The following is a 113,438-nucleotide window of genomic DNA, read 5'->3' as shown; positions in this document are numbered from 1 at the left end:
ACCGCCAGGTGCCCACCGGTCGCGGCGGTACGAAGGACTGCCAGACCAGCGGCACGGCCACCAACTCCGGCTATATGGAACACACCTTCACCTGGGACACCGCGCTGCGGGTGCGCGCCGAGCTGAACGCCCTCGGAGTGCGGACCGCGCTGTCGCGGGCCAACGACAACGGCCTGGGACCGTGCGTCGACGAACGCGCGAACGCGGCCAACGCGCTGCACCCCAACGCGGTCCTGTCCATCCACGCCGACGGCGGCCCGCCCTCCGGCCGGGGATTCCACGTCAACTACTCGGCCCCGCCGCTCAACCAGGTGCAGGCCGGCCCGTCGGTGCAGTACGCGCGGATCATGCGCGACCAGATGCAGGCGTCGGGGATCCCGCCGGCCAACTACATCGGCCAGAACGGTCTCTACGGCCGTTCGGACCTGACCGGCCTGAACCTGGCGCAGTACCCGTCGATCCTGGTCGAGTGCGGCAACATGAAGAACCCCGCGGACTCGGCGCTGATGGAGTCGGCCGAGGGCCGGCAGAAGTACGCCGACGCACTGGTCCGCGGCGTCGCGGGCTTCCTCGCCTCGCAGGGCCAGGCGCGCTGAGTTCGATTGCGCGACGCTAGCTCAGCTCTCCAGCTCTTTCTTCAGGTTGGCCAGCACCTCGCCCTGAATCCTCTTGAGCCCCAACGGCGCAAAGGTCTTCTCGAGGAAGCCCTTGACGCCGCCGGCGCCGGCCCAGGTGGTCTTCACGGTGACGCTGGAGCCGGGTCCGGCTGGAGCGACCGTCCAGTTGATCACCATCGACGAGTTCGCGTCCTTCTCGATGACGGTGTGCCCGGCCACATCGACGTTGGCCTGCACGTCGCGCACCCGCGATTTGGTGGCCTGCAGCTTCCACTTGGCGACCGTGCCGGCCCCCTGCCCACCCTGGAGCACCTGGTAGTCGCGGTACTGCGGCGAAAGAATTTTCGGACGGACAGTCTCGTAGTCCGCGACGGCGGCAAGGGTTGCCGCAGGCTCCGCATTGATCAAGATGGTGCTCTCTGCGCTCACCTGTGCCAAAGCGACCCCTCCTCATGATGATTTCCCGACGCTGCCGTGCGACGGGTGCACGGGCTGTTGTCGAAGACTAGGGTATATGTGGTGCCTGTCCTTGGATCTGCACTCTCGGCCCACAAGTCTGGCGTTGACCGGATGCTGGCAAGTTATCGATCCATCCCCCCGACGTCCGCCGTCCGGTTGGCCAAGCCGACGTCAAACCTGTTCCGCGCCCGCACCAAACGTGATGCACCCGGCCTGGACACGTCCGGGCTGACCGGCGTTCTGAACGTGGATCCCGAAACCCGCACCGCAGATGTGGCGGGCATGTGCACGTACGCGGACCTGGTGGCCGCGACGCTGCCGTATGGCCTTTCGCCGCTGGTAGTCCCGCAGCTGAAGACCATCACCCTCGGCGGCGCGGTCAGCGGGCTGGGCATCGAGTCGTCGTCGTTCCGCAACGGTCTGCCGCATGAATCGGTGCTCGAGATGGACATCCTCACCGGCGCTGGCGATTTGCTCACCACATCGCGCACCCAGCACCCCGACCTCTTCCGCGCCTTCCCGAATTCGTATGGAACGCTTGGGTATTCAACCCGGCTCCGGATCGAGCTGGAGCCCGTCGCGCCGTTCGTGGCGCTGCGCCACGTCCGATTCCGCTCGCTGCCCGATCTGGTTGCGGCCATGGAACGCATCATCGACACCGGTGGACAGGGTGGGACGCCCGTCGACTACCTCGACGGCGTGGTCTTCAGCGCCGACGAAAGCTACCTGTGCGTGGGCCGGCGGACCACCACTCCCGGCCCGGTCAGCGACTACACCGGCCGCAACATCTACTACCAGTCCATCCGGCACGACGCCCCCGGCGTGGAAGCGACCAAGGACGACCGGCTGACCATCAACGACTACTTCTGGCGCTGGGACACCGATTGGTTCTGGTGCTCACGCGCTTTCGGCGTGCAGAACCCGCGACTGCGGCGCTGGTGGCCGCGCCGCTATCGGCGCAGTAGCGTCTATTCGAAGCTGATTTCGATGGATCGCCGCTTCGGGCTGTCCGACCGCATCGAGGCCCGGAACGGCCGGCCACCCCGGGAACGGGTCGTGCAGGACGTCGAGGTGCCGGTCGAACGCACCTGCGACTTCCTGGAGTGGTTCCTGGACAGCGTGCCCATCACTCCAATCTGGTTGTGCCCGTTGCGTCTGCGCGACCACCACGGCTGGCCGCTGTACCCGATGCGGCCGGATCACACCTACGTCAACGTCGGCTTTTGGTCGTCGGTACCGGCCGGCGCCACCGAGGGCGCCACCAACCGGATGATCGAAGCCAAGGTAGGCGAGCTGGGCGGCCACAAGTCGCTGTATTCCGAGTCCTTCTACTCCCGCGAGGACTTCGACGAGTTGTACGGCGGCGAGGCCTACAACACCGTCAAGAAGACCTACGACCCCGATTCTCGTTTACTCGACCTCTACGCGAAGGCGGTGCAACGGCGATGACAACGACAAAGGAACCTCACCGCTCGCCGACCGGCAAATTGAGCATGGCCGAGATCCTGGAGGTGTTCGCCGCGACCGGGCGACATCCGCTGAAGTTCACCGCCTACGACGGCAGCACGGCCGGAAGCAAAGACGCCGAATTGGGTTTGGATCTTCGGACGCCTCGCGGAGCCACCTACCTGGCCACCGCGCCCGGCGAACTCGGCCTGGCCCGCGCCTACGTGTCGGGCGACCTGCAGGCGTACGGCGTGCATCCGGGCGATCCGTACCGGCTGCTCAAGACGCTGACCGATCGCGTCGAATTCAAGCGGCCGCCGGCGCGGGTGCTGGCCAACGTTGTCCGTTCCATCGGTTTCGAGCGGTTGTTGCCGGTGCCACCCCCACCTCAGGAAAGCCGGCCCCGGTGGCGCCGGGTCGCCGACGGGCTGATGCACAGCAAGACCCGGGACGCCGAGGCCATCCATCACCACTACGACGTCTCCAACACCTTCTACGAACTCGTGTTGGGTCCCTCGATGACCTATACCTGCGCGGTGTATCCCGACACCGAAGCGACGCTGGAGGATGCGCAGCAAAACAAGTACCGGCTGATTTTCGAGAAGCTGCGGCTGCAACCGGGCGACCGGCTGCTCGATGTCGGCTGCGGTTGGGGTGGCATGGTGCGTTACGCGGCGCGGCGCGGCGTCCGGGCGATCGGCGCCACCCTGTCGGCAGAGCAGGCGAAGTGGGCGCAGCAGGCGATCGCCGACGAGGGGCTGGCAGAGCTGGCCGAGGTGCGGCACTCCGACTACCGCGACGTCGGCGAGACGCAGTTCGACGCGGTCTCCTCGATCGGGCTGACCGAGCACATCGGCGTCAAGAACTACCCGACCTACTTCGGGTTCCTCAAGTCGAAGCTGCGCACCGGCGGCCTGCTGCTCAACCACTGCATCACCCGGCACGACAACACCTCCACCTCGTTCGCCGGCGGATTCACCGACCGCTACGTCTTTCCGGACGGCGAGCTGACCGGCTCGGGCCGCATCACCAGGGCCGTCCAGGATGTGGGCTTCGAGGTGCTGCACGCGGAGAACTTCCGCCATCACTACGCGATGACGCTGCGCGACTGGTGCCACAACCTGGTCGAGCACTGGGACGTGGCGGTCGCCGAGGTCGGCTTGCCGACCGCCAAGGTGTGGGGCCTGTACATGGCGGCATCACGGGTCGCGTTCGAGCAGAACAACCTTCAGCTCCATCACGTGCTGGCAGCCAATACCGACGCGCGGGGCGACGACGACCTGCCGCTGCGGCCGTGGTGGACGGCCTGACGCGCTAGCCGTTGGTGGCGACCCGCTGCGCCCGGCCACCGCCGCGCTTGCGATCGCCCTAGCCGTTGTCGATGCGGCGGGCGCCCAGCTCGTTCTGCAGCAGTTCGAGGGCGACCTCTTCGGGGTCGCGGCGGGGCGCCGACGGCTCGTCGCGGACCGCCTCGGCGAGCATGTGTTCCTCTTCGTCGCGCCGCGCGGAATCGTCGTCGGGTGCGGACTCGGCCACGGTGGAAACCGCCGGCCCGACTTCCCCGCCTGCGGAAGGTGGCGGCGCGGCCGAGGCCGGTGCGCCGGCCTCACACCGCACGCGCCAATTGACACCCAGCGCGTCCTTGAGCGCTTCGGCGATGACGTCGGCGTTGCGTTGCTCGCAGAGCCTCTTGGCCAGCGGCGCAGATTCATGGCTCAGCACCAACGTGTTGCCCTCGATGGCCCGGACGGTCGCCCCGGCCAGCATCACCTCGGTGGTCCGGCTGCGCTGACGCACCTTTTCGCGCACCGTGGGCCACATGCTGCGCACCGCCGCGGTGTTGAGTTCGCCCGGCGCAGGAGCTGATTCGGCCGGCAGCGCCGGAGCCGGTTCGGAGAGCGCGGCCGCGGCCGGGGGTGGAGCCGGTTCGGCGACCGCAGCCGCCTTGGGCTTCGCGCTCGGTTCGGGTATCGCTTCGGGTTTCGGTTTGGGCTTGGCGGCGGCCGTCGCGGACGGCCGGGTGAATCGGACGGGTTGCTCGTCGGCCGGTGCCGGGGCGCTGCGCGGCGCTTCCGAGCCCGGAATGGACATGTCCAGCCGAGTTTCGATGCGCTCGACGCGTTGCAGCAGCGCCGACTCGGTGTCGCTGGCCGAGGGCAGCAGCAGCCGCGCACACACGACCTCGAGCAGCAGGCGCGGCGCCGTCGCACCGCGCATCTCGCCCAGGCCCGCCTGCACCACCTCGGCGTAGCGGGTCAGGGTTGCCGGTCCGATCCGGGTCGCTTGCTCACGCATCCGCTCCAGCACGTCCTCCGGTGCGTCGACCACGCCGCGGCTGGCCGCATCCGGGACGGCCTGCAACAGGATCAGGTCGCGAAACCGCTCGAGCAGATCGGTGGCGAAACGCCGCGGGTCGTGGCCGGCATCGATCACCGACTCCACCGCACCGAACAACGCCGCGGCATCGGCGGCCGCGAGCGAGTCCACGGCGTCGTCGATCAGCGCCATGTCGGTGGCGCCCAGCAGACCCAGCGCCCGTTGATAGGTCACGTGCGCGCCCTCGGCGCCGGCCACCAGCTGGTCCAGCACCGACAGGGTGTCGCGCGGCGAGCCGCCGCCGGCGCGGATCACCAGCGGGTAGACGGCGTCGTCGACGGCGACGCCCTCCTGCTCGCAGATCCGCGCGATCAACGCCCGCATGGTCTTCGGCGGCAGCAGCCGGAACGGATAGTGATGGGTGCGCGATCGAATCGTCGGCAGCACCTTCTCCGGCTCGGTGGTGGCGAAGATGAAGATGAGGTGCTCGGGGGGCTCCTCCACGATCTTGAGTAGCGCGTTGAACCCCGCCGTGGTGACCATATGCGCCTCGTCGACGATGAACACCCGGTAGCGCGATTGGGCTGGCGCGTAGAACGCACGGTCGCGCAGCTCGCGGGTGTCATCCACGCCACCGTGGCTGGCGGCGTCGAGTTCCACCACGTCGATGCTGCCGGGCGCGTTGGGCGCCAGCGCCTGGCACGAGTCACAGACCCCGCACGGGTTGGCCGTCGGGCCCTGAACGCAGTTCAGCGAGCGGGCCAGGATGCGCGCCGAGGAGGTCTTCCCGCAGCCGCGCGGACCCGAAAACAAATACGCGTGGTTGATCCGGCCGGCTTCCAGGGCGATCGACAGTGGTTCGGTGACGTGCTCCTGCCCCACCACTTCGGCGAAAGTTGCCGGTCGGTACTTGCGGTAGAGGGCCACGGTCAGCAGGCTACCGGCGCGCGGTGACTGCGGCCCGCGGGGCGTCGAGTGCGATCGTGGGGCGGATTTCGGCGATTTCCGCGCCGTCAGTTCATGCTCGACGACGCCAGCAGCGACTCCGACGCCGCCAGCAGCGCGCAGGTCGCCAGGCCGTCGACGGCGTCGCGCAGGTCCGGCAGCGACGGGAAGGTCGGCGCGATCCGGATGTTGGTGTCCTTCGGATCCTTGCGGTACGGGAACGACGCACCCGCCTCGGTGACCGCGATACCGGCGTCCTTGGCCAGCGCGACGGTCCGCTTCGCGGTGCCGGGTAGGACGTCTAGGCTGATGAAGTAACCGCCCTTGGGGTCGGTCCACGACGCGATCTTGGAGTCGCTGAGCCGCTGATCCAGGATCTCGGCGGCCAGCGCGAACTTCGGCGCCAGGATCTGCTGGTGTCGCAGCATGTGCAGCCGCACCCCGTCGGCGTCGCGGAAGAAGCGCAGGTGCCGCAGCTGGTTGACCTTGTCCGGTCCGATCGACTTCTTTCCCGCGTACTGCAGGTACCACGCGATGTTGCCCAGCGATCCGCCCAGGAAGCTCACGCCGGCGCCGGCGAAGGTGATCTTCGAGGTGGACGCGAACACGTAGGGCCGATGGGGGTTCCCCGCCGCAGCCGCCAGCCCGAGCACGTCGACCTGCCGGACGAAGTCATGCGTCAGGGTATGCACCGCGTATGCGTTGTCCCAGAACAGCCGGAAGTCGGGCGCCGCGGTCCGCATCTGGACTAGCCGCAGGACCGTGTCCCAGGAGTAGGTGACCCCCGTCGGGTTGCCGAACACCGGCACCGTCCACATGCCCTTGATGGCCGGATCGGCGGCGACCAACTCCTCGATCAGGTCGACATCCGGCCCGTCGGACAGCATCGGGACGGGGATCATCTCGATGCCCATCGTCTCGGTGATGGCGAAATGCCGGTCGTAGCCCGGGGTCGGGCAGAGGAACTTGATGCTCGGTTCGTCCTTCCAGGGCCGCTGCGAATCCACCCCGCCGTACAACATGGAGAAGGCGACGAGGTCGTGCATCAGCTCCAGGCTGGAGTTGTTTCCCGCGATCAGGTTCTGCACCGGGATGCCGAGCAGCTCCCCGAAGATGGCCCGTAGCTCGGGCAGGCCGTGCAGGCCACCGTAGTTGCGGGTGTCGGTCCCCTCGCTGTCGCGGAAGTCGTCCCCGGGCAGGCTCAGCAACTGGTTGGACAGGTCGAGCTGGGCGGGTGCCGGTTTGCCGCGGGTCAGGTCCAGGGCGAGCTTCTTGGCCTGCAGGTCCGCGTAGTCCTGCTGGTGACGAGTGTTCGCGGCCGCGAGCTCGGCCGGGGTGAGGGACTCCAGCGACACCATGAACCCTTTCGCTGTTCGAAGGCGGGAAACCGGTGGTGATCGCAAGCGCGGCGAAGCCGGGCGAAGCGGGTCGCCACTCATGGAGATAGGGGACCCCGCGCACCCGACAGAGCCCATTGACCCTTGCTGCCTTCCGGCCCTGGGGGAGTTCACAGGATAGACGCCGCGCGGGGTCCAGCGACGAGTCTAATACCCGCCCCGGAGTCGACGACGAGCAACTGTCGGGGGCCATCAGACCCTCGGTTACCATGGCCACGGAGGATTCGCCTAGTGGCCTATGGCGCTCGCCTGGAACGCGGGTTGGGTTAACAGCCCTCGCGGGTTCAAATCCCGCATCCTCCGCCATCGGTCCGCCAAGCGGACACGTACGAATTGATATGGATTCGGGTCGGCCGCCGTTAGGCTGGCGTGGATTCACCAGCACGAGGAGGGGTATGGGGCGCAAGGTCGCCATCCCGTGGCACGCGTTGTTTTCGATCGCTGCGGGCGTCCTCTACTTCTTTTTCGTGTTGCCGCGTTGGCTTGAGCTGATGGGTGACACCGCGCACTCGTTGGGGACTTCGCTGCGGATTGTGACGGGTGCGCTCATCGCGCTCGCGGCGCTGCCCGTGGTGTTCACGCTGCTGCGCACCCGCAAGCCCGAGTTGGGGACGCCGCAGCTGGCCCTGTCCATCAGGACCTGGTCGATAGTTGCCCACGTGCTGGCCGGGGTGTTGATCATCGGGACGGCGATCAGCGAGATCTGGCTCAGCCTGGATGCCGCCGGGCGGTGGTTGTTCGGCATCTACGGGGCGGCCGCCGCGATCGCGTTGCTCGGCATTTTCGCGTTCTACCTCTCGTTCGTCGCTGAGCTCCCCCCGCCCCCGCCCAAACCGATCAAGGCGAAGAAGCCCAAAAAGCGTCGCGTGCGGCGCAAGGAAGCCGACGAGGCCGACGCCGAAGAAGCCGAAGAACTCGATGCGGAAGAGGCGGAAGAGGCCGAAGCCGACGAGACCGCCGAGAGCGCTGCGGACGAGGCGGACGACGCGGAGCCGGCCCCCGCAGAAGCCGAAGAGACCAAGGAAGCCGAGGCGGGTGAGCCGGCGGCGGCCCCAAGCGAAGTCACTGCAAAAACCGCCGCCTCTGAGGCGGCATCGGACCTGGCGACCGAGGCTGCGCCCGTCAAGGACACCACCGATACCCAGACGACCATCGACGAGGCCGACGAGTCGAAGGCCAAGTTGCGCAACCGGCGCCCGACCGGCAAGGGGTCACACCGGATGCGGCGCAGGCGCACTCGGGCCGGCGTGGCCCTGGACGACAACGCCGACGAAGACTAGTCAGCGGCGTCGCAGCCGATCCACGTAGGCGGCGATGCGTCGCAGCGTCTCGTCCGTGCCCCACATCCGGCGAACCTCGTCATCGAGGCCGCGGGCTTCGTGGATGCGCGCCATCGTCGGGGCGTGCAACTGGGTCTTCGTCTGCCGGTAGGCGTCGACCGGGATGCTGCCCAGGTCCGACGCCTCCGCCACGGCCGCCTCGATGAGCTCATCGGCGACGACTCGGTGCGCCAGTCCGCGCGCCACGGCCTCCGCGCCCCGGTAGTTGCGGCCCCCGAGCAGCACCTCGTCGGCGTGGATCCCGCAGGCGTAGCGCATGACCTCCAAAGCGGCGACCGGGAACGGCACCCCGACGCGCACCTCGGCCGCGCCGATCTGTGCCTCCGGGCTGATCAAGCGGCGGTCGCAGGCGCACGCGAGCACGCAGCCGCCCGCGATCGCGGCGCCGTTGATCGCGGCGACGGTCGGCCCCGGATAGCCGAACATCGCATCGAACGCCGCGGACAGCGCGGGGACGAGCCGATCGGTGTAGCCGGTGCCGCCTTCCACCACCCGCTTGAGGTCGACGCCCGCGCTGAAGGCGCGGCCGGCGCCGGTGACAACCAGCGCGCCGGCGTCCGAACGTGCCAGCTCGCGCACCGCCGAAGCCAGCTCTTCGAGCAGCTCGACATCCTGCGCGTTGACCGCGCCCGACGACATCGTCAGCACCTGCACGGTTCCCACGGTGCTGACGTCGATCATCATCCATTCCTCCGATCAGCGGCTGACGGCCGCGAGGACCACCGGAATGGGCGTGTTCTCGTCGGTGTGATAGCTCGCGCAGACGCGGTGGTAGCCGTCGGCGATCTGCAAAGTAATCCCGGCCATGAAGTCGCCGCGCACCAGCAGGATGGGCGACAGCGGTAGGCCTTTTTCGATCTTGGTCAGGTCCGCGGCGACGTGGGGATTGTCCACCGGAAGCAGACTCAGCTGTGCCGCCCGAAGAATGTCTTTGGCCTTCCGATGTGTCACCGTCCCAGATTTCAGCTTTTTGATCACCTTCTTCACGGTCTGGTCGTCCGCAAGCATGGTGAGATAGTCCGCCGCCGCCGGAAAGTCATGAGACTCAGGCTTTTCCAGCCATTTCACGCTGAGCATCGCGTTACTCCCTTCGCCGGCTCCGCCATCGACGCAGCCTACCGGTTCGGCCCGGCGAAATTTGGGATCGGTAGCAACCGGAGCGTTCTGTACTTGCGCCAGGACGACGCCATTGGGGCGGCGCACGAAGGAAGGAACCACAAGTGAAACGTCTTCTCGCAGCTGCGATTGGGACCCTGGGCTGTGCCGCGGCTTCGGTGACCCTGGTGGGGTGCTCGGGCGGCGGCCACACCGCCGCACCCGCGTCGAGCACGACGCCCAGCGTCGCCACCGGCACCAACGCGCAAGTCAAGGTGGGCGGCACCGACCTTGCCGGCGTGAATCCCGCGTCGGTGACCTGTGTGCGGACCGGCGGCAAGATCAACATCGGCAGCGGCTCCACGGGCGGCGCCCAGCAGGCGCTGGCCGTCGTGATGACCGACGAGGCCACCCCGAAGGTCCAGTCGCTGGCCCTCGTTGTCGACGGCAACGCGCTGGCGGTCAGCGACAACATGGGCGCGAAGGTGGGTTCGGCCAATGTCGCGGTAGATGGCAAGACCTACACGATTACCGGTCAGGCGCAGGGTGCGGACATGAAGAACCCGATGGCGGGAATGATCACCAAGGACTTCAACATCAAGGTGTCCTGCGGCTGATCGGTTGCGGCCCTCGAGCGGCGGACGTGCCTCACTCACGCGTCCGCCGTTCGCGGTTTGGCCAACCAGACACCGCCCCCGGACTTATGATGCAGCCGTGTCGATCCCGGACGAATTGGGTAAGGCGCGCCGTCTGGCGCTCGCCGCCGACGAGACCGGTGCGCGCGATCTGCTGCTCTCACTGATTCCGCGAATCGAGCGGGACGACCGCGACGACCTGATGCTGGAAGCCCTTGCACAGCTTGGCGAGATCTACCTCGCACGCGGGGCCTACGACGGGGTCCGCGAATCCGTCCGCCGCATCCGGGATTGCGTGGCGATCTACGCCGGCATGGCTGCCGGCGATGAACGGGTGCGGCTTTCCGATACCACGCGGTTGATCTCCCGATACTCGCGGCGCGCCCAGCTCTTGCAGACCGGCCTGGCCGCGGCGCTGGGCGACCACGATGACGCGGCGGAGCAACTGGCGTCCTTGTGCGACAACGACTCCTGCTCCGCACCCGGTGACCTGGCCGACGAACACCGCCACCTGTGCGCCCAGGCCTACGTCCTGTGCGCCACCGCGTTGTGCGACGACGACCTGCATGTGCGATCAGCTCCATTGTGGGAAAGCGCCTTTGACAGCCTTGAGCACACCAGCGGTGGCGATGAGCGGGCCGACTACGTGTGGGTCACCGCCGCGACCGGGTACGGCAGGTTCTGTGTGGAAACCGGCCGGTTGCCAGAAGCCGAGCCGTGGCTGCGTCGCGCCGAAGCGCGGGCGCAGACCAATGGCTGGGAACTGGCAACGGCCAGAGCACGATTGGAACGCGCCGCCGCGCGCTGGGCGGCCAACGACCATGCCGGCACCGAAGAACTGGTGAACCAGGCCTATCCCGTCATCGCCCGCCATGACCGGGCCCATGAGGTCGCCCGGTGCTGGCTGTACATGGGACTCACCCGACTGGGAGCCGGCGCACTGGAGGCCGCCGACGAATGCTGGGAGCACGCCGAGCGGCACTGGCGCGAATTGGGAAAACCGCTGCATCTGCACCGTATCCTGTTGCAGCGCAGCTGGATTGCTATCTTCTGGAGCCACTTCTCCGACGCTGTCGAGCTCATCGCGCAGGCGCGGGAGCTGCTTGACTCCTCACCGCGCAGCAGCTGGCTGCAGTACGCGCAACTCGACAATCATCTCGGAACGGTCTGGCGCGCGGATGCTTTGGCCGATCTCGGTTTCGACAGCTCGGGTGATCCCGACGAGACGCTGGAGGAAACGGAGGCACGTCAGGCCGAGGGGCTCGGCATTCTGCGCGGCGAGGTCGGCACCCCAGAGTACTGGCGCGGGATGGCCAAGCTCGAGCAGGCGGCCGAGCTCAAGGTGCCGGCCGCCCTGGCGGTCGATTCGGTGCGGTATTCGATCGCCGACGCCGACGCCAGGGCCCGCTGGGCCACCGGCATTTCGGCGCCCATCCTGGCGGGTGCCTTCGCCGTGGCCTGGGAATGGGAGAACACCGCGCTGATCAGTGAGCTCGTCGAATACCACAGCGCGCGAGGGACTTTCGAGGGATTGCAACGACCGCGAATCGGCGAATGGGCCTCGACGGCCATCGCGTCGGTGCCCGTCGACGTCGACGCGGAGCCCGTCGCGCTGTCCGCCGCCGGCCCATCCGCGGGGGGCGGCGCGTCGTTGACCAGGCTGGGACCATTGCCGCCGTTGCAGATGCAACCCGGGGCCGCGCCGATCCTGAGCCACTATCGTGCCCTGGCATCGCAGCGCTATGGGCGTGACGTCACCGCGGCCGAGCCTGCCTGGTCCACGTGGCCATGAGTGAGCCCGATCGGCTGACGCTGATGCTGCGATACGCCGATCTCGGGATCGCGACCTACGCCAGCCTGCAGATCGTCGGCCAGCCGTCGCGAACCGTCACGTGGGTGCTGGAAGAGCCGCTGCTGCTGGCCGCGCTGCAGGAGCTCACCGCTGCCCTTCCGGAGCCACACGGAACCGAAACCCGGCATGAAGCCATCGAGCGCGCGCTGACCACCGGACCATTCGCCAAGCCCGACACCGAACTCGCCGTGGCGTACATCCTCGGCACGTTGCTGATCGGCACGCCCGGATGGCAGCTATTGGCCGAATGCATGAGCTCGCCCCGCGCGGTGCTGTTCGTCTCGCCCAGCGCACGGCTGGCCAGGGTGCCCTGGGGACTGTTGGCGATTCCTAAATCGGTCCCGAGCAAAGAGGAGCTGGTGCGTGCGCGCCAGGAGGCGATCACCGCGAGCGGCCGCGCCGCGGCCCAAATACCTTGGCAGCTGGACAATATCGACGAGTTGACCGACGGCCATCGGCTGATGGAGTTGGTCGACGTGCTGATGGCGGTGCCGCCCAATATCGTGCACTCGCCGCGAACGCCCGCTGGGTGGGACGCGCGGCTCGACCGGCCACCGCTGCTGGTACTCGACCCCCGGGTGCCCGGACAACGGCCGGACTCCGCGCTCGGCTCGGTGCTGGGCAGGCCCTCGCCACACACGCCCGTGGCGCAACACTTCGCCGAACTTCTCGAACGGCGACCCGTGCTGCCGCATGTCGACACCGTGGTCGACCTGTTCCGTCGCCAGGATGCCGATCGCGCGTGGCTGGCCGAGCTGCTGGCGCAAACCCCTTGCCGGCTGCTCTATGTCGGTCACGCAAGTTCGGCGGACAACCAACACGACGGCGGGTCACGGGCGGACCGGGCGGCCCTTCACCTGGCCGATACCGCGGATATCCCCGGGGATGCCAACGCAATCGGCGATCACCGCCCACTGACCGCCTCGGATCTGATGGTCCTTCAGTTGCCGATGCCGCCGCGCGTGGCGCTGCTGGCGTGCGGATCGGGGGGCGACTATCAATTCGACGAGGCGACCGGTTTAGTGGCGGCAATGATCCTCAACGGCGCGCAGTTGGTGACCGCCACCTTGTGGTCGCTGCCGACGACGGCAGCGTATCGGCAATTCAGCGAGTCGTTCGCCGCGCCAAACTCGGAGCCGGCCGATCCGATGGCCGATCTGGTGGCCGCGGTGGACACCTCGCACGATGCCGCGCAGGAGGCCGGCTCCGCGGTGAATCGTTGGCAGCGTGAACAGATGCGGCGCTGGCGCGACGGGGAGGTCAAAGCCAACCCGCTGTACTGGGCCGCCCTGGTCACGTTTGCGGTTGACGGGGCCCGTTAGCCCTCACAGCGAGGCCACCCAGGCCGCGTGGACGGCAAGCACATCGTCCGGCAGCGAAAGTTCCTTGCGTGCGGTCGGATCGAACGCCACCAGCACGAGCAGACCGGGCCGTAGCACGGAGAGGTCGAGACCACCGTCGCATCGCGCCAGCTTGCCGGTGAACGTCTCCCCCGAGACGGCCACCACCTCGATGAAGGCCTGACGATTGACCTTTCGCACGGTGCCGACCCCGACGGTACGGTTTCCGGCATTCCGGCGGCGGCGGGGCCTGAGCCATCCGGCCGGCAGCGACAGCTTGTTCATGCGATCAGGGTCGTGCCGAACACCGGCTACCGAACCCAACTTTATGGCTGCCGCAAACTTTGCGATGGCCCTATTCTGTGCTGATGAGCGCCGATCCGCAGGTAGCGACCGCCGTGGGAGGTGAGGAGGTGGGCCATCCCCGACGGTTGGTGATCGAGGCGGCGTGGCGCGCCATCGGTCCGGGCGTGGAGGTGTTCAGCGCCGACGACGGAGGCCCGCTGAGTCGGACCGTCAAACGCATCATCGACCCGCTGGTGTTGCGGCTGCGGTCCAACCCGGCGTATTCGGCCCCGGTGGTGACGCGCGAGACCGCTGCGGCCATGCACGACCTCATCGTCGGCAGCGGTGCCGAATTACGCTCGGCCGCAGCCTGGTTCGAGGCGCTCAAATTGGAGCGCCGCCGGCGGCGAATTCGCACCGGGAACGCTCAGGAACTGTACTTTCCGGTCTGCTTCGAGCTCGCCGTCACGAAAGGCCCACCGGCACCGCAGGATTACGAGACGGCGGCGGCGGTGCTCGGCGACATCCACCGGGATCGCGATCGCACCGCAATCGAGGTCCTGCATCGCTACGTGGCAGATGCCGAGGTCGTTGCCACGCTGGCAGAGCAGCTGGAGCGCAGTTGGCGCGACGTGCGGGCGGGCGATGTCGTCATCGACACGTTCCGGGCCGAACTCGACACGGTGCTGGGGCCGGCCCGCAGCCATGGCGTCGCGGTGGCGCGTCAGCGCGTCTGGTCGGCGATGATCGCCGACCTCACCCCGTACAACATGGGCGCCCTGGCCCGCACCGACATCACTAAGCTGCCGTGGTCGATCGTTGAGCTGGGTTTGAGTTCGATTGCGCCGCAGCATCCTCCAGCGATTACCCAGAACACGGATGGCGACCGCCCGCTGGACCGCAGCGTCGTGGACCGGGTGCGCGCGACCCTGCGCCGCGCCTTGGACCGTGACGCTTTGCCCGAAATCCCCTTGCTGTGCGAGGAAGAAGTCGACCGGTCCTGCGCGCCGTGGGGCCTGCTGGCCGAAGACAAACAAGCGACGTTGGTGGCCGGCATCGAGGTCGCGGTGCAGCTGGCCCCGCTGGACCCGTCCGCTTCCTGCCGCTATGACCTGGCGACCCAGATCCAGGCGCGGCTTCGCAAGGAGGCCTATGTGTTGCACGCCCGGCGCTATCTGGCCGAGAACGGACCGATTCATCCGCGCCAACGGCAAGTTGTCGACGACCTGGCCGCCTACCCGCAGCCGTACCTGAGCCGGCTGTGGGCGCGGCTGCACGGGCGTGACGTGTGGCAGGAACCATGTGCCGACGTCGATGACGTGCGGGCACTGCTCGACGGGGTGGCGCGCTCGGTGAGCCTCGACCACCGGCAACGAATCAAGGCGATGCTGGAATTGCAGGTGGCCGGATGAGATTGGTTGCCGAATCCGGGCTTTGGAGCACCGGTCCCGCCGGCGCCGCCGCGGCGACACCGCTGGTTGCACTGCTGGAAATCAGCGGCGCGGTGCTGTCGTGGACGGTGGACGGCCCCGATGATGCGGCGCCGCACATCACGTTCACCGATGTGTCACGCGCGGACTGGTTGTGGCGGATCTTCGGCGAGGCCGGACATGTCGCGCTGGTGTCGGCCGTGAGCGACGCGGACGGCCACCCGCACAGCATCGAGCTCTCCGGCGTCGACCTGGCGCCGGGCTCGGTCGCCCCGCTACACAGGCTGGCCACCGGGCATTGGCTGCGCCGGTGGTGGCCGGCCAGCAGGCAGGACGGCATCGTCGGCCTGGACCGCGCCCTGCTCGATACCGAGGTTGCGTTGCTGACCGCCGGGGCGCAGAGCTTCTTCGCCGACGACACGCTGGACTCCGACGTGGCGCAGCTGCTCCAGCCGCACGCAGCCGCGCTGATAAGCCATGTCCGCAGCGGTGATTCACGCATCGTCGACCTGGTACGCGCGGGCGTCGGGCTCGCCGAAGAATTCGGTGCGGACGGCGATCAGTGGTCCGAATTGATTGCGGCCGTTGATGATGCGGGTCTGGGCCTGGCACCGCCGAGCGATCGTCGCGACGATTACGCGCTGGCCGCCGGCGCCGGCGCGGGTCCGCGCGGTGCGGGCGTGATAACCCGGGGCGTCGCGTCCATCGCCTGGAGCGGGGTTCCCCCCGCGATCTTCGACGCCGGCGAGAACACCGTCCACTGGAGCATCGAGGCCAGCGGCGCTGCGGTCGTCGCAATCGTGCAGGCGGCGGTCATCGGCCCGGACCCGGCAAAGGGTATCGCCGTGCGGGTGCGCTCGGCGGCCATCGACGGCAGCGGCGCCATGGACGCGACCGGGCGCGCCGCCCTTCCACTGAAAGACTCCCAGTCGCGCGCCCTGACGGAGTCGGCGGCGTGGGACCACGATTGGTCGGTGACATCAGTGGTGGTCGGCGCCGGAGTAGCGGAATCCGCCGAGGTACGGGAAAGGGTCCGGCGGTGGGCGCGGGCGCGGCAAAACCTGCCGCCACGCGACGCCTTCCTGGCCGAAAGGTTGGCCGCGGAATCTGCCTATTAGGCCTACTAAGAACCCCGCTCATTCCCTATGCTGAGCGAGTGCCAAACACCTATCGCGTTGTTCAGTGGAACACCGGCAACGTCGGCAAGAGCTCGCTGAAATCGATCGTCACCAACCCCACCTTGGAATTGGTCGGCTGCTACGCCTGGTCGCCGGAGAAAGCCGGGCGCGACGCCGGCGAACTCGTCGGGCTCCCGCCGCTCGGCATCGCAGCCACCAACGACATCGACGAGCTGCTGGCGCTCAAGCCGGACTGTGTGGTTTACAACCCGATGTGGATCAACGTCGACGAACTGGTCCGCATCCTGTCCGCGGGGGTCAACGTGGTGACCACGGCCTCGTTCATCACGGGACACAACCTCGGCGACGGCCGCGACCGCATCTTGGAGGCCTGCGAGAAAGGCGGTTCCACCATCTTCGGGTCGGGTGTCAGCCCGGGCTTCGCCGAGCTGTTGGCCATCGTGTCGGGCATGGTTTGCAACCGGATCGACAAGGTCACCGTCAACGAGGCCGCCGACACCACCTTCTACGACTCGCCGGAGACGGAGAAGCCGGTCGGCTTCGGGCAGCCGATCGACCACCCCGACCTGCAGGCCATGGCCGCGAAGGGCACCGCGATCTTCGGCGAGGCCGTCCGGCTGGTGGGCGACGCGCTCGGCGTCGAACTCGACGAGGTGCGCTGCGTCGCCGAGTTCGCCCAGACCACCGAGGACCTCGTGATGGCTTCCTGGACCATCCCCGCGGGACACGTTGCGGGGACCTACATCAGCTGGCAGGGGATCGTCAACGGCAAGACGCTGATCGACCTCAACGTTCGGTGGAAAAAGGGGCAGACCCTGGAACCCGACTGGAAGATCGAGCAGGACGGCTGGGTCATTCAAATCGACGGGCAACCGACGGTCACCACCAAGGTCGGCTTTCTGCCGCCGCCGTACTTCGAGGCCACCACGCTTGAGGAATTCATGGACCTCGGGCACATCATGACCGCCGTACCCGCCATCAACGGAATCGCCGCCATCGTCGCCGCGGCGCCCGGAATCGCCACCTACGCCGATCTTCCGCTGACACTGCCGCGCGGCAACGCGTATGTCAGCATTGGGCGGTGAGCGCGCGCCGCAGTCAATTTCACCGGCGTCGTCTTTTCGCCGATCGGCCCGCCGTATGCCGCCAAGACCATTGACATGTGCGCCGAGGGCGATCCGGCATGCTCGTCCCCCGGCGGCAATCTGAGGGCGCACGGCTCGTATGTCCAGTCGGGATTGACGGGCGAGGCCGCTACCCTCGTCGCCGGACGGTTATAGAGCGGCCCGCCGCCGAGCGGGTTTGGCGTAGCGGGCGCCCAGCGACGGCACCGGGAGCGGGCCTTGGTCACGGACCGACTCGATGGCATTTCGCAGCGGACGGGCAAGGCCCGCAAAGGATCCCATGTCGAACAGCAGCGGCGTCAGCAGTCGGTTGTGGATGAACCCGAAGGAGCTGCCGGTGTCGGGGTCGGCCCAGCCGAGCGTTCCGCCCAGACCGACGTGACCGAAACCGCGGAGTAAACCGGGAACCGGCGATTCGTGGTAGCCCAAGTGAAAAGGCATGGGCACCACCATGTTCGCGTCGGGCCACTTGCGGCGCGTCTGCCCGGCCAGTCCGTGCGCCAGGTCCTCGGACAGGAACTTCTTTCCGTCGATGCGGCCGTCATTGGCCAGGGCGCCGAACATCTTGGCGAGCGCACGGGCGGTGACCACGCCGTTGGCCGCGGGAATCTCACCGTCCAGGAACGGGGTGTCGCCCTTGATCAGGGAGATGACGCCGGGGAAATACATCGCGCCCAGCGCGCCGGAGAATGGCAGACCGGCCACCCGCGGTGCGATGAAGTTGAACACCGGTGCGCGCAGCCTGCCCTGCGGTATCAAGATTTGGGCAGGCGTAGTCGGTGAGCCTTCCGGTGGGCGGCCCAGGTGCAGCCCGTCGGTGTTGAGCGGGCGGGCCACCTCCTGGCGGATCAGCTCACGCATGCCCTTGCCGGTCACCGCCCTGGCGAGGCCGGACAGCAGCCACCCATAGGTGAGCGCGTGATAAGCCTGCACACCGCGCAGGTGGTCGACCGGCGCCGCGGCCAGCCGCTCTTCCATGAGCAGGTGGTCCATCAGCTCCGTCTTGGTGACGCCGCGCAGGTGCGACAACCCGGAACGGTGCCGCAGAACGTCGCGAACCGTGATCTCGGCCTTCCCGTTTGCGGCGAACTCTGGCCAGTATTCGGCGACGGGCGCGTCATAGGACAGCAGGCCGCGGTCGGCGAGCCGGTGGATTACCGTCGAGGCGACGCCCTTGGTCGCCGAGAACACCATGGCGCCGGTGTTCGCGGTCCAGCGCTGGGTTCCGGCCCGGTCCGACCAGCCGGTCCAGACGTCCACGACGGGAATCCCGCCGACGTAGACGCTCAGCGCTCCCCCGCCGAAGCGGCGACCGGGAAACAGCTGGGAGAACACCCTGATGGCGCTGGCGAAACGCGGGTCGGCAGCACCGGACACGCCGCGTGGCAAGCCAGCGTCGGTGCCCAGCAGGGTCGACGGCGTCACCGCGTCGCGACGCCTCGAGCGTTCACGAGTGTGAAGCTATCAGCCTTCCGGCGGCTCGGGTTTCAAACCGGGTGCTTGCTCGGTGGGCGAGTCCCTCAGATACCGCCTCAGCCGCAGCAGCTGGTTGACCACCATGCCGATCCCGAGCAGCATCAACACCACCACTACCGCCACCACTATTGCGGTGCTCACACATCCATGATGACAGGGCGGGGTTTCAATAACTCCAGTTGACGGGTAGCCAGCACGCCATGAGCAACGAAGACAAAGTGAAGAACAAGATCGAGGACCTCGGGGGCCGAGCCAAGGAAGCCATCGGTAAGGCGACCGGAGACCACGACACCAGGGACGAGGGCAGGGCGGACCAGGCGAAGTCGAGCCTGAAGGATGCCGGCGAAAAGGTGAAGGACGCCTTCAAAAAGTAATGAAAATACGCAAGGTACTGGCCGCCGTGTCGGCGCGCCGGCTGGCCATATCCGCGCTGCCGGTGGCGGCGGCCATGACCGGTGCAATTTCGAGCGCGCGCATTCCGTCGGCGGCCGAGACGTGTCCCGACGTCGAAGTCGTATTCGCCCGGGGATCCGGCGAAGCGCCCGGCGTCGGCGGGATCGGGCAGCCGTTCGTCGACGCGTTACGCTCGCAGGTCGGCGGCAAATCACTGACCGTGTACCCCGTCAATTACCCTGCCAGCACCGACTTTTCGAGCCCTGATTTCCCGGTGACGGTCATCGACGGCATCCGGGACGCCAGCTCGCACATCGAGTCGATGGCGGCGAATTGCCCCAACACCAAAGAGGTGCTCGGCGGCTACTCGCAGGGCGCCGCGCTAGCGGGCTACACCACCTCGGCCGCGGTGCCCCCTGGCGTGCCCGCCTCCGCGGTGCCCCCGCCGATGCCGCCGGACGTCGCGAAGCACGTCGCCGCCGTGACTTTGTTCGGCACGCCATCGGGTCAGTTCCTGCAGAAGTACCACGCCCCGCCCCTGGCCATCGGGCCGCTGTATCAGCCCAAGACGCTCGAATTGTGCGCGCAGGGCGACCCGATCTGCGGCACCGCCGACACCAACGACTTCGCCGCGCACACGTCGTATCCGGTTAACGGCATGACCAACCAAGCCGCCAACTTCGCCTCCAGCCACCTATAGGTTTTGCGGTCTTGCAGAATGAGCCCATGCGGGTTCTGATCACGGGTGGTACCGGTTTTGTCGGCGGCTGGACCGCCAAGGCCCTTTCGGATGCGGGGCACTCCGTGCGATTCCTGGTCCGCAACCCCGACAAACTGCAGACCACCGTCGCCAAGCTGGGTGTCGACGTGTCGGATTTCGCCGTCGCCGACATCACCGACCGCGTCGCGGTGCGCGCGGCGTTGCAGGGATGCGACGCCGTCGTGCATAGTGCCGCGCTGGTCGCGACCGATCCGCGCCAGACCCCGGAGATGCTCGCCACCAACATGCAGGGCGCGCAGAATGTGCTGGGCCAGTCCGTCGAACTCGGCCTGGATCCCATCGTCCACGTGTCCAGCTTCACCGCGCTGTTCCATCCGGACCTGGACACGCTGACTGCGGACCTGCCGGTGGTGGGCGGGGCGGATGGATACGGAACATCCAAGGCGCAGGTCGAGATCTATGCCCGGGGCCTGCAGGATGCAGGTGCGCCGGTCAACATCACCTACCCCGGCATGGTGCTCGGCCCGCCGGTCGGCGACCAATTCGGTGAGGCCGGCGAGGGTGTGCGGGCGGCCGTGCAGATGCACGCGATTCCCGGCCGCAGCGCCGCGTGGCTGATCGTCGACGTGCGTGATCTGGCCGCGCTCCACGCGGCGTTGATCGAGCCCGGGCGCGGGCCGCGCCGCTACACCGCCGGTGGTCACCGGGTGCCCGCAGCCGACCTCGCAAGCCTGATCGGCGAGGTCGCCGGGACGCCGATGGTCGCTGTCCCGATCCCCGACACGGCGCTGCGAGTTGCCGGCGCGGTGCTGGATCGGGCGAACCGTTTCCTGCCCTTCGACACGCCGTTCACCTGGGCGGGAATGCAGTACTACACGCAGATGCCGGCGTCCGACGATTCCCCGAGTGAACGGGACCTCGGCGTCACCTATCGGGATCCCAAGGCAACGGTGGCGGACACCTTCGAGGCCATGCGCGCCGAAGGCGGCTAGCCTCGGTGCGCCTCAGCCGGCAGGCTTGATTTCCAGGCCGACGTGCACCTTGTCGATGCCGCCGCGGACGATCGAGTGCACGTAGAACCACGGCGCGTGATACCAGTACCGCTTGAGGACGGCGTTGTAGACGCGTTGCGTCTCGGACTTCGGTAGCACCCGGGCGACGGCTTCGACCTCGTCGCTCTTGGGCTTGCCCAGCGCCCCGCTCTTGGCGATCGTCACCCTGGGAGTGTTGTTGATCCGCTTGGTTTTCCACGAACCGTCGTCGGTGATCACCAACAGCGTGTCGTCACCGTCGGGGACGCCCCAGATCGGTGTCGGCTTGGGACGCCCATCCTTGGTGAATGTCGTCAACAGCAAGTACTTGGACTGGATAACGTCCATGAAGCTGGCGGCCACGCGCGTTCCCTATCTATGAATGGATTGCCACAACCCTATCCCCAATAGTTAAGAAACTTAAACGTGGGCCGTAACGGCGCAGTTTATGACGTCGGAGCTGAAATGGATTGCCTGACCGGGTAATTGTCGTCCACATCCAGTCGATTCTTCACGCCAGCGCGACCCCGGCCGTTCGGGGCGACCGCCCAAATAGGCTTCACACACCCACACCCGCCTCGCCTGCGGTCAAGTGCGAGGTGCCGGTGTGGCCTTGGTTCCGCTCGAGCGTGCAGTGGCGCCGAGAAACCAAGGGCGTCAACTACGTCGCGGCGCAGCAGTCGCAGATCGAATCCTTCGCGCCCGTGGCAGCCCGCCTGCACGGGCGGTGCGCATTGACCACCGCGACCGGAGGTGTCAGCATGACAGCTACCCTGCTTGGGCGATCGCTCAAATCGGTAGGTTAATCGTTTCTCGCGGAATGAGACGGCCAATGGCGAAGCGAACCAGATACAGCGAGTACCGCGATTCCACGATCCCGGTTTCGCACGCCGTCAACATGTTCACGCAGAAGCGCATCCCGGATTTCGGCGCCGGGTTCTCCGAGATGGTCGCCGAACCGGCCGTGTGATAGGACCACACTGTGACGGCATCCGAACGACCGAGGGCGCGTGACTCGACGACGCGCGACATGCTGGTGGCCGCGACGAGTCAGGTCATGCTCGAGGAGGGCTACGCCGCCGCCACGTCGCGCCGGGTTGCCACCAAGGCCGGCGTCAAACCGGCGCTGGTGCACTACTACTTCCCCACGATGGACGCCCTGTATCTGGCCGTCTTCCGCCGCGGCGCGGCAATGTACCTGGAGCGCCAGCAACAGGCGCTGGCGTCGGACCGGCCGTTGCACGCCTTCTGGGATACCCTCATCGAGCCCAAGGACACCCGGCTGCTGCTGGAGTTCATGGGACTTGCCAACCACCGCAAGGAGATTCGCACGGAGATTGCCGCGTGGTCGGACCGGTGGCGCGAGCAACAGATCACCGCGCTGAACTTCATCATCCGCGAGCACGACATCGACACCGACGAGTTCCCGCCCGCGGCCATCGCGGTCTTCATCGCCTCCATCGGCCGCACCTTGATCTTGGAAGAAGGGCTGGGATCCTCGGGGGGTCACGACGCCGCCATCGCCTTGGTCAACCGGCTCCTGGACCGGTTTGAAATGCCCGAGCCCAAAGCGCGCCGGGGCCGCGGCGCGAAGTAGTTCGAATCTCACGCGCCGCATCGTTGCGAGCTTTACGATGCGATCCTGCGCTCGGGAGCTGCGGGCGCTCAAGGAGGCCAGCCATGGCACTGCCCGCTTTGGTTCTTGTTCACGGCGGCGGGCTCGCGGCCGATTCCTGGGAGCTCACCGCCCATGAGATCCATCGGTTGGCACCGGACTTGACCGTGCTTGCCCTCGACATGCCTGGACGGCGGGGCAAACCGGGGAACTTGCGGACGATGTCGATCGCCGACTGCGTCGATTCGCTCGTCGGCGACATCGGGAGCGCAGGACTGACCGACATCATCATCGTTGGCCACTCGATCGGCGGCATGACGCTACCCGGAATGGCAAGCAAGCTGGGTACGGCCAGGGTTCGCGAGCTGATCTTCGCCGCTTCGTTCCTGCCGCCCGAAGGGGCGACGCTCGTGGACAGCTTACCGTGGCTACTGGCAAGAATCGCTCGACGCTTTGCGAAGAGAGGTGTGCCGCGTCAAACACCAAGCTTGTTAGCCAGATTCGCGTACCTGAACGGGGTTCCGCCGAACCGACGCCACTTCATGCGCGGCAAGCTCTATCCAGAATCACTCCGCATGCTCACGGAGAATGTGTCTTGGCGAGGAATGCCCGCTGACATTCCTCGCACCTGGATTCTGACACTGGACGATCGTGCGATCGCGCCGAAACTGCAACGAAGGAACATCGAAGCACTCGGCGGTGTACAGACACTCGTTGAGATCGACACTTGCCACATGGTCATGGTCAGCGAGCCGCAACGGCTGGCAGATATCCTCGTCGGGCGCTGCCGTCTCTACGCGTAGCCCTCCTCAGGGCAACACGACCCGCAGCCGCTCCCAGCCGCGCACGGTCGACGTCGACGCCAATTGCGCAGTGTCGTAATCGATGTCCCATTCGGGCCACCGGTTGAGCATCTCGTCGAGCGCGACGCGGCCCTCGAGGCGAGCGAGGTTGGCGCCCAGGCAGTAGTGCACACCTTTCCCGAATGTGATGTGCGAGATGTTGTCACGACGGATGTTGTAGGTGTCCGGATCGGTGTAGCGACGGTGATCGCGATTGGCCGCGCCGAACAGCAGCAGCATCGCGCTGCCGGCCGGGACCCTCGTGCCGTAGCACTCGAAATCTTTTGCCATCCAACGTGCAACGTGTGGACCGGTGGGTTCGAATCGCAATGTCTCGTCGATGGTGCGGGTCAACAGTGACCTGTCCTGGTGAACTTCGCGACGCTGGTCGGGGTGCTCGGCGAGCACCTTGGCCAGCCAGCCGATCAGCCGGCCGGTGGTCTCGTTGCCCGCACCTGCGACCACCTGCGTGTAGTGCAGCACCTCTTTGCGAGTGAGCTTGCGATGCACCCCATTCTCGTCGTCGAATTCGACGTTGAGCAGCGTCGTCATCAGGTCATCGGAATGGTTTTTGGAGCGCCAGTCGACGTAGTCGGCATAGATCCGGCCGTCGGCGATGGAGTCGGCGTTAGCGACCTTCAAGGGCGCACCCGGCTTGGTGCGCAGGTTGGCGTCATTGGCATCGCGCACCGAGATCTGTTCGGATTCCGGGATTCCCAGCAGCATGCCGATCACGCGCATCGGCATCATCGAGGCCAGTTCGGCGATGATGTCGAATCCGCCGGAACCGACCAGCGGATCCAGGCAGCGTATGCAGTATTGCCGGATCTGGTCCTCGAGGGCGGCCATCCGGCGGGGGGTGAACACCCGCGACATCAGTCCGCGCAGCCTGGAGTGTTCCGGAGGGTCCTGAAACATCATGACGCCGCCGGGCATGTCGAATTTCGACTGGACGAGCTCGAGGATGTCACTTCGCCTGTTAGAGAACGTCTCCCAGTTAGCCAGTCCGTGTTCGACGTCGGCATGCCTTGACAGCGCCCAGAAGTCGTAGCGTTCGTTGTAGTAGATCGGCGCCTCTTCGCGCAGCCGCGCGTAGACCGGGTAGGGGTCGGCATTGATGCTGACGTCGTAGGGATCGTAGTAGACGTCGGTGTCGTTGGTGACGGTCATCGATGCTGTCCTTACTTCAGGCGGCTGCCGGCATCCACCGGCAGCGCGACGCCGACGGCGTCGGCGTCCTTGCCGTCCATCCGGTCCATGGAATCCTCCACCCCTCGACTTTGGGCGATCGCCCAAAAGTGCGACGCAGGCCATGTTTAGCAGCATCGCGACGAGTCCGTCAAGACCACGCCGCTCTCGAGGTGAACATGCCCAATTACGCCTCGTCCATCGTGACCGCCGACGAGGCGATTGCCGCGATCACCTCTCTTTAAGGGGACGTCACAAGGTCGTCAACTCCGTGAAGATTTGCGGCACGGGTGTGAAGGCTTCGTTAAGAACGAGGCACACCGCCCGCCGAACCTGCACCGTTGACCCATGACACCCGCCGCCACCCGTGACGGCGCCCTGCGTTGGAGCCAGGCGCCGCTGCGTGCTGTCCCCGGCGCTGCATCGATTCGCGTGACGGCCACGTATGCGGTCATTCTGCTCGCCGTCTATCTCATCCTTGCGGCGCTCGGTCCGCATGCGCACGAGGTCGCCGTAAGCCGAATGAGCACCAACGTCCACAATCTCGGGCGTGGACATCTGGGCACTTTGATCGGGAGCGCATTCGTCAACGACGGCGGTGACCTGTTCCTATGGCTGCCCGGGCTTGCCTGCCTCCTGGCCCTGGGCGAACTCATGTGGTGCGGCCGGGGATTGCTCCTGACCTTCGCCGTCGGCCACATCGGCGCCACCTTGATCGTCGCGGTCGGGCTGGTCGCCGCCATCGAAACGGGGTTGCTACCGGTGTCGGTCGCGCGCGCCAGTGACGTGGGAATCAGCTACGGCGCGATGTGCGTGCTCGGCGCGTTCACGGCGGCGGTCCCGGCGCGCTGGCGAGGGGTCTGGGCGGGGTCGTGGCTGGGGACCGCGGTGGTGGCGGCCGCGGGCGCGGACTTCACCGCAGTCGGCCACGTGGTGGCGTTGCTGCTCGGCATGGGCCTGTCTTACCGAATGCGCCCGGTCGCCGCATGGACGCCGTTGCACCAGGCCCTGCTCGTGGTCGGTGTCACGTTCGGCTATCTCATGCTCGCCGGGCCTTCGCTGCTGGCACCAGCCGGCGGGCTGGCCGGCGCGCTCATCGGAGTGGCCGGCAATCGCTCGCTAGTCAGAGGGCCCCGTCAGTGTGTCGACGTGGTAACGGCTGGCGGTCCAGGGCGGTGAGTCGGCGGTGGGCGTCAAGGTGACCGTCACCTGCGCCTTGCCCGCGGTGACCGACGGCGGCACCAGGTAGGTGTCGTCCAGCCACCGGTGAAAGGTGTTGCTGCGCGGCTGCAGCCAGTTCCCGGTCGCCACACCGTCGACCGCGACGTCGGCCGATTGGAAGCCGGTCGCCTGATCCGACGTTCGGCGCAACAGGATGCCGTGGTTGTCCGGATCGATCTGGACATGAAACGTGATCGCTCCTTGGGCGGTGCGCACCGAGCCGACGACGGGCAGGGTGTCCTGGGTGCCCTCGTATTCGCTGACCAGCAGCTGATCGGTTGCGTCGGAATCGTTGTAGACGTGTAGGACTCGATTGATCGGATCGGTGGGCCTGACGTCGTCTGCGCCGGTGACAACGGCGTCCGGCTGTGTGTAGAGGAATGCCGTTGAGCTGTAGTCGGGTTGGACCATGTTCCTCTTGCCGTGCTCGATGCCGAACCGGATCGCGGAGTGATAGCTGATCGCGTCGGGCAGCATGATCCGGTAGACGGAGACGCAGTAGTCTGCGCATCCGCCCGTGGCCGTGCGTTGATCGGGTTGGCCGTTGAGCGGGTCGCTGAAATGGGTGCCGTTCTTGAAGTACCAGCCGCCTTCGTAGAGGTCCTCGGTGCCGGTTCCGTACCACTGCGGGGACGCGGCTCCGTCGGTGTAGACCCGTTCGGCGCCCTCGAGAAAATAGGGAGCGTCGTCACTGAACGCCGTCTTGCTTCGGTAGCCGTGGATGGTTTGGCTGACGCCCACGAATTTGCCGTGTCCGCGTTCGTCGGCGAACACCCAGTCCTGGCCGGGGGTCGTCGGTCCGGCGTGTGAGCGCGCGGTGAAGTAACCAGCGCGGCCACTGGTCAGCGCGGGCGCCCACTGGGCGTCGGGTGTGGTGACGACGTCGCTGTCTATCCCCGTCACCGGGTTGGCGCCTGCGTTGACGAGTGTGACGCGGGCCGACTCCGCGAAAGGCATTGGCCACCAATCGGATAACACCAACGACCCGTCGGGCGCTGGACTGGTCGCGAACATCAGCGATCGCACGGGATTGGCGCCCAGTCCGGCGCCGAAGAATTCCCCGAGCGGGGAGTCGACCATGGTCCTGCCGTCGAACTCGATCTGCAGCCGCAATCCGGTCAACTGTTGAGCGGCCGGTTCGGGCAGCCGCAGCCTCAGCACCGAGATGCTGGCCGATCCGGTCGATTCCGCGATGGTCTGCCCGGTGCCGGCAGGGAGATCGATGACCCGATTGGCGTGTGCGGCACTGGTTGCCGCCGGTTTAGGGTCAACCGCGCCGGCGGACCGCAGCGTATCCAGCACATCGGACGCCGGATCGGATGGCGAGAACGTATTTATCCCCTTGGCATCGGGAAACTGGCGATAATCGACGTGGTAATACTCCAAATGGGATGTGACGCTGACCCGCATCGACCGCCGATACGGCATCGGCACCTTGATGTAATCGCCTCCGGGCGATTGAGCGGCGTTGGCCACCAGAGGCCACACGAACGGAGCCCCTGAGTCGCCGTCGACCAGCGATTGCAATGGAGTGTCCACCAAGGCTTGCCCGTCCAGCTCGATGCGGATGTTGCCGAGGGCACGAACGTTGCCGCCGTCGCGGGTCAGCCAGATCGAATCAATCTCTCCCGCACCGTGATCCTCCGCGATGACGCAGCCCGCACCCCCCGGTGCCAGGCACCCCCCACTGCCGTTGCGATTGCCGGTGGAGATGTCGAAATCGCCACCACTGCGATCGAAGCTCGACACCTGCAGGGTCTGCGAACCCGGGTTCAGATAGGGCAGCCGGTCCAACCGTCGGTAGGTGTCCCAGCCGATCATCCTTTCGCCGGCAGTCTCGGGTGTCATCGGCTCCGCACCGGACACACCCGCACCGGAGATCGGCAACAGCAGCAGCGCGAACAGCGCGGAACAAGCCCGCGCCGCTGCAGGCATCCGGTTAGTCCTTCTTGGCTTTAAGATCTCGATCCTTGCTGGGCTGCACCCGTTTCGGTTCGCCGGGCATCTTCGGGTAGTTCGGCGGATACGGCATGTCCCCAAGACCGCGCTCTTCGTCGGCGTCCGCCATCTCCAACAAGGAAGCGATCGATTGGACCGCGTCATCCATTGCGGCCCAAGGGTCCTCTCGATCGTTGACCAGAGCGGGCACGGTTGCCATGGTGTAGTCGTCCGGCTCGGCGTCGGCCAGCTCCTCCCACCTCAGTGGCATCGATACCGTCGCGATCGGGGTGCGCCGCACCGAATACGCCGACGCCATCGTGCGGTCCCGCGCGTTCTGGTTGAAGTCGATGAAGATGCGCTCGCCCCGTTCTTCTTTCCACCACGACGTGGTGACGGCGTCGGGTGCGCGGCGCTCGACTTCGCGGGCCAGGGCGATGCCGGCGCGGCGCACCTCGATGAAGTCCCAGTTGCTGGCGATCCGCAGAAAGACGTGGATCCCGCGCCCACCCGAGGTCTTCGGGTATCCCACGAGACCGAGTTCGTCGAGCAACGGCCGCAGCACGTCGACCGCGACGGTGCGCGCCTGCTCGAAGGCGACGCCGGGCTGCGGGTCCAGGTCGATGCGCAGTTCGTCGGGATGGTCGGTATCCGGGCAGCGCACCTGCCACGGGTGCAAGGTGACCGTGCCCATCTGTGCGGCCCACACGACCGCCGCCGGATGGGTCACCTTCAACGCGTCGGCCGTTCGCCCAGACGGGAAGGTCACCCGGCACGTCTGTAGGTAGTCGGGGTGGTGCTGCGGGATCCGCTTCTGGTAGATCTCCTCGCCGTCGATGCCGTCCGGGAAGCGCTGCAGGTGGGTGGGCCGGTCGCGCAGCGCGTCGAGCATCGGACCGCCCGCGACGGCACGGTAGTACTCCACCAGGTGTCGCTTGGTGCCCTGCGACCCGAGTTTGGGGAAATAGACCTTGTCCGGATTGGTCAGGCGCACCGCAATGCCGTCGACGTCGAGCTCTTCTGCAGCAGCCATACCTCCGATTCCAGCACAATCAGGCTATGGACCTCCCTGTCATGCCGCCGGTGTCGCCGATGCTGGCCAAATCGGTGCGCTCGATTCCCCCTGACGCGTCCTATGAGCCCAAGTGGGACGGCTTCAGGTCGATCTGTTTCCGCGACCGCGACCAGGTCGAGCTGGGCAGCCGAAACGAACGGCCGATGACGCGCTATTTCCCGGAGCTGGTCGCCGCGGTCAGGGCCGAGCTGCCCGAGCGCTGCGTGATCGACGGTGAAATCGTCATCGCCACCGGGAACGGGCTGGATTTCGAGGCGCTGCAACAACGCATCCATCCGGCCGACTCGCGGGTGCAGATGCTCGCCAAGACGACGCCGGCCTCCTTCATCGCGTTCGATTTGCTCGCCCTCGGCGAGGACGACTACACGCGACGCCCCTTCAGCGAGCGGCGCGCCGCCCTGGTCGACGCCTTGGCGGCCTCGGGGCCCTCGATCCATGCCACACCGGCGACGACCGATCTCAACACCGCGCAGCGCTGGTTCGACGAATTCGAGGGCGCCGGACTCGACGGCGTGATTGCCAAGCCGCTGGACATCACGTACCAACCGGATAAGCGGGTCATGTTCAAGATCAAGCACGAGCGGACCGCCGACTGCGTGGTCGCCGGCTATCGGGTGCACAAGTCCGGCGCCGGCGCCATCGGTTCGTTGTTGCTCGGCCTCTATCAGGATGATGGCCAGCTCGCGTCGGTCGGGGTGATCGGCGCGTTTCGCATGGCCGAGCGTCGGCGGCTGTTCGACGAACTACAGCCGCTCGTAACCGATTTCGATGATCACCCGTGGAATTGGGCCGCGCATGAAGCCGGCGAGCGCACTCCTCGCAAGAACGAGTTCTCGCGCTGGAACGCAGGCAAGGATCTGTCTTTCGTACCGCTGAGGCCCGAGCGAGTGGTCGAGGTCCGCTACGACCACATGGAGGGCCGGCGGTTTCGTCATACCGCGCAGTTCAATCGGTGGCGTCCGGACCGCGAACCGCGCTCGTGCACCTACGAGCAGCTCGAACAGCCGGTGACCTTCAGCCTCGGCGAGATCGTGCCGGGACTCGGTTCGGGCTAGACCGGCCCCCCTTCCCGCGCACCGACCCGCTCAGCCGTCGATGTGCGTCGGTGGGTCGGCGAAGGCGAAGTCCGAAGGGTTCTGGCCAGGACCCATCACATTGCAGTGATTGTCGGGCACGAGGTAGGAACTCATGCCATTAGGAACCAAGCGGGTGACTGCCACGCAGCGTTGCCAGGTGCCGTCGGGCTGGACGGGTCCATCACACTTGCTCAGAACGGGTCCTCCGTACACACAACCGGCGCGCGCGGGTGGCGCCGCGGCGACCAGCTGTGCGGCCAACAGAATGGCAGCGAGTCCTCCGACAATGCACCGCTTCATGGTCGTCTCCCGTCCACCGCCGCCGGGGGGATGCCGAGTGCTCGGGTGGCAATCACCGTCGACAGCCCAGTCAGCTACGAACGACGCTACCGCTAGTGCAACCGCGAACAGGCGGTTTAGGCGCGTTTGATCGTCATCCGGAAAGGGCACGCGGCAACCATGTCAGTCACAACCTTTCAAGATCTGCCGTTGGCCGATCGTGACCGCAAATGGGACGGGGACGCGGCCGAAAAGCGGGTGCGTCAGTGGGCCGACGCGGAGGACGGTCCGAACCCGAAATACCGCGACGCGCATGTCTGGTACGACGGCGACAAGAAGGACAACTTCACGGCCTACAAGCTGCTGATCGCCGACGTCATCGACGGCAACCTCAAGGTCGTGCCACGCGGCGTGATGGCGGCGGGCGCGATCATGGACGGGGCGCGTGGCGGTATCGACGTGCCCCGGTCCGATGTCGATCGGATCAAGAGCCACTTGGCGAAGTACTACAGGAAGATGCAGGAAAGCCCGCCGTGGGAACGGGACTAGACCCTGACCATGAGCTGCGATAGCCCGCGCAGCGTGACGTTGGGCTTGTACTGGGGTTCACCGTCCAAGCGAGCATTCGGGAAGCGCGCCGTTACCGCCGACAGGGCCACCCCGGCTTCCAGCCTGGCCAGCGGCGCACCAAGGCAGTAGTGTGCGCCGCGGCCGAATCCCAAGTGCCGCAGCGCCTTCCGATCCGGGTCGAAGACGTCGGGGCGATTATATTCGGTGGGATCCCGCTGGGCGGCGGCCGTCAGCAACATCATGATGTCGCCCTCGGGCACCTCAATGCCCCCGATTGTCATGTCGTCACCGGCAGTTCGGGCGATCATCTGCACCGGCGGGTCATAGCGCAACGTCTCCTCGATGACCGCTGGGGCACGGTTGGCGTCGGCGCCGAGCGCGGTCCACTGCGACGGTAGGCGCAACATCGCCAGGACCGCGTTGCCGATCAGGTTCACCGTCGTCTCGTGTCCGGCGACCAGCAACAGGACGCAGGTGGAAACGATCTCCTCGGCGGTGAGCTGGTCGCCCGACTCTTCGACGGCGACCAGTCCGGACATCAGGTCGTCGCCGGGCCGCGAGCGTCGCCGGTCGATCAGTCCGTGCAGGTAGGCGCGCAACCAGGTCCCGGCGGCCATCCGCTCTTTCAGGTTGTGCGACGGCTCTCCGGTGAAGGCGACGAACGGGTCCAGTGATTGTGCCAGCAGCGCGGACACCCGGCTGAATTGCGGTTCGTCCTCGAGGGGTACGCCGAGCAGTCGGCAGATGACCGCCACCGGCAATGGGTAGGCGAGGTCTTCGACGACTTCGAACCGCCCTTTTTCGGCGATCCGGTCGAGCAACCCGTCTATCAGCGCGGTGATGTCGGGCTGCAGTGCGTTCACCACCTTGGGCGCGAACGCCTTGCTGACCAGTTTGCGCAGTCGAGTGTGGTCCGGCGGGTCCAGAAACAAGAACCCGGGAGGGCTCGGCGCCGGCACCTCGGCACCCGCCTCGATGAGCTGGCGGGTCTGCGCATCGATCTGCGCGCGGGCCGCCGTCGACCTGCTCCGGTCGTTGCTGGACGACGGGTGGCGCAGGGCGTCGTCGCAGTCACGGTAGGTCGAGAACACCGCGAGGTTGCCACCCGGTAAGGCGACCGACCCGCGCTCACGGAACTGCGCGAAGAGCGGGTAGGGGTCGGCACGGACCGCCGGGTCCAACAGCCGTACCAGCAATCCGTCGGGCTTCGTGGACTCGGCGGGCGCAGTCGTCATCCTGACATTGTGCCCGGCTCCGGGCCCCTCCTCAGCGGCGGAGAAACTCCACGATGTGGCCGGCCAGCTCCGCTCCGGCGTCCTCCTGCACGAAATGCCCGGCGCCGCGGATCACTGGGTGCTCGATCCCCTGGGCGCCACGCATATGGCGCTGGAAGATCTCGGCCATCGGCCCGGTGATCGGGTCGCTGTCACTGAACGCGACCAGCATCGGTGTCGGGCTCACCGAAAGCTTGGCCCAGGCGGCCTTGTTGGCCACCGCGGCAGGATCGTCCGGTGACGTGGGCACCAGGCCGGGCATGGCCCGCGGCCCGGCACAGTAGTCGTCGGTGGGGAACGGCGCGTCATAGCCGGCACGCACCTCATCGGTCATCTTGTGGCGACATCCGCCCTGGACGAACGCGCCGATGTTCAGCGTCGGCGCCGAGGTGATCGCGTCGCGGAACCGCCACCAGACGTCGGCCATGGGTTGCTCGCCATTCGGCAGCCCGGTGTTGGCGACGACCACCCGAGCGAACCGTTCGGGATGCTCTGCGGCGAGGCGCAATCCGATCAGCCCACCCCAGTCCTGACCTACCAGCGTCACGTTGTGCAGGTCGAGGACATCGAAGGCCACCGCTCGCATCCACTCGACATGCCGCGCATAGCTGTGGTCGTCGCGACGGGTTGGTTTGTCCGAGCGACCGAAACCGACCAGGTCGGGACAGATGACCCGATGACCGGCGGCGACCAGTATCGGAATCATCTTGCGGTACAGATATGACCACGACGGTTCGCCGTGCAGCATGAGAATCGGGTCGGCGCTTTCCGGCCCGTCCTGGACCCAGGCCACGCGCAGTACGCCGCCCTCGTCGTCGGATACTTCGCAATACCTTGGGGTGTAAGGGAAACCGGGAAGACCGTCGAACCGGTCGTCGGGTGTTCGCAGCGTCTGCATGTCACGTCCCTTCGGATAGTCCGGCCAGGCCCGGATCCGCCATCAAACGATCGAGAAATCCGTGCTGACCCTTCAGCAATTTGATGCGCGCGGTTGCCACCGCGAACCAGCCCACGCGATCGATCTCGGGAAACTCCCGCAGTGTGCCCGATCCTTTCGGCCACTCCAATTCGAAGGTGTTGCTGCGCGCGTCGGCGATGTTTAGGTCGCTGTGGACGGCGAAGGCGGTCACCACCTTGCCGCCGGATTGTCTCAGCTGACCGAGGTCGATGCGGGACCCGGCCGGCACCAGCAGCCCCAGCTCCTCGGAGAACTCCCGCTGCGCGGCCGCCCAGGGATCCTCCCCGTCGGTGTACTCGCCTTTCGGGATCGACCACGCGCCGTCATCTTTGCGGGCCCAGAATGGCCCGCCCGGATGCGCAACCAAGACCTCGACGACGCTGTCGCAGGTTCGGTACAACATCACACCCGCGCTCAGTTTGGGCATCGAGTTCTATGCTCCCACAGCGCGTTCCAGATCCTTGAGCGATGACTCCAGGTGCGCGAGCAGCCGTTGCAAGTGCGGCACGCTGCGCCGACAGCCCACCAGACCGAAGTCCAGGTTGCCGGCATTGGTGGCCAGGGTGATGTTCAGGGCTTGGCCGTCCAGCGCGATGGACAGCGGGTAGTTGCCTTCGAGCCGGGCGCCCCCGTAGTAGATCGGCTGTGTCGGGCCCGGCACGTTCGAAATGATGATGTTGAACGGCGGTGACGTCGAAGACACCCAGCCCGGGACCGCCGCCAGGGCCAGCGCTGACGTATTGAGGGCCGACAGCGCCAGCGCCTGGATCCGCGGCAACTGGGAGAACACCGTCTTGTTGCTGCGCATCGAGTCGCTGATGGTCAGCAGACGCTGCGCGGGGTCATCGGCATCGGTCGCGAGGTTGCACAGAATGGCTCCGACTAGGTTGCCACCGGCGTCGGCCTCTTCCTCGGTGCGCAGGCTCACCGGGACCATCGCGATCAGTGGGGTGTCCGGTAGCGCGTCCTGCTCGAGCAGGTAGTAGCGCAGGGCGCCCGAGCACATCGCCAGGACGACGTCGTTCACCGTGACCCCGGCCGCCTTCTTCACGTTCTTGATGCGGTCGAGTGACCAGGACTGCGCGGCGCACCGGCGGGCGCCGCCGATCTTGACGTTCAACATTGTCTTCGGCGCCCCGAAAGGCAATGTCAGTTGTTGCTCGAACAGCGCCGCACGAGCCAGTCCTATCGTCGAGGGAGCCAGTGCCGCAAGGGATCCCGCCGTGCGGGCCAATGAGCTCAATGGGGACGACGGATTGGATTTGCGCTTGGGCTTACGAAGAGTCCACGGGGCCCGAATCTCGGGGTCCTCGGGATCGGTGGTCAATGCGCGCTGCATCAGCTTCTGCGCGGAGACCCCGTCGATCAGTGCATGGTGCACTTTCGTGTAGATAGCGAACCGGCCGTCTTTCAGACCTTCGACGATGTGCGTCTCCCACAGCGGGCGGTGGCGATCGAGCAGGCTGCTATGCCACCGCGAGGTGAGCTCGAGCAGTTCGCGGACCCGCTTCGGCGACGGCAGCGCAGAGCGCCGGACGTGGTAGTCGATATCAACGGCGTCATCGTACGACCAGCCGACATTCGCGATTCCGCCGACGAAACTCGCGGGATGCTTGCGGAACGTGGGCTGGAAATCCCGCTGAGCGGCCAGGCTCTTGTAGAGCTCACGAACGAAGCCGCGGCCGGCCCCCGGCGGGGGCTCGAACAACTGCAAGCCTCCGACGTGCATGGGATGTTCGCGAGACTCTCCCAGGAGAAAGATCGCGTCGGTGGGCATTATCAGTTCCATCCACCTATTAGACCCATTTCGGCCTGATCCGGAAAGTTATCGCGTGATTGGACCGGCGTCAGGTCATTGGGTGACGACCGACCATGCCGAGGTCGCGATCAAATCTCCGCGGTCCAGCCCCGCGGCGCGGTGTTCGTGCACCTTGGCGTATTCCTGGGTGCTCACCATGTCGATGAAGGCCTGCGGTGTTGGGTATTCGACGATGAGAATCGCATCCCACCAAGGCCGTTCGCCATCGCCGATCACCACCGACGGCGCGCCCCCCGCGTAGCGCAGGCGAGCGCCCACGCGTTCCAGGTGCGGAGCCACTTCTTCGCCGTATTGCGAGTAGCTCTGCAGGCCGCCCTCGGGCTTGAACTTCAACAGGTTGACCATCACCACCGGCGCATCAGCCGGCCGCGCCGCGAGCGCGGCGAACTGCTCGGGCGTCGGCTCCAAGCCGCTCATGTGAATCTCCTTGCGCTGGTTTCCTTCTAGATCGTTAGAGCAGATCCGTGATGGTCTTCAAGCCCGCCTCATAGAGCACACCCGGCAGCATCCCTCCGTCGCATTCGATGGTGGTGCCGTTGACGAAGTCGGCCTGTCCGCCGGCGAGAAAAACGCAGATACGCCCGACTTCGGCGGGCTCACCGGCGCGGCGCAACGGGACGGCGGCGAAATACTTTGCGCCATGGGGGTCGTCCTTGGGTAGCACGAACGATCGGAAGTTCTCCGTCATCGTCGGCCCCAGGGCGACGCAGTTGACCCGCACCGTGGGCCCCCACTCTTCGGCCAGCGAGCGGGTGAGGTGGTTGAGGCCGCTTTTGGCCGCCCCATAGGAGACCAGGGTTGGCGACCCGGCCGGATGACCGGCGCCGCTGGAGATGTTGATGATGCAGCCGACGCCGTCCTGGGTTTGCATCTGCCGATAGACGCGGATCGCGAACCACAACGGGCTGATGAGGTTCATTTGCACGGCGAAGGCGTGAAACAGGGCCGTGCGCGCGTACTCGTCATCGTGGGCGGGTGCACCCTGAATGCGTTGCACCAGTTCGGGAATGCTCTCCGCATGTGGTGTCGGAACGGTACCTCCGGCATTGTTCACCAGGATGTCGACCCGCCCGTGAGTGGCCACGACGTCGGCGACGAACGCGTCGACCGAACGATAGTCACCCTGATCGCAGACCTTTTGGGATGCGCGGTCCGCCCAGCCCGGTTCGATGCCGGGGATCGTGTCGAGCGGTGACCGCGAGCAGCCGATCACCGTCGCACCGGCGCGCAGCAGTTCATGGGCGATACCCACTCCCACGCCACGACTGGTGCCGGTGACGATGGCGGTCTTGCCGTCGAGGACGCTCATCAACAGACCCTCTCGCGAAGCCATCGATTATTGACAGTCACTGTCACCGAGTCATAGCCTGCCATTTCATTCGCCGATGTGTAAAGACCGCGCACCGTCCGTCCGGGAGGCCAGTGATGAGTAGCCCAGCCAAACTCCGTGTCATCCAGTGGGCGACCGGGGGTGTGGGGAAAGCGGCGATCGGGTGCGTCATCAACCATCCACAGCTGGAGCTGGTGGGGTGCTGGGTGCACAGCGCGGACAAGAACGGTGTCGACGTCGGCCGAATCATCGGGACAGAAGAACTCGGCGTCACCGCAACCACCAGCATCGACGAGATATTGGCGCTGGACGCCGACTGCGTCGTGTACAGCCCGCTGATACCCAACGACGACGAAGTGATCGCCATCCTGCGGTCCGGTAAGAACGTGGTCACACCCGTTGGCTGGGTCTACCCCGATCCGGACAACAAGCGTCACCGGGCCGTCGCCGATGCAGCAACGGAAAGCGGTGTGACGCTTCATGGTTCGGGCATCCACCCCGGCGGCATCACCGAGCGGTTCCCGCTCATGGTGTCCTCGCTGTCGTCGGCGATCACCCACGTGCGTGCCGAAGAGTTCTCCGACATCCGCACCTACAACGCGCCGGACGTGGTGCGCCACATCATGGGATTCGGCGGTACCCCCGAGGAAGCCACTCAAGGGCCGATGGCCGGCCTGCTCGAAGCGGGCTTCAAGCAGTCCGTGCGAATGATCGCCGACCACATGGGTTTTCGCATCGATCCGAACATCAGGACCATCCAGGACGTCGCCGTGGCGACCGCCGACATCGACTACGACCCCTTCTCGATCACGACCGGCACCGTGGCCGCGCGCCGGTTCCGCTGGCAGGCGCTGGTTGATAGCGAGCCCGTCATCACCGCGGCGGTCAACTGGCTGATGGGCGAGGAGAATCTCGACCCGGCCTGGAATTTCGGCGGGCGGGGTGAGCGCTTCGAGGTGGAGATCACCGGCGATCCCGACGTCAGCCTCACCTTCAAGGGTCTGCAGCCCGAGACGATCGCGGAAGGCTTGGTGAAGAATCCGGGCGTCGTGGTCACCGCCAACCACTGCGTCAACGCCATTCCCGACGTCTGCGCCGCAGAGCCCGGCATCAAGACCTATCTCGACCTGCCGTTGTTCGCCGGCCGTCCGGCTCCCGCGCTCGCCGCGGAGAAGCCCTGAGATGAGTTACAGCCACCCCGATTCGATGCGCGGACACGTCGCGATCGTCACCGGTGCCGCCCAAGGCGTCGGAAAGGGTGTCGCCGCCGCGCTGCTCGAGCGCGGTGCGGAGGTGCTGCTGGTTGACATCCAGGAAGAGGTCCTGGACAGGACCGCCACCGAACTCAAGGCGATCGGCCGGGTGGAACAGCTGGTCGCCGATCTTCGTGACCCGGACAGCGCGCATCGGATCGCGGCCGCAGCCGTCGACGCCTTCGGCGCGGTGCACGGCCTGGTCAACAACGCCATCGCCACCAACGAACCCAAGGCGTTCGTCGACATCACCACCGAAGACCTGGCGCTCGGCTACGACGTGGGCCCACGCGCGACCTTCCTGCTGATGCAGGCGGTGCACCCTTTGATGGTCGAAGCCGGTGGCGGGTCGATCGTGAACCTCGGTTCGGGGACGGGCACCGGCGGCGAGCCTAAGTGGGGCGGCTACGCCGCCGCCAAGGAGGGCATTCGCGGACTGTCGAAGGTGGCCGCGCTGGAATGGGGGCGCGACAACATCCGCGTCAATGTCATCTGCCCATTCGCCGAATCAGACGGCGTCAAGTTCTGGAAGTCGTTCGCGCCCAAGGAGTACGACAAAGCGGTAGGGCGGGTTCCGATGAAGCGGATAGGAGACGTCCGCACCGACGTGGGTGCGCTGGTCGCGTTCCTACTCGGCGACGACGCCACCTTCATCACCGGACAGACCGTTCACGTCGACGGCGGGATCGGCTGCTTCCGATGACCGGCGAGTCGCTCCGCGACCGGCAGCGTGCACAGATCCGCGCCGATATCCGGCGCGCGGCATTCCGCTTGTTCGTCGAGCGCGGGTACGACGCCGTGACCACCGAAGAAATAGCCGCGGCCGCAGGGGTTTCCGCCCGCACGTTCTTCCGGCATGTGCCGGCGAAGGAGGAGCTTCTCCTCGCACCCGTGCGGTACGGCGGCGCCGCGATCGTCAATCTGCTCGAGGGACGGCCCGCCGTCGAGTCACCCGATGTCGCTCTGATCAACGCCATCATCACGCGGACCCGCTCGTTCGAACAGGCCGACACCGAAGAGTGGCGCGACGCCCTGCTGGTGGTCCCCGATCTGCTCGGCAAGGTCACCGTCCACCGGCCGGCCGACAAAGAGCGGGCGACGAAGCTTGTCGCCGAACGGATGGGCGTCGATCCCGGGGCCGATATCCGTCCGGGCTTACTCGTTCAACTCGCCTTCGCCGCCGCCGATTTCGCCTTCCAGCAATGGGTGCGCCAGTCTGGGAAACCGCGGCCACTGGATCGCTATGTAACCGATGCGCTGGAAGCGGTGAAGAGTCCGCATTGGAAGCGGGAGTAAGTGCGTTAGCGCCGCTGCACCACGTCGAGATTGGCGATCCGGATAGGCGACCCGTCCAGCCAGGCCACCACTGATTCAACCGTGTCAGAGTAGAAGGCTCCCAGCATTTCTCGTGTGACGTAGCCCAGGTGAGGGGACAGCGTCACGTTTGGAAGCAGCCGCAGCCGATGGTCTTCCGGCAGCGGCTCGGTGTCAAAGACGTCCAGCCCGGCCCCGGCGATGCGCCCGGCTTCCAGCGCGGCCATCAGGGACGCTTCGTCGACGATCGGGCCCCTGGAGGTGTTGATCAGGTAGGCATGGGGCTTCATCAGTGCCAGCTCCGCTTCGCCGACCAGTCCTCGGGTGCGTTCCGACAGCACCAGATGAATCGAGACCACGTCTGAGGATTCGAACAGCGTGGCTTTATCGACCCGGCGCGCGCCCACGCTCGCGGCGTTGTCCTCGGTGAGATTTTGGCTCCACGCAATGACATCCATGTCGAAGGCACCGGCGTACCCGGCCATTCGTCGGCCGACTCTGCCCAGGCCGAGCAGCCCGAGCGTCTTGCCGGACAGGGTCATACCCGTGCTGGTCTGCCATCCGCCGCCACGCATGTGGTGATGCTCGTTGGCGAGATTGCGCACCGTCGCAATCATCAACCCCCAGGCGAGTTCCGGCGTAGCGTCGCGCATCGACCTGAATCGGGGATGGGCAAAATCCGAATGCGCTACCAGAATCCCGTGTTCGCCGGCGGCGGCGATGTCCAGGTTAGGCAGGCTCCTGCCGACGATCGTGATCAGCTTCAGGTTCGGCAGCCGCTCGATCAAGGTCCGCGGAAACGCCATCCGCTCTCGCATCGTGCACACCACATCGAACGGCCGCAGCGCGTCGGCGGCCTCGTCTTCAGTCAGGTGCCGGTCGAAAACGGTTATCTCGGCTCGCCTCTGCACCGGTGACCAGTCGGCAACCTTCAAGGCCACGCCTGCATAGTCATCGAGAATCGCTACTCTGGGCATGCGGTCTCCCCACTCCCGTGCATCGCTCACTGGAACATTACGTCGTGGAGGTCGCCAAGACCGCGACGACCTCGTCCGGATGGGGATCGCCACCCTCGCGATGGGTTTGCTCGCAACGCCGCTCGCACTCGGGATCCTGAAATCGCTGGTGCGTCGGCCCAGCCGCTGATGGGTGGTGGCTGCCCCCGCTCAGGCCGTAATCACCGGCGGGTAGGGCAGATTCGTGCTGCTGTGCGGATCGACATGCACCTGGCGACCGAGGTAGGGGAAAGCGCGTTGCGAACAGGCCGGCCGATCGCAGATCTTGCAGCCCGCACCGATCGGCACGATCGACTCGACGTTGGTCGGATCGATCCCGACGGAGTAGATGAGTTTCTCCGCATGGGCGACGTCGCATCCCAGTCCGATGGCGAAGGTCTTGTCCGGACCGAGATAGCGGCTCGGCTCGGCGGTCGTGGTCCTGGCGATCCAGAAATAGGTGCGCGCATCGGGCATCTGCGCGACTTGGGTCAGGAACTGTCCGGGCCGGGAGAACGCGTGGTGCACAACCCACAGCGGGCAGTTTCCGCCGACGCGGGAAAAGTGGAATGCCGTGGCGGATTGGCGTTTCGAGATGTTTCCCGCGCTATCGGTGCGGACGAAGATGAACGGTACCCCCCGCGCGCTGGGCCGCTGCAGGGTTGACAGCCGGTGGCAGATGGTTTCGAACCCCACCTCGAAACGCCGTGCCAGGTAATCGATGTCGTAACGGGAGCTTTCGGCGGTTTCGAGGAAGCTCAGGTAGGGCAACAACAGCGCGCCGGCGAAATAGTTGGCCAGACCGATGTGGGCTACGCCGCGTGAATCGTCGCTGAGCTGGTCGTCGCCGGCGATGATCGCGGAGATCAGTCGGCCCTGGGTGAGCAAGGCGATCTGGGTGGCGAGTTGAAAAGCGCGCTGGCCGGGATGAAGCCACCGGGCCAGGTACAGCACCTTCGATTCTGGCGCGAACAGGCGTTTGGAGTTGGGATCTAGCACCTGGCCGTCGTCGATCACGACCGTGACGCCCAACTTTGCGGCGAGCAACTCCGCAAGCTGACCATCGAGACCGCCGATGCGCAATCGGTTCTCGTTGAACAAGTGTTCGGCCGCGATGTCCAGTTCGCCGATGTAGTTCTTGCGGTCGTAAAAGAAGTCGCGGACCTCCTCGAAAGGCATTGGCTGCTGGGACGGCGCCGACGTGTCGACATTCGCGCGACTGTGCAGCGCTTCGAGCTCGGCGGTGGTGTCGTGCAGCCGCCGGTGCAGATTGACCAGCGTCTGACCGACCGCCGGCATCCGTGCGACCAGCTCCTCGACTTGCGCGGCCGTGGCAGACGTGTCGGCCAGAACTTCACGCAGATCCGACACCAAGCGGGCGTCGGACTCCGGCGCAAAGTAGTGCGTCGGCAGGTCGAACCGCTCGGTGAGGGTGAGTAGCACCGGGACTGTGAGCGGACGCTGATCGTTTTCCAGTTGATTGACGTAGCTGGTCGACAATCCCAGGACGCGCGCAAACGCCACTTGGGTCAGCCCCTGCTCCTCGCGCAAACGCCGCAACCGTGCGCCGGCGAACGTTTTCGCCACCCGTCACACAGTACGCCAGCGTCTTTCGCAAGGTTCGCAAAAACTGACGCGTCGGGACACAGAATTACGCTTTTACAGGGGATTTACCCAGTTTTGTGCCCTGCGTACTGTGTGACTTATGCGGATTCATGATGTGCGCACCCGGCGTAGTGCCGAGGACTTCCCTCGTAGTGAGCACCTGGCGTGGAAGATCGCCGAGGTCGCCGCGGACCCGGTCGCCGTGCCGGCGGAGACCGAGGCGATGGTGATCAACCGCATCATCGACAACGCCGCGGTCTCGGCCGCCTCGGTCACCCGCCGTCCGGTCGCCGCCGCCCGCGCGCAGGCGCGGGCGCACCCGTTTCAGGGCGCGAAGGTTTTCGGTATTCAGGGCGACTACTCCCCGGAGTGGGCGGCCTGGGCCAACGGCGTCGCCGTGCGCGAGCTCGACTTTCATGACACTTTCCTGGCGGCCGAGTACTCGCATCCGGGCGACAACATCCCGCCACTGGTGGCTGTCGCCCAGCACCTCGGGATCAGCGGAGCCGACCTGATCCGTGGCATCGCCACCGGCTACGAGGTCCAGATCGACCTCGTCAAGGGAATCTGCTTGCACGAGCACAAGATTGACCACGTCGCGCACCTGGGCCCGGCGGTGGCAGCCGGCGTGGGAACCATGCTGCGTCTGGACAAGGAGACCATCTACTCCGCGATCGGTCAGGCACTGCACTTGACGACGTCAACCCGCCAGTCACGCAAGGGGCTCATCTCCAGCTGGAAAGCCTACGCGCCCGCTTGGGCGGGCAAGGTCGCCATCGAAGCCGTCGACCGTGCCATGCGCGGCGAGGGCGCACCCGCCCCCATCTGGGAGGGCGAGGACGGGGTGATCGCCTGGCTGCTCTCGGGACCCGACCACACCTACCAGGTTCCGCTTCCCGAACCCGGCGAGCCTAAGCGCGCCATCCTGGACAGCTACACCAAAGAGCACTCGGCCGAATACCAGAGCCAGGCGCTGATCGACCTTGCCCGCCGGATGCGTGAGCGTATCGGCGATCTCGGCCAGATCGCGACGATCGTGCTGCACACGAGCCATCACACGCACCACGTGATCGGTGCGGGCTCCAACGATCCCCAGAAGTTCGACCCGGACACTTCCCGCGAGACGCTGGACCACTCGGTGATGTACATCTTCGCGGTCGCGCTGCAGGACGGGACCTGGCACCACGAAAGGTCTTACGCGCCGGAGCGTGCGCACCGGCCCGACACGGTCGAGCTGTGGCGCAAGGTCTCGACGGTCGAAGATCCCGAATGGACGCGGCGCTACCACTCCACTGATCCCGCGGAGAAGGCGTTCGGCGCCCGGGCCGAAATCACCCTGAAAAACGGTGAGGTCATCGTCGACGAGCTCGCCGTCGCCGACGCCCACCCGCTGGGTGCCCGGCCGTTTCAGCGCAAGCAGTACACCGGAAAGTTCACCGAGTTGGCCCAGGGTGTGGTCAGCGAGACCGAGCAGCAGCGCTTCCTCTCGGCGGCCGAGGCCCTTTCGGACCTGCAGGCCGGCGCTCTGGGTGCGCTCAACATCGCGATCGATCCGCTGGTGCTGGGCCAGGCGCCGACCATTCCCTCGGGAATCTTCCGATGAGCGGATTGATCGGCGGCGCCGTGCTGGCAGCGACCAAGCGGGAGCACTTCCGCGCCGCTCTGGAAAGTGGCCGGCTGCAACGGTTCCCGGGCGCGTTCTCACCGTTGGTGGCCAAGTTGGTCGCCGAGCTCGGGTTCGACGGCGTGTACGTGTCCGGAGCTGTGCTGTCGGCCGATCTCGGCCTGCCCGACATCGGCCTGACCACCCTGACCGAAGTCGGCGCCCGTGGAGCACAGATCGCCTCGGTCACCGACCTGCCCACCCTGATCGATGCCGACACCGGCTTCGGTGAGCCGATGAGCGCCGCCCGTACCGTGACCGTGCTGGAGGACGCCGGGCTGGCCGGCTGCCATTTCGAGGACCAGGAAAACCCCAAGCGGTGTGGGCATCTCGACGGCAAGGCCGTGGTGCCGGCTGCCGAGATGGCCAAACGGTTGCGTGCCGCCGTATCGGCTCGCCGGGACCCGAATTTCGTCATCTGCGCCCGCACCGATGCCGCCGGGATCGAGGGGATTTCCGCGGCGATCGACCGCGCCAAGGCGTACGCCGATGCGGGCGCCGATCTGATCTTCACCGAGGCCCTGCACACGCCGGCGGAATTCGAGCAGTTCCGCGCCGCGGTCGACACGCCTCTGCTGGCCAACATGACCGAGTTCGGCAAGTCGGAGCTGTTGAGCGCCAAGCAGTTATCCGACATCGGCTACGACATCGTGATCTATCCGGTGACCACCCTTCGGCTGGCCATGCACGCCGTCGAGGTCGGGCTTCGCGAAATCGCAGACAGCGGAACACAATCCGGACTTTTGGACCGCATGCAACACCGCAGTCGGCTGTATGGGCTGCTGCGCTACGCCGATTACAACCAATTCGGTTCCGAAATCTACAACTTCGCCCTCCAAGGAGTCGTGCAATGAGCGCCCTCGAAGACAATCGACCCCGCATCTATAAGGGCCTGGCCGGTGTCGTCGTCGACACCACCGCCATCTCCAAGGTCGTCCCGGAGACCAATTCCCTGACCTACCGTGGGTACCCGGTCCAGGACCTGGCGGCGAGCTGCAGCTTCGAGCAGGTTGCCTACTTGCTGTGGTTCGGCGAACTGCCTGACGACCAACAGCTGGCGTTGTTCACGCAGCGGGAACGCGCCGCCCGCGGGCTGAACCGATCGCAACTGTCGTTGTTGGCCAAGTTGCCCGACACCTGCCACCCGATGGACTTGGTGCGCACCTTCATCAGCTCGTTGGGCGCCGAGGATCCCCAAGAGGACGACAGCAGTCCACAGGCGAACTATGCCAAGGCGCTGCGGATGTTCGCGGTGCTGCCCACCATCGTCGCCGCCGACATGCGGCGCCGGCGCGGCCTGGAACCCATCGCCCCGCACACCCACATGAACTACGCGCAGAATTTCCTGCACATGTGCTTCGGCGACGTCCCCGAGCGGGTGGTGGTGGACGCCTTCGAGCAGTCGATGATTCTGTATGCCGAGCACAGCTTCAACGCATCGACCTTCGCCGCCCGGGTGGTCACCTCCACCCAGTCCGACATCTACAGTGCGGTCACCGCGGCTATCGGCGCGCTCAAGGGCCCGTTGCACGGCGGCGCCAACGAAGCCGTCATGCACGACATGCTCGAGATCGGCACCGCCGACATGGCCGCAGAATGGTTGCGGGGCAAGCTCGATCGCAAAGACAAAATCATGGGCTTCGGTCACCGGGTGTACAAAAACGGTGACTCTCGGGTGCCCACCATGAAGAAGGCCCTCAACCGCGTCGCGGCGGCACGCAACGGTCAGGTGTGGCTCGACATTTACGAAGTCCTGGAGAAGGGCATGGCGCAGGCCAACGGCATCAAGCCCAACTTGGACTTCCCGACCGGGCCGGCCTACCACCTGATGGGCTTCGACATCGGCATCTTCACGCCGATCTTCGTGATGAGCCGCATCACCGGGTGGACGGCGCACATCATCGAGCAGACTGCGTCCAACGCGTTGATCCGTCCGCTGAGTGAGTATGTCGGACCGCCGCAGCGCGCTCTATCGTAAAGATCGTGTTTGCGAAGGTACTGGTCGCCAATCGCGGGGAGATAGCGATCCGCGCATTCCGCGCAGCTTATGAACTGGAGATTGGCACGGTCGCGGTCTATCCCTATGAAGACCGCAATTCCGTGCATCGGCTCAAGGCCGACGAGTCCTACCAGATCGGTGAGGAGGGCCACCCGGTCCGCGCGTATCTGTCGGTCGACGACATCGTCGGGACGGCCCTGGCGTGCGGCGCGGATGCGATCTACCCCGGCTATGGCTTCTTGTCGGAGAATCCGGATCTGGCGGCGGCGTGCGCGGCGGCCGGCATCACCTTCGTCGGCCCGGATGCGGAGGTGCTCGAGCTCACGGGCAACAAGTCGCGGGCGATCGCGGCGGCGCGGGACGCGGGTCTTCCGGTGCTGGCTTCCTCGGCACCATCGACATCGGTGGACGAGCTGCTGGCGGCCGCCGAGTCGATGACGTTTCCGTTGTTCGTCAAGGCGGTCGCCGGCGGCGGCGGACGCGGGATGCGCCGGGTGGCCGACGCCGCATCGCTGCCAGAGGCGATCGAGGCGGCCAGCCGTGAGTCCGAGTCGGCGTTCGGGGATGCCTCGGTGTTTCTCGAGCAGGCGGTGATCAATCCGCGCCATATCGAGGTGCAGATCCTGGCCGACACTGCGGGCAACGTGATGCACCTCTACGAGCGGGATTGCAGTGTGCAGCGCCGCCACCAGAAGGTCGTCGAGATCGCACCCGCACCCGATCTGGACCCCCTACTGCGCCAACAGATCTGCGCAGACGCGGTGGCTTTCGCACGGAGCATCGGCTATACGTGTGCCGGAACGGTCGAATTCCTGCTCGATGAACGCGGCAATCACGTCTTCATCGAGATGAACCCACGCATCCAGGTGGAGCACACCGTCACCGAGGAGATCACCGATGTCGACCTGGTGTCGGCGCAGCTGCGGATTGCCGGCGGCCAGAGCTTGGAAGACATTGGTTTAAGCCAGGATTCGATCGTCCCGCACGGTGCGGCGCTGCAGTGCCGGATCACCACGGAGGATCCGGCGAACGGATTCCGCCCGGACACCGGCCGGATCACCGCCTACCGCACACCCGGCGGCGCGGGAATCCGGTTGGATGGGGGCACGACGCTGGGCGCCGACATCAGCGCCCACTTCGACTCGATGTTGATCAAGCTGACGTGCCGGGGTCGCGATTTCGCGACCGCGGTGCGCCGGGCCCGACGGGCGGTCGCGGAATTCCGCATCCGCGGCGTCTCGACGAATATCCCTTTCCTGCAGGCGGTATTGGACGACCCGGATTTTCAGGCCGGTCGCATCACGACGTCGTTCATCGACGAGCGCCCGCAGCTGCTCACCGCGCGCAGCTCCGCCGACCGCGGTACCAAGATCCTCAACTACCTGGCCGACGTCACGGTCAACAAGCCCCACGGTGAGCGTCCCTCGACGGTGTATCCGCACGACAAGCTGCCCGACATCGATCTGTCGACCGCGCCCCCGGCCGGCTCCAAGCAGCGGCTGACCGAGCTCGGGCCCGAGCGCTTTGCGGCCTGGTTACGCGAGTCGCGCGGCGTCGGCGTCACCGATACCACGTTCCGAGACGCGCATCAGTCCCTGTTGGCCACGCGGGTCCGCACCAGCGGGCTCATCAAGGTGGCGCCCTACATCGCGCGGACCACGCCACAGCTGTTGTCGATTGAATGCTGGGGAGGCGCGACTTACGATGTGGCACTGCGCTTCCTGAAGGAGGACCCGTGGGAGCGGCTGGCAACGCTGCGCGAGGCGTTGCCCAACATCTGCCTGCAGATGCTGCTGCGCGGGCGCAACACCGTCGGCTACACGCCCTACCCGGAGACGGTAACCACGGCCTTCGTCGAGGAAGCGACGGCCACGGGCATCGACATCTTCCGGATTTTCGATGCGTTGAACAACGTCGACTCGATGCGGCCGGCCATCGATGCGGTACGGGAGACCGGCGCGTCGGTGGCCGAGGTGGCTATGTCCTACACCGGTGATCTCGGCGATCCGGCCGAAAAGCTTTACACGCTGGACTATTACCTGAAGCTCGCCGAACAGATCGTCGATGCGGGCGCACACGTGCTGGCGATCAAAGACATGGCCGGCCTGTTGCGTGCACCGGCGGCAGCGACACTGGTCTCCGCGCTCAAGTCCCGTTTCGACCTGCCGGTACACGTCCACACCCATGACACCCCGGGGGGTCAGCTGGCGACCTATGTGGCGGCCTGGCACGCCGGGGCCGACGCCGTCGACGGCGCCGCGGCCCCCCTCGCGGGAACCACCAGCCAGCCCGCGCTGTCGTCGATCGTGGCCGCCGCGGCGAACACAACCTACGACACCGGGTTGTCGCTGGCGGCCGTCTGCGACCTGGAGCCGTATTGGGAGGCGCTTCGAAAGGTGTACGCGCCCTTCGAGTCCGGGCTTCCCGCCCCGACGGGACGCGTCTATAACCACGAGATTCCGGGTGGTCAGCTGTCCAACCTGCGCCAGCAAGCCATCGCGCTGGGGCTCGGTGACAGGTTCGAGGACATCGAAAACGCCTACGCCGGAGCCGATGCCATCCTCGGGCACCTCGTCAAGGTCACCCCGTCCAGCAAGGTGGTCGGTGACCTGGCGCTGGCGTTGGTGGGTGCGGGCGTCAGCGCGCAGGACTTCGCTGACGATCCCGCACGGTACGACATCCCGGATTCGGTGATCGGCTTCCTGCGCGGGGAACTCGGCGACCCACCGGGCGGGTGGCCCGAGCCGTTGCGCACCAAGGCATTGGAGGGGCGCGGCCCGGCGAAGCCGGAGCAGGCGCTGTCGGCCGATGACGAAAAGGCATTGGCCATGCCGGGTGTCGGGCGGCAGGCGGCGCTGAACCGGCTGCTGTTCCCCGGGCCGACCAAAGAACTCGAAGAACACCGCGAGGCATACGGCGACACGTCTGGGCTGAGCGCCAATCAGTTCTTCTACGGGCTGCGTCAAGGGGACGAACATCGCGTCGAGCTGGAGCGTGGTGTCGAGCTGTTGATCGGGCTGGAGGCCATCTCCGATGCCGACGAACGCGGCATGCGGACCGTGATGTGCATCCTCAACGGTCAGTTACGACCCGTCGTGGTGCGTGATCGCAGCATCGCTTCGGACGTGCCCGCCGCCGAGAAGGCCGATCGCGCCAACCCGAATCACATCGCGGCGCCCTTTGCCGGCGTCGTGACCGTGACCACCGACGTCGGCGCGGAAGTCGAAGCCGGCCAGACGATCGCGACGATCGAAGCGATGAAGATGGAGGCGGCGGTTACCACCCCGCAGGCCGGGAAGGTCGCGCGGATCGCGGTCTCGCAGACCGCACAGGTGGAGGGCGGTGACCTCTTGGTGGTGATCGACTAGCGGCGATCGCAAGCGCGGCGAAGCCGGGCGAAGCGGGTCGCCGCCATCGACTAGCGGCTGCCATTGATCAGGGCCGCGCAGCGCCAGTGTCTGCTGGTCCGGCTACGACAGCATCGGCGAGGCCAACTGGCATTTCCACCAGATGATCCACCGTGCCGCGCACTCGCCGCGATTGTTGAATCAGATCAAGCAGACCGCCCGAGTGGTGCCGAGCAATTTCCTCACCTTGTTCCCCGAGCACGAGAAGCACTCGCTCGACGAACACCAGGAGTTGCTGGACGCGCTCGGTGACAGAGACGCCAAGCGGGCCCGCACGATCGCCGAACGACACGTGCTGGACGCCGGCCGCTCGCTGGAGCAACGCCGCGTCGGCTAGCCGCTACCAGAACCGCTCAACCACCGCCGCCTGCTCCTCCGCCCGCCCCGGCTCCACCACCGCCGGTGGTTCCGCCTTGGCCCCCACCGGATGGCACCTGGGGCGACGGTGGTGGGGGCGCGGGAGCCGGGCTGGACGAGGTGGACGCCGGCGGCGCCCCAGGCGTATCGGCCGATGCAGTCGTTCCGGCACCCCAACCGACCCCGAGCGCCAGCATGGCGGCACCGCCGGCTAAAGCCATCGTCTTCCTCGCGTCAGATCTCATCGATGTCCCATCTCGTATCTCGGCTTGCTTTCAAGCCCAGGTACCCGTAATGGGCGTCCGCAATCGGGTCTTGAGGATTCGTCAGGTCAGTGCGGGCAGGACCTTGTCGGTGAGCAACTGCACCGACTTCCAGGCTTCGTCGACCGGCATCCCGCCGACCAGAGGGTGCATGACGAGCGGGCCGTAATTCTCCGCGTCGCGCACCTCCGCGATCAGCTGGCCGGGAGTCAGAAAGCGGTATCGTCCCGATGCCCTGACTTCGTCAAGCGTCTGGACCCCCGGCAAGTGCATGAGCGATCGCTGATCGGTCGACCATCGTCCGTAAGTTACTGCCTCCCACAGGATATGCTCACCCAGCTCCGCCCACGCCCGGTCGGGATCCTCGTGCAGGTAGATCATTCCGCGGTTGACCGGCCCCGGCATGAGGATGAACGGCGACATGCCGGCCTCGGCGCACAGCTCGCGGTAGTAATCGGCGATCTCGGGCAGATGGTCCGCCAAACTCAGCGGTAGCCGGAACCGGACCGCGCGGCGCGCCGTGGCGCGCGCGCCGCCACCGACGTACAGCGCTGGATGCGGCCGCGTCCAGGTGCCGGTGCAGATCCCGTCTTCTGAGTCATCGCCGGACCAAATGGCCAGCATGCGTTCGAGCAGGCTGTCCATCAGCGCGCCGCGCCGGCCGAAATCGACTCCAAGACCGTCATACTCGACTGCGCGGTACCCCAGACCCACCGTGGTGTGCAGGCGGCCGCGGCTCATGTTGTCGACGAGTGCAATGTCTTCGGCAAGCCGTGCCGGGTTCCACAGCGGGCCCAGTGCGCAATCGACGCTGGCAATCAACTTCGAGGTCCTGGCCAAGAACATTGCGGCGGCCATGATCGGGTTGCAGCTCCACCCGTGCCCGGTCGCATGATGCTCGTCGACGCTGATGGAGGTGATGCCGTGGGATTCCCCCCATTGGCCGAGCTCGAGCGCCGCGGACAAAAGCCTGCCCTGCGTGCGGGGATCTCCTTGCGGCGAAGCGAAGTTGAAGCGCAGCACCGTCAATAGCATCTACGGCCCCGTTTCACTACGCTTCCGGCCCGGCCGCCGCCTGCAGGAAGGCCGGAAAGTCCGGGAACAGAGCGCGGTCGACGATCTCGATGCGGGTGCCCGCAGCGTCGAGGTAATAGGCGAAGAGCGCTAAATCCGGCGGTGCGGTGTCGGCGGTCGCCTCGAAGGTAAAGCCGTTATCCTCCAATACTTTTGCCGTCTCAGCCAGGCTGTCGGTCCAGTAGCCGAGGTGATGGACCGAGTTGCCGGGTGCTGCCGTCCATGCCGTCCCCGGCACCTCCTTGATCAGTTCGACGTGCGGCGCCTGCAGCGAATAGACGAAAGTTGAAGTCACCTCTTGAGTTCCGCTCATCGTGCGAAAAGGCAAGGTGTAGCTCACCGGGCTGATCCAGCGGTAGCCGGCCAGCGCGCTCAGCCGGGCCATCGCCGCGTCGAGGTCCGGCACGATGATGCCGGTGTGATAGAAGTCCTCGGGTCGTAGTGCGAATGCCGTCATGCGTTCCTCGCTATCTGGTTGCGAAGCCAGGCGCTTTCCCAGAAATTCGTGCTGTTGGCGAGAAGCTTTTCATGCGCTTCCCGCAGCACGTCGCGGACCCCCGGATGGTCCGGGGGGACAAGCTGCGCAAGGTGAATGGCCTGCAACGCACGATCGGCGGCGAGGTGCGCCCGGGCTCGATCCACCAGCGCATCAGCGCCGGCCAGCTCGACCACGTCGGCGGCGACGGCATCGAATCCGACGGGGTACAGCTCGGTCGTCGATTCGTGGTGGAACCAGCCCGAGTAGTTCTCCCAGATGGCCCGCACATCCCAGGCCACTTTGCCGTAACCCTGGCCCACTTCGCATTCCGCGGGCAGGGCGATCTCCCGCATCAAGGTGCGGACGTCTTTGCCAGCGTTCATCCCCGCGACGGTCTGATCGTGGATGTATTGAATCGCGTCGCGCAGCCGAGTCAATTCAGCGTCGATACGTTCGGCGCCCTTGACCGGCTCGAAGTGACCGGTCACCAGCACCTCGGCCCGCAGGTCGCGGACCCGCTCAACCGACGCGATGGCCGTCAACGCATCCCGATAGCGGTCGCCGCGCATGGTGACGAGATTGGGAACGTGGCCAATCAGAGGGCCAAAAGTGTTTCCACACAGACAGATCCGCTCTTCGGGCAACCAGATCACCAGCGAGTCGGTGGTCTCGCCGCCGGGCACGGAGATCAACTCCATGCGACGGCCACCGACCTCCAAGCGGAGGGTGTCTTCGAAGTCGATGTCGACGGTGGGCACGCTCTGAGGGGCCAGCCGCGTGGTGCCCAGGCGCCGCTGGATGGCCTGGACACCGTCGGCCAGGGTGTCTTTGAAGGCGAACGCGCTGCGGTTGGCCCGGTACCGGATCAGACGATCGTTGTCGTTTCGCCAAGTCTTCCAATTCGCTTGAGCCACGACGGTTGTCTCGGGGTCACGCACGCTGTCCAAGCCACCGACATGATCCACATGGCCCTGCGTGAAGATGATGTAGCGCACCGGTGACGGGTCCACGGCGTCGAAGTTGGCGCGGTGGACCGGTCCCTCGAAGCCCATGCCGGTGTTGACGATCACCCGGCCTTCGGTGGTCGTGAGCAGATACGAGTTGGACAAGCCCGGCGAGCACCATATCCCCGGGGCGATCTCTTCGGCCTTCTCGGCCGAAGCCGGGCGCATCGCGTCGGCGCCCGGCCTGCTCCGGTAGACAGGTTCTGACATCGCTGGTGACTCCTTCATTCGGGACGCACGTCGAACTTGTCGAAGTAGAAGCCGAAGCGGCCGCGGAGTTCGTCGGCGGAGACGCCGAAGTGCCGCTGCAGTTCATAACGGACGCGGCCGTGTTTGCCGCGCGGATTTCCGTCGAGGTATCGCTGAAAGCGTTGTTGCACCTTGGGTGTCAGGTCGACACCCGCGCACCGGTAAAGCCTTTCGAGCACCTGCATTTCGTTGCCGTTGAGCTGGTGAAAGTTGATGTCGATGCTGCGTTCGAACGCCACTAGGTGGCGGTCACGTACGCATGCGCTGAGCAGCCGGTGCACCCGGTCGCTCCAATAGTCCAGCAGCCACTGCGGGTCAATACTGGTACGTCGCAACCGATCCGAGTACGCCATCATCGTGATCGCGGACTGGACCACCGAAACGGGGTCACGGTGGGTGAAAGCCACAGTCGCGTCCGGGAAAGTCGCCATCAGCGGGCCGAGTTGCTCGCAGTGCTGCGGACTCTTGAGCACCCACGTACGCGGCCCGCGCAGGAAGGTGAGCGCCTGCAGCACCTTCTTCATGTAGGCATAGTGCCGGGTCTGGTCGAGACCCAGGTAAAAATCGCGCCAGTCGGGCACGCGGGCATGCCATTCCAGAACGTAGGAGGCCAGATCGAGGTCAAGAAGCTCAACCTCCTCCTCGATCGCCTCGGGGAACCGGTCATGCATAGCGGCCACCGCTGGCGCGCTCGCCATCAACGCATCGTGTTCTGCCTTGGCCCGCGCGTAGCGGGGATCGATACCGAAGATGTCCGGGCCCTGCCCGCGGGCGGGGATGGGATCCTGGCTCTCCCAATACGGCAGGGCGCGCCGGCGCGGGTCGGCGGCAATGAGATTCACCAGATGCGTGGTGCCCGAACGCGGCATCCCCACGACGACGAATGGCTTTTCGATCGGGATGTATTCAATCTCGGGATAACGCTGGATGAGTTCGTTGAGCGACAACCGGTTGCGCAGCAGGCGAACGATCCGTTGGCGCAGCGAGCCGCGGGTGAGCCGCCGCAGGCCTTCGTCGGCTTCGATGGCCCCGACGTGCGCGCGGAGGCGGTCAGCGAAGCCGTCGGTGTCGTCGAGGTCGGCGGCTCCGGCTGCCAGGCCGGCCTGCTCGACGGCCTCCGCGAGCATCCGGTCGATGCCGAGGTCGACGGGCTCGGCTTCGGTGAATTCCAGGATCCGGCGCTGCACGTCGGTCAGCTTGGGCGACGTCAAATCGGCGAAGTCGATGTCGTCCACTGCAGAACCCACCGGAACCCCTCTTCGACGCGTCAGGTGAGGAATATGACACAGACGCTAGACGCGGTGCAGACGCATCGTTCGGCCACCTCGCCGGCGGTCGCGCTACAGGTTGGCCAGATCGTCGGGAACGTCGACCTTGTGTTCTTGCAGCGCTTCCAGCGGTACCACCTCGAGGGTGCTCTCGTGAGTTGCCGCCAACACCACCGGCGCGGCACAACCGTCGTGATGAGCGCGCAGCCAGTTCAGTGCGGTCACGCACCAGCGGTCGCCCGGCAGCAGGCCAGGGAACCGATACTCGGGTACCGGCGTCAGCAAGTCGTTGCCGATGGAACGCTGGTGCTCCAGGAATTCGGCGGTCATCACCGCGCAGATGGTGTGCCGCCCGAGGTCCTGGGGGCCGGTCGAGCAACAACCGTCGCGGTAGAAGCCGGTCAGTGGGTCTGTGCCGCACGATTCCAGCGGACCGCCTAACACATTTCGATCAGGCACCCCTTCAGTATTGCGCTCCCAGGGGCGAATTTTTCAGCGATTGCGCCGACTCCGTTGTCAGGTTTTTCCGGCTCGGGTTGCGACGCCCGCCCATGTGGACGGCCGGACTTCGGGCGTGTTAACTCGAATCGATGTCGATGCCGCCCAACCAGCCTCCGAACGCGCCCGGTGAGCCACCCTGGGGATGGCAGCCGCCCGGTTACGGGCCGCAGCCGAACCCGCACAACCCACCGCCGCCACCGGGGTATCCGCCCCCGCAGGCTTACCCCGGACACGCGGGCTATCCGGGCCATTCCGGTTACCCGGGCTATGTCGACCCGCAGGCACCCTTTGGCCGCGACCAAACTACGGGCCTGCCGCTGTCGGATAAGTCCGCCACCACCGCCGGCTTGCTTCAGCTCTTCCTTGGCTTGTTCGGGATCGGCCGCTTCTACATCGACTCGACTCAGATCGCGGTGGCGCAGCTGTGCGTCGGTTTGTTCGGAGTCCTCTTCAGCCTGTTCTGTCTTGTCGGTCTCCCAGTTCTGCTCGGCAGCATCGTTTGGGCCATCGTCGACGCGATATTGATGTTCACCGGCAACGTCAAAGACAACCACGGTCGCAAGCTGCGATAGGCGTCCGACCGCTCGCCGTCAGCGGGCACCTTTGATCGGTTGTCCGACAAGGGATTTGGCGTGCGTTCGGGCCGCATTTTAACTTCGTCTGCGGGTATGACGGTGTGGGCTCGCCGATCGCCGTGGTCACGGATTGGTCACGATGACGAGGACACGACGCCGATGACGGCACCGTAACGATCGTCATCTGAAGTCGTCGCGACGCGCTGAGCAAATCCCAGGGAAATCGCCCCGAAAACTTATCGTCACATCGTGGAACGACGTACGGCCCTGAAACTCCCACTGTTGCTGGCGGCGGGCGCCGCAGTTGCCCGGATGCCGCGGGCTTCCGCTGAGGAAGCGGGCCGGTGGTCACCCGAGCGCGCCAACCGTTGGTATCAGGCGCAGGGCTGGCTCGTTGGAGCAAACTACATTCCGGCGAACGCCATCAACCAGTTCGAGATGTTCCAGCCCGACACCTTCGATCTGCGGCGCATCGATACCGAGCTTGGCTGGGCGCAGTTCTACGGCCACAACACCGCGCGGGTGTTCCTTCATGATCAGCTCTGGGCGGCCGATCAGCGCGGCTTTCAAACGCGCCTTGGGCAATTCGTCGACATCGCCGCGCGCCATCGCATCAAACCGCTACTCGTTTTCTTCGACTCCTGTTGGGATCCGCAACCGCGCGCGGGACGCCAGCGCGCGCCGAGGCCCGGCGTGCACAACTCCGGCTGGGCGCAGAGCCCGGGCGCCGACCGCCTCGGTGATCCGAAGTACATCCCGGTCATGCATGACTACGTCACCGCGGTGATGACCCAATTCCGCAACGATGACCGGATTTTGGGCTGGGACCTGTGGAACGAGCCCGACAACCCCGCGCGCCAGTACCGCAACGTCGAACGAAGTGACAAAGAACAACTGGTCACCAACCTGCTCCCCCAGGTCTTTCGCTGGGCTCGGGCGGTGGACCCCAGCCAGCCGCTGACGAGTGGTGTGTGGCGCGGGGATTGGGGACAACCGCAGGGCCGCAGCGCAATCAGCGACATACAGCTCGCCAACGCCGACGTGATCACCTTCCACTCCTACGCGGGACCCGCTGGGTTCGAGAACCGGATCAATGAGCTCACTCCGCTGGGTCGGCCGATCCTGTGCACGGAATACATGGCACGCCCGCAGGGCAGTACCGTCCAATCAATTCTGCCGGTGGCCAAGCGTCACAACGTCGGCGCTATCAACTGGGGCCTGGTGGCCGGCAAGACCCAGACTTACTTCCCGTGGGACTCATGGGATCACCCCTACACGTCGGTCCCGAAAGTGTGGTTCCACGATCTGATCCGGCCCGAGGGGCGGCCGTTCCAAGACATCGAAGCGCTGACGGTTCGAAAGCTGGCCGGTAGTCAGACCTGATCTTTAGGTTGCGAGCTCCCTGAAACGTCTCGGCCAGGCCGCTGACACCAACCCGCCGTAGACCTTGCGGTAGTAGGGTTGTACCAGTTCAGAAGGGGGCGGCGATGCTCGTCGGTGTTTGTCGGCCACTGGCGGCGCCATGCAGCTGACGAACCTGAGCGAAGCGGAGCTGATCGCGTCGGCCGGCGGTGATCCGTGGGCGATCAATCAGAGCTTGCAGTCCGGCAGCCCGTTCCAGATATCCCAGCTGGCGGAGGCCTTTCATGGCGCGGGCCGCCACACCGCCGAGGCCGATCATGCCTTCGAGGAAGCCCGGAAACGTTTCGCCGCATCTTGGAACCACCAGGATGGTGGCCACCCCATCAACGACTCCGATGAGGTGCAGCGGGTGACTAAATCCCTTGGCGCACAGTCCGACCAACTGCCCAAGATCGGCGCCGAGTTGGAAAGCATCGCCGCCGCGTTGGCCGACGCGCAAAAGCAAGGTGCTCAAGAGATCGCCACCCTGGAAAGTGAGCTGCGGGGACTCGACAGACTCATCGGCGCGATAAAGGAGGATTTGAAGCTCGACCTCCCCGCGACGGAACGCGACAAACTGCAGAAACTCATGAACGCTGCGCACGCCGACGCCGTGGACGACGTCCGCGATGCTGTCAAGCAGATGAATTCAATCCGCAACGCCTACTCAGACACCTTGCGTAAAACAATGAGCGCTCTGCATACCGACGGCTACGACCCTCCGACAACCGTCGACACCTGGATGGAAAGTCCGCTGAAGCCGGGTGAGGCAAGAAACCTGGGCCCGATCGCCGGAACCGGAGGTATCCCAGGTATCCCGGGGATCGGGGCGGCGGACTTGGGGGAAGTGGTCGAGGTGCCCGGGCAGAACGGACAGCCCGCAAAGCTGTTCGCGATCTTTGGGGATTCATTCACCGGGGATAAGGCTTACGACGGCAAGCACTACCCGTCGGTGGCCGTCCCAGTCACCTTCGACGCCGAGGGCCGTCCCCATTTCGGTGCGCCGCTGACTGGGCAAGACGGCCAAAATGCCTTGTTCCCACCGCCGCCTGAGGCAGCCGGGACAAACACACTGCCAGCCGGAAGCATCCGCATGAGTGACGGGACCACCTACATGATGGTCGCGGGGACCGACAAGCTGAATCCCACGGGCGGCTCATGGCTCGTCAAGGTGACCAATGATGCTGGCCAGGGATGGAAACCGATCCCGGGATCGTGGCGCCCCTGGACACCCAACCCTCCTAATCCGAATGACCCCATTCACCCGGGGACCAGCGCAACAAGCCAGCCCACACAGATCAGCGGTTTTCAAGCCAAAGACGGCACGGTGTACATCGCTGCCGACTCGTTCGACCGAACCCGAGGCGTGACCATGTACCGCGTCGACCCCAACCACGTCACCGAGCGCCAGTTCTGGCAACCCTGGAACGGAACCGGCTGGGGCCAACCCGGTGAACTCGCCAACACACCGATCAGCCGCACACCGTTCGGGGAACTCAGTTTCAGGGAAGTCGGCGGCCAGGCGGTGCTGTCGGGCTTCAACCAGGGCACTGGAAACGTCGAGGTGCGAGTGGCGAACGACCCCACGAAAGTATTGAGTGTTGGACCGACAGTTGTTGCACAGCAGAGCAATCCGCAAGGGCCGAACTTTGTACCCCAGAACTACGGTGGATTCATCCTTCCTGGATCAACGCTGGATAAGCTGAATCTTTTCGTGAGTCAATGGGATACAAATACCAATACTCCTTACAACACCCAGGAGTTTCAGGTTAATGCGAACCACTAACCCGCCCGCCGATAGGGTCAAGATGATCAACAGGACGCTCGCTGTCGCTGCCGGGATAGTCGGCGCTATGGTGTCCAGCTGCAATGCCCGCGCCGACGCGCCTGCTTTCCCCGACATGAGCGGGTACTCACCCGTGAACGTCGCGGATTACACGATAGGGCTTCCCAACACGGGCCGCACAGCTCTCAATACGGTGTATTTCCTTACCCCCGATGGCATCACGTGCGATTTCTTCTCCGGAGAGGCGCAGTGCACGGGCAATAACTTTCCCGCTATCCCGCCAGCCGCCGGAACCGGCACGGTGAACGCGATCGGGACCACCTCTGGGCTTACACAATCCGGCGACCCGATTGCCGCTAACAATCAGGTCTACGGACACCCTTTGAAGACTCTGCCCCCCTTGCATTCCATCACCGTAAATGGCGTCATATGCGGGGTGGACAACTCAGGCACCACCGCATGTAAAGACCCCCAGGGCCGCGGCTTCGTATTGTCACCGCGCGGGTCCCGCTGGCTGCCTCACGTGTGATTGCCGACGAGGCGGCGCGCGGCTGGCTTCACCGTCCGTGGCGGCGATGGTGAAGGAACCCAAACGGGTTGGTGCAGAGTGCCTTACGACGCTGCGAAGTCACCGACCGCTGTCATCTTGTTGCCGTCCCAGGCGGTGGCGAAACCGCCCGCGTTATATGAGCAATTCAGGATGATCGCTCGGTGGGGTGGACTTTGCATCCACATATCGAGGGCCTTGTTGGGATTCGCGGCGGACCCGGTTGCCCAGAAGACGATCTCACCCGAGTACCTGCTTCTATAACCCGCATCCGTGATACGCACCTGCGGCGACGAGCCGTCCGAACCGATGTGTCCGCTCACCCCGCTGCGCAGCATATCGTCGGCGTGGCGCTGGGCCGCCTCGGCCAAACGCGGGTCATCGCTGATGGCCCCGCAGCCCTGACGAAGCTGGTTGATGCCGCTGTACAACACGGTCCCCGAATCGTCTGCGCGCGCTGGGAAGCCGGGCGCGGCGCCGGGAACCGTTACCAGGACAGTACACATCGCGAAGACGGCGATGATCTCGACTTTCTTGGCCATGACGCCTCGTGCCGTGCGCTCGTTGTACTGCTTTTGATACTCAAATGTTATCCATTGTCGACCCGGTACGATCGCGAATCGCAAATCCGTCCGCGGCGCTCGGCTGCTACTCGCCGATGCGGACTCAGGCTCGAGCCGCTCCTAATGACCGACGTTGTGAACTAGATCGATGGCGTACTGGTTCACGAAGTTTCCGGCCGGCGGATCACCTTTGCCGCACGTCCCGTCGGATTCACCCGGACGTTTGATCCACAAGTAGGCGTCGGCATGCGCTCCTGCGGTAGCCGCAGTAGGCGGAGTGCCCAGTGCTCGGCCGCTGGGATTACACCAATTGAGATCGGAGTCGGGTGCCGGTCCTGCACCATTGCGCGACGTGTCGACCACATAGTGCGAACCATTCGTGAGGCCCGAAATCGCCTCGCCGTAACCGATTTCGTCCTCGGTGGTGAAAAAGTTCGCAGTGTTGACGCTGAAACCCCGCGCGTGACTGACACCCGCCTGGTTGAGCCTGGCGGCCATGTCCTCGGCCGTGTGCCAGCGCAGGTGACCCGCGTCGACGTAGACGGCCGCGTTCGGATCGCCGCTCAGCGTGTCGACGGCGTAGCGGACCAAATCGAAGCGCTCTTGGCGCTGATCACCCGACAGGCAGTCGGCCATGGCGAGCGCATCGGGTTCGACGATGATCGCCACCCGCGAGGTGCCCGTGCCGGATGCGATGCCGTCGATCCACGCGCGGTAGTCGCCGGCCGACGCCATACCGCCCGCAGCAAAGCTGCCGCAGTCGCGGTGAGGGATGCCGTAGATGGCCAGGACCGGGATGGCGCCCGCGGCATTTGCATCGCCGACGTACTTGCCGACGGTGCCCGCCGACGACCCCGGGACGATCCAATACGCCTGCGGTGTGTTGGCGATGGTAGTCAACTCGGGGCTCGGCGGGTCGGCGCTTTGTGCGGCGCGCATAGCGGCCGACGTCGGGTTGACGTAGAACGGCGCTCCCACCAGTGGGTCGCCGTCGGTGACCAGGCGCACCGGCACCGAACGAACCTGCACCGGGTCGGCCAGAAACCCCAGGCCGGCGACTGCCGCAACCGTAAGCAAGGGGGCGATCCAGCGCGCGACTGCACCAGCAGCTGAGAACTTCACCTCAGGGAAGTTAGTGGTTCGCAAGCATCGAGCGCCAATCGTGGACGGCCCGACTCGCACGTGCGGTCATTCGGACGATGGCCACGGCCATCCGCTTACATGAATCCGCCCCCGGGACCTCCACCCAGGCGACTGGCCGCAAAGGCTGCGCCCTGGTCGATCACTGCCATGTTGGTCGAATACGTGTCATGTGCGGCGAAGTTCATGCCTTCAGAGCAGATCGGGTCCTGGGCGGCGCACACCTGGATGGTCTTGGCCTGATAGAGCGGGCCGATGGTGACCGGTGGCTCGCCGAAGAAGTTCATCGCCTTCTCGTTGGGCAAGGCGAAAAGCACAACCGAGGAGACGTGGTTGGCCACGTCCGGATCCAACGGTTTGGGCACGGCCGCAGGATCGATCCCGTTCGGTACGACGGGCGAGGTGACGAAGCCCATCACGGCCGCGCCTTGCGAATAACCGCCGAGCACCATTTTGGTGTTGGGACAGTCGCGCGCCATCGAAACGACGTGTGCCCCCGCGTCTCTGACGCCGGCCTCCCCCGCGTTCGTCCAGTCATGCGTGGCTGGATAGTCGACGGGATAGACGTCGAAGGACTTCGCGCCGATGCGCGAGTGCAGGGAGTCGACGAATGCCTGCCCGGTCGGGCCGAGGCCGGGTGGATCGTCGGTGCCCCGGGCGAACACCACCTGCACGTCCGGACATGGATCGGCGGAGGCGGCGGGTATGGCGGCTACGAGGCCACAAGCGGCAGCGCCCGAGATCGCGGCTGCCGCAGGAGCAAGCAGGCGAGGGCCGTGACGTGCGATCATGCCGCTGTTTGCCCAAAAACGTGATTTCTAAACCACGGCTTTTGCGGCGGCACGCACGCGTCGATCAGCCGGCTTCCGGCAGGACTACCCGGGGTTCGGTGCAGTTATGGCGGTGGCGGAGGGATTTGAACCCTATTCAGCTACCTGCCCAGGAAGCTGAAATTGTGACTAGCTGCGGAAAAGCATCACAGTAGTTCACATCAGTTAACTGTTACTGTGGCCAAATTGTGGCCAACTTGTGGCCATTGGCCTTTGGCGGCTTGCCCGCGACAGGGTTTAGGCAGGCCCGATATCAACAGCAAACACAAGCAACCTCTACGGCCATGCATGCAGCATGACAGCGGAGGGCAGGGCGATCGACCGGCTGCTTAAGAGCTGTGTGCAGCGGCCATCCACTGCTCGACGTCGGCGCGACGGTACATGATGCGCCGGCCCAATTTGAAAGACTTTGGGCCGCCCTCGCCGGTGCAACGCCAATACCGCAGCGTGGCCGGATTTGTCCGAGTCATCTCGGCCACCTCGGCGAGCGTGAGTATGTCGTGGTCACCGAGGGTCGCGGACGTCCCAGACTCTCGGTACACGGCAGATTGCTCGCTCCCGCAGCGGAGTTCACCGGATGGTTTGCGTGGCAAGCGAGTAGGCCGACCCGACACCAGACTCTCCGCGATTGACAGGAGGGCGTACGTGCTTGCTAGTTTCCACGGCGATGTATGGGCCGGGTCGATGCGGTTCGCGGCGTGTACAGCCTTCTCGTACCACTCCATCGTCACCCCTTATATTTCTTGGGTTTCGCTTGCGAGGCTCGGTGACCTCATCGAACCGTTTGGATTCGCAGTGCCAGCACCGGTCCTCGGCTTAGGTGGCTCAATGCCAGGCCCATACGTTGTTCGCATGCCGTGAACCCATGGCGGCGACCGCTTATTCTGCACCGTAGCTGCGGTCGGCCAGACGGGGCGCGCCGAGCCTGGCCCTGCGACTGGGCGGTCCTTGAATTGGACCCGCGCCGCCGCTGATAACTGCTCCAACAACCAACTTCGCAGTACCAACAAATGTGGGCCGAATTGCCCTTGCCCGTTCAATCAACGTAATAACATCCCGTGAGGTGCGCCAGGATGAGGTCCGATCCGGTTCAACATGCGGCCATTAATTAGGTCGATGAGTCGAAGCGTCGCTTTCCGCAAAATCACTGGAACCAATCCGCACGAACGTATTGAGGCGTCGAACGAGAGGTGCTGGGGTGTGGGCTGACAACGAGACCGAAATCGACTTACTCGGGTTCGAGTACCTCGTCGACGGCTTGGTAGTAGCACTAACTCAACCCCGTCTGCTGCCGCTGACCGTCGGGCTTTTGGGTGACTGGGGATCAGGCAAGACCAGCCTCATGCGCATCACAGCAAAGGAGCTAGCCCGCGCTTACCCACCACCGGACACCGGCGACAGCGAGACGGATGCTGCAGCACCTTATCTGACCATCCCGTTCAGCCCGTGGCAGTACGAGGACGTCGAAGACGTCAAAGTCGCATTGATGAATGCCGTCCTCGACGAACTGGCGTGGCGGGTACCCGACTCTCAGGAACGCATCACCCGATTGCGAAGCTTCGGCCGCTGGCTCGTACGATGGGGGCGGCGCGCTGGTCGCGTGACCACCGCAGCCGCTCCCACGATCGTGCCCTTCTTCATTCAGGCGTATGCCCCCGGCACCGATCCCGAAACGCTCAAGCTAGCTGGCACCGTCACCGAAGCGGTCACCAAACAAGTCTCGCCACTGTTCGACGAACCGGCACCGCAGCCCCCAGGCTCAGCAGAAACCCCGGTCGCCGAGCCCATCACGGACGTGAGCGAGTTCCGTGCCGAGTTCGGCAACCTTATCGACAGCGCGGACCCTCCCATCAACGCTGTGGTCGTCTTCGTCGACGACCTCGATCGCTGCCTGCCCGAAACAGTCGTCGACACCTTTGAGGCGATCCGGCTCTTCCTCAACACCCCCCGTACCGCGTACGTCCTCGCGCTAAATCAAGCCGTGGTCGAGTCGGCGATCGATTCGCGCTACCCCGAACTCGAACGCGACGGAGCCGGTATCGGACGCGATTACCTCGAAAAGATGCTGCAGCTCAAGATTGTCATTCCGGCGCTGTCGGCGCCCGAGGCCGAAACCTACGCAAACCTGCTCTTCGCCGAACTGCACCTTGACGACGAGGCATTTGACAAAGTTGTGAAGCAGGCCGCGGAAAATCGCGCCGAAAACGGGCTGGCCGTAGCATTCAACGCCGGCATAGCAGGAATACTGCTGAACGATATTCCTGAAGATCTGGCGCGCGACCTTGGTTGGGCTGCCAACATCATGCCCGTGCTTGGCGCGTCGCTGCGAGGTAATCCCCGCCAGCTCAAACGCTTCCTCAACAATCTGCTACTCAAGCACCGCGCAGCAGCACGCCGTCAGGTGGAACTCGAGCTGCCCGTGCTCGCCAAAGTCATGGTCCTTGAAGACCAGTACAACTCTGACTTCCAGAAGGTGTTCGACTGGCAGATGGCCGCCCTCGGACCCTCTCCCCAGCTTGCGGCAGCAGAGGACTACGCGCGCGGCGGCGACGACTCAACCGCTGCCCCCGCGAAGACCTCCGCCGCCACGGGCGGTAGTCAAGGCGCAGCCGAAAGTGGGGCCACACAGGCCCAAGACCCGGAGTCCGTCAAGAGCGAAGAGAGCGACGGCGACGTGCGCGAGTGGGCGGACAAACCGTTCATCCACGACTGGCTATGCCTCGATCCACCACTCAAAAGAGTCGACCTACGCCCATACTTCACCTATTCGCGGGACAAACTCTCCTTCGGCGTGTCGGCGTCCAGACTCGCGCTCCACCTGCAAAAACTACTCAATCTCGTCCAAAACGAACGTGAGCTACCCCGCCGGAGCCATTACCCGGAGGTCGCCGCGTTGGTCCCCTCCGAGCGCGCGCAATTGGCAGAAGCCCTTCTCGATCGCGCACATAGACACCCGCAAGGCGTCGCGCTTACCGCCGCAATCGAGCTCGCTGAACTCAACGCCGACATTGTCGACACAGTGTGCGAATCGCTGCGCCGAATCCCACCCGCATCGATACCCCCAGCAGCAGGCCTTTCCGCCGTGCGCCGTTTACCCAACGACAAATCGTCCGTTATCGCGCTTTGGGATCACTGGGAAACCAGTGCAAACACAGGCTTAAGCGGCGTGGTGAAAACCGGTCGCGCCGCTCGCACCAGGCGCGGCAGCTGACAATGGGCACCTCGACTGATCGAGCCGCCGGCAGCGGTGGCGCGTGGACACCATTAAAGCGCGCCACCACTTCCTATCTCCGCACTCTGGGCACCCCAGGATCGCCAGCACGGGCTCGACGTCTGCTGGGTCGTCACGTTCCAGTGCTGGGCGGCACTGCCGGCGCGGCCGGGTCCGCGCGTGCCGGTAGACGCGGAATTCAGGGCCTTGGCGCATTGCTCTCGGGCATGGGTAGCGCTGACCTGGCGGCCGCCCTGACCGCAATAGGGCTCGAAGACCTCGTAGGGCAGGACCGGTTCAGCGTGCTCGACGCACTTATCACCTTCATCGCTGGCGACGGAGACGACCTCGACGCACAAGCCGCTCGCGACGCCGCCTGCGACGTCCTGGAAGAATTATTCGGCGACGCCGACCAGTGGACTGATCTTGAGGCGATCAACGTCACCCCCGACGACCTCAACCGGATGTTGGAAACCTTCTTGTCGCTTTACGTTTACAACAGGGTGCCGGTGGTTGCCGAACGACTGAGCCGCCTCAACGATCCGGGCCAGTCCCGACATGCCGACCAAGAGATGCGTCTGATTATTACCGACTTGGTAGCCATACATCTGCCCGACGACCCGTTCACCGTGGACTGGCGCGGCGGGGCGGGTCGGGCCTTGGCCGATGACGCAATAGCCAGCGCGTACGAGGCATTGAGCGCGTTGATCGAAGGCGACAACAGGTGACGACCTACCGACTACGAACCGACCGCGGCGCAGCATTGCCGACGGATCCCAACATGCGGTTGCTCGACTGGCGCCCCGGCGAGCCCGAGGCCACCATCCAAATCGGCGCAGGCGGTGCGCGATTCTTCGACGGCTGGCGCCCACCGGCTAACGCTCTCGACTTACTACTGCTCGGCGCGGCGGCCTACTGCGTCGATAAGACCGCACTTCGGAGAACGAGTTCGGACCGCTGGACCCGGCGCATCAAGCTAGAACTGCCTGTCCGCGATTCCTACTCCTGGCACGCTGCCAATTGGGCGCCCGTGCTGAACTTTCTCACCGGAGATCACTGGGCAATTGCGCTAACGCACAGCGACACAGATCCATTGGGTCAAATCGCGGGCGTGCCTGAGGGTCCGATTCCGATTGGAGAGATCGACGCTGTCTGCCTGTTTTCCGGCGGGCTTGACTCGTTGACCGGGGTTATCGATCTTCTGGAGACCGATCCGCCGATCCGGGTGTGCCTGCTATCGCACAACGAGGGTGGCCAAGCCTCCCATACCCAGGACACGGTGCTCGCACGACTTAGGCAGCACTACGGGGCCGAGCGACTCATTGCGCAACGCCTTTATCTGCGGCCAGCGCCGACTGACGCCCAACAACATCGGCCGCTGCCGCCGGCACGCGAAACCACCACGCGTGCGCGGTCATTGCTGTTCCTAACCGCTGCGCTCGCTCTGGCTGCGTCCGTGAGCCCCCACACCCCCGTCTACATTCCCGAAAACGGGTTCATCGGCATCAACGTGCCGCTAACGCGGGCCCGTGTCGGCAGTTACAGCACCCGCACTACCCACCCACACTTCATTAAAGAGGTGGGCCGTGCCGCAGCTGCCCTCGGTGTTACCAACCCGATTCGCAACCCCTACCGGCTGAGCACCAAAGGTGAACTGCTAGCCGCATCGAAGAATCTCGAACTACTCGCCAATCTGGCCCCGCTCAGCCTCTCATGTTCGCATCCGGAAGCAGCACGCTATGTCCAACGCCCCCAAGGCAACTGCGGTTACTGCTTCCCATGCCTGATCCGCCGCGCTGCCATGGCTCATGCCGGTTGGGACGACGCTTCTAATTACGCGTGGGATGCGCTCAATGGCCAAGGCCTGCTCGACCGCAATACTCGACGCGGCGCCGACCTACGCGCAGTCATCGCCGGCGTTTATGCCGAACGCCCCGACAGTGACATCCTGCGCAACGGCCCCATACCCGATGGCGAACACAATGCCTTCGTCGGAGTGTGGCGGAGGGGGCTCACCGAACTGCGTGATTGGCTGACCGGGGCTAGCGGTCACACTGCTGACCTAATCGGAGACTTGCAGTGACCGAAATTTCAAGAGGGCAAGAGGAATTCGGGCCCAGAAACTCTCTGGTGGATACCCACTGCCATCTGGCCGACTATCCCGATCCGATCGCAGTGCTCAGCGCCGCGGCAGCATCCGACGTCGCGATCGTAGCCGTCACCGAAGACCCCGACCAATACCGCCGCCTGACATTGCGCCTCGGTACGCGTCCAGCCGTCGAGGTGGCGCTCGGACTGCATCCCCTGCGCGCCGCATCATTCCGCCCATCTGACCTTGCCCGCTTCTTGCGAATGGTGCCTATGGCTGGCTGGATTGGTGAAGTCGGTCTAGACTTCTCACCCGCTGGCGCCGCAACCCGCAAAGAGCAGCTCCGGGTCTTCGATACGGTACTCACCGAAGCCCAACCGGGTCGCCACCCACTGACAGTGCATAGTCGGGGTGCCGCGCAGGAAGTCATCACGCGCCTAGCCGATGCAAGGTTGCCCGCCGTACTGCATTGGTACAGCGGACCGCTCCGGCTAGTCGACGACGCGCTGGCGGCAGGCCTTTACTTCTCGATCAACCCGGCCATGATTCGCTCGAAACGGGGTCCAGCCATAATTGCGTTGATTCCGCCCGACCGAACCTTACTCGAAACCGATGGGCCTTATGCCTCCACGCGCGGGCGCCCCGCGCGGCCAGACGATCTGCACCACGTTCTCTCGACGCTCGCCCGAGTCTGGCAACAACCGACCGATGCGACCGCGATCTGCCTACGCGCCAATCTCGATGCTTTGATAAAAGGGACTGCGGCGCAACGGACTTGAGACCGCATCGACCTCGTCAAGGACTCCGTGACGGTGGCGGCCACCCTCGGCCGCGCCGGCAACCGGCTGCTCGTCTCGGAGCCGAAGTCGGAGCGCAGCCGCCGCACAGTCCCCGGGAGCGCGCTCATGGCCTGGCATCGGGTAGCTGAGGCATCGCGATACGCCCGAGAACGCTCCGGCAGCGGTCGTCAGCCAACCGAAACCTCTAGGCGCGCTCATTGACGCGCGGGCGGATCCACAGGTGGCTGATCTGCTCGACCGAACCGTCACTAAAAGCGGTGAATAAACGGTGACTCGACGAGATCTTGAAAAATGGCCTCTGAAGTGGGGGCGGGCGGGGCTCGAACCCGCGACCAACGGATTATGAGTCCCCACATTCGATCTGGGCCGCCGACCATCAGCGTCGCCATGTCGCCCTGAGAATTCTTTGCCATCGCATTAATGTGGGCGTTGAACCCTCATTGAATTATCTGCGGCGCCGCATCTTGAGCCTCCCACTGGCATATCGATCGGCGACCCGCAGGGGTGAGATGTGACTGCAGTCGACCCGGTGCAACTCAGCGTTCTTGCGCTCTTGCTCAGCCCAGATTTCGACGACATGAGCATCTGGGGTGGCACGGATCTTCTGTCGCTGAGTATCGGAGCAGGCGCATTTCACCGGCCACTGCCGGTAGCGGGTCGCAAACCCGCATTGTGGACATGGGTGGTGAAGGTGGCGATCGCTGAGACCTCTGACGCTCACGCCCATGTGCTAGCTTCCACCGCTCGTAGCATCCCGGTCATCGACGCTAAATCTTGAGACTTCAAGGCCGCCAGGGCTCCTCGCGCTCTGCACACGACAGTGAAAATGGCTGTGGCCGGTACCCTTTTCGCACACCCAGCCAGGGGTGCGCCATTCCTTCTCAGGCTGTGGCTCACCGATCCAGCCGCGCTCAGCGCTCATAAGACCTCCGATTTAGTGGGCTCGACCAAGTCCAAGTTTATTCGACAGGTAGCGCAACCTGTACTTTCAGGCACGCTCACACCCAGTCCGGTGCCGGTCGGCACCGCCAGGGCCGAATGTGCCTGTGTTCCACTGCAAAACCTGCCGATTGCAGGCTGCCGCCGAAACAAATTCAGGTTAGTCAACGAACCCTGCCTGGCCTGCGCTTCACGAGTATCCTTTGTCCTGACGAGAAGCTGTAGCAGCGTAAAGCTACGCGCACGCCTGATAGATACCCACATCGATCGGCTTGGTTCGAGGAGCCTCGCCAGCTCGGATTCGCGTTCGGCACCTTCACCGAGCGAAACTCGGTAAATTCCAATTTCATGAGTGCGCGTGTTGAGCAGTTGGAGTTTCAGGCAGAGGCTCGGCAGCTGCTGGACTTGATGGTCCACTCCGTCTACTCCAACAAGGACTCGTTCCTGCGAGAGTTGATCTCGAATGCTTCCGATGCTTTGGACAAGCTGCGGCTTGAAGCGTTCCGGAACAAGGACCTCGACGTCGACACCTCCGACCTGCACATCGAGATCGACGTCGATAAGGATGCCCGCACCCTGACCATCCGCGACAACGGCATCGGGATGACCCGCGCCGAAGTGGTCGATCTGATCGGCACGCTGGCCAAGTCCGGCACCGCCGAGCTGCGCAAACAACTGCGCGAGGCCAAGAACGCCGCGGCCTCCGAGGAACTCATCGGCCAATTCGGAATCGGTTTCTATTCGAGCTTCATGGTCGCCGACAAGGTCGAACTGCTCACCCGCAAGGCCGGCGAGAGCGACGCCACCAAATGGGAATCGAGCGGCGAGGGCACCTACACCATCGAATCGGTCGACGACGCCCCGCAGGGAACGTCGGTCACCCTGCACCTCAAGCCAGAGGACGCCGAGGACGAGCTCCACGACTACACCGCGGAGTTCAAGATCAGGAGCCTGGTCAAGAAGTACTCCGACTTCATCGCATGGCCCATTCGGATGGAGGTGGTGCGAAGTACCCCCGCTACCGAGGAAGGCGGCGAGGAAACGGTCACGATCGAGACCGAGACCCTCAACTCGATGAAGGCCCTGTGGGCCAGGCCCAAAGAAGAGGTCTCCGAGGAGGAGTACAAGGAGTTCTACAAGCACATCGCGCACGCCTGGGACGACCCGCTCGAGGTCATCGCGATGCGGGCCGAAGGCACATTCGAGTACCAGGCACTGCTGTTCATCCCGTCGCACGCCCCGTTCGACCTGTTCAACCGGGACGCTCAGACCGGGATCCAGCTCTACGTCAAGCGCGTGTTCATCATGGCCGACTGCGACGAGCTCATGCCCGAATACCTGCGCTTCGTCAAGGGTGTGGTTGACGCGCAGGACATGTCGCTCAACGTGTCGCGCGAGATCCTGCAACAGGACCGGCAGATCAAGGCCATCCGGCGCCGGTTGACCAAGAAGGTCCTCTCCACGATCAAGGATCTGCAGTCCGAGCGCCCGGAGGACTATCGCACCTTTTGGACCCAATTCGGCAGGGTCGTCAAGGAGGGTCTGCTCAACGACTTCGACAACCAGGAAACGCTGCTGCAGCTCTCCTCATTCGCCTCGACACACAGCGAGGAGGAAGCCACCACGCTCGCCCAGTACTTGGAGCGCATGAAGGAGGGCCAGACGCAGATCTTCTACGCCACAGGGGAGTCGCGTCAGCAGATCCTGAAGTCGCCGCACCTCGAGGCGTTCAAAGCCAAGGGCTACGAGGTGCTGCTGCTCACCGACCCGGTCGACGAGGTCTGGGTGGGAACCGTGACCGAGTTCGACGGCAAGCCGCTGCAGTCCATCGCCAAGGGTGAGGTAGACCTCAGCGCCGACGGCGACGAGAGCGAGGCCGAGCGCGAGGAGCAGCAGAAGGAATTCGCCGACCTGCTCAGCTGGTTGAAGGAGACCCTGACCGACCACGTCAAGGAAGTTCGGCTGTCCAACCGCCTGACGGACTCGCCCGCCTGCCTGATCACCGACGCCTTCGGGATCACGCCGGCGCTCGCGCGCATGTACCGCGCTTCCGGGCAGGCCATTCCGGTGGGGAAGCGGATCCTCGAACTCAACCCCAACCACCCCCTCGTCACCGGCCTGCGTCAAGCGCACCAGGATCGCAGCGACGACCCCTCGGTCGCGGAGACCGCGGAATTGCTGTACGGCACAGCGCTTCTTGCCGAAGGCGGGGCGCTCGACGATCCGGCGAGGTTTGCCGAAATCCTCGCCGGCCGGCTGGCCCGCACCGTGTTCCTCACCACCGAGACCGTCGCCGATCCGCCCGGGCGCGAGCCGATGGTTGTGACACATGGGCGCCAATCCGTCGCAGCGACCGACCTCGGTGGTGCTGTTGAGATACGCGGCGAGCCCAGCTATGGCGCGCCCGTCGACGCATGGCAACCGCCGCCGTCTGGTCCTGGGCCCGGGGACGGTGGGACGGGGCCATCTCGACCCCGCTACTTGCAAACCCAAATGCAAGAGCGGGTGGAGACAGGACGCTCGTTGAGCCTCAGGGTGGCAATTACTCTGGCTGAGGGCGAAGGTATGTCATCGGGTTTGAAGGATTTCGCGGTCGGACCCCTGGGGGCCACCGTGACGGTCGTTGTCCTCATTTCTGCGCTGAAATCGAGGGATCGGGGCCTGGTGCCGAAGGGCGATCTGCAGCAGGAGATTTTCGTCCCGGCCGATGCGGACTCAGAGCCGCACCTGTTCTCGTTCACGGCCGGGGCAGTGGGCCTTCACCTGGTGACGGTAGAGGTCTATCGCGACGGCACATATCTGGGCGCCGTGCGGTTACACGTGGAGGTGGAAGCCAACGCTGACCCGGTGCCTGAGACGATCCGCACAGCCGAGTTGGAGAGTCTGACTTCCGAATCTGGTGAAGTGACGTTGCAGGTAATTAAGGACCGGACAGGCTACCGATTTCAGCTGTTGGGCGCCGACGCTCTCTACCCTGCCCAAACCAAGGCGATGATGGGCGAGGCTCGCGACGCAGTAACTCAGCTAGTGACCGAACTGCACAGCATGGCGGCCAACCAGACAAAGTACGGCACACCTGACCTGGTCCGCGCAGCACTGCAGGATCTAGGAGTCGACCTTTGGACGGCAGCGGTTCCCGAACGCATCCAGGAGCAATTTTGGGAGTTGGCCGGCCGGATCAAAATGTTCACCATTGCCGTTGACGGCGACACGATTCCCTGGGAACTGCTCTACCCGGCGAACGGAACAAATGACAACGGATTTCTTGCTGAGCAATTCCCCGTCGTGAGGCGCGGATATTCCAAGCCGAGGGTGACTACCATCCCCGTCGGCAGCGCCGCATTTGTCGTGCCCCCGAATTCTCCAACGAATGCGAGCGACGAGGTCGACGCGATCCAGAAGCTACTCGGCGTCGGGATTATGGACTGCCCCGTTCTCACCGAACTGTCGGCAGTGAGAAAACTGATGCTGGGCCCGACGGTCCCCGGCATCATCCACTTCGCTTGCCACAACGCGTTCACCAATAAGTCGGGCTCCTCGATCCAACTTAACGGTGGGCCATGGAAGCCTAGCGCCCTCGCCACCGCCGTGGCGAAAACCAGCCTGGCTTCGACACACCCCTTGGTGTTCCTCAATGGCTGCAGAACGGCCGCAGAAATCCCCTGGTTCTTCCAGACGAGCGGCTGGGCATCAAGATTCCTTGGAGCCGGCGCCGGCGCATTCATCGGGTCCCTATGGGCGGTGCGCTCCAGCGCGGCGAAGACATTCGCCGAGGTTTTCTACGAACAATTCGTCGGCAAACGGCAGCCGCTCGGCGCGGCATCTCTGCTTGCCCGCCAGGCGGTGTCACACGACGGCGGAGACCCAACCTGGCTGGCCTACAGCGTCTACGGGAACCCGGCGGCGGTCCACACGAAGTAACGGAGCGAAAAGCGTTGACTGCACCAGTTTTCGTGATTCATGGCATAGGCAATCGCGACCAGGCATCGTTCGGTCGGACCGTCGACGCGTTGGCCTCGGTGGTTGGCATCACCGCTCGGCCACTGTTCTGGGGAGACCTGGGCGCTCAATACGAATGGATCACCCACACGATTCCTGGCGCACCGGTAGGCGCGACGGAAGTTCGCGATACAGACACAGAGCCGGACCCGGAGATTGAAAGTATCGCCCACTTCCTCCTGAGCGGCTCAGCGCCCCAGAGCTCCGAAATCCGCATGGATACAGCAGTTCCCGATCCGGTCCTAGATGCCGTGACGGACTTAATGCGCGACCAGCCTGTCGGGTCCGAAGAAGTCCGGGATGATGACAACCAGGCGAATGCCGAAGAGGTTCGCGCAGCACTGAGCGAAAACTGGAGCAGCACGAACTGGCTGCAGTTAGTCGAGGACACAAAGCTTCTGCGCGCTGTCGGTGCCGCCATCGCGGGGCCGATCGTAGACGGCTCCGTCGAACCGACTGCATCGGACGGTATCGAGGTGCGCGATGCCGAAGTACGTGGGGTCGACGTCGTCGGATTCGTTCGGCGCCGCGTTGAGGAGCTCGACCATGTGGTGGGCGCGGCCGTCGGTGCAGCGGCCGGGCGGCTGAATACCCAGTTGCGTACCTCTTTCCTGCCCGGCATCACCCAAGGCGTGGGCGACATCCTGGTGTATCAGCGCCATCGCGAAAAGATCCAGAATCATGTCCGAACCATGATCGACGAGGTCGATCCGAAACTTGGGCGCAGTCGGGACCGTCCGGTGGACGTGCTCGCACACAGCCTAGGAGGAGTTATCGCCGTCGACATGGCCATTTCCGACGAGCCGATCTGGATCCGCAGGCTCGTAACGTTCGGGTCGCAGTCGCCCTTCTTTCACGTCTGCGATCCCCGCGGCGGAGCACTCAAGCCGTACACCGGTACCCCGGTGCAGCTGCCCGAGTCGATTGGAGCGTGGACGAATCTGTGGGAACCGCTCGACCCAGTAGCGTTCGTCGCAGCGCGTGTCTTCCGCCTTTACGACGGCTCGAAACCTAAAGACGTGAAGTTACCTCACCTGCAAACATCGGGCTTGTGGACGCACTCAAGCTATTGGACGCTCAAGGATGTGGCTCAGGCGATCAAGCAAGCTCTTGCATAACAAGCGACCACCGCAACATTTGCGTGAAGTCTTGCGCCGGCGAACAAAGGAACTTGCAATAAATACGCCGGCGAGGTCCGATCCAATCAGCGGGGCAGCCAGTGCGGTCGCGAGGGGCCGGGGAGCCGTCTCCCCGCTGGATGCATACCCCCGCGTGGACGATGCCCCAGATCAGGTCGTCGACCGGCGACATGCTGGCCAATGACAACCCGAACTCCACCGAGTCTGACGTGTTCGATGCCATCGGGGCTGCCATGACCAGTACTGCCCCGATGCCATCGTGCGTTCTGAGACCCGTTGCAGGCCGCAACTGTTGGTCCGGTGATGGGGAGTTTCCCGATCGATGCCCGGTCGATTCCGGGTATCTACAAAAGCGACTGCAACGTTGGTCAACATCCCTACGATTCTTGGCGTGGCGATGTCCGATATTGACGAAGGCGCTGTGCTAGGCGCGATTGAACTGCTCAACGATCCAGCCCAGAAGGAGTTCGTCGCTTCGCTTCATTTCAAGTCGGCTACTCAGTACCGTCTCGTTTATGAGGGTCGTCTCTACGATTCCAAGGCGGTCGCGGGTATCGCCCATGGGGTGGCGTCCGGTGAGTTTTGGACAAGTAACGACCTGATCGGAGGGATCAGTTCGGGCGGGGCGGCCTGGGCCCTTCGCAAACTTGGGTTCTTCATCGACGAGGGCCCGATCTACGAGTTGACTCAGCTTCAAATTGACCGAACGCACGGCAAACCTGCTCCGTATCAGTACATCGTGCTTCTCTGGGCGATCTCGGGCGCACAATCTGGGGCGCCACGTTTGACAGCTTTTAGCGAGGTACGAGCAGAACTTGGAACTGCACTCAGGCCCTTCGCGATCGCGAAAACTGAGCCCGATCCCGCGATGCCGTGGTTCGCCCTACGCGACACATCGTGGTGGGAACTGCAGATGCCGGTCGGAGCGACAGGCCTCACCGATGCCGATGTCCGTCGGCTCAACCTGGTAGCCGGATTGTCCGATGCGGTGCACCAAAAAGTCCTTGGGGAACAAGGGTTCGTCAATGCGGCGGTCGACGTCATCGGGCAGATTGTCGGAGACGAACCGGGCTATCTGCCGCTGCTGCAACATCTGGGCCTGGCCAATCTGACAACGGTCACGGGCAGCGGGCCCACGGTGACGCGAGTGAATTGGGCGTGGGACGAGCTGGTGCTGGCCTGCGATCTCGTGGCCCGTAACGGTTGGAAGAGTCTGACGAAGGGCGACCTGCGCGTCTCTGCGCTGTCGGCATTCTTGCGGCGACAGCCTGAGGCGTTGACGTCGGCCGATTTCCGCAGTATCGGTAGCGTGATCCGCAAGTTAGAAAACATCCGTTCGATGCATCCCGACTATCCAGGTGTGTCGACGAAGGGCGATAAGACTACTCAACAGGTGGTTGATGCATTCGTCGAGGACCCACCTGGCATGCACCGTGTGGCACAAGCCCTTTGGCGCGCCGGTAACCTTCCCCGCGATGATCATGACGCCGAAGATCAGTCTGAAACCATACCCGTGGGCAACACCACCACAGAGTTCGTCAGCGCGGTCGAGGGTCGTGTCATTGAACGGCTGGTCAAAGTGGCCGAACGAAACCCTAAGTTACGCAAGGCCAAGATCGCGCGGTCAAGGCAAGAACGAGGCACGATCGCATGTGAACTCTGCGGTTTCGATTTTGAGTTGGCCTACGGTCAGCTGGGTGAAGGGTACATCCATGTCCACCATCGGGTGCCACTGCACTTCACCAGGGTGATAGAAAACAAGCTCGCCGACTTAATCTTGGTGTGCGCCAACTGCCATGCCATGATCCACCGGCGCTCCCCATGGAAGACACCTGAACAGCTGAAGGCACTCATCACCAACGCAGACACAGCAAGCGGGGCTCCCGTGCACTGATGCCCGGGGCTTCGAGTCGAGACCGCAGCGCGGTATGGCCGCAGGCATGATGATGCGCAAGTCGCGCAGGCCCGAGTTCCGTGCCGCAGCACTAGCCCGAATTCCCGGTCAAGTTCTGGTCTGGTTGCTAATTTGACATCGTGTTATCTGAGAAAAAGAAAGTGTTCATCAGCTGGTCGGGGTCACGCGCAAGACAGGTGGCCGGCGTCTGGCAGGAATTACTGTTGGACGTTTTCGACAGCGTCGAGCCTTTCATGTCCGACAAAAACATCGGCGCAGGAGAACGAAGTTTGCCAAAAATTGCTGATGAGTTGGACGGTACTGCCTTCGGCATCATCGTGGTTACTCCCGAAAACCAAGATTCCCAATGGCTGAACTATGAGGCTGGTGCCCTATCGAAGGGCCTAAACGACCCAACAGTTCGCGTAGCGCCATCGCTGGTGGGCTTCAGAAGCCAAGGTGACGCCTCGGGGCCGATTTCACAGTTCCAGGCCACCCTTCTGGATCGCGGCGGGGTTGAAAAAATTCTTATCGAGATCGCGAAAATCCTTGAGATAGAATTGCCGACGATACGCAAGCGCTTCAATCTGGTATGGGAAGCCGAGTATGCGGAGCGCTTCGCAGAGGCTAGCGCCGAGATCGAACGCGGTGGCTCAAGACGCAGGCCGCAATGGGAGATACTGGATGAGATCTTGACCCTTGTCCGAGGTACAGCTGCGTCGCAGCTGCCACAAGAGCAGGATCTTCGGTCTGCTCAATCGGCACCTTACGGCAGTACTCCGGAAGGTTACACACAACTCCTGCAAAGCTTCTCGAAGCTGGTGGACCACTATGTAGCCGTCAGTGCCGCCGACGGCAGCAGCATCGTCGAGGGCAAATTCACCGGCCTCCTTGGCCGCGACCACAACGTCAAGGCCGCCATTGAGACCGTAGACGGAACCGTGCTTATCCCGATCGTCGCCGTGCAACATGTCATCGGAATCAGGCGTCCCCCGCCAGAGTTCAGTACTGACAACACCTTCTAATCACTGCCGGGTCGTCGGCGGGCAGTGCTTTCTGCGCCGCTGCTTTCATCTGGGTACCGGTACGGCGTTGCCCTGCTAACGCGGGGGTAGGTTGAGATCGCCTTCCCACCAGGGCGGTCCGCCTTTCATTCGCTTCGCGATGATGACGTGCTCGGCGTCATCGACCTTACTAGGTCGCTTGAACCTGGTGTGTCAAAGCGAGATGGGCCCGCTTGGAGGTGATCCCGTCGATGACGGATCGCAAGTCGGTGAGCAGGTGTCGTTTTAAAGATGTGAGACAAAGCAGTGCCGTCCTCTGGCAGTATTTTTGTTGTGGGCGACGATCACAACGTGCGAGTGCGTGGTCCGAAGGGGAGTTGCCCAAGTCGTGCATCGTCCCGTCGATCATCTTGCGTTCGCTTGCGGCGGAAATGCTGTTCTGCCATGTGAAGACCCTTCGCGACAGATTGACGCCAGGGCGGGCACGTTAGTTGTTGGCGATTCTTGCCCTGGCTGCGAACACTCGGCAACATGTCACCAGCACCGCGAACAAGGTCGCGTCCAATCCGTTCTCTCCGCGAATGACCCCGGCGCCCAACCCCCAGAAGCATCTCAAGCCGGAATTATTTCGTCGACCTTCGCGCCTTGCGGAGTATTGCCGTTACAGTTGAGCATCATCGGGGAAGGAGAGTGCGATGGCGGCCCAATTCGTTGTTTATAAGGACCAGGAAGGGTTCGGTTGGTATTTGAAGGCAGACAATGGCGACGTCATTGTGCGGCATCAGCATGCCTACATGTCAAGAGAGGAGGCTGAGATCGCGATCCAATCGGTGATTGATAACGTTCCCAACGCCACGATGGTGGACGACGGCGAGGCACCCGACGATGACAAGGCTGCGGAGGCGCGCAGGACAGCGGAGGCTCACGCGACTGCGCTGAGGAAACAGCAGAAGCTCAAGGAATTGGCGGCACGCAGGCCGAAGGTTCAGATTCGCTCGTTACCAAAGACGGAGTAAAAACTCGGCTCTAGTCACCCGATCTCCTGATCGTCGTTCCCGATTATCCTGATCCTCCTGGCCATTGTCTCCAAACGGGCCCGGAACTCGTTGACTGCGGCATTGTCAGCTGCGGTTTCTTCACGAGCCGGGCGCCGTGCCTCGTCGCGAGTTTCTTGGTGGTACTGCCCGCCCTCGTCGTCCGTTAGGTTCGGCGACTTATCCCTCGGGTCTGTTATTTCCTCGTCGGTTTCGTCGCCGACATGGGCGCGGCTCAGCGACGCGGTGACGTGTGCTGTCGCCGCTTGTTCGATCATCGCCGATCTATCTTCGATCTCGATTTCCATTCCCTCAAAGCGTTCCTCGGTCGGTCGCGCGGCGAGCTGAATCAGCAGCTCGTGTTCGGCGCAGATGGCCCTGAGCTCTTGCCCGGTGTAGTGGATCTGATTCTGGGCACGGTAGAGCCGGATGAGGTTGCGCCACTGCTCGATTTGGCGTGCCGCCAGCGTGTATTCCGTTGCTGCGGCAATGAACACGTGGAAGCGGGTGTCTTGGTTGGCGAATCGAATCTCGATCCCGAGGTCGACAGTGCCCTGTGGGGCCTGGATGGCAAGGAGCTCCATGTGCCGGCGGGAATCGGCAACGACGTTCAGCGATTGATAAATGCGCTGGAAATCGCGTTCTGTGGTAATTCCCTCACCGGAGATACTGGCCCCCAGAAAGCTTGCCACCATCGCATCGGTATCGGCGCGCATGGCGCCGATCTGTCGAATGTCGTGGGCGGTGTAATCGACAAGCCAGAATCCGTGGCGGGCCCGTTGCGCAACGATTCCTTCGGAGGCAAGGACGGCCAGTGCCATACGGATAGGCATGCGCGAACCGATGCCGTATCGCTGGTACCGGTCGCGCAACGCGACCTCCGACGACGGCCTCTCTTCGGTCGGCAAGAGATTGCCGTGGAAGATGTCAGCCAAGATAAGCCGGTAGGCCTTTTCGGCCTGCGTCTGCAAGATCTCCGACGGGCGGTTGGGGTCCTCGTTTTCCAGCGTGTCGCGCTGTTGTTCCGACGGTTCCTCGAGCGTGGGCATAGGTACGGCCTCCACACATTTTAAAGCCACAACATCTGGGATCCCAAGGCTACGCTTCTGGGATCCCAGATCAAACCGTCGCCTCAGCTGGGGTAATTCAGGGCGCTTCGAGTACCCCGATGGTGGCGTCGATAGACGTCTGGATCGCGCTCTGAATCCAGCCGTGCAGCAGGCTGAGGTGCTCCCCGGCGAAGAACACCTTCGAGTCGATCTCTGGGTGCGGTTTGCGCAGATGCTGCCAGTAGCGCTCACGCCCGCCCGGCTCGTACAGGGTCCACGCTCCCCCGCCGGGGGTCGTCTGCTCCATCCACGCGCAGTCGGCGACGCAGCACAGATCATCGGTGATGCCAGAGTGCAGTTCCTCGAGGCAAGATAGGACCGCCGCTTGCCTCTCGGGCTTGGTCAACGAGATGAATCGATCGGCGTTGACGCCTGTCATGTACGCACCGGTGAGAACCGCGGGTCGCTTCCACGCGTTCGGGTTGGGGTCTCCTTGCACCTCGTAGACGGAGAAGGCCTCGCGGCCCTGATCGCCCGCTCCAGCCGTGTACACCAGCGGTTCGTGGGTGCTGTTGGGGTCGGCCCGGAAGACCGCGTGGACATTGTCCGATGGGTACCAGCACTGCTGAATGAGGCCGTCGGTGTAGCTGGCCCCTCCGTAGATTGGCCTTTGCGGGTCGTTTTCCCATCTCCTGCTTTTCATGTGCAGCAGATACTTCGCGGCGTTCTGGTAGGGGATCCCGGTGAGCGCTGCTGATTGCGCCTCCGATAGCGGCGGATTGAACGCGATCCGCGCGGTGGCCGCCGCCGGCGCCGCACAGATCACATAGTCGAATCCCTCGCCGCTGCGGGTGGCGGTGATCTCGCGTTCGTCCTCGGTGCCGGTGACGCCGTAGACGTGCATCGGGTGTTCGCCACCACTGCGGGTTACTTGCGTCACGGACGTCTGAAGGATGATCTGTCCGCCTCGCGCGGCGATCTCCCGGGCGAATGCCTTCGGGAGTGTGTCCATCCCGTCGACCAATCGGATCCGGTTGTCATCGCCCAGGATCGCCGCCGACTCAACCCATTCCTCGAGCGCCGACAGGCCCTCTCGCCAGCGCTGCCCGGATGCTCGACTCAGCAGTTCCCACGCCCTTCCGTTGATGATCTGGCGGCCTCGGGTGAGGTCGCCATCGGTACGCCCCAGACGCCCTGGCCGGCGTCGGGCGTATGCGACATCCCCGTTCGGATCAGCGTGCCTATCGCCCCGGGGCTTGACGTCGATCTCGCGCAAGTACTGCCATAACGAGACGCGGTCGAACGCCCGCATTGTGGGATCTAGGGCACCGCTCAAAACCGCGCGCGTCTTGAGCTTGGGGCCGAGCGACCAATCGATGAAATCGTACAGCGCCTTTTGCGGGTCGCTGCCTCGCTTATACCACGGGCCCAGCGTCACTCCGTAGGAACTCAGAAGTGCCCCGAAGTCGCGGCGGCGTTCTTTGCGGCCCCAGACCTGGCACCAGGCATTGGGGTTGCTCTGGATGAATATCCCTTTGTCGAGTTTGAAAACCTTGTCGATATAGTGCATGGAGCCGTGATGATTGGGGGGAATTCGCATCGCACCGAATTCTCCGTGTAAATCATCGTTGTCTTTGTGCGGGTGCCAGGTCCAGACCCTCCCCCCGAGGCGCTCGGTCGCCTCGACGAGGACGACTTTGTGGACCACGTTTCCATTCGCTGGATCGAGCAGCTCGTAGGCCGCGGTAAGTCCCGCGATACCGCCGCCGATCACACAGATGGTCTTCGAGCGGTGCTGGTTTCTTCGGAGCCGTTCGAGCCGTTCCTCGTCGAATAGGAATTCGGGGGTGACGGGGGGCGTTACCTCTTTGAACTCCGCGGTAGTTGCAAAAAATTTTTCGGGCATGCTGGTCTCCTCATATGGATGCCCAAGTAAAAGCCGACGCCCTAAATCTAGCTCGCATGACCGAATCAGCAATAGCGCAGTTTCGTATCGAGAAACGACGATCGCTGGCGCCGTTTGCAGGCAGTCTTACACCGCGATGGCCTGCAAGTCAGCTTGAACATTAATCGGACAGTACGACCGCAAGTTCAGGTAGACCAGTATCGAAGACTCGTCGAGCCCACTTTCCCTCAGTCACGTTCCGCAGTGAGGCTGGCGCGGCGGTGGTTTTGGCCTCGCCTCGCGAGCACTTCTGCCGGTCGGGCGTCACCCGACGGCCGTCGGCGAAGGCTGTACGTCAGTGCCGGTGCCGCGCCTATAACTCCAGCGTGCGAGGGCCACGGCGTCAAATTTCCCTAGATTATCGTTTTTGATGTTCCAATTAAAACCAGCGACAAAAGGTCTGCGTTTACGGCTGCGGAAGGTGCGGTACCGTCCATGCGTTCATTAAACCTAGACCGGCCAAACCCTAACGAGACTTACTACGTCATCATCGGCTGCGGTGTGACCGCGGCGGTCAACTACACCACCCTCCTCGGGACCGGCAGCGACACCTTCGGCGGATACAGAGTCCTCTTCATCGGCGAACCGGAACCCTGGGGCGAGTACGAGCCGCTGTTTATGGGCCAGTGGCCCGGCATCCTCGCCACGCCTTCGTTCCAGCGCCAACTCCAGTCGGTCCGCCAAAACCAGTTCGTCCACAGCACCGATTTCTCCACGCGCATCGACGACCAATGGACCTGGCTCTATAGCCAGCACCCTTTTCTCTATAGCCCGGGACTCGTCACATCCATCAAGTGTCATCCAGTCCATGGCTTCGACGTGACATGGGAAGACAACGGCAGCACTCATCAGGTCCATGCCGCACATCTCGATATTTGCGGGGGGCCCGGGCCCTCACGACGCCTGTGTCGAAACCAGGTCGACGCTGCCCTTTGGCCTTATCCCAACCCGAAGTCTCGGCTCCTCGAAACCGGAGAGTCTTACCTCGGTAAAACCGCCAGAATCGCTCAACCCGGGGAGCGTGTTGCCGTCATCGGGGGCGGTCCCACCGCCGCATGGTGCGTTGAGCGCGCGCTCGCCAACAAAAACGAGGTTCTCTGGGTGAGCGACAAAGATCTCAATCCCGCCTTTGTCTCCAGCCGCCGCAACGACGCCCTTGCCCAAACCCCGCTCTGGCGCGAACGCAAGGACCGCCTTACCAGCGTTACCTACGCCGTTTTCCCAAGCTCGCCCCTGTTGGAATTCGCGGAGTTTCACCACGTGTCTAGAGTGTTCGTTCGCGGTAATAACGTCGGCGTCGACTTCCGTCCGCAGGGCACCGGTCGTCACGTTAACAGTAGATACCAGCAACTTCCGGGTATCAGCCAGGGGTTCTACGCTCAAGCTATTCTGGCTCTCGGTCAAGAAACCGGCTTTCGAAGGTCCTGCCAACACGCACCTGGCTGTGTGCTGACCGGCGAAGACAACTCGTGGGCCACCAGGCTTGACGCCATCCTTTCCGTCGCTTTCCTAAACCGCAACCACCTCATCCTGAAAAACAAGATGGAGGTCGGCCTTCGATCCGACGACGGGAAACTGCGAGTCCTCGGCGCCGCGTTCCTCGCGCACCCCTACGCGGATTCCGTCTTCAAAAACAGCGATTCCGAACTATTTGGCTACGTGGCGTCGCTCAGCGAGCAGGGGCAAGTTAACCGCGGCGCAGCAGTAGCCACCATGACCACCGCCTTAGCCAACGGGTATTTCGATAACCAGCCGAACTACAACCGCAACGGCGCCACGCTGGCCCAACTGAAGGCTCTTCCCGGCATGACACCCCAGCATGCCGAGTTTCTCCACGATGGACGCACACACCGCATTGACCCCATGACGAACGACGAAGCGGCTGCCGTGCACCAATCCACTCGCGACCGTTGCACCTGACTTTCCTATCCGCGGATGGCTGGAACATGTTGCGGCCGCCCAAACTCCAGCCGGTCAATGGGACGTATTCGCCCGCCCTCTAGCATCGGCCGCAGCCATGGAACCGGTGACCTGAGCTCATCTTCCATTGCAACCACGGCTTCATCCCGCACGCGCAGCACCACATCCTGGTCGTACTCCACCTGATTCGCCGGGTCGAACTCATTTCCCAACAAATCCACATGTTCAAGCGCGGGCAGTTGGTCTCTCCACCTCTCGGCGATCGTGGCTACTCCTCGCTGCGTCAAACGATTAGCCGCCAGCGACAGCCAGCGCAGTGAGGCCCACCTCCGCTCCGTCAGCAAATCGATCTCGGCATCGCCCAAGTCCAAGCGCGCCAATCCAAGCGAAATCAACCGCCCCCCCGCCTGCTCCTCCAATGAGGCAAACAGATCAGCTGGATCGCCACTCCCCCGGGGCGGCAACACATCCACGTGTTGGATTGGTGCCAGCGCGACTACCTGCCTTAGCCCCTGGTCCAGGATCTCCGGAACACCCATCTCCACGAGTTCCACGAATCCCCGGTCGAATCGATACCGTCCGGACTGAGGCGCAACAAGCTCATCCGCCGCCAGCCAGTGCCGCTCGTTTTCCTGCAGCAGCCGTCTGCTCTCCCGAGTCAGCACAAACCATTCCGGGTCATCAATGCCCAAAGGCAACCGCGCGATCGCCAGCTGAGTCCGAATAAACCGCGCCCGCGCGGGCTGTCCTTCCCGCTCATACTCGGTCGCGGCTCTCCAACGCAACTGATCATCCTGTGGGGCCGCCGCGATTTCCCTCAGCAACTCCGGGTTTGGCACACCTCCACGATAATTGCATTAACCCGCGCTCACGACCTCTGTCGCCCGATTGCCCTGACGTATTGCTTTGGCGTGCGCGGCCTCACGACAGCACACCGTCCCTGGTGATCCTGAAATGGGATATGTCGTAGGGGGTGGACCCGTCAATGACGAGTTCGGAAAGTATCTTGCCGATCAGCGGTATCATCTTCATGCCCCAGCCGGCTGTGAACACAGCGACGTTCTGATGTCCTGTTCCCACCGTGGGTGGCAAAAAATCTAGCACATACATGTTGTCGGTGAGGTCCGCGTGCAGACAGGTGCCCGTATAGTTCGGCCGCGCGTCGACACCCACGCAGTGCTGGGCAACGAAATCGGCGGTAATTTGCAGGTCGTTGGCCGCAGGAACGATCTTGCGTTCGGCGGGATTTTTGATGACGTTGACCGCATTGTCGACCGCGATGCGCACCAGGTTTGGCGGGCCCCACGAGACTGTAGGAAAGCCGTAGAACAAATTCGACTTGGCCGGATCATTGCCGGCGGAGGCGAGGAACTGAAACCATATGCTAGGAAACAGCGTCCCCCCGGGGCCGGCGTCGGCGGCATAATATCCATACACCATTTCCCAGATTCGCATATCGATGTGCAGCCCGACACTGTTGAGGACGTCGTTGGTGTAGGCGCCGCAGGTGACTATGCATTTGGATGCCTCGACGGTCTGTATGTCTCCTGCGGTGAAGGTCACGCTGACACCGCTTTCACTGATGTCGAGGTTTGTGGCTTGAGCGTGCGCCAACAGTGTCGCACCGTACGACTGGGACAGTCGGTGCAGGCTCCGCAACAGCAACGGCACGTTGATACAACCATTGGTGGGCGCGAAGATACCAACGAAGTTGCTCGGCAGGTTGCGCAACGGATAGCGCCGCATGATCTGGTCGACTTTTAAGACTTCGTACGGCAGGCCCAGCCGCTCCATGTTGTCGATCGGCCCCATCAGATTGCCCTCCGGGCCGGCCGGATAGTCAGGGTCTCCGAAGTTCAGCAGCCCGGTCATCCATATGAGTGCTTGGCCGGCGTCAGCTTCCAACTCGCGCCAAGTGTCGATGGACTGAAACGCCAGGGTGGCCATAAAGTCTTCTGTGTAGGCGGTGCGAAACATTCGCACGAGGTCGTTCGAACTCCCGGATTGGTTGAAAAAGTTAAACTGCTCCAACAGCAGCACCGATTTTCCCGCCTTGGCGCAATAATACGCTGACGCCAAACCCATTGGGCCGCCACCGATTACGATGACGTCGTAACGATCACTCATCGTGGGCTCTCCTGCTCTAGCTCTAGGGGACGCGAGAAGCGTCCCGACGCTACGCGTTCCCAGTGCACCGTTATGGCCTCCTATCACTGCGGTCGGCCAGCGTCAAAGTTGCGGTCGTCACCACCGTCGCACGGTGGGACCTCCCTGACCGACACGGGTTGTCAACAGCTTCGTGCAGTCATGATCGCACCAGTGCTTTTCGTTGTTGGCCAATTCGATGAGATGGGGGCCGGCGACGATGCCGGGGTGCCGGACGACAAGCACTAGCGTCGTGCAGAGCGCAGGAACTTGTTTGCCTCTTCGTTCGCCCGCCAACTAACTGTGGGCTCGGGGAGATCTCGACTGCGCTATACCGTTGATGCGCGCCGCCGTCGACAATCTGGTCTGCGACGGACAGTGCTGGCGTGGGGCCTTCCCGCGACACGTGTTCTGGTGTAAACAATTCTCCATCGCGGGATCGAGGCTCACATGACCGAAGCCCAGGCCGCAAAGGACCGATTAGCGGGTCGCCGACGGACTACGATCTAGTCTTGCCGCGACATCTGACTGCTGCGACTACACGCCAGTTGGCGCGGGCGCAGGGCGCCGCGTATCTGCACCTGCGACCGCTACCCGCTATCACACAAGATCTCTTGGCTTCGAGGGGCATATCACGTGGGCCGACGCGATGCTGTGATGCGGTCTCAGAACTAAAGATTCCGGACCTCCCCGCACCGGGTCGCAGGCATCAGAAGCTGCGAGGTCGGGGAGTCCGGGTTTCTGGTGTCACACGAGAGTCCGCCTTTTCCCGGATCTGACACCGGATGAATTATCGGACCGCAACGGTTCCATATGAGCATGAGCACCGCCGCGTACTTCCGGGTGTCCACCGGCCAGCAGTCCATCGACCAGCAGCACGACGCCCTCGGCGCCGCAGGCATCACCCCAGACCGGATCTTCACCGACACCGCCTCTGGCCGCGGTGGTAGTGACCGTCCGGGTTGGGCGGACTGCATGGGTTGGCTTCGTGAAGGCGATCAACTCATCGTCGTCGCCGTAGATCGGCTCGGGCGGTCCGTCCGGGAAGTCGCGACGGCCCTTCATGAGCTGACCACGCGTGGCGTTCATGTCCGGTCCCTGCGGGAAGGAGTGGACACCAGCACCCCGACGGGGCGCGCTGTCACCAGCATCATGGCAACGATCGCGGAGCTGGAACTGGAACTGGGCAAAGAGCGCCGAGCCGCTTCCCGGGAGGCCCGGATCACTCGAGGGTTGCCTGCGACAAAACCGATGAAACTTGATGTGGCCCAACAGAAAAGACTGCTGCGCCTCTATCAGCAGGGAGAGCCAGTCAGTGAGTTGACGACTCTCTTTGGCGTCAGCCGAAGCACGGTGTTCCGGACCCTGAAGGTGCTAAGGCTGACTGATCCGGTTATCAATCGCGCCTGACTACGTAAATGCTCGGACACTGCGGATGTGGCAGGCTATTTCTGGGACCAACTTCTGAAACACGCCGACCGGGGAAATCGCTTGACCTACAGGCCGGTTGTCGCATGTCGCATATCTGGTCTGTTTCGAGACGACGCATCGCGCCGACAGCGGCGCCCGCGATTGCGATGGTCTTGATGACCATCTCGACGGTCTCGTCGTCCGGTTCGTACCGATCGGGGAATAGATTTGACCATTAGCACATACGCTGACCCAGCTAGTTGGCTCAAAAGCCCTCGAGCATGATCGTCTTCTCTCGGCGGACGTCTCCGCTGGTCCATGTCACCAGCAGGTGCGGCTGATTCGGGCCCCGCCAAACGGGCCGAAGCCATAGCTCGATGTAGCCACCCGGGTCAACCGACTTCTGCCGGCGCACGTAGTCATTTCCACCGGCGTCGAGTTGCGCATCGACCGCGGCGATCTCGATGAGGCTCACCTCAGACTCGCTCGTGTTGTACAGGAAGAACACATCGCCGTCATGGTGCACGAGCTGCCAGTCTCGTTCCGGCAGTCTCCCGTTCATCACGTCCCCCTTGTCCGGCTGCTCACCGCAGTTTAACCAGGTCGGCAACGGACAATTGGGGCTGGTACTACGTTGAAGTGGCCTCCGGTCCCCCACCTAGGCAACGCATAGCAGGCACACGACGAGGTCGCATCAGAGGTCCGGGAGTTACAGCACTACCCCGCCTGGGGGCGCCAATTGCCATCGGGAACACCCGGTTGATCCACGCCACACAACGACCACTGCGCAAGCGAACGACGCATCACTTCGCTGGCAGGGGCATCGGCAAGGGTCAAATAGAAGTAGGGCTCGTCGCCGGGGCGGAAGTGAACTTCAAAGCCGTGCGCCTCACCGGCATCAAGGGCATCGATCGCTTCATCGGCATTGACCGGGGTGGCTGCGGGATGGACCGCATACACGTCACCGATCATCAGCTCGCGACCGCCGATGGTCACGGCGTGCGGTCCTCCGGGCCACACAATCGATTGTGGTCCCCGCAATGCAGCCCGCACTTCGGGAGTGTCGTTGCCGGTCATCCGCATAGTGAATCGCGGTGCGCGAGGTGAAGCGACAATATGGCCTTCAATTAATAGACGTGCGACTCGGATATTCACCCGATCACCGGGGTGCATGTATTCCGGGATGTCGAAGAATTGGCCGGTGTGGCGCTGAACGACATCGAGGTCGTACGCGAACTGCTCGATCGCCAGCAGGTCGGCTTCGTAGTCCTGAGCGGAATCGGAGACATCAGATAAGCGCATCGCTACGAGGAGGTCGCCGTTGATGCGGGCTTCGAGGCGAGGGGCATAGCGCAGCATACGGCGAGTTGACAGGGCCCGCTCAACAACCGACGGCGGCACAGCACCATAGTCGAGTTCGAGGTCAATCCCGGATCCAGGGCGTTCCTGCGTATCAGTGACCGATTCGACATCGTGCGGTACCCGAAGCCTCACCTGCAGGTGACTATCGCAGAACATGGCTTCGATGGATCCACCGATCGGGCCCGCCGCCGCGTGGGTGATCTGTCCTTCATAACTGGCGATCACGGTGCCTTCGTCCAACGCACGGAGTTCAAGGAGCTGTCCGACGCCGGGCCCGCTGGGGCCCGAACTGATCTCGACGGCGCCGGGCGGGTAGTCACCGGCGATGAATTCTGGCCCATCGAAGCGCACAGACCTTACGACCTCTCGAGGAATCCGTATCCCCTGGGATGTTGCATAGCCGACGTCACGCTGTAGCTGTCGCTGCAATTCAGCGTGCTCATCGCTCAACTCACCGATTTCGACCGTGAAGCCAATCGGGCTGCGCCGCGGAGCGTCGGAGTCCCTGGGCCGAATGACAAGCTCGGTGGTGTCGTCGCGCTGTGCGAAGTCGACCGCCCAGTCCAGGTCGGCCGCGGCAACGAGGCTGCCGAGGTTGCGGACCCGGGCCGTGACATCCGAAATACCGCCAAGAAGAGCTGCTTGCTCTTGGTTGAAATCGCGGGCCATCTCCCGGAGTTCGGTTGTCGCGTTCCGGTGAACGTAGGCCTCAATAGCTGGAGCATCCGCCATCCAGGCATCCAGGTCATCGCGATCGATAACCGTGATTCTTGGTGGCACCTGGCCACCATTCAGTTGTTGGACATATTCGTGCTCTGAATTCCTGCACAGACACGGCACCACCAACGTCGCCTCCTCTGGCGAGTGCCTTTTCGCAGTCTGAAACGAGTCCCGGATACCGGCGCGGCGTCTACCCCACACCGATGAAAACCCCTCGGGGGAGTACTTCAACTGAAGAATCCGGAGACGGCCGTCATGAAATCTGACTTCGATGTCCATGCCGTCATCACCGCCACTACCGTTGATCGCGCGCGCCCGATCCCCGAACCGGTGGCGCACCAAAGCTTCGACGGTCCGATCGAATTGGAGTTGACCTAGGTTGGCCCAATCGACGGTCATGGCGCAAAGGACGGTACGCCGTTACAACGACACCGCAAGCGACCCGCCGTGGATCGCCTCGGCACAAGGTACTGGGCGAACAGCGATGCGATGGCGCCGCGTCCACCAAGGCAATGCTGCGATCCAAACCTGCCCGTACCTCACCGCCGAGAACGCCGACGACGATGAGGAGCGCGAGAAGCTGCTCGACGCCATCCAGACCCTCCCGCCGCTAACGGAGTGGCCACCCGAAAGTCGGGAAAAGCTCTGGAAGACTTGTCAATTCGTAACGAGCCTCGCCCGAAGATCTCAAGCGGAGGGGCGAGACTCATGGTGGCGGTGACCAATACTAACCGGGGTACCGGCATAGTGGGTATCGAAAGCCTAGGCCTGCCCGGTCACCGGTGATGAACGCCGGTATTTGTGGAGGTGTTCGTCGCGACGCTCGGCTATCAGACCCTTTCGGGTGCGGCGCTGATTAGTCCCAGTACGCCGGATCGGTCGGAGGATCCAAGTAGCATGCCGCGCGGAGGGTGGCGAGGGCGTCTGCGGCTGATCTGGCCTCTTCTAAGTCCAAGAGTTCCCGCTTCATAACCATAGCTAGGTCACCGCGCTGTCTACGCCAAGCACTTACCTTGACGGAGGCGGTAACGTCATAGATCCCCTTGACCTCCACAGGGATCTCATCGACCAAAAAGTCTGGGGCGTATCGCACGATTTCACCGTCGTCGATATCGACCTCGCACACCCCCATCGCGGCCCGGTCCCACACCTGCCAAGCAATACCAAGTCGATCGCAGTTTGTGACGAACCTGACTTCCGCTGTGGAGTCCAATCGGGTGCCGTTGTAGTTGTAGCGGCCAGCACCGGCTACGGCGGATGCCTTACCAGCGCTCACCGCCCTCCTGAAGGCCATTTGTTCTTCATATGAACGGCGAGCACCAGGATTAGATAAGTCTCGCTCACGAGCGATCCAGGAGCGCACGGTTTCTTCTGGGCAGCTCATTGTGCGCGCCACCGCAGGCACTGATAGCCCACTGTCGAATAACTCTATGGCGCGATCGCGAGCATCGGCTCCATGAACACTACGGGACTCTGTGAGCCCGAGTTGGGCCAGCCATTTCTGGGCGGTGGACATTCCTACACCAAATTCTTGGGCCACCCTGGCCGCCGAACCCATCATGCGTTGCTGACGTGTGTGCCAGCGCTTACTGCGTTCCCAAGCGTCGGGGAGTTGATCCTTGACTCGCTCGAACCTCACGTCCATGGAGAAGCGACCGCTCGCCTTTTTTCTCGTCGTAGCAACTCCCCATCGCATACGCGCTTTCCGCACAGCTTCTTGCGAGGCCCCGTAGTCCTGGGCGATTTGTTGATCAGTTTCGCCAGCTGCATACCGCTTTATAATTTCGTCTTTGTGGACGTCAAGAGAAGAGCGAGGACCACGCCTGTGGCCCTTAATTCCGTACCGGTGGCGATAACTGGAAATAGCCTTCGCTGTGACGCTTACTGGAAGGGCCTGAGCTACCTCTTCATCCGTCATTTTGTCTCCCAGATAGAGGCGTCTAATTTCACCGTCATACTGGTTGAGTTCACTCATGACACCACTTTACTGCACAGGCTGAAAGTGGTCAAGCCACGAGAAAGCCCCGCTATTTCTAGTCGGGGCTTAACTCGTCCTAACTGTTGAATCCAGATAAATCAGCTGGGTTGAGCGTCACGATTTACGGAGAATCACGATACCTCTCGGATTCAAAATCGCCATACCAACTAATTCATCCAGAGTCCAGCCCTTATGGAACTGCTCGACGAGATTGTTCTCCTCGACGTCCAGGCTGTACATGACCGGGAAGACGCCCAAGAAGGACGGGTCCGGAGTCAGGTACGTGGTTCCTGGCGGGATGATGATCGATTTGCCGATCTGGAACTCACCGAACTGGACGATACGCTCGCCAGCAACGACTGAGTCCTTGAACGCCCAACCCGTGGTGTTGATGTCCCAGCGATAGAAATCGCGGTACTCCTGGGGGTTGCACAGCAAACGAGTGCTGTCCAAAAGGCGCTGGTCGGTGAATGTCACTGCCGTATAGAGGTCGTCCGGCGACAGGTAGGTGCCTGCAACCTGGATCTCGTTCTAATCAATTCCCATATATCAAGTAATAGTACATTCCGCTATTTCGCGTCGACATATGGCGTCGATTGCTTTCGAGGTAACCAATTGCATCCGGCGAGAATTAGTTACCGCTGCGGTGAATTCCGACCAAAGTTCTGGCTCTTGCCCAGTGGTGCTGAAATCCGACAAGATCGCCATTGGACTCCGGGACCCGCCTTCTGACCAAATCGGCTTTGTGCCCTTCAAGCAATAGGAGGCGAGTCGTTTTTCGGTATCCAGTTCCAGGGCTTTCAAATTTTGGCCATTCATGTGTGCGCTGCCCCCTCGGCTGCAAATTCTGCGCACGAACCTGCCGGCAACCGAGGCCTTCAGATCTTCAAGGTCGGGTTCCGCGAGCGCGCCATCGAGGAGCAGGAGGACATGAAGGTGGGCGTTCCAACCGGTAACTGGGTGGTGTACGACCTCGGCGATCCGCACATACCCGCGGGCGCCGAAGACGTCCCGGTTGCTACGCCACGCCGGCCCCCGCGCAACTGCGGTCCATGCATCCTCTAGCCGGTCCCAAAGGCCCGCGAGACCAGCGTCGGCGTCGTGGCGCTGGGTGAGAGTCAGCAACGCCGCGTCATGGCCTTGAGACGTCCATCCGATCAGCCTTTTCCCGAGCTTGGCCGACTCAGCGCACGCGGCCGCGTAACCACATGTCGGGCATAGCCATTTGCGACGGCAGTGTACGGTTCGCTCGCGACTCCCACTGGCTGATCCGGCGCCAAGCCTGATCTTGCGGCCGCAGCCACTGAGAAGTGGATCGTCGGAGATCGACGCCCCGAAGTCACGGAGGTCTCGCAGGTGTTCCAGTGAGAAGGTGATGTTTTCGGCTTCTGAAACATCCCCATGAGAAGGCCTGCGAACAACGGCAATGCTCATCCGCCGACTTCCGGTAAGACCGCACCCGGAGCAGCGCCTGACCCGACCAGTGGTGGTGAAACTGCGCTGGCGCGCCTGATAATGCATTCGACGCATTTGCCCGTCGACGAACCCAGCTTGGACCCACAGTTCGGACAGACGTTGCCTTCCTGTTCGCCGGATCGGTCTGCACCGGCCTGATCTTTCCGGTCTCCGGCGATCTCGCGCTTGAGCTTTTCGCCGGGTCGGGCGAACCGCTCGTCGCTGGTCTCGGATCCGGCGGTCGACCGGGCCAGTTCAGTGCCGACATGCTGTGCTACCTCGCGACGCGAATGTTCGTGGGTAGCCGCTACATCCGCGACATCCGCGACAGTGTCTGATGATTCCTGGTCAGCGGACTTTCCAGGTGTAGCGGCGACGTAGCGCTGACCCGTCGGGGCGCTACCTTCCGCTACACCCCGATCTGCAGTGTCGCTGTTGTTGCCTACGTAGCGCCCCTCGTGCGCTGGAAGCCACCGCGTCCATGCCTGCCCAAGACCAGTGTCGCCTTCGACGGTGTACCCCTTGAGGACGGAATCCCCGATGCGGACGTCGTGGGATTCCACCCCGTATCTCTTCAACTCTTTGGCTAGGCGGAGTTTGTCCAGCGGCTTGCCGGGCAGGTCTGCCCACTCCGAACTCGTATCCGAGGTCAACGCTCGAACGATGGTGGCGGAGTGCATCCGGTCGTTGTCACCGAATTTTTCCCGAATGTCACGAAGCAGCCGGATGCCAAGGGAAACGCGGTCGTCGTCGAGATCGGTCTCGAGCTCGAAGTGCCGGCAAGCCTCGCGAGCACGTCCCGGCCAATCTCCGCCGGCGGCATCGGCTATCGCCAAGAGAGTCTCCCAGCACTCTGCACGCCGATCCCGGACGCCATCGGGGATATCTGGGCGCATCGCGCCCAATTCTTCGAGATGATCACTCGCCCAGGCCCGCAGGCGTTTTCGCAACGGCGCCGCCGCCTCCTCGGCATCACGGATGCGGAAGTCATCGACATGCTCGCCCGGAGCCCTCCGCTGCATGTGGAATACCACGGCGCGATCAAGGACGGTGCGCATGTGCTTGGCGACGGATCCGCCGATCAGCCCGGCCAGCGCAACGGGTGCAAAAACCGGAAACTCTGTTACCGCGATGTTCTGGGATTCGCGACCACAGCGGTCCACGGTGGCGCCGCGCTTATACCCCGAATTGAACAGCGCCCGGAGGTCCTCGGCTTGCGTATTGCGGGTATTGCCGAAAACAGCATCGCATTCGTCTTGCAAAATTGTCGGCGGCACCTCTTGTGCCTGAATGCGTCGATATAGAGCGGCCGGGCTCGTGCTCAACGTGAGCTTTGCGTTGCAGCACAAGAGCTGAAGGATCTCCAACACCCTGGTCTTTCCGGATCCAGGTTCAGGTGAACTGAACACGAGCCTCGGTGTGGTGTAGAACGCGTTCACAGACCACGTGTGGGCGATCCAGAGGCACAGCACCAAAAGGTGGTGCGGCGTCGGCAGCACCAGAAACCGGCCGGCGAAGGACTCAATGTCGGCCAGCAGCTCCGCGCCGTCGACCGGGGGGCCGTCCCAAACGTCAGGGTCTTCGACGACCAAATCTGGTTCAAGATCAACAGGTTCCATGTCGATCGTCATCGACGCCGGCTGATCCCCACCCGGCAGTTCACTTGGCTGCTGGTTCACCCTTGCCCACCTCCTGCAGGCTCTCGGTGCGGTGTGCAGCAAGGTAGCGGGCCACGTCGGTCCGCAGGTACCGCACTCGGCGCCCGATTTTGATGTAGGGAATGCCGCTGCGGTGGTACCGATCCTGGGCGAGTGAGGCCTCAGTAGTGCCCAACAAAGGAGCTAGTTCCCGCGCCGTGGCTACCGCGGGCAGCACCGTCACGTCGATGCCCGTATCACTGGCCAACCGGGCCAAGTCGCCATCGGTCGGATCTTCTGCAGGCATCTCGATGCCCCTCTCGCCATCAAGTCGCTAGGTTTCCAGCGACGCGAGGTCATGTCTACCCACCGGAAACCATTTCGTCAAGTCGCTGGTTTCCTAGTGGGTTCACACGGCCTAAAGTAAGGTGAGTCCGTGGCTGACTCGCTAGGAAAAGTGATGGGCACCGGTGCCAGGGAATTGCGAATCGATGCGGGAGTCACGTTGGAAGAGTTAGCGAGCGCGGCGCAGCGATACGGGCTGCGCTGGACATCGGGTCGCGTAGGTGACTTCGAAGCAGGACGAACGGCACCGAGCTTGCCGATGTACGTCGCCGCCGTCGCAGCGCTCGGGGACCTAATCGGGCGACCAGTATCACTGGCCGAGCTAGTAACCGGTAGGGGCGAGGTTCAAATAACTTCTGAGTTCAGCCTCAAGAAATCGCAGTTACGGCGTGCGCTCACCGGTGAGAGCTTCACGTTACCCATACCCATGTCCTCGTCGCTGCTCAAGACGGCGAACAAGGTAATTAACGATGCGGCCGTTACCGCAAGCTGGCCACCATTACTACGTGCCATAAGCCCCGAACTTCGGCTGAGCGTGCTGGAGGACTTCAGGGAATCCGACGTGCGCATGTGCAAGAACCTGGGCGTAGATCAGGCGTTAGGCGCAGCCGCAATGGCAGCGCTTTGGGAACAACCTTTCACGGGCGAACGTGATAAGCGCGCCGGGCCACAGGCCAATGCCCAACGACGAGGGCAGATTTCACGTCGACTAAAGGCCGAGCTAGAACAGGTAATCCACCATGGCAACCATTGAACGTTACCAAACTACCAGCGGCACAATGCTTTACCGTGTCCGTTACCGCACCCCCGACCGTCGATCGACCCAAAAGCGGGGATTCCGCACCAAACGCGATGCCGAACTATTCGCGGCCACGGTCGAGGTGACCAAGGTTCGAGGCGAGTACATCGCCCCGTCCCTCGGACGGGCCACCATCGGAGCACTCGCTACCGACTGGCTCGCTCGGAAACGACAGGCATGCGCGCCATCTCATTATCGGATGCTCGAATCGGCTTGGCGCGTACACGTCGCCCCGCGGTGGGGCGCAGTCGCGGTCACCGACGTCGATCTCCTCGGGGTCGAGGCGTGGATCAGTAGCATGCGCGCCAGAGGGGCCGGCACCACAACCGTGCTGCGGGCCCATGGTGTGCTGTCCGGCATATTGTCCGACGCCGTGAAAGCCAAACGGCTGTCGGCGAATCCAGCTAAGGGTGTCGACAACCTTCCGCGCAAGACTGCCAAACGCCGCGTCTACTTGAACGGCGCTGATGTTCACCGACTTGCCGATGAAGCCGGACAGCACCGCGTACTCGTCTTGGTGCTGGCGTACACCGGCATCCGGTGGGGAGAAGCGGCGGCCTTGCGGGTAAAGGACATCGAGTTTCTGCGACGGCGAATCTCGGTATCGGAGAATGCCGTGCAACTTGGTGTCACCCATGCCGTGGGACCGACCAAAGGCCGTAAGGAACGCTCGGTTCCGGTGCCCGCCTTCGTCCTCGAGGAGTTGTCCGTGCAGTGCCGGGGGAAGGGTACCGACGAGTTGGTGTTCTCCGCGCAGGACGGCCAATACCTTCCGCGGCCCAAGTCGTCCGGCGGTTGGTTCGCCGCGGCCGTGGCCAGAGCCGGAGTCCAGAAGATTACGCCGCATGATTTGCGGCACAGCTGCGCCAGCCTGGCGGTGTCAGCCGGGGTCAACGTTTTGGCGCTGCAGCGGATGCTAGGCCACCAGAGCGCGAAGGTCACGCTCGATACCTACAGCGACTTGTTTGACGACGATCTCGATGCGGTCGCCACGACTTTGGACGACCGGTATTCACCCAAGGTTGTGGCCAAAATGTGGCCAGCAGGCGCACGAGTGCAACCGTAGCAAACTGCTAAACATACTCCTACCTGCGATTTCTCGCCGGTAGTTTTGGCGGTGGCGGAGGGATTTGAACCCTCGGACGGTTTTAGCCGTCACACGCTTTCGAGGCGTGCTCCTTAGGCCGCTCGGACACGCCACCGCCGAGGAGCTTACCCAACCGGATGCCCGTCACCCCAATCGCTGGCGGGCGAAGAAGGCCTCCAGTGGCGCAGCGCACTCCTGCGCCAGCACACCACCGCGCACTTCCGGGCGATGGTTGAGCCGCCGATCGCGGACCACGTCCCACAACGACCCGACCGCTCCGGTCTTGGGCTCCCAGGCGCCGAATACCAGCCGGGCGACCCGCGACAGCACCAGCGCGCCCGCGCACATGGTGCACGGTTCGACGGTGACCGCCAGCGTCGTGCCTTCCAGCCGCCACCCGTCACCGAGCACCTCGGCCGCCGCGCGCAGCGCCAGGATCTCGGCGTGCGCCGTCGGGTCTCCCCACGCCTCGCGGGCATTGACCGCACGGGCCAGTTCGGTTCCGTCCCGTGCGATCACCACCGCGCCGATGGGCACGTCGCGGGGACCCGCCGTCGCGGCAACCGATAGTGCGGAGCGGATCAGGTCCTCGTCACTGATCACCGACGGAGCCCAATAGCCGCGCCCGGCTCCGCCGCGCTTGCGATCACCGACCGGTCCTGATGGCGGCGACCCGCCGCGCCCGGCTCCGCCGCGCTTGCGATCACCGACCGAGGCGGTCGATCACCGCGGACAACTGATCGGCGAAGCCCATCTCGCGTGCGATGCGGCCCAACTGCTCGTCGGCGTACAGATCGGCCTCGTCGAGGATGACCCCCAGCACGGCCTCGGGCAACCCGACGTCGGATAACAGCCCCAGGTCGCCCTCTTCGAAGGGATCCGAGTCCTCGAGATCCTCCGGATCTATGTCGGCGTCCAACTTGTCGAGCACTTCCGCGGCGATGTCGTAGTCCAGCGCGGCGGTGGCATCGGAGAGCAACAACCGCGTCCCCGACGGAGCCGGCCGCACGATGACGAAGAATTCGTCGTCCACGTCCAGTAGGCCGAAGACCGCCCCGGAACTGCGCAATTCGCGCAGCTCCGTCTCCGCGGCCGACAGGCTCGACAGCGACTTACGGGCCATCGGAGCGCAGCGCCACTGCCCCTCTTCACGCACCACCGCAACACCGAAACCGTCCGGAGTGTCGGCGGACAGGCGCTGGGCGGAGGCCCGTTGTGCTCCCATGGGCGCTTACGGTAGTCCCTGACCAGGCCCCTGACCAGATGGCGCCTGGTCGCCGCGGGGTCTGGCGGCGCCGTTGCCGGCCGGATGTGCCAACCTTGGAATGTGGCAGGCCCTCCTTCTAAGACACCGGTGTGTGTGCTCGGGCTGGGGCTGGTCGGTGGCTCGATAATGCGGGCCGCAACGGCGGCCGGCCGTGAAGTGTTCGGCTACAACCGTTCGGTCGAGGGCGCGCATGCCGCGACCGCCGACGGCTTCGACGCCGACACCGATCTGTCCGCGACCCTGTCTCGCGCCGCCGACTCCGGGGCGTTGATCGTGCTGGCCGTGCCGATGCCGGCGATGGCGGGCATGCTCGCCCGCATCAAAGAGACGGCTCCGGCGTGTCCGTTGACCGACGTCACCAGCGTCAAGCAAGCGGTGCTCGATCAGGTCGTGGCGGCCGGTCTGCTGGAACGGTTCGTCGGGGGCCACCCGATGGCGGGCACCGCGCACTCGGGATGGACCGCGGGCTACGCCGGATTGTTCACCGGGGCCCCGTGGGTGGTCAGCGTCGACGATCATGTCGATCCCTCGGTCTGGTCGACGGTGATGACGTTGGCGCTGGACTGCGGCGCGGTGGTGGTGCCGGCCAGGTCCGACGAACATGATGCCGCCGCGGCGGCCATTTCGCATCTGCCCCACCTGCTCGCCGAGGCGCTGGCCGTCGTGGCCGGAGACGTCCCGTTGGCATTCGCATTGGCCGCCGGGTCATTCCGCGACGGCACTCGCGTGGCGGCCACCGCCCCGGACCTGGTCCGGGCGATGTGCGAAGGCAACTCCGACCAACTGGTGCCGACGGCCGATCGCGCCATCGAGCTGCTGAAGCGCGCCCGCGAATCGCTGGCGGCCCATAACTCGGCCGCCGACCTCATCGAGGCAGGCCATGCCGCGCGAACACGTTATGACAGCTTCCCGCGCTCCGACATCTTCCACGTCATCGTCGGGGCGGAGAATTGGCGTCAGGAACTGGCTGCCGCGGGCCGGGCCGGTGGGGTGATCAGATCCGCTCTGCCAAGCCTGGATAGTCGGCGATGAATCCCTCGTCGTCGACGCTCACCGTGGTGTCGGAGATCGGCGAGCGCAACTTGATCTCGTCCAGACTGCCTGTGCTGCTGTAGCTCACGGTGCCCGCGGTGATGGACATGTCCGGCACGTTCACATAGACCACCGGCAGCGTGACCGAGGCGGCTCGCTCGTACAGCCCGAGCCGCCGGATGGGCAGCGCATTGAAGAACGGGCTGAACTCCACGTCGACGTCGAGCGCACCGTTATATGCCGCGCGATGCTCGCCCTGATGGTCGGTGACCAGCCACATGTTCTCTTCATCGCGAGCGAACGAGAAGACGCGCTCACGCTCGGCCAGGGTCACCGTCATGCCGAGCCGCTTGGTTGCTCCGGTCTCATCGGTCAGCAGGTCGTAATAGGCGCCGAACGCGGGGTGGGTCTCGGTGGCGGCGGCGATGATGCGGCCATTGGCCTTGATTCTCTTGCCGGACACCTGAACTCGCACCGATTCCATCCGGGGAGCATCCTGTGCGCGCCAGGTGAGCATCGCCTGCCACACGCGGCGAGACGGATCAGAGGGGGCTGCGTTCACTCATCTACCGTAAGACGTGCCCGCCAACCGCTGCGGAAGTGCCCGGTATGTTCGCCGCAACCGCCCGGTGCCCGGCACCGAAATCCACACCATCAGCGCCAGCAGACCATCAAGCACCAGCGCCAACACGGCCACCATCAGCGCTCCAACGAGGGCGAGATGAAACTCACGTTCTTTGATCCCGTCGATCAGGTATCTGCCCAGACCTCCAAGGCTGGCGTAGGCGGCCACCGTCGCGGTGGCGACCACTTGCAGCGTCGCGTTACGTATCCCACCGAGGATCAACGGCAACGCATTCGGCACTTCGACCCGCATCAACACTTGGGCCTCCGTCATACCCATCGCACGGGCGGCATCGACGACCGTCGGCTCGACATTGGCTATCCCGGCATAGGTGCCGGCCAACAATGCCGGCACGCCGAGCAGCATCAGCGCCACCAACGACGGACCCAGCCCCAACCCGAACAGCAGCGTCCCGAAGAGCAACACGCCCAGCGTCGGCAGGGAGCGCAAGCCGTTGACGGCGCCGACCACCAGCAGGGTGCCGCGCCCGGTGTGCCCGATGATCAGCCCGACGGGAATCGCGATGAGCGCCGACGCCCCCACCGCCAGGGCGGTGTATTCGAGATGCTCGATGATGCGGGCCGCGAGCCCCACCGGGCCGGTCCAGTTGTCGGCAGTCAGCACATAAGCGATCGCCCGCTCGATGAAGTTCACCGCGCGCCGCCCACCACGGGCGCCACAACCGAGCGGCGGCCGGTCCTGCGGGTGGCGTGTGCCCACGGTGTGGCCAGCCGGCCCGCCAACACGATCAGCACGTCGATGACGACGGCGAGCAGCAACAGCGCGATGATGCCGGCCAAGATCTGGTCGCTCTTGTTGGTTTGGTATCCCTGGGTGAACCAGCTGCCCAGACCCCCGATGCCGATCACCGAACCGACCGAAACCATCGCGATGTTGGTGACGACGACCACCCGCAGACCGGCGACGAGCACCGGAATAGAAAGCGGCAGTTCGACTTTCAGTATCCGCATGATCGGCGGATAGCCGATCGCCGTGGCGGCGTCACGCACCTGTGCGGGCACCGCGTCCAGCGCCTCGAGCACCGCCCGCACCAGCAGCGCGGCGGTGTAGGCCGTCAACGCCACCATGACGTTGGCCTGGTCGAGGATGCGGGTCCCGATCAGCATCGGCAACACCACGAACAGGGCCAGCGATGGAATGGTGAACACGACGCTGGCGACCGCAGTCGTGAGCCGACGGGCGATTCGTGTGCGCTGCACCAGCATGCCTAGCGGCAACGCGATCGTCAGTCCGATGACCACCGGCACCAGCGCCAGCCACAGATGTATGACGGTCAGCGCCCTCGCGTCGTCGAGATGGGTCAGCAGATAGTGCATCCGCTAAGTCCCTCGAGCTTCCGCCGAGCCCAGCCGTTGGGCCTGCACCGCGGCCAACACGTCGGCGGCCAGTACACCGCCGATCACCTTGCCACCGTCGTCGACGGCGACGCCCACACCCGAGGGCGACGACAGCGCGGAATCGAGCGCCTGGCTCAGATTGCCCTGCGGCCGAAACAGCGATCCGACCCCACTCATGCTTTCGGACAACGACACATTGTCGCGGTGCCGACGCAGCCCATCGTCGTCGATCCAGCCGAGGGGTGCACCGGCATCGTCGACGACGATCGCCCACTCGCTGGAAAGCTGAGTCTCAGAGAGCTTTTCGGCCGCGATCCGTTCGACGTGGTGCAACGGCAGACCTGCCGCGTCGAGGAGTTGCAACCATCGATAGCCGCGACCCAGGCCGATGAACCGCGAGACGAAATCATTGGCGGGCCGTGACAGCAGCCGGCCCGGCTCGTCGTACTGTTGTAACGAACCGTCCTTGAACACCGCCACCCGTTCACCGAGCCGCAGCGCCTCATCGATGTCATGGGTGACGAAGACGATCGTCTTGTGCATTTCCGCCTGCAGGCGCAGTATTTCGTTCTGCAGGTCGTGGCGAACCACCGGATCGACGGCGGAGAACGGCTCATCCATCAACAGGATCGGCGGGTCGGCGGCCAGCGCTCGTGCCACGCCGACCCGTTGCTGCTCGCCGCCGGAGAGCTGGGCCGGGTAGCGGGTCGCGAGTTTGGCGTCCAGCCCCACCCGTTCGAGCAGCGTATAGGCGGCTTTGCGGGCGGCCCGGCGAGACTGTCCCCGTAAGACGGGAACCGTTGCCACGTTGTCGATTACGCGTTGATGGGGCATCAGTCCGGCGTGTTGTATGACGTATCCGATTCCCAGGCGCAGCTTCACCGGATCGCGGGTGGAGACATCGACGCCGTCGATCGAGATGTTGCCCGACGTGGGCTCGATCATCCGGTTGATCATGCGCAGCGCCGTGGTTTTGCCGCTGCCCGAGGACCCGACGAATACGGTCAGTTTGCCGTTGGGGACGCTCAGGCTGAGCCGGTTCACCGCGGTGGTGCCGTCGGCGAAGGCCTTGCTGACCTTGTCGAAGATGATCAAGTCATCCTCCGATCGGATGGTTGAAACCGTTGTCCTGTACCCAGTTTCGCGCCGCCTCGTCAGGATCGACGCCCGAGTTCCCCGACACCGCGGCGTTGAGTCCGGCGACTCCGGAGGTGGTCAGCTTCGCCGAGACCGCGTCCAGAACAACCTTGAGGCGGTCGGACCGCTTCTGCGTATTGAGAAGTGGCACAATGTTTCCAGCCACGAAGTTGTGTTCGGGGTCGTCGAGGACGACCAAATGATTCTGCGGTATTGCCGGCGACGTAGTGAAGATGTTGGCGGCATTCACCCTTCCCTCGACCAACGCGCGCACCGTGACCGCACCACCACCGTCGTCGATGGCCACGAAGTTGCCCGGCCTGATGTCGAGCCCATACTTCTGCCGCAGCCCCGGCAGGCCCGCCGGCCGGGTCATGAAGGCCGAAGGCGCCCCGAATCGCACGTCGGCCGAATGGGCGGCCAAATCGGCGATCGCTTTCAGATTCCAGGAGTTCGCAGTCTGTCCGGTCACGGTGACCGTATCGGTGTCGGCGGCGGGAGCGGGCGTCAGGATCGACAGGCCATCGGGCAGGCGCTGATCGAGCTCCCGCTCGACGGCATCCAAGGTGGTCGCGTTGGACTGCGGCGAGACATAGAGCAGCAGGTTGCCGATGTATTCCGGCACCAGGTCGATGGAATGGTCTTTGAGCGCAGGGATATACGTTTCGCGACTGCCGATTCCCATCCGCTTGCCCACTTCGAAACCGTTGGCCTGCAACGCTTGTGCGTAGATTTCCGCGATGATCTGGGATTCCGGAAAGTCGCCGGAACCAATGACAATGGAGTTGGGACTGCGAACCTGCGCTCCCAATGGGTCGGAATTGCTGCACGCCGCAACGACAGACATCGCCATCACCAATGCCGCCGCGCGTGCGATCGCGCCCCACGGTCGCGGCAGTGCCGTCATACCGCCGACCCTAACGGTAGAACTGCGCGGGCGCTGGCATGCGAGAACGGTTGCCCGAATCGGTTTCAATCCGCGCCGGATAGGGCAAAGATGGCACTATGAGCAGCCAAACACCTGCCGCCCCCGGGCAGCCGCCCCCCAAGCCCACCCCTGCGCCCAAGACCGACGCACGCGCGAAGGAACCCGCCATCGGTTTCACCCGCGCCGGCGCCTTGTGGTCGTCGCTGATCGCCGGCTTTGTGATCCTGATTCTGTTGCTGATCTTCATCACCCAGAACACGACACCGGCGGACTTTCAGTTCTTGGGCTGGCACTGGAGCCAGCCCAAGGGCGTGGCGATCTTGTTGGCGGCCGTGGTCGGCGGGCTGATCACGGTGGCGGTCGGCACCGCACGGATCTTGCAGCTGCGTCGAGCGGCAAAAAGGCAGCACGCGGCCGCCAATACGCCCTAGCCCGGCAGCTTGGCCAGTTCGGCCAGGCCCCGGGAGATCAGCGGCGCGACCACCTCGGGTGCATGGTCGGAGTCCGTGCCGCGGGCCTGATCCGACATCCGCCGGCGGAAGTCGATGCCGGCGGCGATGATGGCGAGCTTGAAGTAGGCCAACGCCATGTAGAACTCCCAATGCGCCAGGGGTGTACCGGCCACCAACGAATACCGATCGGCGAGTTCGTCGGCCGTCGGCAGTAAGGGCGATGTCCACGCGGCCTGCGCATTGACGATCAAATCCAGCGCGGGGTCGCGGTAGACGCACATCAGGGCCGCGTCCGACAGGGGATCCCCCAGCGTCGAGAGCTCCCAGTCGACGACGGCGCGAACCTTGGTCGGGTCGACGGCGTCCAGGATGGTGTTATCGATCCGATAGTCGCCATGCACGATCGACGTCCGGCTCTGCTGCGGAATTGCCTCGCCCAGACCGGAATGCAGCCGCTCCACGTCGGCGTCGCGCCGATCCTCGGGCAACCGGACCAGCGACCATTGCGAGCCCCATCGCCGCACCTGGCGCTCCAGATATCCGCTGGGCTTGCCGAAGTCGGCCAAGCCGACGGCGTCGGGATCGACACTGTGTAGGTCGACAAGTACCCGGATCAAGGAGTCGACGCAGCCCCCGATAACGGTGTGACTGAACGCTTCGAGTTGAGCGCGGCGGCGCACCACCTGCCCGTCGACGAAGTCGACGATCTGGAAGGGGGCGCCCAGCACCGAATCGTCCTCGCAGAGCGCGATCGTGCGCGCGACCGGAACCGGCGTGTCCTGCAGCGCAGCAACGACGCGGTACTCGCGCGCCATGTCGTGCGCCGACGGAGTCAACCCATGCAGCGGCGGTCGCCGCACCAACCAACTGGTGCTGTCGTCGTAGACACGAAACGTCAGATTGGAGCGGCCACCGGAGATGAAGTCCGCGCGTAACTCGCCGTCGCGCCCGATCCCGAGCGAACGCAGATAGGAGTCCAGCGAGGCCAGGTCGAGGCCCTCGAGTTGGTCAGCTGAAGTCACCGAACTTGTCTACCATCGCCGAGCTCGACCCGGCGCACCACCTGCAATTTGCCGGTCTTCGCTCACCCCGCGCCGCGGCTCGTATCGTCGTCGAGCATCCTTTGGTTTCGCGGCAACAGGTCCCAAACGTGCTCGGTGGTGTTGACCGCGGCGACCGTCGCTTGACCGGACCGGGAGAACAACAGCCGACTGACCGACGCGTAGTCGACGGGAAAGGACAGCAGTCGGGCGGTGCCGAGGATTTCGTGCAGGAGTACGTTGATGACCCCGCCATGGCTGAACACCGCGACGGTGTCGTCGGGGTCGGCGGTGGCGACGAGGTCGTCGACCGCGGCGCGCACCCTGTCACGAAAAGCGTCCTCGTCGACCGCGCTGGGCAGATGCCCCTGAGCCAGTCGCGCCCATTCGTCGGGCATCTCCGCGCGGATCTGCTCGACGGGGATGTACACGGGCAGGTCCCGGTCGTATTCGGCGAAGCGATCGTCGATCTCGACGGTCAGCCCGCGATCCGCCGCGACCGGTTCGGCGGTCTGGATGGCCCGGCGCTGGGGACTGCTTACGACGCGTGCGATGGGAAACCTGGCGAGCGCCTTGGGGAGTCGCTCGATCTGGGCCAATCCTTCCTCCGACAGGTCCGGGTCGGAACCTTGGCCGTGTTCGCTGCGCAGCGGCAGCGCATGCCGGACCAGAAGCACTTGCATCTGTCTTCCTGTCTTGTCGAAAGGTTTGCCGGTCCGAAGTCTCTCATCGCCCGCTGTTCGTCGTTCACTGCGTGCACAATGACATCGCTGCATCTCGCTCATTGCGCTCCAGCGCCGAGGAGGACGAATGGCCGAACCGGATAGGGATTGGGACGCCGCCTACCGGCAATCCGCCCCGCCCCCGTGGAGCATTGGCCGGCCTCAGCCGGAGCTGGCGCTGCTCATCGATCAAGGCAAGGTTCGCAGCGACGTGCTGGACTCCGGCTGTGGCCACGCCGCGATCTCGCTGAGGCTCGCCGCGCTCGGCTACACCGTTGTCGGCCTGGATGCGAGCGCCACCGCGATTCAGGAGGCCGCCGCCGCGGCCGACGAGCAAGGGCTCACCACGGCGACGTTCGCCCAGGCGGACGTGACCAGCTTCGGCGGCTACCCGCCTGGTTCCGAAGGCCGCTTCTCGACCATCCTGGACAGCGGGCTGTTCCACGCGCTGCCGCCCGACCGGCGCCAGGACTATGTGCAGTCCATCTTTCGAGCCGCGGCGCCGGGAGCCTGGCTCTACATCCTGGCCTTCGCCGCCGGGGCATTGGACGACGCCCATTCGAACCGGCCGGGCCCGCCCGGCTTCACCGAAAACGAATTGCATGATGCCGTCGCAACGCTGTGGAGGGTCGACGACGTCCGCGGGGCGAAGGTGTACGGCACAGACGACGCAGTCGGGTCGCCGGACAATCCGCTGGCGCACCTGGAGCACGACCACGAGGGGCACTTCATGGCGCCCGGGTTCCTGCTGAGCGCACACAAGCCGAACTGACCCCACCGCGACGAGCATGGAGAATGCTATTCTCCATGCGGAGATTAAGGTGTGCGCGAAGGCGGGACGGTGGCTTACGTGGGTGAATCGGGACTCGACGCGGGCATGCTCGGCCGGTGGCTGGATGCCAACGACGCGCCGGGCGACGGTGAAGAGCCGCAGCTGACCCAGCTGAAGGGCGGATCGCAGAACACCCTCTATCTGATCGAGCGCGGCCCGTCCGAAGCGCCGGCGAGGATGGTGTTGCGGATGCCCGGCGCGCGGGCCGACGCCGCGCGCATCGACGGGCTGCTGCGAGAGATTCGCCTGGTTCGGGCGCTGTCCGGCACCGATGTCCCGCACGCGGCGCTGATCGCGGCCGACGACACCGGCGACGTGCTCGGGATGCCGTTCTACGTCATGCAGGCGATCGACGGGTGGAGCCCGATGGACGGCGGGTGGCAGTCGCCGTTCGACAGCGACTTCGAGGCCCGGCGCGGCCTGGCCTTCCAATTGGTCGACGGCGCGGCCAGGCTGGGCCGGGTGGATTGGCGCAAACAAGGACTGGAAGGCTTCGGCCGCCCCGACGGGTTCCACGAGCGGCAGGTCGATCGCTGGCTGGCGTTCTTGGACGCTTATAAGGTCCGTGAGCTGCCGGGTCTTACCGAGGCGTCCGACTGGCTGCGCCGCAACCGTCCGGCGCACTACCGGGCGGGCATCATGCACGGTGACTACCAGTTCGCCAACGTGATGTTCGCGCACGGGGAGCCGGCGCGCCTGGCCGCGATCGTGGACTGGGAGATGACAACGGTCGGTGATCCGCTGCTGGACCTGGCCTGGTGTCTACTGGGCTACGACGGTGAAAAGCCGCGCGAGGACGGCTTTTATCTCGACATGCGCGGCATGCCTACGCGCAGCGAACTGTTGGAGCACTACGAAGCCGTCAGCGGCCTGTCGACCGAGAACATCGACTACTACCTGGTGCTGGCGAACTGGAAGCTGGGCATAGTGCTGGAGAAGACCTACGCTGCCGGGGTGCGCACCGGGAAGGTCGACCCCAAGATCACCGACGCGTTCGGTCCGATGATTCTGCAGCTCATCGCGACGGCGGCCGAACTCGCCCAATCCACCAAGGGATCGTGAAATGGGTTATGCCGAACAACTTTTCGACCTTACCGACCGGGTCATCCTGATCACCGGCGGCAGCCGCGGGCTGGGGCGCGAGATGGCGTTCGGTGCGGCCCGCTGCGGTGCGGATGTGGTGATCGCGAGCCGCAACATTGACAACTGCGTCTCGACCGCCAAGGAGATCGAGACCGAGACCGGCCGATCCGCGATGCCTTACCAGGTGCACGTGGGGCGGTGGGATCAGCTCGACGGATTGGTCGAGGCGACCTACGAACGGTTCGGCAAGGTCGACACTCTGATCAACAACGCGGGCATGTCCCCGTTGTACGACAAGCTCACCGACGTGACCGAGAAGCTGTTCGACGCCGTGGTCAACCTCAACCTCAAAGGCCCGTTCCGGTTGTCGGCCTTGGTGGGTGAGCGCATGGTGGCGGCCGGGCGGGGCGCGATCATCAACGTCAGTACGGCCGGCTCACTTCGGCCGACACCCGACATCATTCCCTACGCCGCGTCCAAGGCCGGTCTCAACGCTATGACCGAAGCGTTGGCGAAGGCGTTCGGTCCGGCGGTACGCGTCAACACGCTCATGGCCGGGCCGTTTCTCACCGACGTGAGCAAGTCCTGGAATCTCGGGACGGCCGAACGAAATCCGTTCCAGCATCTTTCGTTGCGGCGCGCGGGCGACCCGCGCGAAATCGTCGGCGCGGCATTGTTCTTGGCGTCCGACGCTTCCAGCTTCACCACCGGCTCGATCCTGCGGGCCGACGGCGGAATCCCCTGACGTGGCGATTGCAATTGTGGCCGTGGCGATCGACATAAGCCGGGCGATAGGGGCTTTCCGGTTGCGGGAAATGGGTGGCCACCAATGAAAGGAGTGTTCGAATGTCCTGGGACTTTTCCACCGAGCCGGAGTTCGAGGAGAAGCTCGAGTGGATCCGCGGGTTCGTGCGCGACGAGGTGGAACCGCTCGAGGTGCTCTTCGGCGGCTGTGAGTTTCTGCCATTGAACGACGAGCGGCGCCGCATCGTCGACCCGCTCAAGCAGCAGGTGCGCGACAAGGGTTTGTGGGCACCGCATCTGGGGCCCGAGCTGGGCGGACAGGGGTTCGGAGCGGTCAAGCTGACGTTGATCAACGAGATCCTCGGCCGCAGCCCTTGGGCACCCATCGTGTTCGGAACGCAAGCGCCCGATACCGGCAACGCCGAGATCATCGCCCGCTTCGGGACCCCAGAACAGAAGGACCGTTATCTGGCGGGGCTGCTGTCCGGAGAGATCTTCTCGTGCTTCTCGATGACCGAGCCCCAGGGCGGCGCGGATCCGCGGGTCTTCACCACCCGCGCCATCCGCGACGGCGACGACTGGGTCATCACCGGGCGAAAGTACTTCTCCTCCAACGCCTCCGTCGCCTCCTTCTTCATCGTCGTCGCGATCACCGATCCCGACGTGCCGGTCCATACCGGTGCGTCGACGTTTCTGATCCCGGCCGGCACCGAGGGGCTGGTCCTGGAAGCCAATCACCATCTGGTCGGGGCCGACCCGCACGAGCCCGGCCATTCGCTGGTGCAGTACAACGACGTGCGGGTGCCGGCCGACGCGTTGCTCGGCGAGCCCGGTCAGGGCTTTTTGATCTTGCAGACCCGGCTGGCCGGCGGGCGCCTGCATCACGCAATGCGCTCCATCGGAATGGCGCAACGCGCCGTCGAGATCATGTCCCGCCGCGCGAAAAGCCGCTTCACCCAGGGCAGTCTGCTGGCCGACAAACAATTGGTACAGGAGTTCATCGCAGACTCTTATACCGAGCTGATCCCGTTCCGCCTGACGGTGTTGCACGCCGCGTGGCTAATCGACAACGGCGACGAGCGCGGTGCCCGGGCCGAGATCGCGGCCTGCAAGATCCTGGCCTCGCAAGTGCTCAAATCCATTGCGCTGCGCGCTATTCAGGTGCACGGCGCGCTGGGACTCACCGACCAGCTTCCGTTGGTCAATGTATTGCTGGGCGGCATCGCGTTGGGTCTGGCGGACGGGCCTACCGAGGCACACAAGGTGAACCTGGCCCGGATGCTGCTCAAGGGTTACGAGGCCGAGGAAGGCGACTGGCCCAGCGAGATGCTTGACGTGCGGCGCGCGGCCGCGCGCGCCAAATACGGTGAGCTCGTTGACCTCTAGCCGGGTGACCGCCGCTGTCGAGCGGGCGCTCGATGACCGCCAGCGGGAGGCCACCGAGGAGGTGGAACGCATCCTTGCCGCCGCGGTGCGCGTCATGGAACGGGTGGCGCCGGAACCACCTCGGGTCAGCGATATCGTCGCCGAGGCGGGTTCGTCGAACAAGGCGTTCTACCGTTATTTCGCCGGTAAGGACGACCTGATCCTGGCAGTCATGGAGCGCGGGGTGGCCATCGTGGTGTCCTACCTGGAGCATCAGATGGCCAAGGAATCCGCGCCGCGCGACAAGGTCGTGCGGTGGATCGAGGGCACCCTGGCGCAGGTGGCCGACCCGCACCTGATCAGCCTGACCCGGGCCGCGGCCGGGCAGATGTCGGCCGGCACCAGTTGGCGTGCGGCCGACCAGGCGATGATGCGGCCGCTTCGCGCGCTTCTCATCGAACCGGTTGCGGCGCTGGGCAGTAGCGATGTCGAACGCGATGTCGAGGCGGTGTTCAGCTGCACCGCGTCGATGATGCGCCGCTACGTGGGCTCGGCCGAGGAGCCCACCGCCGACGACATCGCACACGTGGTGCGGTTTTGTTTGCGTGGACTGGGGGCCGTTTGATGCGCGCGGTGATCTGTCGTTCCTATGGCACACCGGAGGACCTGGTGATCGACGACGTGCCCGATCCCGTTCCCGCCGCGGGCCAGCTGCTGGTGCGGGTCCGTGCGGCCGCGGTCAACTTCCCCGACGTACTGTTCATCGCCGGCAAGTATCAGGTGAAGATCCCGCCGCCGTTCATTCCCGGCAACGAGATCGCCGGCGAGGTGATCGCCGCGGGTGACGGCGTGTCGTTCAGCGCCGGACAGCGGGTCGCCGGAACCACATTCGGCGCGTTCGCCGAGCAGGCGCTGATCGACGCGAGTCAGGCCGAGCTCGTGCCGGACGACGCCGACTTCGCCTCGGCCGCGGCCTTCGGCGTCACATACCGCACCGCTTATCACGCCTTGCGCTCGACAGCCGCTGTCACACAGGGGGATTGGGTGGTCGTCCTGGGAGCCGCCGGCGGCGTGGGGCTGGCCGCGGTCGACCTGGCGGTAGCGATGGGGGCCCGGGTGCTGGCCGCGGCGTCGAGCCGGGAGAAGCTCGAGCTGTGCCGGCAGCGCGGTGCCGAGGCGATCGTGGACTACGACCGCGAGGACCTGAAGACGCGGATCCGTGAGCTCACCGGCGACTGCGCCCGCGTGGTGCTGGACCCGGTGGGCGGACCGTACTCCGAGCCGGCGCTGCGCGGGCTAGCGCGCGGCGGCACCTTCGTGACGTTGGGTTACGCGGCCGGCACGATCCCGGCCATCCCGCTCAATCTCATTCTGCTCAAAGACATCTGTGTGCGGGGCATGGAGATCCGCACCTTCATGACCGACCGGCCCGACGACGCCGTGCGCGACCTGAGGGAGTTGGCGCAGATGTTCGCCGATGGCACGGTGCGACCGTACATCGGCGCCCGGTTCCCGCTCTCTGAGACCGCCGCGGCCTTAAGGCATGTGGCCGACCGCAAGGTGCTGGGCAAGGTGGTGATCGACGTCGCGTGACGGCTCTTGGGCCTCACGGCGTGACGATATTGAAGTTCGGGTCCGGCCCGTCGAGCACGCTGAGCAGCGACTGCAACGCGGCCTGATCACCGGAGAGCTCCAACCCGGGTGAGCTGAAATCGCCCATCGCCACGGAAAGAAGCCGAACCTTGTCCGCCAGCCTTATCGTTACCGTCGCCGTCGAGGAATCGGCTGCCGTCTTGCGGCGCACCAGGACCCCGTTACGCAGGGTGAGCCGATAGTTGTCTCCGGTATCGGCGAAGGCGACGTCGATGGCGATATCCAGATCCCAGCTGCGCGGCCCGTTGACGCGAATGGCCAGGCCGTCGAAGATCTGCTCCGGTGTCAGTTGCGACATCATGGTGGGCGAGGCAACCTGGCCCGCGGTGCCGAAGTTGCCGTCGCGCAATTCGGCGGCCCCGCTCAAGAAGAAGTTGCGCCAGGTCGCGTTTTCGGCCCCGTAGGCCAGCTGCTCGAGGGTGTCCGCATACAGCGCACGTGCGGCCGCGTGCTGGCTGTCGGTAAAGATTGCGTGATCCAGCAGCGTTGCGGCCCAACGGAAGTCGCCAGCATCGAAGGCCGCCCCGGCGAGCTCGACTACGCGGTCGATTCCGCCCATCGCCTCGACGTATCGGGGCGCCAGGGCCTCGGGAGGATGGGGCCACAGCCGGCCGGGGTTGCCGTCGAACCAACCCATGTAGCGCTGGTAGATCGCTTTCACGTTGTGGCTCACCGATCCGTAATAGCCGTGCGTATGCCAGGCCTGCTCGAGAGCCGGTGGCATCTGGAACATTTCGGCTATCTCGGCGCCGGTGTAGCCCTGGTTGAGCAATCGCAGCGTCTGGTCGTGTAGGTATGCGTACATGTCGCGCTGCAGCGACAGGAACGCGACGATGCTGTCCCGTCCCCAGGTCGGCCAATGATGTGAAGCGAACACGACGTCGGCGCGATCGGCAAACGTGTCAATCGCCTCGGTGAGGTAACCGGACCAGGCATGCGGGTCGCGCACCAGTGCGCCACGCAGGGTCAGCAGATTATGCAGGTTGTGCGTCGCGTTCTCGGCCATGCACAAGGCACGGAAACGCGGGAAATAGAAATGCATTTCGGCGGGCGCCTCGGTACCCGGCGCCATTTGGAATTCGATCTCCACGCCGTCGATGGTGTGTGTTTCACCGGTGGTGCGGACGTCGATGGTGGGCACGATCACGGCGACCTCGCCGGTCGATGGCGCCTGTCCCAGGCCACAACCGACCTGATCCATCGGTCCGCGGGGCAGCAGGGTGCCGTACATGTAGGTCGCCCGCCGCGCCATTGCCGTTCCGGCATAGACGTTTTCCTGCACGGCGTGCTCGATGAAACCCTCGGGCGCCAGGACGGCCACCGCACCGGCATCGACATTCTGCTGCGAGGTGACGCCCAACACGCCGCCGAAATGGTCGACGTGGCTGTGGGTGTAGATCACCGCGACGACGGGGCGCTCGCCACCTCGGTGGCTGCGATACAACTCCAGCGCCGCCGCGGCGACCTCCGTGGACACCAGGGGGTCGATGACGATGATGCCGTTATCGGATTCCAAGAAGGTGATGTTCGACAGGTCGAAGCCGCGGACCTGATAGATGCCGGGCACCACCTCGTAGAGCCCTTGCTTGGCGGCGAGTGTCGACTGTCGCCAGAGGCTGGGGTGGACCGATGTCGGCGCGGGCCCACTCAGGAACGAGTAGGCGTCGTTGTCCCAGACCACCCGTCCATCGGCCGCCTTGATCACGCACGGGGTCAGAGCGGCAATGAATCCGCGGTCGGCGTCGGCGAAATCCGCCTGATCGTAAAAAGGCAGAACATGGTCGCGATGGGCCGATTCGATGACCGCGCTGGGTGACTTGTGATCCACCGTCTCACCTTGCCACTGATGCGCCATCGCCAACGGCGGTTCCGGCGGCTTTTCACCGTCCAATTAATGAACACAGCAACAATTTCTTCGGGTTCTGGATCGCGGCCCAGTTAACCCGCATACTGCCCAGACGGCCCTCAATGCCGAGGACCGCAAGCTTCGGGCAAAGGAGAACAGGTGAAGCGTGGACTGACCGTCGCGGTGGCCGGTGCGGCAATTCTTGCCGCAGGCATTTCCGGCTGTTCGAGCAACAAATCAAATGGCGTTTCGACCTCGGTGCCGGGTGGCTCCGTGTCGGCCGGCGGCAACAACTCGTCGAAGGTCATCATCGACGGCAAGGACCAGAACGTCCAGGGCACCACTATTTGCACCAAGGCTGGCGGCAACATCTCAATTGCGGTCGGTGGGAACCAGACCGGGATCAGTGTCGTGCTCGCCGACGCCAATCCGCTCGCGGTGAAGGCGGTCCAGCTTGGCAACGTCAACGGCGTGACCCTTCAGTACGCGCAAGGTGGCCAGGGCAACGCCTCGGCGACCAAAGACGGCAATACATACAAGGTCACCGGCACCGCCACCGGTGTCGACATGGCCAACCCGATGCAACAGGTGAACAAGCCGTTCGAAATCGACGCGACTTGCTCCTGATTTAAGGCTCGCCAGCGGGCGGTTGCCATCCATTGGCTGGCAACCGCACCGTGAACTCGGTGCGGCCCGGCGCGCTGTCCACCGCGATACTTCCGTTGTGCGCCTTGACAACCGCCGACACAATCGCCAGGCCCAGGCCGGTGCTGCCGCCCTTACGAGAGCGCGATGAATCGCCGCGGGCGAACCGTTCGAAGACCTCTGATTTCAGCGCCGCCGGGATGCCGGGCCCGTTGTCGATGACCTGCAGCACGGTGTGCGACGGCTCGGCGCTCAACCGCGTCGTCACGACGGTGCCCGCCCCGGTGTGGACCCGGGCATTGGCCAGCAGGTTGGTCAGCACCTGATGTAACCGTGCCGCGTCTCCGCTGACGACCACCGGTTCTTCGGGCAGGTCGAGTTCCCATTGATGGTCGGGTCCGGCGACGTGAGCGTCGCTGACCGCATCAACCGCCAACCGGGACAGATCCACCGGTTCGCGTTCCAACGGGCGGCCGGAATCCAGCCGGGCCAGCAGCAGCAGGTCCTCGACAAGGCGGGTCATCCGTTCGGTCTCGGAGGCCACCCGACTCATCGCCTGAGCCACCGCCTCGCGATCGTCGCCCATCCGTTGGGTCAGCTCGGTGTAGCCGCGGATCGCGGCCAGCGGCGTGCGCAGTTCGTGGCTGGCATCGGCGACGAACTGGCGAACTCGCGTCTCGCTGGCCTGCCGTGCCGAGAGCGCGGCCGCGATGTGGTCCAGCATCTGGTTGAGTGCCGCACCCAGTTGCCCCACCTCGGTGGAGGGGTTCGCGTCTGATTCGCGCACGCGCACAGGGAGTTCGACCTCGCCGCGGGCCAGCGGCAGACCGGCCACCTCGCTCGCGGTTTGCGCGACGCGGCGCAACGGCGCCAGCGCCCGCTTGATGATGATCACACCGGCCGTGGTCGCCGCGACCAAAGCGATGACCGTGACGATCCCGAAGATGACCAGCATCCGCATCAGGGTGGCGTCGATGTTGGCCATCGACAGGCCGGTGACGATGACGTCGCCGCCACTGCGGCTCGGCGCCGCGACCACCCGGTAGCGCCCCAGTCCGTCGAGGTTGAGTGTCACCGGCTTACGGCTGCCGGCGATGCCGGCCAGCTGCTGCTGGGCGGTCGGGGTCAGCTCGGCCCGGTCACCGCTGCTTGTCGTGTAACCGGCGTCGACCGTGTTCCCGTGGCTGACCACCGCGGCCACCATCCCCGCCGGCTGGCCCGGCGCATCCAGGAATCGCGGGCCGGGACCCGGTCGCGGATAGACGCGCTGATGCCGCCAGCCCGAATGCGGCTGCTCGGGGTACATCAGCGCCGAGCGGTAGGAGGTGCCGGCGAGCTGCCCGTCGAGCTGGGCCACCAAATGGTGAAGCAGCGCCAATTCGGTCGCGGCGGTGATGCCGATGCACACGATGGCCAGCACGACGATCTGACCGACCAGCAGCCGAAGGCGAAGGGACCAGACCCTTCGGGTATCAGCGGGCCGGCTTGAGGACATAGCCCGCGCCGCGCAGCGTGTGGATCATCGGTTCTCGGCCGTTGTCGATCTTCTTGCGCAGGTAGGAAATGTAGAGCTCGACGATGTTGGACCGGCCGCCGAAGTCATAACTCCAAACCCGGTCCAGGATCTGGGCCTTGCTCAACACCCGCTTGGAGTTGCGCATCATGAACCGCAATAGTTCAAACTCGGTGGACGTCAACGAGATTGGCTCACCCGCTCGGGTCACCTCGTGGCTGTCCTCATCGAGCACCAGGTCTCCCACCACCAGTTGCGCGCCACTGTCCACCGTCGTCACCCCGGTGCGGCGCAATAAGGCGCGCAGACGCAGCACGACCTCTTCGATGCTGAACGGTTTGGTGACATAGTCGTCGCCGCCGGCCGTCAGCCCGGCGATGCGGTCTTCCACGGCGTCCTTGGCGGTCAACAGCAGGACCGGCAGTTGCGGGTTCTCCTCGCGGAGTTTGTGCAAGACGTCGAGCCCGCTCATGTCGGGCAGCATCACGTCCAGAACGACCACGTCGGGTCGCTGGGAGCGGGCGGTCGCGATTGCCGACGCCCCGTCACCGGCGGTGGAGATGTTCCAGCCTTCGTAGCGCAGCGCCATCGACACCATGTCGGCCAGCACGGACTCGTCGTCGACGACCAAAACGTTGATGGGGTTGCCGTCAGCGCGGCACATGACAACCCGCTCTACCGAGGCTCGGGGCTGCGTCACAACTTCCAGTATCCGCCACGGACTGGGCCGAGGCTAT

The 113,438-nt window shown here is 64.5% G+C and carries 106 protein-coding genes, 2 tRNA genes, 1 other RNA gene and 2 pseudogenes (1 of these 111 running past the window's edge); 56 read left to right on the top strand and 55 right to left on the bottom strand.

What is annotated here, in order from left to right; all coding sequences use genetic code 11:
- Nucleotides 1-596, top strand: partial view of an Rv3717 family N-acetylmuramoyl-L-alanine amidase gene (locus AC5Y4H_RS00555; RefSeq protein ID WP_499977637.1) — the 3' portion only. Its footprint begins 166 nt before the window's first position; 596 of the gene's 762 nt are visible here — the last part of the coding sequence; its start codon lies beyond the left edge, outside the window; its stop codon occupies nucleotides 594-596.
- A 21-nt stretch (nucleotides 597-617) separates the two neighbouring features.
- On the opposite strand, the gene AC5Y4H_RS00550 is transcribed toward AC5Y4H_RS00555, so the two are convergent.
- Nucleotides 618-1,055, bottom strand: a complete 438-nt coding sequence (locus tag AC5Y4H_RS00550; RefSeq protein WP_499977636.1) for an SRPBCC family protein — start codon at nucleotides 1,053-1,055, stop codon at nucleotides 618-620.
- A gap of 78 nt (nucleotides 1,056-1,133) precedes the next feature.
- Between AC5Y4H_RS00550 and AC5Y4H_RS00545 the strand changes: the two genes are divergently transcribed.
- Nucleotides 1,134-2,525 (top strand): FAD-binding oxidoreductase, encoded by a 1,392-nt coding sequence (locus AC5Y4H_RS00545; RefSeq protein ID WP_499977635.1) that lies wholly within the window; start codon nucleotides 1,134-1,136, stop codon nucleotides 2,523-2,525.
- Entirely contained in the window at nucleotides 2,522-3,832 is a 1,311-nt protein-coding gene (locus tag AC5Y4H_RS00540; protein WP_499977632.1) for a class I SAM-dependent methyltransferase, read from the top strand. The genes AC5Y4H_RS00545 and AC5Y4H_RS00540 overlap by 4 nt, the downstream gene beginning before the upstream one ends.
- Before the next feature lie 58 nt (nucleotides 3,833-3,890).
- On the opposite strand, the gene AC5Y4H_RS00535 is transcribed toward AC5Y4H_RS00540, so the two are convergent.
- From AC5Y4H_RS00535 to ffs, 3 genes are all read right to left on the bottom strand, one after another.
- Nucleotides 3,891-5,765: a DNA polymerase III subunits gamma/tau gene (locus AC5Y4H_RS00535; RefSeq protein WP_499977629.1), complete on the bottom strand. Its 1,875-nt coding sequence runs from the start codon at nucleotides 5,763-5,765 to the stop codon at nucleotides 3,891-3,893.
- An 86-nt stretch (nucleotides 5,766-5,851) separates the two neighbouring features.
- On the bottom strand, nucleotides 5,852-7,138 hold the full coding sequence (locus AC5Y4H_RS00530) for an aspartate aminotransferase type Ic (protein WP_499978100.1): 1,287 nt from the start codon (nucleotides 7,136-7,138) through the stop codon (nucleotides 5,852-5,854).
- Between the two features lie 86 nt (nucleotides 7,139-7,224).
- Nucleotides 7,225-7,321, bottom strand: an RNA gene (ffs, locus tag AC5Y4H_RS00525) — signal recognition particle sRNA small type.
- A gap of 76 nt (nucleotides 7,322-7,397) precedes the next feature.
- On the opposite strand from ffs, the gene AC5Y4H_RS00520 reads away from it, so the two are divergent.
- Both AC5Y4H_RS00520 and lucA read left to right on the top strand, forming a co-directional pair.
- A tRNA-Ser gene (locus AC5Y4H_RS00520) sits at nucleotides 7,398-7,486 on the top strand.
- 89 nt (nucleotides 7,487-7,575) lie between these two features.
- A complete protein-coding gene (lucA, locus tag AC5Y4H_RS00515) occupies nucleotides 7,576-8,460 on the top strand; it encodes a lipid uptake coordinator LucA (RefSeq protein ID WP_499977628.1) in 885 nt (294 codons plus the stop codon).
- On the opposite strand, the gene AC5Y4H_RS00510 is transcribed toward lucA, so the two are convergent.
- Together AC5Y4H_RS00510 and AC5Y4H_RS00505 are read right to left on the bottom strand one after the other, a co-directional pair.
- Nucleotides 8,461-9,204, bottom strand: coding sequence for an enoyl-CoA hydratase/isomerase family protein (locus AC5Y4H_RS00510; protein ID WP_499977626.1), 744 nt, complete (start codon nucleotides 9,202-9,204; stop codon nucleotides 8,461-8,463). It abuts the gene before it with no gap.
- 12 nt (nucleotides 9,205-9,216) lie between these two features.
- Nucleotides 9,217-9,597, bottom strand: a complete 381-nt coding sequence (locus AC5Y4H_RS00505; RefSeq protein ID WP_499978097.1) for a hypothetical protein — start codon at nucleotides 9,595-9,597, stop codon at nucleotides 9,217-9,219.
- A gap of 176 nt (nucleotides 9,598-9,773) precedes the next feature.
- Here AC5Y4H_RS00505 and AC5Y4H_RS00500 point away from each other — a divergent pair, with 176 nt between their 5' ends.
- The 3 genes from AC5Y4H_RS00500 to AC5Y4H_RS00490 all read left to right on the top strand — a co-directional run bounded on the left by AC5Y4H_RS00500 (nucleotide 9,774) and on the right by AC5Y4H_RS00490 (nucleotide 13,424).
- Nucleotides 9,774-10,232 (top strand): lipoprotein LpqH, encoded by a 459-nt coding sequence (locus tag AC5Y4H_RS00500; protein ID WP_499978094.1) that lies wholly within the window; start codon nucleotides 9,774-9,776, stop codon nucleotides 10,230-10,232.
- A 97-nt stretch (nucleotides 10,233-10,329) separates the two neighbouring features.
- Nucleotides 10,330-12,042: a hypothetical protein gene (locus tag AC5Y4H_RS00495; protein ID WP_499977625.1), complete on the top strand. Its 1,713-nt coding sequence runs from the start codon at nucleotides 10,330-10,332 to the stop codon at nucleotides 12,040-12,042.
- Complete coding sequence (locus AC5Y4H_RS00490) at nucleotides 12,039-13,424, top strand: CHAT domain-containing protein (RefSeq protein ID WP_499977622.1); 1,386 nt, start codon at nucleotides 12,039-12,041, stop codon at nucleotides 13,422-13,424. The genes AC5Y4H_RS00495 and AC5Y4H_RS00490 overlap by 4 nt, the downstream gene beginning before the upstream one ends.
- A 3-nt stretch (nucleotides 13,425-13,427) precedes the next feature.
- On the opposite strand, the gene AC5Y4H_RS00485 is transcribed toward AC5Y4H_RS00490, so the two are convergent.
- Nucleotides 13,428-13,766, bottom strand: a complete 339-nt coding sequence (locus tag AC5Y4H_RS00485; RefSeq protein ID WP_499977621.1) for a hypothetical protein — start codon at nucleotides 13,764-13,766, stop codon at nucleotides 13,428-13,430.
- Nucleotides 13,767-13,810: 44 nt separating this feature from the next.
- Between AC5Y4H_RS00485 and AC5Y4H_RS00480 the strand changes: the two genes are divergently transcribed.
- Genes AC5Y4H_RS00480 through AC5Y4H_RS00465 form a run of 4 tightly spaced genes read left to right on the top strand, consistent with a single transcriptional unit; the run spans nucleotide 13,811 to nucleotide 17,576 of the window.
- The gene (locus AC5Y4H_RS00480) at nucleotides 13,811-15,139 is read left to right on the top strand and encodes a hypothetical protein (RefSeq protein WP_499977618.1); all 1,329 of its coding nucleotides are present in this window, start codon (nucleotides 13,811-13,813) and stop codon (nucleotides 15,137-15,139) included.
- Nucleotides 15,136-16,275, top strand: a complete 1,140-nt coding sequence (locus AC5Y4H_RS00475; RefSeq protein ID WP_499977616.1) for a hypothetical protein — start codon at nucleotides 15,136-15,138, stop codon at nucleotides 16,273-16,275. The genes AC5Y4H_RS00480 and AC5Y4H_RS00475 overlap by 4 nt, the downstream gene beginning before the upstream one ends.
- Before the next feature lie 38 nt (nucleotides 16,276-16,313).
- Nucleotides 16,314-17,381: an NAD(P)H-dependent amine dehydrogenase family protein gene (locus tag AC5Y4H_RS00470; protein WP_499977614.1), complete on the top strand. Its 1,068-nt coding sequence runs from the start codon at nucleotides 16,314-16,316 to the stop codon at nucleotides 17,379-17,381.
- 42 nt (nucleotides 17,382-17,423) lie between these two features.
- Complete coding sequence (locus tag AC5Y4H_RS00465) at nucleotides 17,424-17,576, top strand: cutinase family protein (RefSeq protein WP_499978093.1); 153 nt, start codon at nucleotides 17,424-17,426, stop codon at nucleotides 17,574-17,576.
- Here AC5Y4H_RS00465 and lipL read toward each other — a convergent pair.
- A complete protein-coding gene (lipL, locus tag AC5Y4H_RS00460; RefSeq protein WP_499977612.1) occupies nucleotides 17,571-18,845 on the bottom strand; it encodes an esterase/beta-lactamase LipL in 1,275 nt (424 codons plus the stop codon). The two genes, AC5Y4H_RS00465 and lipL, sit on opposite strands and share 6 nt — an antisense overlap.
- Nucleotides 18,846-18,884: 39 nt before the next feature.
- The gene (locus tag AC5Y4H_RS00455) at nucleotides 18,885-19,037 is read right to left on the bottom strand and encodes a hypothetical protein (protein ID WP_499978133.1); all 153 of its coding nucleotides are present in this window, start codon (nucleotides 19,035-19,037) and stop codon (nucleotides 18,885-18,887) included.
- Between the two features lie 59 nt (nucleotides 19,038-19,096).
- Here AC5Y4H_RS00455 and AC5Y4H_RS00450 point away from each other — a divergent pair, with 59 nt between their 5' ends.
- From AC5Y4H_RS00450 to AC5Y4H_RS00440, 3 genes are read left to right on the top strand one after another with little or no spacing between them, the layout of a single operon-like run.
- Nucleotides 19,097-19,270 carry a CsbD family protein gene (locus AC5Y4H_RS00450; protein ID WP_499977610.1) on the top strand — a complete coding sequence of 58 codons (174 nt, stop codon included), beginning with the start codon at nucleotides 19,097-19,099 and terminating at the stop codon, nucleotides 19,268-19,270.
- The gene (locus AC5Y4H_RS00445; protein ID WP_499977608.1) at nucleotides 19,270-19,989 is read left to right on the top strand and encodes a cutinase family protein; all 720 of its coding nucleotides are present in this window, start codon (nucleotides 19,270-19,272) and stop codon (nucleotides 19,987-19,989) included. Before AC5Y4H_RS00450 ends, AC5Y4H_RS00445 begins: the two co-directional genes overlap by 1 nt.
- Nucleotides 19,990-20,015: 26 nt before the next feature.
- The gene (locus AC5Y4H_RS00440) at nucleotides 20,016-21,002 is read left to right on the top strand and encodes an SDR family NAD(P)-dependent oxidoreductase (RefSeq protein WP_499977604.1); all 987 of its coding nucleotides are present in this window, start codon (nucleotides 20,016-20,018) and stop codon (nucleotides 21,000-21,002) included.
- A 12-nt stretch (nucleotides 21,003-21,014) separates the two neighbouring features.
- On the opposite strand, the gene AC5Y4H_RS00435 is transcribed toward AC5Y4H_RS00440, so the two are convergent.
- The gene (locus AC5Y4H_RS00435; RefSeq protein ID WP_499977601.1) at nucleotides 21,015-21,404 is read right to left on the bottom strand and encodes a PPOX class F420-dependent oxidoreductase; all 390 of its coding nucleotides are present in this window, start codon (nucleotides 21,402-21,404) and stop codon (nucleotides 21,015-21,017) included.
- 469 nt (nucleotides 21,405-21,873) lie between these two features.
- Between AC5Y4H_RS00435 and AC5Y4H_RS00430 the strand changes: the two genes are divergently transcribed.
- From AC5Y4H_RS00430 to AC5Y4H_RS00420, 3 genes are all read left to right on the top strand, one after another.
- Nucleotides 21,874-22,011, top strand: a complete 138-nt coding sequence (locus tag AC5Y4H_RS00430; RefSeq protein ID WP_499977599.1) for a hypothetical protein — start codon at nucleotides 21,874-21,876, stop codon at nucleotides 22,009-22,011.
- Nucleotides 22,012-22,071: 60 nt separating this feature from the next.
- Nucleotides 22,072-22,638, top strand: coding sequence for a TetR/AcrR family transcriptional regulator (locus tag AC5Y4H_RS00425; RefSeq protein WP_499978091.1), 567 nt, complete (start codon nucleotides 22,072-22,074; stop codon nucleotides 22,636-22,638).
- A gap of 83 nt (nucleotides 22,639-22,721) precedes the next feature.
- Nucleotides 22,722-23,459, top strand: coding sequence for an alpha/beta fold hydrolase (locus AC5Y4H_RS00420; RefSeq protein ID WP_499977597.1), 738 nt, complete (start codon nucleotides 22,722-22,724; stop codon nucleotides 23,457-23,459).
- A gap of 6 nt (nucleotides 23,460-23,465) precedes the next feature.
- Here AC5Y4H_RS00420 and AC5Y4H_RS00415 read toward each other — a convergent pair whose 3' ends face one another.
- A complete protein-coding gene (locus tag AC5Y4H_RS00415; protein ID WP_499977595.1) occupies nucleotides 23,466-24,668 on the bottom strand; it encodes a cytochrome P450 in 1,203 nt (400 codons plus the stop codon).
- Nucleotides 24,669-25,034: 366 nt separating this feature from the next.
- Here AC5Y4H_RS00415 and AC5Y4H_RS00410 point away from each other — a divergent pair, with 366 nt between their 5' ends.
- The gene (locus AC5Y4H_RS00410) at nucleotides 25,035-25,865 is read left to right on the top strand and encodes a rhomboid-like protein (protein WP_499977594.1); all 831 of its coding nucleotides are present in this window, start codon (nucleotides 25,035-25,037) and stop codon (nucleotides 25,863-25,865) included.
- On the opposite strand, the gene AC5Y4H_RS00405 is transcribed toward AC5Y4H_RS00410, so the two are convergent.
- On the bottom strand, nucleotides 25,806-27,812 hold the full coding sequence (locus AC5Y4H_RS00405; RefSeq protein ID WP_499978089.1) for a glycoside hydrolase family 172 protein: 2,007 nt from the start codon (nucleotides 27,810-27,812) through the stop codon (nucleotides 25,806-25,808). The two genes, AC5Y4H_RS00410 and AC5Y4H_RS00405, sit on opposite strands and share 60 nt — an antisense overlap.
- 34 nt (nucleotides 27,813-27,846) lie before the next feature.
- The gene (gene ligD, locus AC5Y4H_RS00400) at nucleotides 27,847-28,878 is read right to left on the bottom strand and encodes a non-homologous end-joining DNA ligase (RefSeq protein ID WP_499977592.1); all 1,032 of its coding nucleotides are present in this window, start codon (nucleotides 28,876-28,878) and stop codon (nucleotides 27,847-27,849) included.
- 26 nt (nucleotides 28,879-28,904) lie between these two features.
- On the opposite strand from ligD, the gene AC5Y4H_RS00395 reads away from it, so the two are divergent.
- Entirely contained in the window at nucleotides 28,905-29,975 is a 1,071-nt protein-coding gene (locus AC5Y4H_RS00395; RefSeq protein WP_499977590.1) for an ATP-dependent DNA ligase, read from the top strand.
- 30 nt (nucleotides 29,976-30,005) lie between these two features.
- Here AC5Y4H_RS00395 and AC5Y4H_RS00390 read toward each other — a convergent pair whose 3' ends face one another.
- A complete protein-coding gene (locus AC5Y4H_RS00390; RefSeq protein WP_499977588.1) occupies nucleotides 30,006-30,296 on the bottom strand; it encodes a CDGP domain-containing protein in 291 nt (96 codons plus the stop codon).
- Between the two features lie 159 nt (nucleotides 30,297-30,455).
- Between AC5Y4H_RS00390 and AC5Y4H_RS00385 the strand changes: the two genes are divergently transcribed.
- Entirely contained in the window at nucleotides 30,456-30,824 is a 369-nt protein-coding gene (locus AC5Y4H_RS00385) for a hypothetical protein (RefSeq protein ID WP_499977586.1), read from the top strand.
- Here AC5Y4H_RS00385 and AC5Y4H_RS00380 read toward each other — a convergent pair.
- The 6 genes from AC5Y4H_RS00380 to AC5Y4H_RS00355 form a co-directional block, all read right to left on the bottom strand.
- Nucleotides 30,821-32,080 (bottom strand): cytochrome P450, encoded by a 1,260-nt coding sequence (locus AC5Y4H_RS00380; protein WP_499977584.1) that lies wholly within the window; start codon nucleotides 32,078-32,080, stop codon nucleotides 30,821-30,823. The two genes, AC5Y4H_RS00385 and AC5Y4H_RS00380, sit on opposite strands and share 4 nt — an antisense overlap.
- 31 nt (nucleotides 32,081-32,111) lie before the next feature.
- Nucleotides 32,112-33,017 carry a haloalkane dehalogenase gene (locus AC5Y4H_RS00375; protein ID WP_499977583.1) on the bottom strand — a complete coding sequence of 302 codons (906 nt, stop codon included), beginning with the start codon at nucleotides 33,015-33,017 and terminating at the stop codon, nucleotides 32,112-32,114.
- A gap of 1 nt (nucleotide 33,018) precedes the next feature.
- Entirely contained in the window at nucleotides 33,019-33,504 is a 486-nt protein-coding gene (locus AC5Y4H_RS00370) for an NUDIX hydrolase (protein ID WP_499977581.1), read from the bottom strand.
- A gap of 6 nt (nucleotides 33,505-33,510) precedes the next feature.
- Nucleotides 33,511-34,866: a WS/DGAT/MGAT family O-acyltransferase gene (locus AC5Y4H_RS00365; RefSeq protein WP_499977580.1), complete on the bottom strand. Its 1,356-nt coding sequence runs from the start codon at nucleotides 34,864-34,866 to the stop codon at nucleotides 33,511-33,513.
- A gap of 63 nt (nucleotides 34,867-34,929) precedes the next feature.
- A complete protein-coding gene (locus tag AC5Y4H_RS00360) occupies nucleotides 34,930-35,313 on the bottom strand; it encodes a DUF1330 domain-containing protein (RefSeq protein WP_499977579.1) in 384 nt (127 codons plus the stop codon).
- A 34-nt stretch (nucleotides 35,314-35,347) separates the two neighbouring features.
- Entirely contained in the window at nucleotides 35,348-36,205 is an 858-nt protein-coding gene (locus AC5Y4H_RS00355; protein WP_499977578.1) for an SDR family oxidoreductase, read from the bottom strand.
- Between the two features lie 116 nt (nucleotides 36,206-36,321).
- Between AC5Y4H_RS00355 and AC5Y4H_RS00350 the strand changes: the two genes are divergently transcribed.
- From AC5Y4H_RS00350 to AC5Y4H_RS00340, 3 genes are read left to right on the top strand one after another with little or no spacing between them, the layout of a single operon-like run.
- Entirely contained in the window at nucleotides 36,322-37,407 is a 1,086-nt protein-coding gene (locus tag AC5Y4H_RS00350; RefSeq protein ID WP_499977576.1) for an NAD(P)H-dependent amine dehydrogenase family protein, read from the top strand.
- Between the two features lies 1 nt (nucleotide 37,408).
- Nucleotides 37,409-38,182 (top strand): SDR family NAD(P)-dependent oxidoreductase, encoded by a 774-nt coding sequence (locus AC5Y4H_RS00345; RefSeq protein ID WP_499977573.1) that lies wholly within the window; start codon nucleotides 37,409-37,411, stop codon nucleotides 38,180-38,182.
- Nucleotides 38,179-38,775, top strand: coding sequence for a TetR/AcrR family transcriptional regulator (locus AC5Y4H_RS00340; RefSeq protein WP_499977571.1), 597 nt, complete (start codon nucleotides 38,179-38,181; stop codon nucleotides 38,773-38,775). Before AC5Y4H_RS00345 ends, AC5Y4H_RS00340 begins: the two co-directional genes overlap by 4 nt.
- Before the next feature lie 5 nt (nucleotides 38,776-38,780).
- Here the strand turns inward: AC5Y4H_RS00340 and AC5Y4H_RS00335 are convergent, their stop codons facing one another.
- Together AC5Y4H_RS00335 and AC5Y4H_RS00330 are read right to left on the bottom strand one after the other, a co-directional pair.
- On the bottom strand, nucleotides 38,781-39,770 hold the full coding sequence (locus AC5Y4H_RS00335; protein ID WP_499978086.1) for a D-2-hydroxyacid dehydrogenase family protein: 990 nt from the start codon (nucleotides 39,768-39,770) through the stop codon (nucleotides 38,781-38,783).
- Nucleotides 39,771-39,959: 189 nt separating this feature from the next.
- A complete protein-coding gene (locus AC5Y4H_RS00330) occupies nucleotides 39,960-41,375 on the bottom strand; it encodes a short-chain fatty acyl-CoA regulator family protein (RefSeq protein ID WP_499977569.1) in 1,416 nt (471 codons plus the stop codon).
- A gap of 118 nt (nucleotides 41,376-41,493) precedes the next feature.
- Between AC5Y4H_RS00330 and prpD the strand changes: the two genes are divergently transcribed.
- The 5 genes and pseudogenes from prpD to AC5Y4H_RS00305 all read left to right on the top strand — a co-directional run.
- The gene (prpD, locus tag AC5Y4H_RS00325) at nucleotides 41,494-42,996 is read left to right on the top strand and encodes a 2-methylcitrate dehydratase PrpD (protein ID WP_499977568.1); all 1,503 of its coding nucleotides are present in this window, start codon (nucleotides 41,494-41,496) and stop codon (nucleotides 42,994-42,996) included.
- Nucleotides 42,993-43,910, top strand: a complete 918-nt coding sequence (gene prpB, locus AC5Y4H_RS00320) for a methylisocitrate lyase (protein ID WP_499977567.1) — start codon at nucleotides 42,993-42,995, stop codon at nucleotides 43,908-43,910. The genes prpD and prpB overlap by 4 nt, the downstream gene beginning before the upstream one ends.
- Nucleotides 43,907-45,034: a bifunctional 2-methylcitrate synthase/citrate synthase gene (locus AC5Y4H_RS00315; RefSeq protein ID WP_499977565.1), complete on the top strand. Its 1,128-nt coding sequence runs from the start codon at nucleotides 43,907-43,909 to the stop codon at nucleotides 45,032-45,034. Before prpB ends, AC5Y4H_RS00315 begins: the two co-directional genes overlap by 4 nt.
- Before the next feature lie 5 nt (nucleotides 45,035-45,039).
- Nucleotides 45,040-48,423, top strand: coding sequence for a pyruvate carboxylase (locus AC5Y4H_RS00310; protein WP_499977563.1), 3,384 nt, complete (start codon nucleotides 45,040-45,042; stop codon nucleotides 48,421-48,423).
- A gap of 88 nt (nucleotides 48,424-48,511) precedes the next feature.
- Nucleotides 48,512-48,799: pseudogene (locus AC5Y4H_RS00305) on the top strand (FCD domain-containing protein); the annotation flags it as partial.
- A gap of 346 nt (nucleotides 48,800-49,145) precedes the next feature.
- Here AC5Y4H_RS00305 and AC5Y4H_RS00300 read toward each other — a convergent pair.
- The 5 genes from AC5Y4H_RS00300 to AC5Y4H_RS00280 form a co-directional block, all read right to left on the bottom strand.
- Complete coding sequence (locus AC5Y4H_RS00300) at nucleotides 49,146-50,117, bottom strand: LLM class flavin-dependent oxidoreductase (RefSeq protein ID WP_499977560.1); 972 nt, start codon at nucleotides 50,115-50,117, stop codon at nucleotides 49,146-49,148.
- Between the two features lie 16 nt (nucleotides 50,118-50,133).
- Entirely contained in the window at nucleotides 50,134-50,613 is a 480-nt protein-coding gene (locus AC5Y4H_RS00295; RefSeq protein WP_499977559.1) for a VOC family protein, read from the bottom strand.
- Nucleotides 50,610-51,848, bottom strand: a complete 1,239-nt coding sequence (locus AC5Y4H_RS00290; RefSeq protein ID WP_499977557.1) for an MBL fold metallo-hydrolase — start codon at nucleotides 51,846-51,848, stop codon at nucleotides 50,610-50,612. Before AC5Y4H_RS00290 ends, AC5Y4H_RS00295 begins: the two co-directional genes overlap by 4 nt.
- Nucleotides 51,849-51,862: 14 nt before the next feature.
- Complete coding sequence (locus AC5Y4H_RS00285) at nucleotides 51,863-53,134, bottom strand: sulfotransferase family protein (protein WP_499977556.1); 1,272 nt, start codon at nucleotides 53,132-53,134, stop codon at nucleotides 51,863-51,865.
- A gap of 93 nt (nucleotides 53,135-53,227) precedes the next feature.
- Complete coding sequence (locus tag AC5Y4H_RS00280) at nucleotides 53,228-53,614, bottom strand: DUF2237 family protein (protein WP_499977554.1); 387 nt, start codon at nucleotides 53,612-53,614, stop codon at nucleotides 53,228-53,230.
- Between the two features lie 131 nt (nucleotides 53,615-53,745).
- Here AC5Y4H_RS00280 and AC5Y4H_RS00275 point away from each other — a divergent pair, with 131 nt between their 5' ends.
- The 4 genes from AC5Y4H_RS00275 (at nucleotide 53,746) to AC5Y4H_RS00260 (ending at nucleotide 57,947) form a co-directional block, all read left to right on the top strand.
- Nucleotides 53,746-54,228: an NINE protein gene (locus AC5Y4H_RS00275; protein WP_499977553.1), complete on the top strand. Its 483-nt coding sequence runs from the start codon at nucleotides 53,746-53,748 to the stop codon at nucleotides 54,226-54,228.
- A gap of 252 nt (nucleotides 54,229-54,480) precedes the next feature.
- Nucleotides 54,481-55,614: a cellulase family glycosylhydrolase gene (locus AC5Y4H_RS00270; protein ID WP_499977551.1), complete on the top strand. Its 1,134-nt coding sequence runs from the start codon at nucleotides 54,481-54,483 to the stop codon at nucleotides 55,612-55,614.
- 139 nt (nucleotides 55,615-55,753) lie between these two features.
- Nucleotides 55,754-57,418, top strand: coding sequence for a putative alpha/beta hydrolase (locus tag AC5Y4H_RS00265; protein ID WP_499977550.1), 1,665 nt, complete (start codon nucleotides 55,754-55,756; stop codon nucleotides 57,416-57,418).
- Nucleotides 57,419-57,533: 115 nt separating this feature from the next.
- Nucleotides 57,534-57,947 carry a hypothetical protein gene (locus AC5Y4H_RS00260; protein ID WP_499978085.1) on the top strand — a complete coding sequence of 138 codons (414 nt, stop codon included), beginning with the start codon at nucleotides 57,534-57,536 and terminating at the stop codon, nucleotides 57,945-57,947.
- A gap of 83 nt (nucleotides 57,948-58,030) precedes the next feature.
- Here AC5Y4H_RS00260 and AC5Y4H_RS00255 read toward each other — a convergent pair whose 3' ends face one another.
- The 4 genes from AC5Y4H_RS00255 to AC5Y4H_RS00240 form a co-directional block, all read right to left on the bottom strand.
- Nucleotides 58,031-58,507, bottom strand: a complete 477-nt coding sequence (locus AC5Y4H_RS00255) for a CAP domain-containing protein (RefSeq protein WP_499977548.1) — start codon at nucleotides 58,505-58,507, stop codon at nucleotides 58,031-58,033.
- 141 nt (nucleotides 58,508-58,648) lie between these two features.
- Nucleotides 58,649-59,650: a glycoside hydrolase family 6 protein gene (locus tag AC5Y4H_RS00250; protein ID WP_499977547.1), complete on the bottom strand. Its 1,002-nt coding sequence runs from the start codon at nucleotides 59,648-59,650 to the stop codon at nucleotides 58,649-58,651.
- Between the two features lie 95 nt (nucleotides 59,651-59,745).
- Nucleotides 59,746-60,459, bottom strand: a complete 714-nt coding sequence (locus AC5Y4H_RS00245) for a cutinase family protein (protein WP_499977545.1) — start codon at nucleotides 60,457-60,459, stop codon at nucleotides 59,746-59,748.
- Nucleotides 60,460-60,827: 368 nt separating this feature from the next.
- Nucleotides 60,828-61,223 carry a helix-turn-helix transcriptional regulator gene (locus tag AC5Y4H_RS00240; protein WP_499977543.1) on the bottom strand — a complete coding sequence of 132 codons (396 nt, stop codon included), beginning with the start codon at nucleotides 61,221-61,223 and terminating at the stop codon, nucleotides 60,828-60,830.
- A gap of 473 nt (nucleotides 61,224-61,696) precedes the next feature.
- Here AC5Y4H_RS00240 and AC5Y4H_RS00235 point away from each other — a divergent pair, with 473 nt between their 5' ends.
- The 10 genes and pseudogenes from AC5Y4H_RS00235 to AC5Y4H_RS00190 all read left to right on the top strand — a co-directional run bounded on the left by AC5Y4H_RS00235 (nucleotide 61,697) and on the right by AC5Y4H_RS00190 (nucleotide 76,589).
- Nucleotides 61,697-63,709: a KAP family P-loop NTPase fold protein gene (locus tag AC5Y4H_RS00235; protein WP_499977542.1), complete on the top strand. Its 2,013-nt coding sequence runs from the start codon at nucleotides 61,697-61,699 to the stop codon at nucleotides 63,707-63,709.
- Between the two features lie 2 nt (nucleotides 63,710-63,711).
- A complete protein-coding gene (locus AC5Y4H_RS00230) occupies nucleotides 63,712-64,437 on the top strand; it encodes a Qat anti-phage system associated protein QatB (protein ID WP_499977540.1) in 726 nt (241 codons plus the stop codon).
- Nucleotides 64,434-65,792 carry a Qat anti-phage system QueC-like protein QatC gene (gene qatC, locus AC5Y4H_RS00225; RefSeq protein WP_499977539.1) on the top strand — a complete coding sequence of 453 codons (1,359 nt, stop codon included), beginning with the start codon at nucleotides 64,434-64,436 and terminating at the stop codon, nucleotides 65,790-65,792. Before AC5Y4H_RS00230 ends, qatC begins: the two co-directional genes overlap by 4 nt.
- Nucleotides 65,789-66,577 (top strand): TatD family hydrolase, encoded by a 789-nt coding sequence (locus tag AC5Y4H_RS00220; RefSeq protein ID WP_499977538.1) that lies wholly within the window; start codon nucleotides 65,789-65,791, stop codon nucleotides 66,575-66,577. The genes qatC and AC5Y4H_RS00220 overlap by 4 nt, the downstream gene beginning before the upstream one ends.
- 1,308 nt (nucleotides 66,578-67,885) lie before the next feature.
- Nucleotides 67,886-69,808: pseudogene (gene htpG, locus AC5Y4H_RS00215) on the top strand (molecular chaperone HtpG); the annotation flags it as partial.
- Nucleotides 69,809-69,853: 45 nt separating this feature from the next.
- Nucleotides 69,854-71,458: a CHAT domain-containing protein gene (locus AC5Y4H_RS00210; RefSeq protein ID WP_499978084.1), complete on the top strand. Its 1,605-nt coding sequence runs from the start codon at nucleotides 69,854-69,856 to the stop codon at nucleotides 71,456-71,458.
- Nucleotides 71,459-71,472: 14 nt separating this feature from the next.
- Complete coding sequence (locus AC5Y4H_RS00205; protein WP_499977536.1) at nucleotides 71,473-72,654, top strand: hypothetical protein; 1,182 nt, start codon at nucleotides 71,473-71,475, stop codon at nucleotides 72,652-72,654.
- A gap of 418 nt (nucleotides 72,655-73,072) precedes the next feature.
- The gene (locus tag AC5Y4H_RS00200) at nucleotides 73,073-74,569 is read left to right on the top strand and encodes an HNH endonuclease (RefSeq protein WP_499978080.1); all 1,497 of its coding nucleotides are present in this window, start codon (nucleotides 73,073-73,075) and stop codon (nucleotides 74,567-74,569) included.
- A gap of 140 nt (nucleotides 74,570-74,709) precedes the next feature.
- On the top strand, nucleotides 74,710-75,594 hold the full coding sequence (locus AC5Y4H_RS00195) for a hypothetical protein (protein WP_499977535.1): 885 nt from the start codon (nucleotides 74,710-74,712) through the stop codon (nucleotides 75,592-75,594).
- Nucleotides 75,595-76,268: 674 nt separating this feature from the next.
- Entirely contained in the window at nucleotides 76,269-76,589 is a 321-nt protein-coding gene (locus tag AC5Y4H_RS00190; protein ID WP_499977533.1) for a YegP family protein, read from the top strand.
- A gap of 14 nt (nucleotides 76,590-76,603) precedes the next feature.
- On the opposite strand, the gene AC5Y4H_RS00185 is transcribed toward AC5Y4H_RS00190, so the two are convergent.
- Both AC5Y4H_RS00185 and AC5Y4H_RS00180 read right to left on the bottom strand, forming a co-directional pair.
- Nucleotides 76,604-77,656, bottom strand: a complete 1,053-nt coding sequence (locus tag AC5Y4H_RS00185; protein ID WP_499977529.1) for a GntR family transcriptional regulator — start codon at nucleotides 77,654-77,656, stop codon at nucleotides 76,604-76,606.
- A 97-nt stretch (nucleotides 77,657-77,753) separates the two neighbouring features.
- The gene (locus AC5Y4H_RS00180; RefSeq protein WP_499977526.1) at nucleotides 77,754-79,562 is read right to left on the bottom strand and encodes a flavin monoamine oxidase family protein; all 1,809 of its coding nucleotides are present in this window, start codon (nucleotides 79,560-79,562) and stop codon (nucleotides 77,754-77,756) included.
- 474 nt (nucleotides 79,563-80,036) lie between these two features.
- Between AC5Y4H_RS00180 and AC5Y4H_RS00175 the strand changes: the two genes are divergently transcribed.
- Nucleotides 80,037-81,521: a hypothetical protein gene (locus AC5Y4H_RS00175; RefSeq protein WP_499977522.1), complete on the top strand. Its 1,485-nt coding sequence runs from the start codon at nucleotides 80,037-80,039 to the stop codon at nucleotides 81,519-81,521.
- A gap of 5 nt (nucleotides 81,522-81,526) precedes the next feature.
- Here the strand turns inward: AC5Y4H_RS00175 and AC5Y4H_RS00170 are convergent, their stop codons facing one another.
- Complete coding sequence (locus AC5Y4H_RS00170) at nucleotides 81,527-82,360, bottom strand: hypothetical protein (protein ID WP_499977520.1); 834 nt, start codon at nucleotides 82,358-82,360, stop codon at nucleotides 81,527-81,529.
- Nucleotides 82,361-82,442: 82 nt separating this feature from the next.
- The gene (locus tag AC5Y4H_RS00165) at nucleotides 82,443-83,648 is read right to left on the bottom strand and encodes an FAD-dependent oxidoreductase (protein ID WP_499977519.1); all 1,206 of its coding nucleotides are present in this window, start codon (nucleotides 83,646-83,648) and stop codon (nucleotides 82,443-82,445) included.
- A gap of 837 nt (nucleotides 83,649-84,485) precedes the next feature.
- Here AC5Y4H_RS00165 and AC5Y4H_RS00160 point away from each other — a divergent pair.
- Nucleotides 84,486-85,076, top strand: a complete 591-nt coding sequence (locus AC5Y4H_RS00160; protein WP_499977518.1) for a recombinase family protein — start codon at nucleotides 84,486-84,488, stop codon at nucleotides 85,074-85,076.
- 265 nt (nucleotides 85,077-85,341) lie between these two features.
- Here the strand turns inward: AC5Y4H_RS00160 and AC5Y4H_RS00155 are convergent, their stop codons facing one another.
- From AC5Y4H_RS00155 to AC5Y4H_RS00125, 7 genes are all read right to left on the bottom strand, one after another.
- Complete coding sequence (locus tag AC5Y4H_RS00155) at nucleotides 85,342-85,638, bottom strand: hypothetical protein (protein WP_499977517.1); 297 nt, start codon at nucleotides 85,636-85,638, stop codon at nucleotides 85,342-85,344.
- Between the two features lie 155 nt (nucleotides 85,639-85,793).
- The gene (locus AC5Y4H_RS00150; protein WP_499977514.1) at nucleotides 85,794-87,557 is read right to left on the bottom strand and encodes a hypothetical protein; all 1,764 of its coding nucleotides are present in this window, start codon (nucleotides 87,555-87,557) and stop codon (nucleotides 85,794-85,796) included.
- Between the two features lie 457 nt (nucleotides 87,558-88,014).
- Entirely contained in the window at nucleotides 88,015-89,133 is a 1,119-nt protein-coding gene (locus tag AC5Y4H_RS00145) for a hypothetical protein (RefSeq protein ID WP_499977512.1), read from the bottom strand.
- A gap of 117 nt (nucleotides 89,134-89,250) precedes the next feature.
- Nucleotides 89,251-89,661, bottom strand: coding sequence for an HK97-fold major capsid protein (locus AC5Y4H_RS00140; protein ID WP_499978078.1), 411 nt, complete (start codon nucleotides 89,659-89,661; stop codon nucleotides 89,251-89,253).
- Between the two features lie 24 nt (nucleotides 89,662-89,685).
- Nucleotides 89,686-90,570: a protein rep gene (locus AC5Y4H_RS00135; protein ID WP_499977511.1), complete on the bottom strand. Its 885-nt coding sequence runs from the start codon at nucleotides 90,568-90,570 to the stop codon at nucleotides 89,686-89,688.
- Nucleotides 90,567-92,222 (bottom strand): DUF3631 domain-containing protein, encoded by a 1,656-nt coding sequence (locus AC5Y4H_RS00130; RefSeq protein WP_499977509.1) that lies wholly within the window; start codon nucleotides 92,220-92,222, stop codon nucleotides 90,567-90,569. The genes AC5Y4H_RS00135 and AC5Y4H_RS00130 overlap by 4 nt, the downstream gene beginning before the upstream one ends.
- Nucleotides 92,223-92,250: 28 nt before the next feature.
- Complete coding sequence (locus AC5Y4H_RS00125) at nucleotides 92,251-92,535, bottom strand: helix-turn-helix domain-containing protein (RefSeq protein ID WP_499977507.1); 285 nt, start codon at nucleotides 92,533-92,535, stop codon at nucleotides 92,251-92,253.
- A gap of 129 nt (nucleotides 92,536-92,664) precedes the next feature.
- Between AC5Y4H_RS00125 and AC5Y4H_RS00120 the strand changes: the two genes are divergently transcribed.
- Together AC5Y4H_RS00120 and AC5Y4H_RS00115 are read left to right on the top strand one after the other, a co-directional pair.
- Entirely contained in the window at nucleotides 92,665-93,327 is a 663-nt protein-coding gene (locus AC5Y4H_RS00120; RefSeq protein WP_499977504.1) for a hypothetical protein, read from the top strand.
- The gene (locus AC5Y4H_RS00115) at nucleotides 93,314-94,438 is read left to right on the top strand and encodes a tyrosine-type recombinase/integrase (RefSeq protein WP_499977501.1); all 1,125 of its coding nucleotides are present in this window, start codon (nucleotides 93,314-93,316) and stop codon (nucleotides 94,436-94,438) included. The genes AC5Y4H_RS00120 and AC5Y4H_RS00115 overlap by 14 nt, the downstream gene beginning before the upstream one ends.
- A 46-nt stretch (nucleotides 94,439-94,484) precedes the next feature.
- On the opposite strand, the gene AC5Y4H_RS00110 is transcribed toward AC5Y4H_RS00115, so the two are convergent.
- From AC5Y4H_RS00110 to AC5Y4H_RS00100, 3 genes are all read right to left on the bottom strand, one after another.
- A tRNA-Ser gene (locus tag AC5Y4H_RS00110) sits at nucleotides 94,485-94,574 on the bottom strand.
- Between the two features lie 29 nt (nucleotides 94,575-94,603).
- Nucleotides 94,604-95,062 (bottom strand): nucleoside deaminase, encoded by a 459-nt coding sequence (locus AC5Y4H_RS00105; protein WP_499977499.1) that lies wholly within the window; start codon nucleotides 95,060-95,062, stop codon nucleotides 94,604-94,606.
- A 100-nt stretch (nucleotides 95,063-95,162) separates the two neighbouring features.
- Nucleotides 95,163-95,684, bottom strand: a complete 522-nt coding sequence (locus tag AC5Y4H_RS00100) for a tRNA adenosine deaminase-associated protein (RefSeq protein ID WP_499977496.1) — start codon at nucleotides 95,682-95,684, stop codon at nucleotides 95,163-95,165.
- Between the two features lie 129 nt (nucleotides 95,685-95,813).
- Here AC5Y4H_RS00100 and AC5Y4H_RS00095 point away from each other — a divergent pair, with 129 nt between their 5' ends.
- A complete protein-coding gene (locus AC5Y4H_RS00095; RefSeq protein ID WP_499978075.1) occupies nucleotides 95,814-96,758 on the top strand; it encodes a prephenate dehydrogenase in 945 nt (314 codons plus the stop codon).
- Here AC5Y4H_RS00095 and AC5Y4H_RS00090 read toward each other — a convergent pair.
- From AC5Y4H_RS00090 to AC5Y4H_RS00070, 5 genes are read right to left on the bottom strand one after another with little or no spacing between them, the layout of a single operon-like run.
- Entirely contained in the window at nucleotides 96,721-97,320 is a 600-nt protein-coding gene (locus AC5Y4H_RS00090) for a putative glycolipid-binding domain-containing protein (protein ID WP_499977495.1), read from the bottom strand. The two genes, AC5Y4H_RS00095 and AC5Y4H_RS00090, sit on opposite strands and share 38 nt — an antisense overlap.
- Nucleotides 97,321-98,037, bottom strand: coding sequence for an ABC transporter permease (locus AC5Y4H_RS00085; RefSeq protein WP_499977493.1), 717 nt, complete (start codon nucleotides 98,035-98,037; stop codon nucleotides 97,321-97,323). It lies immediately after the preceding gene.
- Entirely contained in the window at nucleotides 98,034-98,720 is a 687-nt protein-coding gene (locus AC5Y4H_RS00080; RefSeq protein WP_499977489.1) for an ABC transporter permease, read from the bottom strand. The genes AC5Y4H_RS00085 and AC5Y4H_RS00080 overlap by 4 nt, the downstream gene beginning before the upstream one ends.
- 3 nt (nucleotides 98,721-98,723) lie before the next feature.
- Nucleotides 98,724-99,836 (bottom strand): ABC transporter ATP-binding protein, encoded by a 1,113-nt coding sequence (locus tag AC5Y4H_RS00075; RefSeq protein ID WP_499977487.1) that lies wholly within the window; start codon nucleotides 99,834-99,836, stop codon nucleotides 98,724-98,726.
- 1 nt (nucleotide 99,837) lies between these two features.
- Nucleotides 99,838-100,731: an ABC transporter substrate-binding protein gene (locus AC5Y4H_RS00070; RefSeq protein ID WP_499978072.1), complete on the bottom strand. Its 894-nt coding sequence runs from the start codon at nucleotides 100,729-100,731 to the stop codon at nucleotides 99,838-99,840.
- A gap of 152 nt (nucleotides 100,732-100,883) precedes the next feature.
- Here AC5Y4H_RS00070 and AC5Y4H_RS00065 point away from each other — a divergent pair, with 152 nt between their 5' ends.
- Nucleotides 100,884-101,237 carry a LapA family protein gene (locus AC5Y4H_RS00065; RefSeq protein WP_499977483.1) on the top strand — a complete coding sequence of 118 codons (354 nt, stop codon included), beginning with the start codon at nucleotides 100,884-100,886 and terminating at the stop codon, nucleotides 101,235-101,237.
- Here AC5Y4H_RS00065 and AC5Y4H_RS00060 read toward each other — a convergent pair.
- On the bottom strand, nucleotides 101,234-102,280 hold the full coding sequence (locus AC5Y4H_RS00060) for a phosphotransferase family protein (protein WP_499977480.1): 1,047 nt from the start codon (nucleotides 102,278-102,280) through the stop codon (nucleotides 101,234-101,236). The genes AC5Y4H_RS00065 and AC5Y4H_RS00060 overlap by 4 nt on opposite strands.
- 62 nt (nucleotides 102,281-102,342) lie before the next feature.
- Nucleotides 102,343-102,981: a histidine phosphatase family protein gene (locus tag AC5Y4H_RS00055; RefSeq protein ID WP_499977476.1), complete on the bottom strand. Its 639-nt coding sequence runs from the start codon at nucleotides 102,979-102,981 to the stop codon at nucleotides 102,343-102,345.
- Between the two features lie 127 nt (nucleotides 102,982-103,108).
- Here AC5Y4H_RS00055 and AC5Y4H_RS00050 point away from each other — a divergent pair, with 127 nt between their 5' ends.
- From AC5Y4H_RS00050 to AC5Y4H_RS00025, 6 genes are all read left to right on the top strand, one after another.
- Complete coding sequence (locus tag AC5Y4H_RS00050) at nucleotides 103,109-103,792, top strand: class I SAM-dependent methyltransferase (RefSeq protein ID WP_499977473.1); 684 nt, start codon at nucleotides 103,109-103,111, stop codon at nucleotides 103,790-103,792.
- A 105-nt stretch (nucleotides 103,793-103,897) separates the two neighbouring features.
- A complete protein-coding gene (locus AC5Y4H_RS00045) occupies nucleotides 103,898-104,914 on the top strand; it encodes a phosphotransferase family protein (RefSeq protein WP_499978069.1) in 1,017 nt (338 codons plus the stop codon).
- Nucleotide 104,915: 1 nt separating this feature from the next.
- Complete coding sequence (locus tag AC5Y4H_RS00040; protein ID WP_499977471.1) at nucleotides 104,916-105,680, top strand: SDR family NAD(P)-dependent oxidoreductase; 765 nt, start codon at nucleotides 104,916-104,918, stop codon at nucleotides 105,678-105,680.
- A 101-nt stretch (nucleotides 105,681-105,781) separates the two neighbouring features.
- Entirely contained in the window at nucleotides 105,782-107,065 is a 1,284-nt protein-coding gene (locus AC5Y4H_RS00035; RefSeq protein WP_499977469.1) for an acyl-CoA dehydrogenase family protein, read from the top strand.
- On the top strand, nucleotides 107,046-107,669 hold the full coding sequence (locus AC5Y4H_RS00030) for a TetR/AcrR family transcriptional regulator (protein ID WP_499977467.1): 624 nt from the start codon (nucleotides 107,046-107,048) through the stop codon (nucleotides 107,667-107,669). Before AC5Y4H_RS00035 ends, AC5Y4H_RS00030 begins: the two co-directional genes overlap by 20 nt.
- Nucleotides 107,669-108,637, top strand: a complete 969-nt coding sequence (locus AC5Y4H_RS00025; protein ID WP_499977465.1) for an NADPH:quinone oxidoreductase family protein — start codon at nucleotides 107,669-107,671, stop codon at nucleotides 108,635-108,637. The genes AC5Y4H_RS00030 and AC5Y4H_RS00025 overlap by 1 nt, the downstream gene beginning before the upstream one ends.
- Nucleotides 108,638-108,650: 13 nt before the next feature.
- Here the strand turns inward: AC5Y4H_RS00025 and AC5Y4H_RS00020 are convergent, their stop codons facing one another.
- Nucleotides 108,651-110,552 carry an alkyl/aryl-sulfatase gene (locus tag AC5Y4H_RS00020; protein ID WP_499978067.1) on the bottom strand — a complete coding sequence of 634 codons (1,902 nt, stop codon included), beginning with the start codon at nucleotides 110,550-110,552 and terminating at the stop codon, nucleotides 108,651-108,653.
- 150 nt (nucleotides 110,553-110,702) lie between these two features.
- On the opposite strand from AC5Y4H_RS00020, the gene AC5Y4H_RS00015 reads away from it, so the two are divergent.
- The gene (locus AC5Y4H_RS00015) at nucleotides 110,703-111,170 is read left to right on the top strand and encodes a lipoprotein LpqH (protein WP_499977461.1); all 468 of its coding nucleotides are present in this window, start codon (nucleotides 110,703-110,705) and stop codon (nucleotides 111,168-111,170) included.
- A 1-nt stretch (nucleotide 111,171) separates the two neighbouring features.
- Here AC5Y4H_RS00015 and AC5Y4H_RS00010 read toward each other — a convergent pair whose 3' ends face one another.
- Nucleotides 111,172-112,683, bottom strand: coding sequence for a sensor histidine kinase (locus AC5Y4H_RS00010; RefSeq protein ID WP_499977459.1), 1,512 nt, complete (start codon nucleotides 112,681-112,683; stop codon nucleotides 111,172-111,174).
- Nucleotides 112,661-113,365 (bottom strand): response regulator transcription factor, encoded by a 705-nt coding sequence (locus tag AC5Y4H_RS00005; RefSeq protein WP_067932552.1) that lies wholly within the window; start codon nucleotides 113,363-113,365, stop codon nucleotides 112,661-112,663. Before AC5Y4H_RS00005 ends, AC5Y4H_RS00010 begins: the two co-directional genes overlap by 23 nt.
- Between the last annotated feature and the right edge of the window lie 73 nt (nucleotides 113,366-113,438).

It is taken from the genome of Mycobacterium sp. NGS58 (genome assembly GCF_059812385.1).
The sequence above is the reverse complement of the archived record's forward strand: the minus strand, read 5'-3'. Positions and strand labels throughout refer to the sequence as shown.

Bases quoted from the DNA above. Each gene is read 5' to 3' on its own strand.
- AC5Y4H_RS00375 (WP_499977583.1), bottom strand. From the start codon at position 33,017: ATGCAGACGCTGCGAACACCCGACGACCGGTTCGACGGTCTTCCCGGT.
- AC5Y4H_RS00065 (WP_499977483.1), top strand. From the start codon at position 100,884: ATGAGCAGCCAAACACCTGCCGCCCCCGGGCAGCCGCCCCCCAAGCCC.
- AC5Y4H_RS00505 (WP_499978097.1), bottom strand. From the start codon at position 9,597: ATGCTCAGCGTGAAATGGCTGGAAAAGCCTGAGTCTCATGACTTTCCG.
- AC5Y4H_RS00045 (WP_499978069.1), top strand. From the start codon at position 103,898: ATGCTCGGCCGGTGGCTGGATGCCAACGACGCGCCGGGCGACGGTGAA.
- AC5Y4H_RS00275 (WP_499977553.1), top strand. From the start codon at position 53,746: ATGTCGATGCCGCCCAACCAGCCTCCGAACGCGCCCGGTGAGCCACCC.
- AC5Y4H_RS00420 (WP_499977597.1), top strand. From the start codon at position 22,722: ATGGCACTGCCCGCTTTGGTTCTTGTTCACGGCGGCGGGCTCGCGGCC.
- AC5Y4H_RS00210 (WP_499978084.1), top strand. From the start codon at position 69,854: ATGGTTGTGACACATGGGCGCCAATCCGTCGCAGCGACCGACCTCGGT.
- AC5Y4H_RS00335 (WP_499978086.1), bottom strand. From the start codon at position 39,770: ATGCCCAGAGTAGCGATTCTCGATGACTATGCAGGCGTGGCCTTGAAG.
- AC5Y4H_RS00240 (WP_499977543.1), bottom strand. From the start codon at position 61,223: ATGGAGTGGTACGAGAAGGCTGTACACGCCGCGAACCGCATCGACCCG.
- AC5Y4H_RS00260 (WP_499978085.1), top strand. From the start codon at position 57,534: ATGAGCGGGTACTCACCCGTGAACGTCGCGGATTACACGATAGGGCTT.
- AC5Y4H_RS00150 (WP_499977514.1), bottom strand. From the start codon at position 87,557: ATGACCGTCGATTGGGCCAACCTAGGTCAACTCCAATTCGATCGGACC.
- AC5Y4H_RS00370 (WP_499977581.1), bottom strand. From the start codon at position 33,504: ATGCCCAAACTGAGCGCGGGTGTGATGTTGTACCGAACCTGCGACAGC.
- AC5Y4H_RS00245 (WP_499977545.1), bottom strand. From the start codon at position 60,459: ATGATCGCACGTCACGGCCCTCGCCTGCTTGCTCCTGCGGCAGCCGCG.
- AC5Y4H_RS00540 (WP_499977632.1), top strand. From the start codon at position 2,522: ATGACAACGACAAAGGAACCTCACCGCTCGCCGACCGGCAAATTGAGC.
- AC5Y4H_RS00115 (WP_499977501.1), top strand. From the start codon at position 93,314: ATGGCAACCATTGAACGTTACCAAACTACCAGCGGCACAATGCTTTAC.
- AC5Y4H_RS00425 (WP_499978091.1), top strand. From the start codon at position 22,072: ATGCTGGTGGCCGCGACGAGTCAGGTCATGCTCGAGGAGGGCTACGCC.
- AC5Y4H_RS00390 (WP_499977588.1), bottom strand. From the start codon at position 30,296: ATGAAGCGGTGCATTGTCGGAGGACTCGCTGCCATTCTGTTGGCCGCA.
- AC5Y4H_RS00135 (WP_499977511.1), bottom strand. From the start codon at position 90,570: ATGAGCATTGCCGTTGTTCGCAGGCCTTCTCATGGGGATGTTTCAGAA.
- AC5Y4H_RS00130 (WP_499977509.1), bottom strand. From the start codon at position 92,222: ATGACGATCGACATGGAACCTGTTGATCTTGAACCAGATTTGGTCGTC.
- AC5Y4H_RS00450 (WP_499977610.1), top strand. From the start codon at position 19,097: ATGAGCAACGAAGACAAAGTGAAGAACAAGATCGAGGACCTCGGGGGC.
- AC5Y4H_RS00005 (WP_067932552.1), bottom strand. From the start codon at position 113,365: ATGTGCCGCGCTGACGGCAACCCCATCAACGTTTTGGTCGTCGACGAC.
- AC5Y4H_RS00290 (WP_499977557.1), bottom strand. From the start codon at position 51,848: ATGTCAGAACCTGTCTACCGGAGCAGGCCGGGCGCCGACGCGATGCGC.
- AC5Y4H_RS00010 (WP_499977459.1), bottom strand. From the start codon at position 112,683: ATGTCCTCAAGCCGGCCCGCTGATACCCGAAGGGTCTGGTCCCTTCGC.
- lucA (WP_499977628.1), top strand. From the start codon at position 7,576: ATGGGGCGCAAGGTCGCCATCCCGTGGCACGCGTTGTTTTCGATCGCT.
- AC5Y4H_RS00265 (WP_499977550.1), top strand. From the start codon at position 55,754: ATGCAGCTGACGAACCTGAGCGAAGCGGAGCTGATCGCGTCGGCCGGC.
- AC5Y4H_RS00200 (WP_499978080.1), top strand. From the start codon at position 73,073: ATGTCCGATATTGACGAAGGCGCTGTGCTAGGCGCGATTGAACTGCTC.
- AC5Y4H_RS00070 (WP_499978072.1), bottom strand. From the start codon at position 100,731: ATGGCGATGTCTGTCGTTGCGGCGTGCAGCAATTCCGACCCATTGGGA.
- AC5Y4H_RS00445 (WP_499977608.1), top strand. From the start codon at position 19,270: ATGAAAATACGCAAGGTACTGGCCGCCGTGTCGGCGCGCCGGCTGGCC.
- AC5Y4H_RS00040 (WP_499977471.1), top strand. From the start codon at position 104,916: ATGGGTTATGCCGAACAACTTTTCGACCTTACCGACCGGGTCATCCTG.
- AC5Y4H_RS00440 (WP_499977604.1), top strand. From the start codon at position 20,016: ATGCGGGTTCTGATCACGGGTGGTACCGGTTTTGTCGGCGGCTGGACC.
- prpB (WP_499977567.1), top strand. From the start codon at position 42,993: ATGAGCGGATTGATCGGCGGCGCCGTGCTGGCAGCGACCAAGCGGGAG.
- AC5Y4H_RS00055 (WP_499977476.1), bottom strand. From the start codon at position 102,981: ATGCAAGTGCTTCTGGTCCGGCATGCGCTGCCGCTGCGCAGCGAACAC.
- AC5Y4H_RS00155 (WP_499977517.1), bottom strand. From the start codon at position 85,638: ATGAACGGGAGACTGCCGGAACGAGACTGGCAGCTCGTGCACCATGAC.
- AC5Y4H_RS00385 (WP_499977586.1), top strand. From the start codon at position 30,456: ATGTCAGTCACAACCTTTCAAGATCTGCCGTTGGCCGATCGTGACCGC.
- AC5Y4H_RS00360 (WP_499977579.1), bottom strand. From the start codon at position 35,313: ATGAGCGGCTTGGAGCCGACGCCCGAGCAGTTCGCCGCGCTCGCGGCG.
- AC5Y4H_RS00410 (WP_499977594.1), top strand. From the start codon at position 25,035: ATGACACCCGCCGCCACCCGTGACGGCGCCCTGCGTTGGAGCCAGGCG.
- AC5Y4H_RS00380 (WP_499977584.1), bottom strand. From the start codon at position 32,080: ATGACGACTGCGCCCGCCGAGTCCACGAAGCCCGACGGATTGCTGGTA.
- AC5Y4H_RS00025 (WP_499977465.1), top strand. From the start codon at position 107,669: ATGCGCGCGGTGATCTGTCGTTCCTATGGCACACCGGAGGACCTGGTG.
- AC5Y4H_RS00125 (WP_499977507.1), bottom strand. From the start codon at position 92,535: ATGCCTGCAGAAGATCCGACCGATGGCGACTTGGCCCGGTTGGCCAGT.
- AC5Y4H_RS00145 (WP_499977512.1), bottom strand. From the start codon at position 89,133: ATGAGTGAACTCAACCAGTATGACGGTGAAATTAGACGCCTCTATCTG.
- AC5Y4H_RS00315 (WP_499977565.1), top strand. From the start codon at position 43,907: ATGAGCGCCCTCGAAGACAATCGACCCCGCATCTATAAGGGCCTGGCC.
- AC5Y4H_RS00510 (WP_499977626.1), bottom strand. From the start codon at position 9,204: ATGATGATCGACGTCAGCACCGTGGGAACCGTGCAGGTGCTGACGATG.
- AC5Y4H_RS00100 (WP_499977496.1), bottom strand. From the start codon at position 95,684: ATGGGAGCACAACGGGCCTCCGCCCAGCGCCTGTCCGCCGACACTCCG.
- AC5Y4H_RS00165 (WP_499977519.1), bottom strand. From the start codon at position 83,648: ATGAGTGATCGTTACGACGTCATCGTAATCGGTGGCGGCCCAATGGGT.
- AC5Y4H_RS00395 (WP_499977590.1), top strand. From the start codon at position 28,905: ATGGACCTCCCTGTCATGCCGCCGGTGTCGCCGATGCTGGCCAAATCG.
- AC5Y4H_RS00475 (WP_499977616.1), top strand. From the start codon at position 15,136: ATGAGATTGGTTGCCGAATCCGGGCTTTGGAGCACCGGTCCCGCCGGC.
- AC5Y4H_RS00490 (WP_499977622.1), top strand. From the start codon at position 12,039: ATGAGTGAGCCCGATCGGCTGACGCTGATGCTGCGATACGCCGATCTC.
- AC5Y4H_RS00355 (WP_499977578.1), bottom strand. From the start codon at position 36,205: ATGAGCGTCCTCGACGGCAAGACCGCCATCGTCACCGGCACCAGTCGT.
- AC5Y4H_RS00365 (WP_499977580.1), bottom strand. From the start codon at position 34,866: ATGGAACTGATAATGCCCACCGACGCGATCTTTCTCCTGGGAGAGTCT.
- AC5Y4H_RS00295 (WP_499977559.1), bottom strand. From the start codon at position 50,613: ATGACGGCATTCGCACTACGACCCGAGGACTTCTATCACACCGGCATC.
- ligD (WP_499977592.1), bottom strand. From the start codon at position 28,878: ATGGCTGCTGCAGAAGAGCTCGACGTCGACGGCATTGCGGTGCGCCTG.
- AC5Y4H_RS00350 (WP_499977576.1), top strand. From the start codon at position 36,322: ATGAGTAGCCCAGCCAAACTCCGTGTCATCCAGTGGGCGACCGGGGGT.
- AC5Y4H_RS00300 (WP_499977560.1), bottom strand. From the start codon at position 50,117: ATGCTATTGACGGTGCTGCGCTTCAACTTCGCTTCGCCGCAAGGAGAT.
- prpD (WP_499977568.1), top strand. From the start codon at position 41,494: ATGCGGATTCATGATGTGCGCACCCGGCGTAGTGCCGAGGACTTCCCT.
- AC5Y4H_RS00230 (WP_499977540.1), top strand. From the start codon at position 63,712: ATGGGCACCTCGACTGATCGAGCCGCCGGCAGCGGTGGCGCGTGGACA.
- AC5Y4H_RS00035 (WP_499977469.1), top strand. From the start codon at position 105,782: ATGTCCTGGGACTTTTCCACCGAGCCGGAGTTCGAGGAGAAGCTCGAG.
- AC5Y4H_RS00345 (WP_499977573.1), top strand. From the start codon at position 37,409: ATGAGTTACAGCCACCCCGATTCGATGCGCGGACACGTCGCGATCGTC.
- AC5Y4H_RS00050 (WP_499977473.1), top strand. From the start codon at position 103,109: ATGGCCGAACCGGATAGGGATTGGGACGCCGCCTACCGGCAATCCGCC.
- AC5Y4H_RS00175 (WP_499977522.1), top strand. From the start codon at position 80,037: ATGCGTTCATTAAACCTAGACCGGCCAAACCCTAACGAGACTTACTAC.
- AC5Y4H_RS00430 (WP_499977599.1), top strand. From the start codon at position 21,874: ATGGCGAAGCGAACCAGATACAGCGAGTACCGCGATTCCACGATCCCG.
- AC5Y4H_RS00185 (WP_499977529.1), bottom strand. From the start codon at position 77,656: ATGCCCACGCTCGAGGAACCGTCGGAACAACAGCGCGACACGCTGGAA.
- AC5Y4H_RS00255 (WP_499977548.1), bottom strand. From the start codon at position 58,507: ATGGCCAAGAAAGTCGAGATCATCGCCGTCTTCGCGATGTGTACTGTC.
- AC5Y4H_RS00080 (WP_499977489.1), bottom strand. From the start codon at position 98,720: ATGCACTATCTGCTGACCCATCTCGACGACGCGAGGGCGCTGACCGTC.
- AC5Y4H_RS00340 (WP_499977571.1), top strand. From the start codon at position 38,179: ATGACCGGCGAGTCGCTCCGCGACCGGCAGCGTGCACAGATCCGCGCC.
- AC5Y4H_RS00415 (WP_499977595.1), bottom strand. From the start codon at position 24,668: ATGACCGTCACCAACGACACCGACGTCTACTACGATCCCTACGACGTC.
- AC5Y4H_RS00180 (WP_499977526.1), bottom strand. From the start codon at position 79,562: ATGCCCGAAAAATTTTTTGCAACTACCGCGGAGTTCAAAGAGGTAACG.
- AC5Y4H_RS00190 (WP_499977533.1), top strand. From the start codon at position 76,269: ATGGCGGCCCAATTCGTTGTTTATAAGGACCAGGAAGGGTTCGGTTGG.
- AC5Y4H_RS00160 (WP_499977518.1), top strand. From the start codon at position 84,486: ATGAGCACCGCCGCGTACTTCCGGGTGTCCACCGGCCAGCAGTCCATC.
- AC5Y4H_RS00480 (WP_499977618.1), top strand. From the start codon at position 13,811: ATGAGCGCCGATCCGCAGGTAGCGACCGCCGTGGGAGGTGAGGAGGTG.
- AC5Y4H_RS00020 (WP_499978067.1), bottom strand. From the start codon at position 110,552: ATGGCGCATCAGTGGCAAGGTGAGACGGTGGATCACAAGTCACCCAGC.